The organism is Vibrio lentus, assembly GCF_030409755.1.
GTDB classification, from domain to species: Bacteria; Pseudomonadota; Gammaproteobacteria; order Enterobacterales; family Vibrionaceae; genus Vibrio; species Vibrio lentus.
Genome location: NZ_JAUFQE010000002.1, coordinates 3,402,141 through 3,517,483 on the forward strand (window position 1 = coordinate 3,402,141; position 115,343 = coordinate 3,517,483).

Annotated in this window: 94 protein-coding genes, 1 tRNA gene and 3 pseudogenes (2 of these 98 cut by a window edge); 61 read left to right on the forward strand and 37 right to left on the reverse strand. The window is 43.8% G+C overall.

What is annotated here, in order from left to right:
• The 21 genes from mshL to tldD all read left to right on the forward strand — a co-directional run.
• A protein-coding gene (mshL, locus tag QWZ07_RS24050) for a pilus (MSHA type) biogenesis protein MshL (protein WP_192854088.1) crosses the window boundary here: on the forward strand, positions 1 to 822 show its end. Its footprint begins 825 nt before the window's first position; the window shows 822 of its 1,647 coding nt (coding positions 826-1,647); its start codon lies off the left edge, out of view; its stop codon occupies positions 820 to 822.
• A gap of 53 nt (positions 823 to 875) precedes the next feature.
• Complete coding sequence (locus QWZ07_RS24055; protein WP_192854089.1) at positions 876 to 1,715, forward strand: ExeA family protein; 840 nt, start codon at positions 876 to 878, stop codon at positions 1,713 to 1,715.
• Between the two features lie 2 nt (positions 1,716 to 1,717).
• Positions 1,718 to 2,911 carry a tetratricopeptide repeat protein gene (locus tag QWZ07_RS24060; protein ID WP_192854090.1) on the forward strand — a complete coding sequence of 398 codons (1,194 nt, stop codon included), beginning with the start codon at positions 1,718 to 1,720 and terminating at the stop codon, positions 2,909 to 2,911.
• On the forward strand, positions 2,901 to 4,625 hold the full coding sequence (gene mshE / locus QWZ07_RS24065) for an MSHA fimbrial ATPase MshE (protein ID WP_102327014.1): 1,725 nt from the start codon (positions 2,901 to 2,903) through the stop codon (positions 4,623 to 4,625). The genes QWZ07_RS24060 and mshE overlap by 11 nt, the downstream gene beginning before the upstream one ends.
• Before the next feature lie 12 nt (positions 4,626 to 4,637).
• Positions 4,638 to 5,861, forward strand: a complete 1,224-nt coding sequence (locus QWZ07_RS24070; protein WP_192854091.1) for a type II secretion system F family protein — start codon at positions 4,638 to 4,640, stop codon at positions 5,859 to 5,861.
• 3 nt (positions 5,862 to 5,864) lie between these two features.
• Complete coding sequence (locus QWZ07_RS24075) at positions 5,865 to 6,320, forward strand: MSHA biogenesis protein MshF (protein WP_102327015.1); 456 nt, start codon at positions 5,865 to 5,867, stop codon at positions 6,318 to 6,320.
• Between the two features lie 79 nt (positions 6,321 to 6,399).
• Entirely contained in the window at positions 6,400 to 6,975 is a 576-nt protein-coding gene (locus tag QWZ07_RS24080) for a prepilin-type N-terminal cleavage/methylation domain-containing protein (protein ID WP_192854092.1), read from the forward strand.
• 35 nt (positions 6,976 to 7,010) lie between these two features.
• On the forward strand, positions 7,011 to 7,475 hold the full coding sequence (locus QWZ07_RS24085) for a prepilin-type N-terminal cleavage/methylation domain-containing protein (RefSeq protein ID WP_050651981.1): 465 nt from the start codon (positions 7,011 to 7,013) through the stop codon (positions 7,473 to 7,475).
• Positions 7,476 to 7,625: 150 nt separating this feature from the next.
• Entirely contained in the window at positions 7,626 to 8,132 is a 507-nt protein-coding gene (locus QWZ07_RS24090; RefSeq protein WP_192854093.1) for a prepilin-type N-terminal cleavage/methylation domain-containing protein, read from the forward strand.
• A gap of 2 nt (positions 8,133 to 8,134) precedes the next feature.
• A complete protein-coding gene (locus QWZ07_RS24095) occupies positions 8,135 to 8,521 on the forward strand; it encodes a type IV pilus modification PilV family protein (protein WP_050651979.1) in 387 nt (128 codons plus the stop codon).
• On the forward strand, positions 8,521 to 9,264 hold the full coding sequence (locus QWZ07_RS24100) for a PilW family protein (RefSeq protein WP_192854094.1): 744 nt from the start codon (positions 8,521 to 8,523) through the stop codon (positions 9,262 to 9,264). The genes QWZ07_RS24095 and QWZ07_RS24100 overlap by 1 nt, the downstream gene beginning before the upstream one ends.
• A complete protein-coding gene (locus QWZ07_RS24105) occupies positions 9,254 to 9,697 on the forward strand; it encodes an MSHA biogenesis protein MshP (protein WP_192854095.1) in 444 nt (147 codons plus the stop codon). The genes QWZ07_RS24100 and QWZ07_RS24105 overlap by 11 nt, the downstream gene beginning before the upstream one ends.
• Positions 9,698 to 9,702: 5 nt before the next feature.
• Positions 9,703 to 14,199 (forward strand): DUF6701 domain-containing protein, encoded by a 4,497-nt coding sequence (locus QWZ07_RS24110; protein ID WP_192854096.1) that lies wholly within the window; start codon positions 9,703 to 9,705, stop codon positions 14,197 to 14,199.
• Between the two features lie 150 nt (positions 14,200 to 14,349).
• Positions 14,350 to 15,393: a rod shape-determining protein gene (locus QWZ07_RS24115; RefSeq protein ID WP_017062957.1), complete on the forward strand. Its 1,044-nt coding sequence runs from the start codon at positions 14,350 to 14,352 to the stop codon at positions 15,391 to 15,393.
• Between the two features lie 94 nt (positions 15,394 to 15,487).
• Positions 15,488 to 16,375, forward strand: coding sequence for a rod shape-determining protein MreC (mreC, locus tag QWZ07_RS24120; protein WP_017109347.1), 888 nt, complete (start codon positions 15,488 to 15,490; stop codon positions 16,373 to 16,375).
• Positions 16,365 to 16,853 carry a rod shape-determining protein MreD gene (gene mreD / locus QWZ07_RS24125; protein WP_017073030.1) on the forward strand — a complete coding sequence of 163 codons (489 nt, stop codon included), beginning with the start codon at positions 16,365 to 16,367 and terminating at the stop codon, positions 16,851 to 16,853. The genes mreC and mreD overlap by 11 nt, the downstream gene beginning before the upstream one ends.
• 7 nt (positions 16,854 to 16,860) lie before the next feature.
• Entirely contained in the window at positions 16,861 to 17,484 is a 624-nt protein-coding gene (locus QWZ07_RS24130) for a Maf family protein (protein ID WP_065105657.1), read from the forward strand.
• A gap of 20 nt (positions 17,485 to 17,504) precedes the next feature.
• Positions 17,505 to 18,974, forward strand: coding sequence for a ribonuclease G (rng, locus tag QWZ07_RS24135; protein ID WP_017105386.1), 1,470 nt, complete (start codon positions 17,505 to 17,507; stop codon positions 18,972 to 18,974).
• Positions 18,975 to 18,984: 10 nt separating this feature from the next.
• On the forward strand, positions 18,985 to 22,857 hold the full coding sequence (locus QWZ07_RS24140) for a YhdP family protein (protein WP_192854097.1): 3,873 nt from the start codon (positions 18,985 to 18,987) through the stop codon (positions 22,855 to 22,857).
• A gap of 74 nt (positions 22,858 to 22,931) precedes the next feature.
• Entirely contained in the window at positions 22,932 to 23,744 is an 813-nt protein-coding gene (locus QWZ07_RS24145) for a carbon-nitrogen hydrolase family protein (RefSeq protein WP_192854098.1), read from the forward strand.
• A 19-nt stretch (positions 23,745 to 23,763) separates the two neighbouring features.
• Positions 23,764 to 25,209: a metalloprotease TldD gene (gene tldD / locus QWZ07_RS24150; protein ID WP_192854099.1), complete on the forward strand. Its 1,446-nt coding sequence runs from the start codon at positions 23,764 to 23,766 to the stop codon at positions 25,207 to 25,209.
• A gap of 120 nt (positions 25,210 to 25,329) precedes the next feature.
• On the opposite strand, the gene QWZ07_RS24155 is transcribed toward tldD, so the two are convergent.
• Positions 25,330 to 26,709: a PhoH family protein gene (locus QWZ07_RS24155; protein ID WP_029225732.1), complete on the reverse strand. Its 1,380-nt coding sequence runs from the start codon at positions 26,707 to 26,709 to the stop codon at positions 25,330 to 25,332.
• Between the two features lie 456 nt (positions 26,710 to 27,165).
• On the opposite strand from QWZ07_RS24155, the gene rapA reads away from it, so the two are divergent.
• Positions 27,166 to 30,075 (forward strand): RNA polymerase-associated protein RapA, encoded by a 2,910-nt coding sequence (gene rapA, locus QWZ07_RS24160; protein ID WP_192854100.1) that lies wholly within the window; start codon positions 27,166 to 27,168, stop codon positions 30,073 to 30,075.
• A 140-nt stretch (positions 30,076 to 30,215) separates the two neighbouring features.
• Here rapA and QWZ07_RS24165 read toward each other — a convergent pair whose 3' ends face one another.
• On the reverse strand, positions 30,216 to 31,487 hold the full coding sequence (locus QWZ07_RS24165) for an NRAMP family divalent metal transporter (protein WP_102327024.1): 1,272 nt from the start codon (positions 31,485 to 31,487) through the stop codon (positions 30,216 to 30,218).
• Positions 31,488 to 31,645: 158 nt separating this feature from the next.
• Here QWZ07_RS24165 and rluA point away from each other — a divergent pair, with 158 nt between their 5' ends.
• Both rluA and QWZ07_RS24175 read left to right on the forward strand, forming a co-directional pair.
• Positions 31,646 to 32,380 carry a bifunctional tRNA pseudouridine(32) synthase/23S rRNA pseudouridine(746) synthase RluA gene (gene rluA, locus QWZ07_RS24170; RefSeq protein ID WP_192854101.1) on the forward strand — a complete coding sequence of 245 codons (735 nt, stop codon included), beginning with the start codon at positions 31,646 to 31,648 and terminating at the stop codon, positions 32,378 to 32,380.
• 34 nt (positions 32,381 to 32,414) lie between these two features.
• The gene (locus QWZ07_RS24175) at positions 32,415 to 33,377 is read left to right on the forward strand and encodes a D-2-hydroxyacid dehydrogenase (protein WP_192854102.1); all 963 of its coding nucleotides are present in this window, start codon (positions 32,415 to 32,417) and stop codon (positions 33,375 to 33,377) included.
• A 117-nt stretch (positions 33,378 to 33,494) separates the two neighbouring features.
• Here the strand turns inward: QWZ07_RS24175 and QWZ07_RS24180 are convergent, their stop codons facing one another.
• The 4 genes from QWZ07_RS24180 to argR all read right to left on the reverse strand — a co-directional run bounded on the left by QWZ07_RS24180 (position 33,495) and on the right by argR (position 38,653).
• Positions 33,495 to 33,932: a universal stress protein gene (locus QWZ07_RS24180; protein ID WP_029223337.1), complete on the reverse strand. Its 438-nt coding sequence runs from the start codon at positions 33,930 to 33,932 to the stop codon at positions 33,495 to 33,497.
• A gap of 104 nt (positions 33,933 to 34,036) precedes the next feature.
• A complete protein-coding gene (locus QWZ07_RS24185; RefSeq protein WP_065606654.1) occupies positions 34,037 to 36,616 on the reverse strand; it encodes a TRAP transporter permease in 2,580 nt (859 codons plus the stop codon).
• Between the two features lie 255 nt (positions 36,617 to 36,871).
• Entirely contained in the window at positions 36,872 to 37,840 is a 969-nt protein-coding gene (locus QWZ07_RS24190; RefSeq protein ID WP_017078819.1) for a TAXI family TRAP transporter solute-binding subunit, read from the reverse strand.
• 342 nt (positions 37,841 to 38,182) lie between these two features.
• Positions 38,183 to 38,653 (reverse strand): transcriptional regulator ArgR, encoded by a 471-nt coding sequence (argR, locus tag QWZ07_RS24195; protein WP_004735909.1) that lies wholly within the window; start codon positions 38,651 to 38,653, stop codon positions 38,183 to 38,185.
• 332 nt (positions 38,654 to 38,985) lie between these two features.
• Here argR and mdh point away from each other — a divergent pair, with 332 nt between their 5' ends.
• The 3 genes from mdh (at position 38,986) to tnpA (ending at position 40,852) form a co-directional block, all read left to right on the forward strand.
• Entirely contained in the window at positions 38,986 to 39,921 is a 936-nt protein-coding gene (gene mdh, locus QWZ07_RS24200) for a malate dehydrogenase (RefSeq protein ID WP_192854103.1), read from the forward strand.
• A 129-nt stretch (positions 39,922 to 40,050) separates the two neighbouring features.
• A complete protein-coding gene (locus QWZ07_RS24205; protein WP_009847833.1) occupies positions 40,051 to 40,242 on the forward strand; it encodes a hypothetical protein in 192 nt (63 codons plus the stop codon).
• A 172-nt stretch (positions 40,243 to 40,414) separates the two neighbouring features.
• Entirely contained in the window at positions 40,415 to 40,852 is a 438-nt protein-coding gene (gene tnpA / locus QWZ07_RS24210; protein WP_192854767.1) for an IS200/IS605 family transposase, read from the forward strand.
• 100 nt (positions 40,853 to 40,952) lie between these two features.
• Here tnpA and ispB read toward each other — a convergent pair whose 3' ends face one another.
• Complete coding sequence (gene ispB / locus QWZ07_RS24215) at positions 40,953 to 41,924, reverse strand: octaprenyl diphosphate synthase (protein WP_102281921.1); 972 nt, start codon at positions 41,922 to 41,924, stop codon at positions 40,953 to 40,955.
• Between the two features lie 268 nt (positions 41,925 to 42,192).
• On the opposite strand from ispB, the gene rplU reads away from it, so the two are divergent.
• The 6 genes from rplU to folA all read left to right on the forward strand — a co-directional run bounded on the left by rplU (position 42,193) and on the right by folA (position 46,391).
• On the forward strand, positions 42,193 to 42,504 hold the full coding sequence (rplU, locus tag QWZ07_RS24220; protein ID WP_004740823.1) for a 50S ribosomal protein L21: 312 nt from the start codon (positions 42,193 to 42,195) through the stop codon (positions 42,502 to 42,504).
• 19 nt (positions 42,505 to 42,523) lie between these two features.
• On the forward strand, positions 42,524 to 42,781 hold the full coding sequence (gene rpmA / locus QWZ07_RS24225; RefSeq protein ID WP_004735905.1) for a 50S ribosomal protein L27: 258 nt from the start codon (positions 42,524 to 42,526) through the stop codon (positions 42,779 to 42,781).
• Between the two features lie 322 nt (positions 42,782 to 43,103).
• Positions 43,104 to 44,276 carry an Obg family GTPase CgtA gene (cgtA, locus tag QWZ07_RS24230; RefSeq protein WP_009847831.1) on the forward strand — a complete coding sequence of 391 codons (1,173 nt, stop codon included), beginning with the start codon at positions 43,104 to 43,106 and terminating at the stop codon, positions 44,274 to 44,276.
• A gap of 330 nt (positions 44,277 to 44,606) precedes the next feature.
• Positions 44,607 to 45,374, forward strand: coding sequence for a threonine/serine exporter family protein (locus QWZ07_RS24235; protein ID WP_017109334.1), 768 nt, complete (start codon positions 44,607 to 44,609; stop codon positions 45,372 to 45,374).
• A complete protein-coding gene (locus QWZ07_RS24240) occupies positions 45,374 to 45,847 on the forward strand; it encodes a threonine/serine exporter family protein (RefSeq protein ID WP_065113131.1) in 474 nt (157 codons plus the stop codon). The genes QWZ07_RS24235 and QWZ07_RS24240 overlap by 1 nt, the downstream gene beginning before the upstream one ends.
• 64 nt (positions 45,848 to 45,911) lie before the next feature.
• Complete coding sequence (gene folA / locus QWZ07_RS24245; RefSeq protein ID WP_102306640.1) at positions 45,912 to 46,391, forward strand: type 3 dihydrofolate reductase; 480 nt, start codon at positions 45,912 to 45,914, stop codon at positions 46,389 to 46,391.
• A gap of 57 nt (positions 46,392 to 46,448) precedes the next feature.
• On the opposite strand, the gene QWZ07_RS24250 is transcribed toward folA, so the two are convergent.
• The 6 genes from QWZ07_RS24250 to lptD form a co-directional block, all read right to left on the reverse strand.
• The gene (locus QWZ07_RS24250; protein WP_192854138.1) at positions 46,449 to 47,252 is read right to left on the reverse strand and encodes a symmetrical bis(5'-nucleosyl)-tetraphosphatase; all 804 of its coding nucleotides are present in this window, start codon (positions 47,250 to 47,252) and stop codon (positions 46,449 to 46,451) included.
• Positions 47,253 to 47,281: 29 nt separating this feature from the next.
• The gene (gene apaG, locus QWZ07_RS24255; RefSeq protein ID WP_009847827.1) at positions 47,282 to 47,662 is read right to left on the reverse strand and encodes a Co2+/Mg2+ efflux facilitator ApaG/CorD; all 381 of its coding nucleotides are present in this window, start codon (positions 47,660 to 47,662) and stop codon (positions 47,282 to 47,284) included.
• Positions 47,663 to 47,743: 81 nt separating this feature from the next.
• Entirely contained in the window at positions 47,744 to 48,559 is an 816-nt protein-coding gene (gene rsmA / locus QWZ07_RS24260) for a 16S rRNA (adenine(1518)-N(6)/adenine(1519)-N(6))-dimethyltransferase RsmA (RefSeq protein WP_009847826.1), read from the reverse strand.
• A complete protein-coding gene (pdxA, locus tag QWZ07_RS24265) occupies positions 48,556 to 49,545 on the reverse strand; it encodes a 4-hydroxythreonine-4-phosphate dehydrogenase PdxA (RefSeq protein ID WP_192854139.1) in 990 nt (329 codons plus the stop codon). Before pdxA ends, rsmA begins: the two co-directional genes overlap by 4 nt.
• Entirely contained in the window at positions 49,535 to 50,830 is a 1,296-nt protein-coding gene (gene surA / locus QWZ07_RS24270; RefSeq protein WP_192854140.1) for a peptidylprolyl isomerase SurA, read from the reverse strand. The genes pdxA and surA overlap by 11 nt, the downstream gene beginning before the upstream one ends.
• 43 nt (positions 50,831 to 50,873) lie before the next feature.
• Positions 50,874 to 53,207: an LPS assembly protein LptD gene (gene lptD, locus QWZ07_RS24275; protein ID WP_192854141.1), complete on the reverse strand. Its 2,334-nt coding sequence runs from the start codon at positions 53,205 to 53,207 to the stop codon at positions 50,874 to 50,876.
• Between the two features lie 149 nt (positions 53,208 to 53,356).
• On the opposite strand from lptD, the gene djlA reads away from it, so the two are divergent.
• Together djlA and QWZ07_RS24285 are read left to right on the forward strand one after the other, a co-directional pair.
• Positions 53,357 to 54,211 carry a co-chaperone DjlA gene (gene djlA / locus QWZ07_RS24280; protein ID WP_012603164.1) on the forward strand — a complete coding sequence of 285 codons (855 nt, stop codon included), beginning with the start codon at positions 53,357 to 53,359 and terminating at the stop codon, positions 54,209 to 54,211.
• Positions 54,212 to 54,268: 57 nt separating this feature from the next.
• A complete protein-coding gene (locus tag QWZ07_RS24285; RefSeq protein WP_192854142.1) occupies positions 54,269 to 54,814 on the forward strand; it encodes a DUF924 family protein in 546 nt (181 codons plus the stop codon).
• A gap of 100 nt (positions 54,815 to 54,914) precedes the next feature.
• Here QWZ07_RS24285 and QWZ07_RS24290 read toward each other — a convergent pair whose 3' ends face one another.
• The 5 genes from QWZ07_RS24290 to leuA form a co-directional block, all read right to left on the reverse strand.
• Entirely contained in the window at positions 54,915 to 55,697 is a 783-nt protein-coding gene (locus tag QWZ07_RS24290) for a DUF547 domain-containing protein (protein ID WP_192854143.1), read from the reverse strand.
• A gap of 156 nt (positions 55,698 to 55,853) precedes the next feature.
• Positions 55,854 to 56,456: a 3-isopropylmalate dehydratase small subunit gene (leuD, locus tag QWZ07_RS24295; protein ID WP_017105408.1), complete on the reverse strand. Its 603-nt coding sequence runs from the start codon at positions 56,454 to 56,456 to the stop codon at positions 55,854 to 55,856.
• Between the two features lie 14 nt (positions 56,457 to 56,470).
• On the reverse strand, positions 56,471 to 57,883 hold the full coding sequence (leuC, locus tag QWZ07_RS24300) for a 3-isopropylmalate dehydratase large subunit (protein WP_054547852.1): 1,413 nt from the start codon (positions 57,881 to 57,883) through the stop codon (positions 56,471 to 56,473).
• A 117-nt stretch (positions 57,884 to 58,000) separates the two neighbouring features.
• The gene (gene leuB, locus QWZ07_RS24305; RefSeq protein WP_012603169.1) at positions 58,001 to 59,092 is read right to left on the reverse strand and encodes a 3-isopropylmalate dehydrogenase; all 1,092 of its coding nucleotides are present in this window, start codon (positions 59,090 to 59,092) and stop codon (positions 58,001 to 58,003) included.
• Between the two features lie 97 nt (positions 59,093 to 59,189).
• The gene (gene leuA / locus QWZ07_RS24310; protein WP_009847816.1) at positions 59,190 to 60,737 is read right to left on the reverse strand and encodes a 2-isopropylmalate synthase; all 1,548 of its coding nucleotides are present in this window, start codon (positions 60,735 to 60,737) and stop codon (positions 59,190 to 59,192) included.
• Positions 60,738 to 61,305: 568 nt separating this feature from the next.
• Between leuA and QWZ07_RS24315 the strand changes: the two genes are divergently transcribed.
• The 10 genes from QWZ07_RS24315 to QWZ07_RS24360 all read left to right on the forward strand — a co-directional run bounded on the left by QWZ07_RS24315 (position 61,306) and on the right by QWZ07_RS24360 (position 76,375).
• Complete coding sequence (locus QWZ07_RS24315; protein WP_065113143.1) at positions 61,306 to 61,965, forward strand: TetR/AcrR family transcriptional regulator; 660 nt, start codon at positions 61,306 to 61,308, stop codon at positions 61,963 to 61,965.
• Positions 61,965 to 63,296 carry an efflux RND transporter periplasmic adaptor subunit gene (locus tag QWZ07_RS24320; RefSeq protein ID WP_102306633.1) on the forward strand — a complete coding sequence of 444 codons (1,332 nt, stop codon included), beginning with the start codon at positions 61,965 to 61,967 and terminating at the stop codon, positions 63,294 to 63,296. The genes QWZ07_RS24315 and QWZ07_RS24320 overlap by 1 nt, the downstream gene beginning before the upstream one ends.
• Positions 63,293 to 66,400 carry an efflux RND transporter permease subunit gene (locus tag QWZ07_RS24325; RefSeq protein WP_102485466.1) on the forward strand — a complete coding sequence of 1,036 codons (3,108 nt, stop codon included), beginning with the start codon at positions 63,293 to 63,295 and terminating at the stop codon, positions 66,398 to 66,400. Before QWZ07_RS24320 ends, QWZ07_RS24325 begins: the two co-directional genes overlap by 4 nt.
• 291 nt (positions 66,401 to 66,691) lie before the next feature.
• Positions 66,692 to 67,216 carry a phosphatase PAP2 family protein gene (locus tag QWZ07_RS24330; RefSeq protein WP_017105415.1) on the forward strand — a complete coding sequence of 175 codons (525 nt, stop codon included), beginning with the start codon at positions 66,692 to 66,694 and terminating at the stop codon, positions 67,214 to 67,216.
• 94 nt (positions 67,217 to 67,310) lie between these two features.
• Positions 67,311 to 68,366: an MJ1255/VC2487 family glycosyltransferase gene (locus QWZ07_RS24335; RefSeq protein WP_192854144.1), complete on the forward strand. Its 1,056-nt coding sequence runs from the start codon at positions 67,311 to 67,313 to the stop codon at positions 68,364 to 68,366.
• 346 nt (positions 68,367 to 68,712) lie between these two features.
• The gene (gene leuO / locus QWZ07_RS24340) at positions 68,713 to 69,672 is read left to right on the forward strand and encodes a transcriptional regulator LeuO (RefSeq protein ID WP_017109318.1); all 960 of its coding nucleotides are present in this window, start codon (positions 68,713 to 68,715) and stop codon (positions 69,670 to 69,672) included.
• A 201-nt stretch (positions 69,673 to 69,873) separates the two neighbouring features.
• The gene (locus QWZ07_RS24345; RefSeq protein ID WP_017109317.1) at positions 69,874 to 71,682 is read left to right on the forward strand and encodes an AMP-dependent synthetase/ligase; all 1,809 of its coding nucleotides are present in this window, start codon (positions 69,874 to 69,876) and stop codon (positions 71,680 to 71,682) included.
• A 460-nt stretch (positions 71,683 to 72,142) separates the two neighbouring features.
• Positions 72,143 to 73,882, forward strand: a complete 1,740-nt coding sequence (locus QWZ07_RS24350) for an acetolactate synthase 3 large subunit (protein WP_065105564.1) — start codon at positions 72,143 to 72,145, stop codon at positions 73,880 to 73,882.
• Between the two features lies 1 nt (position 73,883).
• On the forward strand, positions 73,884 to 74,378 hold the full coding sequence (ilvN, locus tag QWZ07_RS24355; RefSeq protein ID WP_008219984.1) for an acetolactate synthase small subunit: 495 nt from the start codon (positions 73,884 to 73,886) through the stop codon (positions 74,376 to 74,378).
• A gap of 113 nt (positions 74,379 to 74,491) precedes the next feature.
• The gene (locus QWZ07_RS24360; RefSeq protein WP_192854145.1) at positions 74,492 to 76,375 is read left to right on the forward strand and encodes a sensor domain-containing diguanylate cyclase; all 1,884 of its coding nucleotides are present in this window, start codon (positions 74,492 to 74,494) and stop codon (positions 76,373 to 76,375) included.
• A 624-nt stretch (positions 76,376 to 76,999) separates the two neighbouring features.
• Here the strand turns inward: QWZ07_RS24360 and QWZ07_RS24365 are convergent.
• Both QWZ07_RS24365 and pykF read right to left on the reverse strand, forming a co-directional pair.
• Complete coding sequence (locus tag QWZ07_RS24365; protein WP_017104458.1) at positions 77,000 to 77,671, reverse strand: GntR family transcriptional regulator; 672 nt, start codon at positions 77,669 to 77,671, stop codon at positions 77,000 to 77,002.
• A 180-nt stretch (positions 77,672 to 77,851) separates the two neighbouring features.
• Entirely contained in the window at positions 77,852 to 79,264 is a 1,413-nt protein-coding gene (pykF, locus tag QWZ07_RS24370; RefSeq protein WP_017104457.1) for a pyruvate kinase PykF, read from the reverse strand.
• Between the two features lie 429 nt (positions 79,265 to 79,693).
• On the opposite strand from pykF, the gene QWZ07_RS24375 reads away from it, so the two are divergent.
• Both QWZ07_RS24375 and glmS read left to right on the forward strand, forming a co-directional pair.
• On the forward strand, positions 79,694 to 80,464 hold the full coding sequence (locus QWZ07_RS24375) for a DeoR/GlpR family DNA-binding transcription regulator (protein WP_192854146.1): 771 nt from the start codon (positions 79,694 to 79,696) through the stop codon (positions 80,462 to 80,464).
• A gap of 106 nt (positions 80,465 to 80,570) precedes the next feature.
• Positions 80,571 to 82,403, forward strand: coding sequence for a glutamine--fructose-6-phosphate transaminase (isomerizing) (gene glmS / locus QWZ07_RS24380; RefSeq protein WP_102384617.1), 1,833 nt, complete (start codon positions 80,571 to 80,573; stop codon positions 82,401 to 82,403).
• Between the two features lie 104 nt (positions 82,404 to 82,507).
• Here glmS and QWZ07_RS24385 read toward each other — a convergent pair whose 3' ends face one another.
• Entirely contained in the window at positions 82,508 to 83,776 is a 1,269-nt protein-coding gene (locus QWZ07_RS24385; RefSeq protein WP_192854147.1) for an O-acetylhomoserine aminocarboxypropyltransferase/cysteine synthase family protein, read from the reverse strand.
• Between the two features lie 382 nt (positions 83,777 to 84,158).
• On the opposite strand from QWZ07_RS24385, the gene QWZ07_RS24390 reads away from it, so the two are divergent.
• Positions 84,159 to 85,559, forward strand: a complete 1,401-nt coding sequence (locus QWZ07_RS24390) for a site-specific integrase (protein WP_192854148.1) — start codon at positions 84,159 to 84,161, stop codon at positions 85,557 to 85,559.
• Positions 85,560 to 86,694: 1,135 nt separating this feature from the next.
• Positions 86,695 to 87,150 (forward strand): annotated as a pseudogene (locus QWZ07_RS26520) (VPA1269 family protein); the annotation flags it as partial.
• 340 nt (positions 87,151 to 87,490) lie between these two features.
• Here QWZ07_RS26520 and QWZ07_RS24400 read toward each other — a convergent pair.
• A protein-coding gene (locus QWZ07_RS24400) for an IS3 family transposase (RefSeq protein WP_192854759.1) occupies positions 87,491 to 88,641 on the reverse strand; the annotation gives its coding sequence in 2 pieces (ribosomal slippage) (positions 87,491 to 88,398 and positions 88,398 to 88,641; 1,152 coding nt in all).
• 118 nt (positions 88,642 to 88,759) lie between these two features.
• Here QWZ07_RS24400 and QWZ07_RS24405 point away from each other — a divergent pair.
• Both QWZ07_RS24405 and gmtX read left to right on the forward strand, forming a co-directional pair.
• Positions 88,760 to 89,743, forward strand: coding sequence for a hypothetical protein (locus QWZ07_RS24405; protein ID WP_192854383.1), 984 nt, complete (start codon positions 88,760 to 88,762; stop codon positions 89,741 to 89,743).
• A complete protein-coding gene (gene gmtX / locus QWZ07_RS24410) occupies positions 89,731 to 90,441 on the forward strand; it encodes a gamma-mobile-trio protein GmtX (RefSeq protein WP_192854384.1) in 711 nt (236 codons plus the stop codon). Before QWZ07_RS24405 ends, gmtX begins: the two co-directional genes overlap by 13 nt.
• 1,709 nt (positions 90,442 to 92,150) lie before the next feature.
• On the opposite strand, the gene QWZ07_RS24415 is transcribed toward gmtX, so the two are convergent.
• Entirely contained in the window at positions 92,151 to 92,303 is a 153-nt protein-coding gene (locus QWZ07_RS24415; protein WP_192854386.1) for a hypothetical protein, read from the reverse strand.
• A 484-nt stretch (positions 92,304 to 92,787) separates the two neighbouring features.
• Here QWZ07_RS24415 and QWZ07_RS24420 point away from each other — a divergent pair, with 484 nt between their 5' ends.
• Both QWZ07_RS24420 and QWZ07_RS26430 read left to right on the forward strand, forming a co-directional pair.
• Positions 92,788 to 93,789: a DUF4062 domain-containing protein gene (locus QWZ07_RS24420; protein ID WP_029189402.1), complete on the forward strand. Its 1,002-nt coding sequence runs from the start codon at positions 92,788 to 92,790 to the stop codon at positions 93,787 to 93,789.
• A gap of 191 nt (positions 93,790 to 93,980) precedes the next feature.
• Positions 93,981 to 94,328: pseudogene (locus tag QWZ07_RS26430) on the forward strand (site-specific integrase); the annotation flags it as partial.
• 211 nt (positions 94,329 to 94,539) lie between these two features.
• Here QWZ07_RS26430 and QWZ07_RS24425 read toward each other — a convergent pair.
• The 9 genes from QWZ07_RS24425 to rpsU all read right to left on the reverse strand — a co-directional run bounded on the left by QWZ07_RS24425 (position 94,540) and on the right by rpsU (position 102,859).
• Positions 94,540 to 94,770: a hypothetical protein gene (locus QWZ07_RS24425; protein ID WP_192854388.1), complete on the reverse strand. Its 231-nt coding sequence runs from the start codon at positions 94,768 to 94,770 to the stop codon at positions 94,540 to 94,542.
• The gene (gene gspS2 / locus QWZ07_RS24430; RefSeq protein WP_192854389.1) at positions 94,771 to 95,136 is read right to left on the reverse strand and encodes a type II secretion system pilot lipoprotein GspS-beta; all 366 of its coding nucleotides are present in this window, start codon (positions 95,134 to 95,136) and stop codon (positions 94,771 to 94,773) included.
• The gene (locus tag QWZ07_RS24435; protein WP_123539624.1) at positions 95,093 to 96,229 is read right to left on the reverse strand and encodes an alanine/ornithine racemase family PLP-dependent enzyme; all 1,137 of its coding nucleotides are present in this window, start codon (positions 96,227 to 96,229) and stop codon (positions 95,093 to 95,095) included. Before QWZ07_RS24435 ends, gspS2 begins: the two co-directional genes overlap by 44 nt.
• Complete coding sequence (locus QWZ07_RS24440; RefSeq protein WP_192854390.1) at positions 96,226 to 97,431, reverse strand: N-acetyltransferase DgcN family protein; 1,206 nt, start codon at positions 97,429 to 97,431, stop codon at positions 96,226 to 96,228. Before QWZ07_RS24440 ends, QWZ07_RS24435 begins: the two co-directional genes overlap by 4 nt.
• 512 nt (positions 97,432 to 97,943) lie before the next feature.
• A tRNA-Ile gene (locus QWZ07_RS24445) sits at positions 97,944 to 98,021 on the reverse strand.
• Between the two features lie 338 nt (positions 98,022 to 98,359).
• Positions 98,360 to 100,204 (reverse strand): RNA polymerase sigma factor RpoD, encoded by a 1,845-nt coding sequence (gene rpoD / locus QWZ07_RS24450; protein ID WP_017106853.1) that lies wholly within the window; start codon positions 100,202 to 100,204, stop codon positions 98,360 to 98,362.
• 99 nt (positions 100,205 to 100,303) lie between these two features.
• Positions 100,304 to 102,055, reverse strand: coding sequence for a DNA primase (dnaG, locus tag QWZ07_RS24455; RefSeq protein WP_017102947.1), 1,752 nt, complete (start codon positions 102,053 to 102,055; stop codon positions 100,304 to 100,306).
• 119 nt (positions 102,056 to 102,174) lie between these two features.
• A complete protein-coding gene (locus tag QWZ07_RS24460) occupies positions 102,175 to 102,618 on the reverse strand; it encodes a GatB/YqeY domain-containing protein (RefSeq protein ID WP_017106852.1) in 444 nt (147 codons plus the stop codon).
• Between the two features lie 25 nt (positions 102,619 to 102,643).
• On the reverse strand, positions 102,644 to 102,859 hold the full coding sequence (rpsU, locus tag QWZ07_RS24465; protein WP_004396009.1) for a 30S ribosomal protein S21: 216 nt from the start codon (positions 102,857 to 102,859) through the stop codon (positions 102,644 to 102,646).
• A gap of 258 nt (positions 102,860 to 103,117) precedes the next feature.
• Between rpsU and tsaD the strand changes: the two genes are divergently transcribed.
• A complete protein-coding gene (gene tsaD, locus QWZ07_RS24470) occupies positions 103,118 to 104,134 on the forward strand; it encodes a tRNA (adenosine(37)-N6)-threonylcarbamoyltransferase complex transferase subunit TsaD (RefSeq protein WP_010434613.1) in 1,017 nt (338 codons plus the stop codon).
• Positions 104,135 to 104,258: 124 nt separating this feature from the next.
• A complete protein-coding gene (locus QWZ07_RS24475) occupies positions 104,259 to 105,074 on the forward strand; it encodes an alpha/beta fold hydrolase (protein ID WP_192854391.1) in 816 nt (271 codons plus the stop codon).
• A 92-nt stretch (positions 105,075 to 105,166) separates the two neighbouring features.
• On the opposite strand, the gene plsY is transcribed toward QWZ07_RS24475, so the two are convergent.
• Positions 105,167 to 105,763: a glycerol-3-phosphate 1-O-acyltransferase PlsY gene (plsY, locus tag QWZ07_RS24480; protein WP_004735970.1), complete on the reverse strand. Its 597-nt coding sequence runs from the start codon at positions 105,761 to 105,763 to the stop codon at positions 105,167 to 105,169.
• 137 nt (positions 105,764 to 105,900) lie between these two features.
• Between plsY and folB the strand changes: the two genes are divergently transcribed.
• Genes folB through QWZ07_RS24495 form a run of 3 tightly spaced genes read left to right on the forward strand, consistent with a single transcriptional unit; the run spans position 105,901 to position 107,558 of the window.
• Positions 105,901 to 106,260: a dihydroneopterin aldolase gene (folB, locus tag QWZ07_RS24485; RefSeq protein ID WP_192854393.1), complete on the forward strand. Its 360-nt coding sequence runs from the start codon at positions 105,901 to 105,903 to the stop codon at positions 106,258 to 106,260.
• Positions 106,257 to 106,739: a 2-amino-4-hydroxy-6-hydroxymethyldihydropteridine diphosphokinase gene (gene folK / locus QWZ07_RS24490; protein ID WP_017106849.1), complete on the forward strand. Its 483-nt coding sequence runs from the start codon at positions 106,257 to 106,259 to the stop codon at positions 106,737 to 106,739. Before folB ends, folK begins: the two co-directional genes overlap by 4 nt.
• A gap of 15 nt (positions 106,740 to 106,754) precedes the next feature.
• The gene (locus tag QWZ07_RS24495) at positions 106,755 to 107,558 is read left to right on the forward strand and encodes an undecaprenyl-diphosphate phosphatase (RefSeq protein ID WP_192854395.1); all 804 of its coding nucleotides are present in this window, start codon (positions 106,755 to 106,757) and stop codon (positions 107,556 to 107,558) included.
• Positions 107,559 to 107,658: 100 nt separating this feature from the next.
• Here QWZ07_RS24495 and QWZ07_RS24500 read toward each other — a convergent pair whose 3' ends face one another.
• Positions 107,659 to 108,975, reverse strand: coding sequence for a multifunctional CCA addition/repair protein (locus QWZ07_RS24500; protein WP_192854397.1), 1,317 nt, complete (start codon positions 108,973 to 108,975; stop codon positions 107,659 to 107,661).
• 36 nt (positions 108,976 to 109,011) lie between these two features.
• On the opposite strand from QWZ07_RS24500, the gene QWZ07_RS24505 reads away from it, so the two are divergent.
• Positions 109,012 to 110,682, forward strand: coding sequence for an ExeA family protein (locus QWZ07_RS24505; RefSeq protein WP_192854399.1), 1,671 nt, complete (start codon positions 109,012 to 109,014; stop codon positions 110,680 to 110,682).
• The gene (locus QWZ07_RS24510; RefSeq protein WP_192854401.1) at positions 110,682 to 111,599 is read left to right on the forward strand and encodes a general secretion pathway protein GspB; all 918 of its coding nucleotides are present in this window, start codon (positions 110,682 to 110,684) and stop codon (positions 111,597 to 111,599) included. Before QWZ07_RS24505 ends, QWZ07_RS24510 begins: the two co-directional genes overlap by 1 nt.
• A gap of 137 nt (positions 111,600 to 111,736) precedes the next feature.
• Here the strand turns inward: QWZ07_RS24510 and QWZ07_RS24515 are convergent, their stop codons facing one another.
• The gene (locus QWZ07_RS24515) at positions 111,737 to 112,348 is read right to left on the reverse strand and encodes a TIGR04211 family SH3 domain-containing protein (RefSeq protein WP_017080238.1); all 612 of its coding nucleotides are present in this window, start codon (positions 112,346 to 112,348) and stop codon (positions 111,737 to 111,739) included.
• Positions 112,349 to 112,772: 424 nt separating this feature from the next.
• Here QWZ07_RS24515 and QWZ07_RS24520 point away from each other — a divergent pair, with 424 nt between their 5' ends.
• Complete coding sequence (locus QWZ07_RS24520; RefSeq protein WP_132982278.1) at positions 112,773 to 113,972, forward strand: IS4 family transposase; 1,200 nt, start codon at positions 112,773 to 112,775, stop codon at positions 113,970 to 113,972.
• Between the two features lie 14 nt (positions 113,973 to 113,986).
• Here the strand turns inward: QWZ07_RS24520 and QWZ07_RS24525 are convergent.
• Both QWZ07_RS24525 and QWZ07_RS24530 read right to left on the reverse strand, forming a co-directional pair.
• Positions 113,987 to 115,147: pseudogene (locus QWZ07_RS24525) on the reverse strand (inorganic phosphate transporter); the annotation flags it as partial.
• A gap of 128 nt (positions 115,148 to 115,275) precedes the next feature.
• Positions 115,276 to 115,343, reverse strand: the 3' portion of a protein-coding gene (locus tag QWZ07_RS24530; protein WP_029223333.1) for a TIGR00153 family protein. It continues 613 nt past the right edge of the window; the window shows 68 of its 681 coding nt (coding positions 614-681); its start codon lies off the right edge, out of view; its stop codon occupies positions 115,276 to 115,278.

Here is a 115,343-nt window from a genome sequence, read left to right on the forward strand (position 1 = left end):
ATCTTAGAAGCCAAGATAATGGAAGTGACCTTGAGTGATGGCTACCAACAGGGTATTAGCTGGTCTAATTTATCTAAGTCGATTGGTAGCGGTGGTGTTGTTGTTGACCGACCTGGCGGAACATTGCCTCCATTAGATGCCATCAGCTCTTTGTTAGGTGGACAAACCAACGTAACGATTTCAGATGGCAGCTTTGAAGCGGTTTTGAGCTTTATGGATACTCAAGGTGACTTGAATGTTCTGTCTAGCCCGCGAGTAACGGCTGCAAATAACCAGAAAGCAGTAATAAAAGTAGGTACAGACGAATACTACGTGACGGATTTATCAAGCGCGGTAGGCAGTGGGGACAATGCGAATGTTGCTCCCGAAGTTGAGTTAACTCCGTTCTTCTCTGGTATCTCTTTAGATGTGACCCCTCAGATAGACGATAAAGGTAGCGTATTCTTACATGTTCACCCTGCCGTTATTGAGGTCGAGGAAGAAGTGAAAGAGCTCAACCTTGGTTCTACAACGGGCGTGGTGCAGCTACCTTTAGCTAAAAGCTCTATTCGTGAGTCTGACTCAGTCATTCGCGCAAAAGATGGCGATGTGGTTGTGATTGGTGGTTTGATGAAATCTAACACCAGTGATGTGACGTCTAAAGTCCCATTCCTTGGTGATATCCCAGCTCTCGGTCATTTGTTCCGTAACACGAACCAATTAACTCAAAAAACTGAGCTTGTGATCTTATTGAAACCGACCATTGTGGGCGTCAATACTTGGCAGTCTGAGTTGGAGCGTTCCCGAGACCTTCTACAAGAATGGTTCCCCGATGAAGAGTAGCCACTCATCTTCTACATGTAGATTGGCAGCGCTGAATTAAGGTAGGTCACCTTATGTATCAAGCTCATTTTGGCTTTGAACAACTGCCGTTTACTTTAACGCCGAATACCGACTTCTTTTATGGTTTGGCGCCTCACTTTGAGGCGATTCAAACGGTTATCTCGGCGTTAGAGATGGGTGAGGGCGTGATAAAGGTTACTGGTGAGGTCGGTACGGGAAAAACCATGGTATGCCGAATGTTGGTGAACCATCTACAAGACTGTACTGCGCTAATCTACCTCCCCAATCCAATGTTATCTGGTGCCGACTTACGTCAAGCCGTCGCTAAAGAGCTTGATGTTGTGGTTGAGAACGAAGCGACCTTAGTCGATAGCATTCAGCATAAATTGATTGAGTTGCACACCTCGGGGCTAAGAGTCGTCGCGATAATCGATGAAGCTCAAGCTCTATCGGATGAGGCGCTCGAAACATTAAGGTTGTTCGGTAATTTAGAGACAGAAGATAAGAAATTATTACAGATAGTGTTACTCGGACAGCCTGAATTGGATATCCGCTTAGAGGCTTATCATCTTAGGCAGTTTCGTCAAAGAATCAGTTTTAGCTCAACTCTAAGGCCGCTTAATCTTGATGAAGCGGTAGCTTATATCGATAACCGAATCACCAAGTCGGGTGGCAATCAAAATCTATTTAGTTTGAATCATAAAAAAGCAATCTGGCGCTCTTCTCTAGGAATTCCAAGGTTGATTAATCAGTTGTGTCACAAAGCCTTATTGCTTTCGTTTAGCGAAGATAAAAAAACGCTAGAAAACCAACACCTATTTGCTGCAATGCACGAGACATACGATGTATGTAAGCCTAAATTTAAAACGCCAATACTGTGGGGTTGGAATTAATTATGAGCGTCATTAATAACGCCTTGTCTGAATTGGCAAAGAAAGAATCAACAACATCGATAGAAGCGGCTGTTGTGCCTAAAGTCAAAACGCGCTCGCCATTGGTTTGGGTTGTGGGTGGTTTTACCTTAAGTTTGGCAATGGGCGGTTGGGCGGTGTCGCAAGCCCCTAAACTTGATAACCCCATTTCAGTAAGTGCTCCACAGGTAGAGGTGTCGCTTGTTGATAGTTCGGGGCAAGTTAATCGTGTTGTTACGCCAGCGATGCCTTTGTCTCCAACTCAAAAACTGGTTGATGTCGATTCTGAACTTACGTCAGTGACATCTCATTCTATGGTTGAAAAGTCTCAACCATCTGTAACAACTCAATCTATAGCCGCTAAGTCGCGAGTAGACCAGTCAACAAAAGCTAAAACGACCAGTGTCGCGGAACAGTCAAAAGCCCCTAAAGCGTTAAAAGTAGCTCATCAAGATCCGATTTATGTGGCAAGCGTATCGAAACAAAAGTCTTCGTCAGTCAATGAGCAGGCGAGTGCAGAAACGTCTTCAGCCTCATCTGTGAATTCAGCTGACAATGGCATGTTGATCGAGCAGATTGAGCTGACTTCTCAACAGCTATCCGATAATGCAGTAGGCCGAGCTCAGAAAGCTCTCGATGCGAATGATCTTACTGGTGCTCTAAAGGGTTATACCGAAGCTCTACGTTACGCCCCTAGGAATGAGGATGTTCGCCAGAAACTTGCGATTCTCTATTTTGGTAAGGGTGATACTCGTAAAGCCTATGAGCTTTATCAATCCGGCATCAAGCTGAATATCAATAGTGAAAAGCTACGTCTCGGTTTATCAAAATTGCTCGTCAAAGCGAATCAAGCGGAAGCCGCCTTGAGTCCATTAGTACATTTGCCGCCAAATCCGACCAAAGACTATTTAGCAATGCGTGCGGCGTTGAGTCAAAAATCGCAACAAGAAGAGATTGCATTAGAGAGTTACAAAAAGTTGGTCGAAGTCGATTCAGCTAATGCTCGCTGGTGGCTAGGCCTTGCGATTCAACAAGAGCGTCAGCTTGATTTTAGTGCCGCTAAAGAATCGTACCAAGGCGCTTTAACCCGAGTTGGAATCTCATCTCAATCGCAAAATTTTGTCCGCGACAGATTAAAAATAATCGATGCTTTAGAGGAGAACGACGATGCAAATTAGATTAAGAAAGCGACTTGGTGATTTGCTCGTAGAAGAAGGCATCATTACCGAGGCTCAAGTTGCACAAGCACTGGCCGCTCAGAAAAGTACCGGGCGCAAGCTTGGCGATGCCTTGATTGAACTTGGTTTCTTGTCTGAACAGCAGATGCTGAGCTTTTTGTCTCAACAGCTAGCGATTCCTCTGATTGATTTAAGTCGAGCCAATGTAGATGTAGAAGCGGTTCAGCTTTTACCCGAGGTACATGCTCGTCGCCTTCGTGCATTGGTGATTGGCCGTCAAGGCGATACCTTGCGTGTTGCAATGAGTGATCCCGCCGATCTGTTTGCTCAGGAATCATTACTTGGCCAACTAGGTGATTACGCACTTGAATTTGTTGTCGCTCAAGAGAGACAGTTAGTCGATGGTTTTGACCGCTACTATCGTCGAACCAAAGAGATTGCTTCTTTCGCCGAGCAGCTCCATGCCGAGCACCAAGTTAATGATGCCTTTGATTTTGATATCGCGGGTGAAGACAGCGACGAAGTTACAGTTGTTAAACTCATCAACTCTTTGTTTGAGGATGCAATTCAAGTTGGTGCTTCCGATATCCATATCGAACCAGACTCTAATGTATTACGTCTTCGTCAGCGTATTGATGGTGTGTTGCATGAAACACTATTGAATGAAGTGAATATTGCCTCTGCTTTGGTGCTGCGCTTGAAATTGATGGCGAACTTGGATATTTCTGAGAAGCGCTTACCTCAAGATGGTCGTTTCAATATTCGAGCTAAAGGCCAGTCGGTTGATATTCGTATGTCGACCATGCCGGTACAACATGGCGAGTCTGTGGTGATGCGTTTGCTTAACCAATCAGCAGGATTACGTAAGCTAGAAGCATCGGGTATCCCCAATGATCTTCTTGTTCGTCTTCGCCAACAATTACGCCGTCCTCATGGCATGATCTTGGTTACTGGCCCAACAGGTTCTGGTAAAACGACGACCTTATATGGTGCGTTAAGCGAATTAAACGAACCGGGTAAAAAGATCATTACTGCGGAAGATCCGGTCGAATACCGTCTTCCTCGCGTGAATCAGGTTCAAGTAAACCCTAAGATCAACCTCGACTTCTCGACTGTCTTGAGAACCTTCCTACGTCAGGATCCCGATATCATTCTTATTGGTGAGATGCGTGACCACGAAACGGTTGAGATTGGCCTAAGGGCAGCATTAACCGGTCACTTAGTTTTAAGTACTCTCCATACCAACGATGCAGTAGATAGTGCACTCCGTATGATGGACATGGGTGCTCCCGGTTATCTCGTGGCAAGTGCCGTGAGAGCGGTTGTCGCACAGCGATTAGTTCGTAAAGTGTGTACTGATTGTAAGGTCGATGACGAACTCGATGAGCCTCGTAAGCAGTGGCTGAGTGTACGTTTCCCTAACCAAGTGGGTGTGCCGTTTATGAAAGGTCGTGGTTGCCAGAACTGCAACTTAACCGGTTACCGCGGGCGAATTGGTGTATTTGAAATGTTGGAGCTAGAGCAAAACATGATGGATGCGCTCAGAGCCAACGACGCTGTTGGTTTTGCTCAAACAGCCAGACAGTCTGACAATTACAAACCGTTATTGGCTTCTGCGATGGAACTGGCTTTGCAAGGTGTAGTGAGCCTCGATGAGATCATGCACCTGGGTGAAGGCGATGCCTCCGGTGCAACCGATCCAATTTATCTGTAAGGGTAGACTAGTATGCCAACGTATCGTTATGTAGGTCGTAGTTCTGATGGCAGTCAAGTGACTGGCCAGTTGGATGCGAATAACGAAGATCTTGCTGCTGAAAGCTTGATGAGCAAGGGGATCATTCCTACCTCTATCAAATTGGGGAAAAGTGGCGGGTCAGTGTTAGATATGGATGTGTCTAGCCTGTTTTCTCCTAATGTACCTCTAGAAGTCTTAGTTCTATTTTGCCGACAGTTATACAGCCTCACTAAAGCGGGTGTTCCATTATTGAGGTCGATGAAAGGCCTTACCCAAAACTGCGAAAATAAACAGTTGAAAGCGGCTTTAGAAGACGTGGTTGCAGAGTTAACCAATGGTCGTGGATTATCGGCATCGATGCAGATGCACCCAAAAGTGTTCAGTCCATTATTTGTCTCGATGATCGGTGTTGGTGAAAACACCGGTCGTTTAGATCAGGCTTTGCTGCAATTAGCTGGATACTACGAACAGGAAGTTGAGACTCGTAAGCGAATCAAGACCGCGATGCGTTATCCAACCTTTGTTATCAGCTTTATTTTGATTGCGATGTTCATTCTGAACATCAAGGTTATCCCACAGTTTTCTAGTATGTTCGCGCGCTTTGGTGTCGATCTACCACTACCGACTCGTATCTTGATTGGTATGTCCGAGTTCTTTGTAAATTATTGGGGCTTAATGCTCGCGGTTATTTTCAGTCTTATCTTTGCGTTTAAAGCATGGGTCAAAACAGACAAAGGGCTGGAAAAGTGGGATAGGTTACGTTTAAAAATGCCGGTTATTGGTGGAGTGGTGAATCGAGCGCTACTGTCACGTTTTTCTCGTACTTTTGCTCTAATGCTGAAAGCGGGTGTACCACTTAACCAATCATTAGCGTTATCAGCTGAGGCTTTGGACAATCGCTTTCTAGAACTGCGAGTTCAAGCCATGAAATCGGCAATAGAAGCAGGTAGTACGGTTTCATCTACTGCGATCAACAGCGAAATTTTCACACCGCTCGTGATACAAATGATTTCAGTGGGTGAAGAAACAGGTCGCATTGATGAGCTGCTTCTTGAGGTGGCTGATTTTTACGATCGAGAGGTCGATTATGATCTGAAAACTTTAACGGCCAGAATTGAACCGATTTTGCTGACGGTAGTTGCAGGCATGGTGCTGATTTTAGCGCTAGGTATTTTCTTACCTATGTGGGGAATGCTGGATGCAATCAAAGGTTAGGGAATGCTAAATAACCTACAGCGCTCACGTTTTGTTATTTGGAGTGTGGTTATTCTTTTTCTGATTGTAGGCCTACTTTCGGTATCAAAAACGGTAGAAGAAGAAGCGACTAACACGGCATTTATCGTGGCGAGTAAGCAAATGCTAGAGCGAGCCAATCGTTTCAAGCAGCAGTATTTATTAACGGGTGTTGAGCGAAATGGTATTTCAGAGCAACCAAGGTTATATAGCCGAACGGGTTGGATAATGCCGATCCAAGGCTCAGAACGGGACTGCAATTATTGGCTGGATCAATTGTATCCTCAGGGGAGCATTTTAGGGCTAAGCTCTCCAAGTGTTGAAGATAAAAGTGATAACATACAGTTTCACTGTAGTTATCATTATAGTGATAAGTATCAGGTAGATATATTACTCAAAAAAGAAAGATTTAGTATTAAAGCCAATATTTTGGCTTTGTGAAAATATTGACAGTTTTTGTATGGTTTTATACGAGCGTGAATGTATAATGCGCGTTAATAATTAGATGAGTAGGTAGAAAATGCTTAAGAATCAAAAGGGTTTCTCCCTTGTCGAATTAGTCATAGTGATTGTGGTCGTTGGTTTATTGGCGGTAGCTGCTTTACCTCGTTTTCTCGATGTGACAGATGAAGCCAAGAAATCAAGCATTGAAGGCGTCGCTGGTGGTTTTGCAACGGCAGTTTTGTCGGCAAGAGCACAGTGGGAAGCAGAAGCGCGACCATCAGAGAAGATAGGTGTTGAAACATACAATACTGTAAATTATGATGGTGTTGATTTTTGGTTAACAAGATCAAAGAACAGTAACAACGAAGATACCGACTTTCGAGACGGCTACCCTTGGACTCTGAACAACAATTCTGGCACTGCGCCACAAGATATTTCAGATAAAACATGTTCTGAACTGATGGAAAACTTGCTGCAAAATCCACCTAAAGTTGGTGAAGTCTCAGTTGTTGCTAGTGACTCAAATTACAAATATTCAGCGCAAGCGAATTCAGGTGATGCAACGTGTACTTACGTTCAATTAGAAGGTAGTACCGAGCACCAATTTGTTTACGAAATTAAAACTGGTCGTGTGACCGTAACTTTGCAGTAAGTCTGCGTAAAATTAAACATAGAGAGAGCTTAACTATGAAAAGACAAGGCGGTTTCACCCTAATCGAACTAGTGGTTGTAATTGTTATTCTAGGTATTCTTGCTGTAACTGCGGCACCACGTTTCCTAAACCTGCAAGATGATGCGAAAGAGTCAGCGCTTCAAGGTCTTGCTGGTGCAATGAATGGCGCATCGGGTATTGTATTTGGTAAGTCAGCGATTGCTGGTCTAGAAGCTAGTGCTGCTGCATCAATTACTGAAAATAACGTGACAATTAACACGGTTTTTGGCTACCCAGAAGCTACTTCAGCTGGTATCGGTAATGCAACTGATATGGATGGCTTCAACATTCTTGCTGGCGGTGGTACTGCTCAAGGTGACACTATCGAATATGGTTTTACTGGTTACACAGACTTCTGTGTTCAATACACAGCTGCAACATCATCAGCTCAAGCTACAGCTCGTGTAGTGTCAAGTGCAAGCAATACAAACTGTCAATAAGTTCGCTTATTGTTAATGTATGAAGAGGCCAGCTACTGCTGGCCTTTTTTCTATCTACTACACATTAATATCAAAACTATTCATATACATAAGATCGATATCTTCATTATCTTGTATAATCAGTATTCGCTAGGCAGTTAGAGGCTCATTATGGATAACAGCCCCACATCCAAAGGCTTTACTCTGGTAGAGCTGATCATTGTTATCATTATCATCGCCATCGTATCTGTTACTGCTGTATCACGTATGTCCGGTCGAAGTAGTTTTGAACTTTACGCTTTGCAGGATCAAGTGATATCAGTTGTGAGGCAAGTGCAAGTCAATCGTATGCAATCAAATATTGATTCGTCTTCAAGCCTAGACTCAGATAACTTTCGACTTTTCGCAAACAGCAATTGCCTAGGCTCTCCTAATGCGTGTTCCTCAGATGAAAACACGGAGCCAAGAAGTGATCGTGTGATGGATGACGAATACTCATTCGAATACCAGCCAAACCTCACCGAGAATATTCTTGAATTTGATCTCCTTGGTAACCCTTTATTTGTAGCTTCCGCCGGAGTAGGCATCGCAATCAGTGAACAAAGAAACACTAGTAACCGTGTTTGGGTATGTATCAATGAACAAGGATTCGTTTCTGCTGAAATAGGAGGGTGTTGATAATGACAACCAATGCCAAAGGATTCACTTTAATCGAATCAGTGATTGTAATCGTCTTACTGGGGTTTGCGGCGCTTACACTTTCCTCTTTTTTAGCACCGCAGTCAGCTCAATCCAGTGATGCCAATTATTACAACAGAGCTTCAGCGTTAGGAGGTAGTGTTATGTCTAGGTTGCTCGCTCAAAGCTATAACGATATTGATGCGTTTAATGGCGAGACGGATCTCAGCAATCTAATACAAGACGCCTCTACTTATACAAATTTTCAAATAGAGGTTGCTGTAGAGCCTGTATCCGGGGCTGCTAGTAATCTTAAATCTGTCATTGTCGAAGTTACCGCAAGCTCGCAGCCAACAGTGTCCTTTAATGCTTTTAAGGGGAACTATTGATGCGAATGAAAGGCTTTACATTGATCGAACTGATTTTAGCCATCGTTGTATCTAGCATTTTGTTGCTAGGTTTAGCTAATTTCACGGAAGTGGGTGTAAAAGGTTATTTTGGTACGGTAGAACGTTATCGCTTACAAACTGAAGCCAATTTTGTTATTGAAAAAATATCACGCGAGATGAGGCATGCTGTGCCTAATTTATTCCCTTCAGCAGTATCCAGCGGTTGTGTATCTTTCTATCCGATTGTAGATTCAGGCTTCTATGTTGTTTCTGGGGCAGATGTCAATTTTTTAGTAAGCGATTCTGATAGCGATGTTCAATCACTACAAAATTTATCAATGGTCATCAACCCAACGCGCTCTTACGAAGAAATTACTAATATCGATAATGTATTCCCATTAACTAATATCAGCCAAGCTACTGGCGCTGGTGTGTCGGGAGCTGCGTTCACTTTAGCTGGCCAAGCTAGCGAGTTGGTGGGAGGCTCTGTGAGCAACAGACACTATATTTTTAACGATGACAATCCTGTTGAATACTGTCTTTCTGGCGATGATTTTTTAACAAGAACCAATGGTGGAGCGCCAGTTATCATTAGTGATAAATTAAATGTTGCTCAAAGCTCCCTTTTATATTCTCCGGCTACGGTTCAGCAAAACGGAATTGTAGATCTAACCCTTACATTTACTGTTAATGGTGAAACCACTACCTTTGAACAAGAAGTGCAGGTGCTCAATGTCCCGTAATTATCAACAGCGTGGTAGTGCACTTGTCATTGTTATTTTTGTGATTGTTATTGTTGGCTTTCTTGCGACAAGTTTAACGCGTACCAGTTGGTCGACTCACGATGTTAATACCCGTTCAGTTATGGGGACTCAAGCTTGGCTGCTCAGTCACTCAGTGAATGAGTATGTGATGACTCAGTTTTATCCTGACCCAGATCCTGCGGCTTCGTCAGCTGTATCTGCTTTATGTAAAGAAAAAATGTCTCCCGATATTAGTAATTTTGCTGAGAGTTTAGTTGAAAGTGCGACAATCTCATGCAAATTGCACCGTTTGGAATGCGAAAACCGTGGTCGGTTAGGTAATATGAATTTTTATGTTATGGAGTCTTCGGTAATTTGTGGTTCAGGTGTAAGCCAAGTGCAGCGAAATCAAGAATTGTGGGTGAGGGAGTAATGAGCATGTTTCGAAAACTAGTTGGCATACTGACTCTTTCTCTGTTGAGTGTTAGTGCTCATGCTGAACTTTTTCCGGGAGGGCTTTGTCCTAGCGCCAGCGTACAAACGTGGAGTGGCAGTGGTGGAGAAGTTGAATTTAAAGATGATGGTTATATTCGCAATTCAGCAGGGGTTGGATTCAGTTCAATTAAGAAAAACCATGGTGGGTCTTGTGGGCGAAATGCTTGCTCTGCCGACAATTCAAAAATTCTGGCTCAATCACCTAATTTTACGATTCCAAATAACGCTACCGACATTGAATTACTACCAGGTGTACCGAACTTTGTTTCTGGTAACAAGATTAAGCTAGAGGATTGGCAAAGTATCGTTCTTCCAAGCGGGACTTATTTCACGTCGAAAGAAATAGAGCTAAAGGATGATTCGAGCCTAAGAGTCTCCGGTGATGTTGTTCTCTATGTTGATAAGTTCAAGATGAAAGATGATTCCTTCATTAGTTACAATAGAGGTAACAGTGGGAATGAATTCTTCTTGGTTGGTACAGATAAGTCTCACATTAAAATTGAAACGGACAATAGTGTTTACGCACATATCGTTTCTGACGATCATGTTGACTTAGAAGAAGATGTTTATTTTACCGGAACCATAACAGGTAAAAAAGTACACTTGAAGAATGATTCGATCTTAAACACCAGTCTTCCAGTTAACTGTGATAATGAGTCACCGATATATTCAACTAATGCCAAGTATGAGTTTGGTGTAAAACAGTGCACGGGGATGCCTTGTGAGATTGAGTTTCTCGAAGACTATGAGATCGCTCCTCTAGTTTTCGTTATGCCGACAGTCAAAACAACCGACCCCGATTATGATGCGCCTTCTCGATTAAAGATTACTTCGTCAATAGATGAAAATTCATCCAGTGTCTGGATAGACCAAGATAGTCAGCCTGATTTGCGCTTTTCGTATCAAGAAGTTCCGATGACGGAAATTAGCTATTTTGTTATTGAGCCTGGAACAGTAGAAATTGATGGTCACAAGCTTGTTGCAGGTTATGTCGATACCAATGCCGCTATTCGTCGAAGAGGTAGTGTTAACGAAGCTATCGTCCCTTATTCCAGATTCGGAGGGGAGGGATTCAACTCGACTCCGGTCGTGCTTCACCAATTACAAACTAATTCCAATTCTCAAGCGTGGATGACATCCGGGCGTCGGCATCAAGGTAACCAATTAGACCAGGTTAGGTTGTTTATTGAGCTTTCCGAAACAGGAAACGCTAACTTTAATAATCGAGTTGAAAGGCTAGCTTTCCTAGCATCTGAACCGTCAGGAAAACTGGCGAGTAAGAATAGTTTTATTCAATTTGAGCACTTCAATATCGAGAGGCAATCGGGCACATACAGTTCTCTACTTGATGGCTGTAGAAATTCGACAGCGACTACTGCCTTGACTGAAATAACCGGTATTATTGGTAACAAACAACAGCGCTTGGGTGGTGATGGCGGTTGGGTACGTCGATGTGAAATTAATGGTAATGAAGCCACATTTGCAATGGATGAAGATCGTAACGAACGTAGTCATATCCCTGAATTAGGTGGATACTTAGCATTTCAAAAGAAAACCACTGAGCTTCCTCCAGTTTGTAGTGTCACTCCATTTGCTGTCCAGTCTTGGGATCATGCTAGCGAGCTAACTTGGACATCAAATACAACGGCAATTCAGATCAATGGAACATATAACCGCTCAGGTGCGATCGGTATTCGCTTAGATCCAAGTAATCCCAATACTCCGACAGATCCAAACAGCTTTAAGCAGTGTGACCGTGGAAAATGTATTGAGTCTGATAATCTATATGTATCTGAACCTGATGTGGTTTCTGTTGATTGGACGACGGGTAATGATTTCACCGCTGGTAGTGGTAATCATAATTTAGCTGGAGGGACTTATAATACGGTTTCAACTGGTGGCGACGGCCGCATAACACTGACGGATGATGTTTACTATATTGAACACTTAATCGTAACTGGAAGTGGCTCTATTACACTTTCGAAAGATACAACATTAATCGTAAACACTTTCACCTTGAATGGTGGGGCAAGGTTTAATAATAATAGCTACTCGATGAGGCTTTGGGCAGAAAACAAAGGCTCTTCTTCTGCATCTGTGGTGGTAAAACATAGCTTAACTGCAGATGTGTTTAGTAGAGGGACAGTAGAGGTATCGAGCGGGCAAGGTGTCATCAATGGTCGAGTCACAGCCTTTGACATAACCCTTTCTCCAGACGGAAAGATCATTAATAATGACCTGAGCTGTCCGGTTGAAACGTCGGACTATGAAGTTGTTTTGTCTCCGGAAATCGATATTGCTTTAACTTGCGAGGCGATCACAGCGACTGCGAAGGTTTACAATAATAAGGTCATTGACACTTCGTTCAACGGAACTGTTACTTTGTCTTCAAATGGAAATACGCTTGATACAGCAATGGCTCAATCTGGCGTAGCGACATTCTCTGTTGACTCTAATGTTGTTCAAACAATCGACGCAATGGCTAGTATTACTATCACCGGGCAAGACTATGTATCTAATGCTGTGAACTATCAGTTTGTTCCGGAACGTTTTGAAATTTTGCCAACCCCTTTAAACCTCATAGCAGGTCGATCACAAGCTATTGCTATCTCCCCATTAGAATGTGATGCCGGGGGTACACCTATCTCGGATACTAGCTACTTGGGTGATTCGGAAGTGTCGTTATCGAATGTTTCTTATATTTATCCAAGCTCTCCTTTGAATTCAGCCTCGATTGAAATACTCGACAAAGATGGTGACTGGGTTAGTTCTCCGAGTGCAGGCGTCACCCCTCCGAGCGCAGGCGTCGCCCCTCTTGAGCTAACTTTTGTTTCTGAGAATGGGAAAGTGGTAGCGAATTCTGAAATTAAATACGCAGAAGCTGGACAGGTAACATTTACTCTTAGTGATAAACAATGTATTACCGATGAAGATGGTGTGGAGAAGTGTAAAGAATATACAGGCACGAAAGAGGTCAAATCTCGACCTTGGACATTTGCAGTTTGTCCTCCACCAAGTATTAATGGCACTGACGGTAATAGTACTGGTGGGGTTGGCTTTATGCCTGCCCGCGAGAGCTTTTCTCTTAATGTAAAACCCGTTGTTTGGAGTGCTGCTTTAGACGTGAATGTTGATAGTAGTGTTGATGGCCAAACAGGCCCGTTTCGGTTATTCCAAAAGCGACCTAATTCTCCGTTTTGTAGTCTAGCTACAACAGAAAATTTCTATGTAGATGACTCTGCGACCAATACTTCAGTAGAGTTGGTTCATAGCCTTGCTACACCAAGTAATGGGATTGCTGGCTTAATGAGCGGCGGTGATGCAATAGACAACCACAGCACGACAACCGAGCTTGAATTTAGCAATTTATCGGTAACAGAGGTAGGGAGTTTTCATTTCCAGGCGCAGTCAAATAATACATTCTACGATGCGATTGAAGGTGGAATTGATCCAGGAGCGAGAGAACTTGGTCGATTCTATCCACGATACTTTCAAGTTGTAGGTGAAGATTGGGACTACTTTGGAGCTCAAACGGCTTTCAATTACATGAATCAGAATTTTGACAAAGTGAGTTTTGATGTTGAAGCGCTTTCCGGTGGGACGTCACCACAGGCAGTTGAGAATTACCAACTCTTTGATTCAGTCGTGCAAGCTCGTTTCAATCTTTATGACAATGTGATGCCCAATAGGTTGCGGTTCCCTGACTTTGGTCATGCAACATGGGCGGGTACAGAACAGAGCATAGGGACTTTCTCTGCTACACCAACAGGTCATTGTAGTGATGGCAACGCCAACAGTTTGTGTTGGAGTAAAGCAGACACTGCTATGGGGTATGAAGATGGGCCATTTAATGATGGTTCTGGAAGAGAATCGACTGATATCCGTATTACGCTAGAGAGTAGCACTGACCCAATAGAATTTTGGGATGACGGAGATCAACTAGAATCTCAGCCTGTGCTTCGTTTTGGTCGTGTCGCTCTTGATAGTGTGGGTGGAACGATAAACAGTACACTTACGGTTCCGTTGCGTGTTGAGTTTTGGAATGGAGAACGATTTATTACTAGTGATCTTGACTCTGATGGTGACTCTACGACCGAAGTTCAATCAGTCAATGATTCTTCAGGAAATGTAGATATCTGGGTTGAGGAAAATCAAACCGCAGATACGTTGACGTTTAGTGGGAGTGGAACTGTAGTAGATGGTGAGTTAAATAACATTACCGTTACCCATTCAACTCAGGTGCGCCAGCAAACTCAGATGTGGCTAGAACTTGATAGCGGCGCTAACGATATGTCTTGGCTGCGCTACAACTGGGCCAGTCCACAGGCTACAAGTGATAGAAATGGAGAGCAAGATCCCTCCACCGTCGTCACATTTGGTATCTATCGCGGTAACGATCGTGTGATCTACCGAGGTGAAAGTGGTTTAACAGGTCAGTAAAAATATAATTTTTGCCCCTTAAGTTAGGAATCTGTAAGAAATTGCGGGTTTCAGTCCATGTTTATACTTCAATGCCTTGCCGTGACAGCAAGGCATTGGTACATTTAGTGCAATTTTTGTCTTCTAATTCTTGCAGGATGAGCGAAGAATATGTTTAAAAAACTTCGTGGCATGTTTTCAAACGACCTATCGATTGATTTAGGTACAGCCAATACCCTTATATATGTAAAAGGCCAAGGCATCGTTCTTGATGAGCCTTCAGTTGTAGCTATTCGCCAAGATCGCGCGGGTTCTGCAAAGAGTGTCGCTGCGGTTGGCCACGCTGCTAAGCAAATGCTTGGTCGTACGCCTGGTAACATCTCAGCGATTCGCCCGATGAAAGACGGTGTAATTGCCGACTTTTACGTAACCGAAAAAATGCTTCAGCATTTCATCAAACAAGTGCATGACAACAGTGTTCTTAAACCAAGTCCTCGTGTCTTGGTTTGTGTTCCTTGTGGTTCAACGCAAGTTGAGCGTCGTGCTATCCGTGAATCAGCGCTGGGTGCTGGTGCTCGTGAGGTTTACCTTATCGACGAGCCTATGGCTGCAGCGATTGGTGCTGGCCTACGCGTATCTGAGCCAACAGGTTCAATGGTGGTTGATATCGGTGGTGGTACTACTGAAGTTGCGGTTATCTCACTGAACGGTGTGGTTTACTCGTCTTCTGTTCGTATTGGTGGTGACCGTTTTGATGAAGCGATCATCAACTACGTTCGTCGTAACTACGGTAGCTTGATCGGTGAAGCGACAGCAGAGAAGATCAAACACGAAATCGGTTCAGCTTACCCTGGCGATGAAGTGGAAGAGATCGAAGTACGTGGTCGTAACCTTGCAGAAGGTGTTCCTCGTAGCTTTAGCCTAAACTCAAACGAAATCCTTGAAGCGCTTCAAGAGCCTCTATCTGGCATCGTATCTGCAGTCATGGTTGCACTTGAACAGTGTCCACCAGAGCTGGCTTCTGATATCTCAGAAAACGGTATGGTACTAACTGGTGGTGGTGCACTGCTTAAAGACCTTGATCGTCTGCTAACAGAAGAAACAGGTATCCCTGTTGTTGTTGCAGAAGAGCCACTAACGTGTGTTGCTCTAGGTGGCGGTAAAGCCCTAGAGATGATCGACATGCACGGCGGCGATCTGTTCAGCGAAGAATAATATCTAGTGTTAGGCTCTTTTCTTATCTAGTTTTATGTAAAGAGCCTAGGACCTTGTCTATAGGATCAAATGTAGCTCTAGGACCAAATATAGAATGAAGCCAATTTTTGGTAGAGGTCCCTCTCTACAATTGCGCCTGTTTTTTGCTGTAATTTTATCAGCCAGCCTTATGCTGGCTGATAGTCGTTTAGATGCTTTCTCAAATGTCCGCTATCTATTGAACAGCATGGTTGCGCCTATCCAATATGCAGCCAACTTGCCTCGCACTATGTTCGATGGTGTATACGACCGTTTTAGCACTCGCAAAGGGCTAATCGAATCCAACCATAATATTAAACGAGAAGTCTTGCGCCTGAAGAGCGAGCTGATTCTGCTTGAGCAATATCAAGAGGAAAACAAGCGCCTTCGTAAGCTATTAGGCTCACCGTTTATCCGTGATGAGAAGAAAGTCGTCACAGAAGTTATGGCCGTTGATACTTCACCCTATCGTCACCAAGTCGTGATCGACAAAGGTCAGATTGACGGAGTATATGAAGGCCAACCGGTGATCAACGAGAAAGGCATTGTCGGTCAGGTGACCTTTGTTGCTGCTCATAATAGCCGTGTCCTTCTACTCACTGATGCAAACAATGCGATTCCCGTGCAGGTTATTCGTAACGACATTCGTGTGATTGCTTCGGGTAATGGCAACATCGATGAGATTCAGCTAGAGCACATTCCAACCAGTACTGATATTCAAGAAGAAGATCTACTTGTGACCTCTGGTTTGGGGGGTGTATATCCAGAAGGTTATCCAGTCGCTTATGTTTCTGCGGTTGATTACGACCCGAAACGTGAGTTCGCCGTTATCAAAGCAGAACCAGTGGTTGAGTTTGATAAGCTCAGATACTTGCTGCTTGTATGGCCTGATGAAAACAAACAGATGCAAGCGGAACAATCCAGCATAGAACAAGCATTGTTAGAGGGCGAAGATGGCCAATAGCGTTTTAAGAAGCAAGGTAGTAATTGGTTGCTCATTTTTGATAGCGCTTATTCTGCAAACGATCCCTTGGCCCGGTAGTTTGGATCTATTCAGACCATCTTGGTTACTATTGGTGACTTGTTATTGGGTGTTAGCTTTACCTCACCGTGTTAACGTGGGTAGCGCTTTGATTTTAGGCTTATTGTGGGATCTTTTGATCGGTTCGACGTTAGGTATTCGTGGGATGATGATGGCAATTGTGATGTACATTATTGCGATGAACTTCCTGGTAATCCGTAACATGGCACTGTGGCAACAAGCGATGATCATAGCGGCTTTGACGGTATTGTTTGAGGTGTTGATCTTCTTTGGTGAATATTTGATCCAAGATGTCGTTTTTAATCCATTATCGCTATGGAGCGCATTGATTAACTGTATACTTTGGCCGTGGATGTTTTTATTAATGAGACGAGTCCGTCGCCATTGGCATGTGAGGTAATATGACAATGGAAAAGAAACATTTAGTTTTGGCATCCGGTTCACCACGCCGCAAAGAATTGCTATCCCAACTTGGTTATGAGTTTTCTGTTCTTGTGACTAATGTGGAAGAGTGTAAACACGCCCAAGAAACCGCCGAAGAGTACGTTAAGCGACTATCTTTAGATAAAGCCTTAGCGGCACTTTCTTTATTACAAGTTAATGCTTCTGAAGAGCAGCATGTCGTTCCTGGTTCTGATACTGTAGTTCCTAGCTTAGATGCAGTTGTACTCGGTTCTGATACCGTAGTCGTTAGCCAAGGACAAGTGCTCGAGAAGCCTGCAGACCTTGCTGATTCTAAGCGTATGCTTACTCAGTTAGCGAATGAACGTCATCAAGTAATGACGGCCGTTTCTGTCGTTTCTGCTGAAAAACAAAAAACAGAAATCATTATTACCGACGTATGGTTTAAACCCCTCAGTGAAAAAGAAATAGAACAATACTGGCAAACAGGGGAGCCATGCGACAAAGCCGGTAGCTATGGGATTCAAGGTTTGGGTGGACGCTTTGTCACCCGAATTGAAGGTAGTTATTACGCCGTTGTCGGCTTACCTTTGTTTGAAACGGACCAGCTACTGCAAGAATTCTTATAATTACTAATCTGAGGTGCACCATGAGTGCTGAATTGTTGCTGAACGTGACCCCGAGTGAAACTCGTGTGGCCATGATTGAAGGGGGAGCTCTTCAAGAGATCCATGTCGAACGAGATGCTCGACGCGGTATCGTAGGAAATATCTATAAAGGACGTGTAAGCCGTGTTCTTCCTGGAATGCAGGCTGCATTTGTGGATATAGGCCTTGAGAAAGCAGCATTTTTACATGCCTCAGACATTGTTCCGCACACTGAATGTGTTGCTGAAAATGAAAAGAAGCAGTTTCAGGTACGTGATATTTCTGAGCTTGTTCGTCAAGGTCAGGATATTGTGGTTCAGGTTGTTAAAGATCCTCTTGGAACAAAAGGCGCTCGTTTAACGACTGATATCACCTTGCCATCTCGTTACTTGGTGTTTATGCCGGGAGCAAGTCATGTCGGTGTTTCCCAGCGTATTGAAAGCGAGTCAGAACGTAATCGTCTTAAAAAAGCCGTATCTCGTTACTGTGATGAGCACGGTGGTTTTATCATCCGTACTGCCGCTGAAGGCGCTGATTTTCATGAGCTTGAGCAAGACGCTGCTTTCTTGAAGCGTTTGTGGCTCAAAGTAGTAGAGCGCCGTGGTAAGCATAAGGCTCGTACGCGCTTATATGGTGAGCTGTGCTTAAGTCAGCGTATCTTACGTGATTTTGTGGGTACTGAGCTGAGTAAGATTCAGGTCGATTCTCGACTCGAATTTGAAAATCTGAAAGAGTTTACTTCGGAGTACGTACCTGAGCTTACCGACAAGCTTGAGCTGTACGAAGGTGATAAACCCATCTTCGATATGTACGACACGGAGAATGAGATTCAACGTTCACTGGATCGTAAAGTAGAATTGAAGTCTGGTGGGTATTTAATTATCGACCAAACCGAAGCGATGACAACTGTCGACATCAATACTGGTGCCTTTGTTGGTCGTCGTAATCTAGAAGAGACGATTTTCAATACCAACGTAGAAGCGACACAAGCGATTGCTCGCCAACTTCGCCTGCGTAATTTAGGTGGCATCATCATTATCGACTTTATTGATATGTTGTCTGAAGAACACCGTAAGCGAGTACTAACTTCTTTAGAAGCGGCGCTCGATAAAGACCGTGTGAAAACCAATATTAATGGCTTCACACAGCTTGGTTTGGTTGAGATGACTCGTAAACGTACCCGTGAAAGTATTGAGCATATTCTGTGTTCTAGCTGTCCTGCCTGTGAAGGTCGTGGCAGTGTGAAGACAGTCGAAACCGTTTGTTATGAAATACTTCGAGAAATTACTCGTGTAAATCGTGCGTACGATGCGGATAAGTTCGTGGTTTATGCGGCAGCAGCGGTTGCCGAGGCATTAGAGGGTGAAGAGTCTCATGCGCTTGCTGAACTTGAAGTCTTTATTGGTAAACAAGTGAAAATTCAGGCTGAGCCTCTGTACATACAAGAGCAGTTTGATGTCGTTATGATGTAATGGATATTTTGTGAGTTCTAGTGTTACTCTGATTTTACGTACGTGTCTGTGGTTAGTGGTTACTCTCTTAGTAACGCTAGCCATTGCTGTGACTACACTGCGTGTCGCCTTGCCCAATTTAAATAAGTATCAATCTGAAATTGAGCTTTGGGTAAACCAACATTCCGGTTTTGAGTTTTCTATTCAAGATGTGGGTGGCTTTTGGCGTAACACTCATCCCTCTATTGCGCTGCAAGGCGTTCAAGCCCGTCTTCCTAATGCTGAAGATGTGACCTTCTCTGTTGAACGTGTCGAAGTTGAATTTGATTTGATTCAATCTCTGGTACAGATGCGTCCTGTTGTTGCAGACCTTGTTATGAATCGAATGTATCTGGATATACGTTCGGTCGATCTGTTTGCCGGTCAGAACGGCAAAGATAAACCTAAAAAATCGGGCTCTTCAAAGCGGGTGATGCAAGAGCTGGATAACTTACTCCTCAAAACGTTAGTGGATGTGACCGCCAAAGATTCCTCTCTTCTTTATCGAACCATCTCTGATGAAGAACGTCAGCTCGATATCGAAACCTTAAAGTGGAAAAACTCAGGTAAGCACCACCTCGCGGAAGGTGTGGTTAGCATTAAAGACGCCAATCTTAACTCGTTGTCAGTAAGCGCTAACTTTGTCGATGGTGGCTCATTGACCGATGTAACTGGTGAGTTCTATGTGAGTGCAGACAACATCTCGGTTAAACCATGGTTAACCCGTTACATGCAGGCTGAGTCCGGCATAGAAACGGGCACGGTTAGCCTGAATAGTTGGGTCACCCTACAAAACAGCAAGCCGGTAAATGCCTACGTAGAAGTGCTGCCTTCGGAGTTGAGCTGGAACGAAGATGGCCAACATGATTTGATGTTTGAATCAGGCGTCTTTAAGTTGTCTCCCATTGATGATGGTTGGCAAGTGAATGGCCACTCACTTAACCTTAGAACGGATGATAGGCCTTGGCCTGAACTCGATGTTGCCTTCAAATGGAATAAAGGCCCGTGGGAACTTAATGTTTCTGAACTTGATGTGGAAACTATTACCCCGTTAATCAAGTTGATGCCAGATTCTGCGCAATCAACCAAAATGATCAATTCGTTGAAGCCGGGTGGATCAGTTTCTGATATTCGGGTTTCAATGGATTCAGGCATCGAAAGCTTACGTTATTCAGCGAGCTTTAGTGATCTTGCCATCGAGCAATGGGAACTCGTCCCGGGCTTTAGCCAAGTATCAGGCAGCGTGTTTGGTTCTGCGTCACAAGCGAAAGCCAGTTTGCACGTTATTGATGATGTGTTCCCTTATGGCGACGTATTCCAAGCGCCTCTCAATATCAAGCAAGGTCAGGTTGATATTGTTTGGCAGCAAGATGAAAACGGCTGGAAGCTTTGGTCAGATAAGATCACCGCAGCAACGCCAGACTTACAAGTTTTAGGTGCATTTCGTTTGGACTTCCCGAATGATGCGAGCCCGTTCTTGTCTTTCTACGGTGAAGCGGACGCTTACAATGTCGGCGAAACATGGCGTTATTTACCGACGTTGGCACTTGGACAAGATCTAACCGATTACCTTTCAACTGCGATTCAAGCGGGCAAAGCCGATACGGTGAAATTGTTATGGCACGGTGAGCTGGATCAATACCCATATACTAACCATGATGGGATCTTCCAAGTTTGGGTTGGCCTAGAAAATGCGAAGTTCAGTTTTGATACGGCGTGGCCACTGATTACCGATCTTCAGCTTGATCTCCTGTTTGAAAATGATGCGATGCATCTTGATTCGCGCTCTGCTCAATTGATGGACGTAACGGCTGACCGTATTACTGGGCGTATTCCTTACTTAGGGGAAGGCGGTCATATCGAGATTGAAGCGAAGGCTACGGCTTCGGGTAATGCGGTTCGTGATTACATGACGGCCTCACCATTGGTCGACTCTGTGGGTGCTGCGTTAACGGCGCTGCAAGTGAGTGGTGATGTATCGTCTGAATTCCAACTCAATATTCCGTTTGATTCTGATAAAGAGCCAAGAGCGTGGGGCTATGCCGATCTTAAAGATAACCATGTTGAGATTGAAGCTCCGCCAATGGTGCTCGAAAACACCACCGGACGTATTGAGTTTGATAATGATGTGATTACGGCGAATGGCTTAGCCGCTGACTTACTAAAACAAGGCATCTCTGTTGATTTTAAAGGCCTTAATGACGGTCCAGGTTATGCGGTTGATATCGATGTTTTAGGTGATTGGGACGTGAAACCTCTAGAGCCTTATATTGGCGAACAGTGGTTGAGTCGCCTGTCGGGTCATGCGCAATGGCAAAGCCAGATTGATATTCAACTCAACGATATAGGCTTCAGTTACCAGTTAGACTTACAGTCAGATCTTAAATATTTAGCCAGTGATTACCCTTATCCATTGGTGAAAAAATCCTTGGAGAGTGGTTCTGCTAGGCTACAAGCCTCGGGTAACCAAGAGGCTATTACTGCGCGTCTGCAACTGCCGAATACCAAGTATCAGGCTGAAATTGATATCACGGGTGAGGTTCCCAAGCTTACTGCAACCAATTTAGTGTTGGGGCGTGGTGGTTATAAAATTAGTCCTGTTGTTGGGCATCATGCTTTAATCCGTACTGATAAATTTAATGCCGATGATTGGTTGTCGGTTGTGATGGAACCCGTGAAGCCATCAACCGCTGTACTTAGCCAAATGAATACGCCAACCATTCCTGCGCCTAGCCGTATTACTTTTGAGAGTAAAGAGCTGATCTTAGGCGGCATAGCTTGGAATGATGTCGATTTTAGTGCTCGCAAGAACAAACAAGCGTGGCAGATGGAAGTTTCTAGCCAAGAGATTGAAGGGGATATCAATTACTTACCCCCTTACGATCTAACGGTGTCTCTAGAGCGCCTGCATTTGTTTGTTCCTGAGTGGAGTGATAAAGCAAATCAAGAACAACTGCTGCAACGGAAAGAGCAAGAAGCACCATTGATCTCTGAACTCGATAAAAAGATCTATGATGCGATGCCTAATCTTAAGCTGACACTGAACGATTTTTGGTTGCAAGGCTATAAAGTCGGTAAGGTCAATGTTGAGCTAGCAAGACAAGACGATCGTCTTGAGTGGAACAAGATTCAAGTCCGAAGCGGAAACAATAAAGCCGATGTGAGCGGCTGGTGGGCTCTGAATGGTGACAAGAGTCATTCATCGTTATCTATTGATGTCGAAGGTGAAAACAACAGTGAGTTAATGGAGCGCTTCGGTATTACTTCCGGGATTCAAAAAGCACCTTTTGCATTGGAAGGTCAGCTTGAGTGGGACGGTTCTCCGTGGGGTATTCAAATGGATACCATTGACGGCAACGTTAAAACCAAGTTGGGTAAAGGCTTCATCTCGGACGTAAGTGGCGCGGCTCGATTGCTTGGCCTGTTTAGTCTAGATTCGATTATCCGTAAGATGCAGCTCGATTTCTCTGATGTGTTTGATAAAGGCATGGCATTCAACAGCATTACGGGTACTGGCGAAATCCAAAATGGTATCTTCTTAACCAATGATCTGAACATGGATGCGGTTGCTGGTGAGATGAAGATCAAAGGTATCGCGAATCTGAACACTCGTCAGGTCGATGCAGAGGTCAACTTCACTCCAGATATCACGTCAGGAATCCCTGTATTAACGGCGTTTGCGGTAACCCCACAAACTGCGTTGTATGTATTGGCGGTGACCACGGTTATTTCACCGGTTGTTGAGGTCTTTACTCAAGTAAATTATTCAGTAAAAGGGCCGTTGGATTCGCCAGTAGTCAGCGAGCTTTCGCGTAGCTCAGGTGAGTTTCAGTTACCAGAGAAACTGAGGAAATTAGCGGAATAGTCGTTAGATGCGAGTTAGTTTATTTGCGGCTAAATTCGGATTTCTGAATCATAATGAATGGAGAAGCGGTGCACATGGATTGTGTTGGATTGATTCAAATGACTTCAGGCCCAGTCCCTGAGCATAACCTTGATTACCTTGAACACGAGGTAGCAAAGTGCAAAGCGTTAGGGGCGAAGTGGGTTGTTTGTCCTGAGAATGCATTAGTGTTCGGCAACAAAGCCGATTATCACCAATATGCAGAACCTCTTAATAATGGGCCTTTGCAGCAGAAACTATCGGAGCTAGCAAAGCGACACCGTGTTTGGATCGTTGTCGGTAGCATGCCAATCCGAACGGCTGCAGGCGTCACCACGACCACATTGGTTATCGATGATTTTGGTGCTCTAGTGACTCATTACGATAAGCTGCATATGTTCGATGTTGATGTCGCCGATGCGCATAAATGTTATCGCGAGTCCGATATTTTCACGCCGGGTGACCGAGTTGTGACAACGGAAACGCCTTTTGGTCGCTTAGGTTTGAGTATTTGTTATGATGTGCGCTTCCCTCACTTGTATTCAGAGTTACGCAAGCAAGGGGCGCAGATCATCGTGGTTCCCGCAGCGTTTACCGCTGTTACTGGCCAAGCACATTGGGAAGCTTTATTAAGATGCCGTGCCATCGAGACTCAGTCTTGGATTGTCGCGGTAGGGCAAGGAGGAAAGCATCCTTGCCAAAGAGAAACATGGGGACACTCAATGGTGGTTGATCCATGGGGGCGAGTGGTCGCACAGTTAGACCAAGACCCTAAAAGTATGGTGGTTGAGATAGACACATCCAGTTGCGAATCGATCAGGCAGAATATGCCAATAGCGCAGCACTCTCGATTTACCAATCAATTTTAATTTTAAACAAGAGCCATTTATGAGCATTAATCAAATTGAAGAAGCGCTACTAACCCCGACAGGGCTGACGGAGCAAAATATCGCAGATACACTGGCGAGCATTGCTACCCGCCAAATTGATTATGCTGATATCTATTTCCAATCGAGCTGGCACGAGTCGTTGGTACTAGAAGATAGCATTATTAAAGATGGCTCTTTTAATATCGACTGCGGTGTTGGTGTTCGTGCAGTATCGGGCGAAAAAACCGGTTTTGCTTACTCAGATCAAATCCAATTGGATGGCCTTAAGCAGAGCGCCATTGCAGCTCGTGGTATTGCAAAGCAAGGTCAGAACGGTAAAGTTCATGCATTCAAGCGTAACTCGAACCAAGCTTACTATGACGCAGTTAACCCGCTAGCAAGCTGGGAAAAACAGCAGAAAACAGAATTACTAAAAGCACTTGATGCTTACATTCGCACCAAAGAACCTATGATCACTGAAGTATCAGTGAGTCTAAGCGGTGTACACGAGCAGATGCTTGTTGCTGCGACGGACGGCACTTTCGCTGGTGATGTTCGCCCGTTAGTTCGTCTATCAATCAGTGTACTTGCGCAGAAAGGCGATCGTCGTGAACGTGGCAGCGCTGGTGGCGGTGGTCGTTTTGGTTACGATTTCTTCTTAAGTGATGTTGATGGCTCTCAAGTTGCTTACCAATTTGCTGATGAAGCTATTCGCCAAGCGCTGGTTAACCTTGAAGCTGTTGCTGCTCCTGCGGGCGCAATGCCAGTTGTTCTGGGTTCTGGTTGGCCGGGCGTTCTTCTACACGAAGCGGTAGGCCACGGTTTAGAAGGTGACTTTAACCGTAAAGAATCTTCAGTCTTTTCTGGCAAAGTGGGCGAGCAAGTTACATCAAGCCTATGTACGATTGTTGATGACGGTACATTGACTGATCTTCGTGGTTCATTGAACGTGGATGATGAAGGTGTGAATGGCCAGTACAACACGCTAATCGAAAACGGCATCCTAAAAGGCTACATGCAAGACAAGTTGAATGCTCGCCTAATGGGTGTGGCACCAACAGGTAACGGACGTCGTGAGTCTTACGCGCATCTTCCAATGCCGCGTATGACCAACACATACATGCTACCGGGTGAGCACACACCGGAAGAGATCATTGCTACGGTTGATAAAGGCATCTACGCACCGAACTTCGGTGGTGGTCAGGTTGATATTACTTCTGGTAAGTTCGTGTTCTCGGCTTCTGAAGCGTACATGATTGAAAACGGTAAGATCACTCACCCAGTGAAAGGTGCAACGTTAATCGGTTCTGGCATCGAAGCGATGCAGCAAGTATCTATGGTTGGTAATGACCTAAGCATCGACCGTGGTGTTGGTGTGTGTGGTAAGGCTGGTCAAAGTGTGCCTGTGGGTGTTGGTCAACCAACATTGAAATTAGACTCACTAACGGTTGGTGGTACTGAGTAATTCAGGTCAGCAGCACGAGTTAGCTTCAAAATCTCTCGTCATAAAATAGATTGAAAGCGCCTCCAATGTGAGGCGCTTTTTTGTTTTTAGGTTGCTGATTTAGTGAACAAATATAACTGTCTACATGTTCTCTTCAGCAAACTCCGCCAGTCGGCTTCGCACGACACCATTAAGGTGGATATTGGCACTGCCTTCGAAGTTTTTAAAACGCTCGACCATGTAGGTGAGGCCTGATGTCACAGGGGTTAAGTAGGAAGAATCTATCTGAGCCAGGTTGCCTGAACAGACAATTTTGGTGCCTTCACCACAACGAGTGATGATGGTTTTTATTTGCGAAGCGGTGAGGTTTTGACACTCATCCAGCAGTACAAACGCATTCTGGATCGAGCGGCCACGCATGAAGTTGATCGATTTGAACTGGATATTGGCTTTATCGCAGATGTATTTCATCGATCCTTCGGTACAGTGATCATTCTTATGCAGCGCTTCGAGTGTATCGGTCACCGCAGCTAACCAAGGCAACATCTTCTCTTCCTCGGTTCCGGGAAGGAAACCAATGGATTCGCCGATGTCAGGTGTATTTCGGGTTACGATGATCTTATCGAAATGTTTGCGCTCAATGGTTTGTTCAAGAGCGGCTGCCATGGCAAGCAAAGTTTTCCCGCTCCCCGCAGCACCGGTTAAAATCACCAAATCAATATCGGGATCAAGTAACGCATCGATCGCCATGCCTTGGTAGATGTTCTTTGGCGTAATGTCCCACGCCCTGCGGTTCATTAATCGTTCTCGGCTTAGGTCTCGCAGGGTGATGGTTTCCGGTTCAATCTCTTCGACACGAGCTGCAAAGTCACTGTCTTGGTCAATAATATATTGATTGATGAACGTGGGTTCAAATGGTGTTCTTGCGAGGGTATGCAGTGTTTTTCCTCCAAGACTCTTGCTCTCAACATTGTCTATACCGTCCCAAAATGACCCTTCAAGCTGTTGAAAGCCCTTAGTGAGGTATTGAACGTCATCAATTAATTGGTCGGTTTGGTAGTCCTCAACAAAGCGTACACCAGCACCTTTAGCTCGCAAGCGCATGTTGATGTCTTTGGTAATGAGTACCACTTCTCGTGGCGCTCGTTTATTTTGTAAGTACAACACACCATTGAGAATGCGATTGTCACCAGCCTTATCGTCGGCAAAGGCTTTAATGCTTTCTTGGAGTTCGTAGTCTGCGAGTATTGAAATAGTGCCTGAAGCGCTTACATCGGTTGAGAAAGGAATGCCTTCGGATATTTTGTCTGGGGTTGCGTCATGGAAAAGATCTTCTAATGCTCTGATTGCGACTCTGGCATCGCGAGCAACATCGCGTTTACTGTCCTTAATTCTGTCGAGTTCTTCGAGTACCGTCATTGGGATGACGACATCGTGTTCCTGAAACGAAAATATAGCAAAGGGTTCGTGAAGTAAGATATTGGTATCTAGAACAAATAATTTCCGATTGGTATCGCCCATAGCATCTCCTTGCCACCACGTGGCTCGAATGGGTTGATTGAACGCTAGCAAACTCTTGATGTGTTTGACGGCATTACTATCAAGCACTTATCAAAAGTACACCGAGTAGATCCTACCTCTAGTAGTAATAGCTCAAATATGAAGAGTCTGCTCGAAATAACTTATCTACTCCCTCTAGAGTAACCATGAATTTTTGACAGTTTGATTGCATTAGCGAAAACAGAAAAAAAGCATGAAATAGCAGCCTTTAGACGTGACCTAAATCACAGCATCGAGTAAGATTAGCGACCTTTTTCTGCACCATTTCCTTAAGATGATTTTTATCTTAAGCGCACTTTAAAAGTGGCTGCAAATTAGGCATTTTTAGCTATATTTTTATTTTGAGAGTCAGAAAATTCTGATAACAATTTAGTTAAAAAGACCAAATTCCAACTATAAGATTGAGGTAGTCGATTCATGACATTTGCTTTGGGGCAACGCTGGATAAGCGATACGGAGAGCGATTTAGGTTTAGGTACCGTTGTAGCAATGGATGCTCGAACAGTGACAGTAATGTTTGCAGCATCAGAAGAGAATCGTGTGTATGCACGAACGGATGCTCCCGTAACCCGAGTAACGTTTAATGTAGGCGACGTCATCGAGTGCCAAGAGGGTTGGTCTTTATCGGTTGAGCAAGTGATCGAAGACAAAGGCATTCTGACTTACATGGGTACTCGTGAAGATACTCAAGAAGCGGATGTGACTCTACGAGAAATCTTCTTAAGCAACCAAATCCGTTTTAATAAACCGCAAGATAAATTGTATGCAGGTCAAATTGATCGCATGGATAACTTTGTCTTGCGCTACCGTGCTTTAAGCAACCAATATCAACAACATAAAAGCCCAATGCGCGGCTTGTGTGGTATGCGTGCAGGTCTTATCCCTCATCAGCTTTACATTGCTCATGAAGTGGGTCGTCGTCACGCTCCGCGTGTTTTACTCGCCGATGAAGTTGGCCTAGGTAAAACCATCGAAGCGGGCATGATCATCCACCAACAGGTGTTGTCTGGCCGTGCTGAACGTATCTTGATTGTGGTGCCTGAAACGCTACAACATCAATGGTTGGTAGAGATGATGCGTCGTTTCAACCTACACTTTTCTATCTTTGATGAAGAGCGCTGCATTGAGTCTTTTGCAGAATCAGATAACCCATTTGATACTCAACAATACGTTCTGTGTTCATTGGACTTCTTACGTAAGAGCCGCAAGCGTTACGAGCAAGCTCTTGAAGGTGAGTGGGATCTATTGGTTGTCGATGAAGCACACCATCTTGAGTGGAGCCAAGATAAGCCAAGCCGTGAATACCAAGTGGTTGAAGGCTTAGCTGAAAACACATCTGGCGTACTACTACTGACAGCGACCCCTGAACAGCTTGGTCGTGAGAGCCACTTTGCGCGTCTGCGTCTGCTTGATCCTGATCGCTTCTACGATTACGAAGCATTCGTTGAAGAAGAAGACCAATACGCCCCTGTTGCTGATGCTGTAACGGCATTGTTCTCTGGCGTGAAGCTTGAAAACAGCGCGAAGAACCAAATTACAGAACTTCTGTCTGAGCAAGATGTTGAGCCTCTATTCCGCGTTATCGAAGGCGACAGCAGTGAAGAAGAGCAAGCGTTAGCTCGCCAAGAATTGATTGATAACCTTATGGATCGCCACGGTACAGGCCGTGTTCTATTTAGAAACACACGTGCTGCAATCAAAGGCTTCCCTAAGCGTAATGTAAACCTACTGCCGATGGACATTCCAACGCAGTACACAACCTCGATGCGTGTATCAGGCATGATCGGTGGCAAGATGGCGCCAGAAGCTCGTGCAATGAAGATGCTGTACCCAGAAGAGATTTTCCAAGAGTTTGAAGGTGAAGACTCAAGCTGGTGGCAGTTCGATTCACGTGTTAACTGGTTGATTGAAAAGATTCAAGATAAGCGCAGCGAGAAGATCCTAGTGATCGCGTCGCGTGCGAGTACGGCTCTGCAACTGGAACAAGCTCTACGTGAGCGTGAAGGTGTGCGTGCAACGGTATTCCACGAAGTCATGTCGATTCTAGAGCGTGATAAAGCTGCGGCTTACTTTGCTCAAGAAGAGGGCGGCGCTCAGGTGCTTATCTGTAGCGAAATCGGTTCTGAAGGTCGTAACTTCCAGTTTGCTAACCAGTTGGTGATGTTCGATTTACCGTTTAACCCAGATTTACTTGAACAACGTATTGGTCGTTTGGACCGTATCGGTCAGCTTCGTGATATCGACATTCATGTCCCTTACCTAAAAGGCACATCGCAAGCGATTCTAGCGCGTTGGTTCGATGAAGGTCTGAATGCATTCGCAGAGACTTGTCCTACTGGTCGCACAGTTTACGATAAGTATTCTGATGTACTGATTGAAATGCTGGCTTCTGGTAACACCGAGCAGCTTGATGAAGTGATTGAAGAATCAGCGAAGCTTAATCAAAGCCTGAAATCGGATCTAGAAAAAGGCCGAGATCGCCTACTAGAGATGCATTCAAATGGTGGCGATAAAGCCCATGAGATTGCAGAGAAAATTGCTTCTACCGATGGTGATACTAACCTCGTTTCTTTTGCACTGAGCTTGTTCGATACCATTGGTCTGAACCAAGATGACAAGGGTGAAAATGCGTTAGTCGTGACACCTTCTGAACACATGATGGTGCCAAGCTACCCAGGCTTACCTTATGAAGGTGCAACGATTACGTTTGACCGTGAAACAGCGCTTTCTCGTGAAGACATGAACTTCATTAGCTGGGAACACCCAATGATTCAGGGCGGTATTGATCTGCTATTGAGCGAAGGTGTGGGTGCGTCTGCGGTATCTCTACTGAAGAACAAAGCGCTGCCCGTCGGTACGATTCTACTTGAGTTGGTTTACCTTGTGGATGCACAAGCGCCAAAGCGCAGCGGTATCAGCCAGTTCCTACCTAAGACTCCGATTCGCTTGATGATGGATGGCCGTGGTAACGATTTATCTGCTCAGGTTGAATTCGATAGCTTTAACCGTCAACTCAGCCCGGTAAACCGTCATTTAGCGAGCAAGCTAGTGAACTCGGTACAAGGCGAGATTCACAAGCTAATCGAAGCAGGTGAGACGCATGTACTACCGAAGGTTGAAGAAGTTCGTCAGCAAGCTCAGAAAGATATGCAAACTAACTTGAACGGTGAGTTAGAGCGTCTACAAGCGCTTAAAGCAGTTAACCCTAACATTCGTGATGAAGAGCTAGAGGTTATCGAAGCTCAAATCAATGAACTGACGGGTTACATCAGCAAAGCTCAAGTTCAGCTGGATTCGTTACGCTTGATTGTGGTTTCTCACAACTAGTTTTGAATTAGCTAAATGCTTTAACGAAATAAGGCCTTCATCATGAAGGCCTTATTTGTATCTATAACTTGGTTAAGAGTTTGGTTAAGAGTTTGGTTAAGAGCGTGGTTAACAGTTTGGCTAAGAATTTGGAGAGCAGATTACATCAACCATTTCCACCAAACGAACAGAGCTAAGAAGCCAAATAGGTAAACCAGACCCGCCACAGACAACCATTTTAGCTTAGTGCCAATCGCCAGCGCTTCAGGAAGCTTAGTTTTGCTTACTAAGATGAAGTTGAGCAATGCGAAGAATGGCGTAGTAGCAAAGGCAAGCACCATTGCAAAATCAAGCATTGGCATCAGTGCTGCACTGAAGAACATCACAATCGCCAATGCAGCGATAGAGACAATGATGATCCAGCCTTGCAGCATTCTTGGGCTCGATTCTTTTTTCAATAACAGGCGCTGTGATTCGGCAAGCACGCGTGAGTAACCATCGATAACGGTAATAGTACTGCCAAAGATACAGAAGAAGGCGATAAGAGCGATCAGTGGGCGAGACCATTCACCAATCGTAGAAGCGTAGATGCCGACCAATTGATGGGTGAAGCCAACACCAGAGCGAGACAGTTCAACGCCTGTTCCGTGAAGTACCAGTGCACCTAAAGCAACGAATACCAAAGCAAGCAGTGCCGTACCAATGTAGCCTACGTTGAAATCGAACAGTGCAGACTGAGCGGTCACCTCTTGCTTCTCTTTTTGGCTTTTTAGCCACATAGAGGTGATGCTTGAAATCTCGATAGGCGCAGGCATCCAACCCATAGTGACAACGATAAAGCCAATGGCTGCCAATGACCAAGGTGATGGCGGAACAAAAGCCGCATCAGGTTCAACTGGAGAGCCGATAGCAATGGCGACGGCAGCCAAGGTTGTGATGGTTAGGATCGCCATGATCGCTTTGGACAGCGTATCGAGCGCGCGATAATGGCCAGCGAATAGAATGATCAAGCACGTCGCTAAAACGATCATGCACAGCGTGCTGGTGGCTAAATCAAAAGGAATAAAGTAACTCAGTAAGCTTGCACTGAATAGCAGTAAGGCTGCGGTGTTTACCACGGCGGAAATCGCACTTAGTATCGAAAAGATAACAAGGTAAGGTCGGCCAAGGTTAGAATATCCTTCCACCAAGCTTTGCCCAGTACCAAGGGTATATTGGATGCCGGCTCTAAAGAATGGGTACTTAAATACGTTAACTAAGAGAATCAGTGCGGCTAGTTGCCAACCATAAATAGCGCCAGCTTTCGTTGAAGCGACTAAGTGAGATCCACCGACCGCAGCAGCGGCCATCATGATTCCTGGGCCAAGAGATTTAATCAGGCTTGAAAGTGGTGCGGAGGTTGGTGTTGTGGTGGTTTTAGCCGTACTTTCCATCGTTTTTCCTTTGAGGCTTAGCTCTTATTTTCCGTTACCTTATCAATACCATGTTTCGTAACTTCGTCAACTTTTATGTACAAAAATGTTGAAAATTGTATTTATTAATAAACGAATTGACCGTGAATTATTTATTAACCAGTAATTAAGAGGCTCTAATGGCGTTAGAACAGTACACACCACCACGTGAACCGTGGACTGATATTGTCTATCAAGATGATGATATTCTTGTGGTGAACAAGCCAGCAGGCCTACTTTCGGTACCGGGGAGACTGTCAGAGCACTACGACAGTATGTGGAGTCGGTTGGTTGTGGATTTTCCGGAGATTCAGGTTGTGCATCGGTTGGATATGTCGACATCAGGCTTGATGCTATTGGCTAAGCATAAGCAGGCTGAGCGCCATCTTAAGAAGCAATTCCAATATCGACTGACACACAAACTCTATTACGCGCGAGTATGGGGTTCAGTAGGAGAAGCTGAAGGTTTGATTGATCTGCCGCTTATTTGTGATTGGCCAAATCGCCCTAGGCAGAAAGTCTGTTTTGACGAGGGTAAACCATCACAGACTCGATATATTGTGGAGCAACAAGAGCCTCAAACGACATTATTGAAATTGCTGCCCATTACAGGCCGCTCTCATCAGTTGCGTGTTCACTGCATGGAACTAGGGAATCCAATTGTGGGCGACGAGTTCTATGCAACACCAGAGGCGTTTAATTATAGCGATAGGTTAGCTTTACACGCATGTGAACTGAGTTTTTATCATCCAGCTAACAACCAACTATTCAAAGCTTTCGTGCCATGCGAGTTTTATCCTCAAGCATTGCCACAAATCGAACAGCACTTTGAAATTGCGCCAGAGCTTCCAGACTACAGTAAGCTAAAAGCTTAGAATGACTCAATTGACATAAATTCAAGGACGTACAATGCCGAAGTTGAAAGTGGTCTTTCTCGACAGAGCCACCATCCCATCTCAAATACATTTAAAACCTCTTAGCTTTGAACATCAATGGGTTGAGTATGATTTCACTTCGCCGGAGCAAGTGTCTGAACGAATTGAAGGCGCCGATGTGGTTATCACCAATAAGGTTGTGCTCAACGCTGATAATTTAGCTCAAGCACAACAACTTAAGCTGATAGCTGTTTCAGCAACGGGTGTGAACAATGTCGATGTTGGCTACTGTAAGAGTAACAACATAGCGGTGACAAACGTGCAAGGCTACGCGACTCAATCGGTACCTGAACATGTTATCGCGATGCTGTTTACGCTTAAGCGAAACCTCGTTGGTTATCATCAAGATATCGAGGCTGGCGAGTGGCAAAAGGACAAACAATTCTGCTTCTTTACTCATCCGATTCAAGATGTTGCAGGCAGTACATTAGGTTTAATAGGTAGTGGTGGCTTAGGACAAGCGACAGCAATATTAGCAAAAGCGATTGGTATGAACGTCATCTTTGCTGAGCGCAAAGGGGTAGATTCTTGTCGAAAAGGGTATCTACCTTTTGAGACTGTGTTGCAGCAAGCAGATGCGATCAGCTTACATTGCCCGTTGACCGAAGCGACCCGAAATCTGATTTCGGAGCGAGAGCTAACTATGATGAAACCAAGTGCGGTGTTAATCAATGCTGGCCGCGGTGGGTTAGTCGATGAGCAAGCCTTAGTCGAAGCATTGATAAATCATGATATTGCTGGTGCGGGCATCGATGTGTTCACACAAGAACCCGCAGATACGTCGAATCCGTTATTGGCGAATAGTCACTTACCGAATCTATTATTAACACCACACGTAGCGTGGGGCAGTGATAGCTCAATTCAAAAGCTTTCAGATATTCTGATGGATAACATTGATAGGTTTGCTGATGGGAAGCCGCAGAATATCGTCGGTTAATTCACAGTAAGCGGTTGTAGACTAAGTTCCAGAAAGAAAAAAGGTTGGCTTTGGGCCAACCTTTTTTGATGTTTTTTCTTCAATTCGACTTAGCTAGAAGCTAGAAGCTAGAAGCCATTAGCCTTGCGGCTTAACTACCAATACATTGATTGGTGAATTCTGTACGACTTTACTCGCCACTGAACCCAGTACCACTTTGTCGATTTTCGAGCGCTTATGACTAGGCATCACAATCAGGTCTGCCCCAAGCTTTTCTGCGTAATCTAGAATCGTTGTGTAGGTTTTACCTTCAGCAACGTGAACCTTATAAACCACTTCATCGTCGATGTATTTGTCAGCAAACTCTTTTAGCTGATTTTTCACATCAAGCTTCATTTGATTCGCGGCATCTTTCGGGAAGTAAGATGCAACCATCGACATGTGAATGCCCGGCAATACGTTCAAGATGTGGATTTCAGCATTACTGTGCTTTGCGTGCCATACCGCTAATTCAACAGCTTTGTCAGAAAAGCCTTTGTCGTTAAGATCAACAGGAACAAGGATTTGTTTATACATGTGTTTTTCTCTTTTTTATCAGCGCTTAGTATTGACCAAGCGCTGTGATTATCCTTTCCATGTAATAAAGCCAAATAGAGTTGAGCACTACTTGGCTCTATCCATTACGCGCTAATCTCATCCTTACGAGCACGCCTTCTTTGGTTCATCGCTAAGCCAATTAGAATCAGTAGGGATGGTAAGAATACCCACTCTTTCATTGGTCTTTCTGCGTCTTGGATAACTGATTTAATTTCCCAATCAAAGTCAATGCCAGCCGCTTCTGCTGGGCTACCGAATTCAACCATGTCGACAATCATCTTGCCTTCAGATTTCGTCAGCATTAAGCCCATTGAAGCAATGCGGTCTTCACTTGTTGTCGCAGAATCTTCAAACGGAAGGCGAACCGTCTTCTCAGAATAGTCACCTTCTAAGTTTTCGCCACCCACTCTTAACTCAAGAGATTGTCCCACAGATAGACCTTCTGTGATTTGAGCGATCTCAACTCCAGGTGAAAGAACTTTCTCTGGATAAATCATGTCCCACCAGAAGCCTGGGCGGAAGAAAGAGAAAGTTAGAACCAATAATAGGATCGTTTCCCACCACTTGTTCTTGGTAAACCACCAACCTTGTGTTGCAGCAGCAAAGATAAGTACCGCAGTTACAGAAGAGAAAATAGTGAGGAATAGATGCCACCAAGAATCAATGCCCATCAATAGTAGTTGAGTATTGAAAATGAACATGAATGGCAATATTGCTGTTCGGATATCGTAGGTAAAGCCTTGAATACCGGTTCGAATCGGGTCTGATTTTGCAATCGCGGCGGCCGCAAAGGCTGCCAAACCAACTGGAGGCGTATCATCGGCTAAAATACCGAAGTAGAACACGAACAAGTGAACCGCAATCAGAGGGATGATTAGGCCATGCGCCGCGCCTAAGGTAACAATTACCGGAGCCATCAGCGTTGATACAACGATGTAGTTTGCCGTTGTTGGTAAGCCCATGCCTAGGATTAAGCTGATTACCGCAGTGAATAGCAACATAAGAATGATGCTACCGCCAGAGATAAATTCAACGAAGTCCGTCATTACCAAGCCGATACCCGTCAGAGTTACCACACCTACAACCGTACCTGCTGCAGCTGTTGCTACACCGATACCGATCATGTTACGTGCGCCTGAAACCAAGCTTTCTAATAGGTCAACGAAACCCGCTTTGGTTTGCTCTGCAAGATCGTCCGATTTGTTCATCAGAGTCATCAAAGGACGCTGCGTGATCAAAATGAAGATCATGAATACCGTTGCCCAGAAGGCAGAAAGACCTGGAGAGAATCGCTCTACAGTCAGACACCAAACAAGAACCACGATAGGCAATAGGAAATGTAAACCAGACTTAATGGTTGGGCCTGGATCTGGCACTTCTGTTAGCTCAGCATCAATGTCCATACCGCCTTCAGCCGCATATTTTGCTGAAACTCGAACCAAGGCTACATAAGCGATCAATAGAGCAACGGTAACAATTGGGGTTGCTGCATCGCCAAAGACATCTTTTGTCCAACCGACACCGTAGTAAACCGCAGCACTGATGACACATAGTCCAAGAATGGTACCAGTGAAAGACAGTAGACTTTGTACGATAGTTGGTGTGTGACGACGAGGTAGGCCTGTCATGCCAGCTTTACATGCTTCTAAGTGAACAATGTAAATCAGGGCGATGTAAGAAATAAGAGCAGGCAATAGCGCCGCTTTAATCACTTCTACGTACGAGATGCCCACATATTCAACCATCAAGAATGCAGCAGCACCCATGATTGGTGGGGTTAACTGACCATTGGTTGAAGCGGCTACTTCTACAGCACCGGCTTTTTCACCTGAGAATCCGACTCTTTTCATTAGAGGGATTGTGAAAGTACCCGTGGTAACCACGTTAGCAATAGATGAACCAGACACTAGACCGGATAGGCCAGATGCAACAACGGCTGCTTTTGCTGGGCCGCCTTTCATGTGGCCAAGCAAGGAGAATGCTACTTTGATGAAGTAAGCACCTGCGCCTGCACGCTCTAGCATTGCACCAAACAGTACAAACAAGAATACGAATGACGTTGATACGCCAAGAGCAACACCGAATACACCTTCTGTGGTTAGCCATAGATGTGACATTGCCTTATTAAGGCTCGCACCTTTATGGGCAATCACGTCTGGCATATGAGGGCCGCCAAAGGTGTAAAGTAGGAATACTGCTGCCACAACCATAAGAGGTGGACCTAAAGCGCGTCGTGTTGCTTCAAGCAGTAGAACCATACCAAATACAGCAGCAACAATATCGAATGTTGTTGGTGCGCCTGAACGTTCAGCTAGTTGAGTATAGAAAATATAGATATACGAAGCTGAAAAGCTACCAACCAGCGCTAATATCCAGTCGACCGCAGGAATTCTATCCCGAGGTGAATTTTTCATGGCTGGGTAAGCGGTAAAGGCTAGGAAGATGGCAAACGTAAGATGAATTGCTCGAGCTTCAGTGTCGTTTAAAATTGCGAAGTTAAAAATGAACGGCAGCGGAGAAGCATACCAAAGTTGGAACAATGACCAACATAGAGGCACAAACCATAAAATACGGCCTTGGATACCGCGAGGGCTACGCGCACCAGTGTCTGATTGTGCCACCATTTCTTGCACATCTGGAGACGGTGATGTTGTCTGCGTCATGTACTTTATCCTTATTATTGATGGTCTGCCTTTCTTACGAACAACGAGACGTTATTTATCTCCTATCTAGTGTAGTGAATCGATAGGGAAATGCGTTTTTTGTTCGTCTTTGTCTTAGGCTTGATACGAAGGTAAGTTCGCCAAATTGGAGAAACTTAAAGGTTTGTCTCTTTTCACTTGGGTTATTTTTATAAAACGTGAAAAGCCAATAAGGAGGACACGCCTCCTTATTGGTAGAGTAGGCTTAAAGTAGAGTTACTTTAGAAGGCCTACTTCTTTGTAGTATTTTACTGCGCCAGGGTGAAGAGGGATTGAGATACCCGCTTTAACCATGTCTTCTTTCTTCAGGTTCGCAAATGCTGGGTGCAGGCGTTTGAATGTAGCGAAGTTTTCAAATACTGCTTTAGCAACGTTGTATGCTACTTCATCAGAAACGTCAGACGTTGTTACCATAGTTGCAGCAACACCGAAGCTGTTTACGTCAGCGTCTGTACCACGGTACATACCAGCTGGAACTGTGCTGTATGCGTAGTATGGGTTTTCAGCTACGATTTTGTCGATCTGTGGACCTGTTGCTGAAACCAGTTTTGCATCACAAGAAGTCGTTGCTTCTTTGATTGAACCGTTCGGGTGACCAACCATGTAGATGAATGCATCAATCTTGTTATCACAAAGTGCTTGTGAACGCTCAGAACCTTTTAGTTCAGAAGCAAGCTTGAAGCTATCGTTAGTCCAGCCCATAGCGTCCATTACAACACCCATCGTTGCACGGTCACCAGAGCCTGGATTCCCAATGTTTACACGCTTACCAGCTAGGTCAGACACATTGTTGATGCCAGCATCGGTACGAGCGATGATGTTGAACGGTTCTGTATGTAGAGAGAACATAGCGCGAAGTTTCTTGTATTCGCCCTGATCTTTGAACTTACTTGTACCGTTGTAGCCGTGGTATTGCCAATCCGATTGAACAACACCGAAATCTAGTTCACCAGCACGGATGGTATTAACGTTGTAGATTGAACCACCAGTAGACTCGACAGAACAACGAATGTTGTGGTCTTTGCGGCCTTTGTTCACTAGCTTACAAATAGCACCACCAGTTGGGTAGTAAACACCCGTTACTGAACCAGTACCAATTGTGATGAACTCTTGAGCGTTAACTGCGCCAGCGCCCATTACAGCAGCTGCAATAGCCCCAACTTTAATAAGTTTGGTAAATGCCATGAATTTCCCTTCCTTTATTCATTATTAACCCTGAAACAATTGTAGTCGTTTCTGGAGTTTCCTATTTGGAAACGGCACCTTTTTCAATCCATGTGATGAAAAAGTGGCTGAATAATATCAAAAATTGGCAGAAAATTACTCAAATGTTAAAAGATATAGCTAAAAAATCTAACAAATGACGGTTAGATCTCGTGTTTAATTTGCTATTGAGTTTTTTAAAATCAATGGTTTAGTGGGTTTTAATAGAGGAGGGGATGGATATCTTAGGATGTGATTTGGATCACGAAGCGAATAGATGTTCGTGATCCATTAGTAGCTGTGATGGTTATGAAACTATGACAATTATCCAGCGTATTCAAACAGTTCGCACACTGAGTCAAACAGTTGCTTAGTGGTCACGGACAAGGTTGGAGTAATAAAGATAGTGTCATCGCCTGCGACTACGCCCAGTATGCCTTCTGACTTACCTAATGAATCCAATAAGCGGGCAATAAGCTGCGCAGCACCAGGGCCAGTGTGTATCACAACTAATGCATTGTTGTGGTCAATGTCTAGCACCAACTCTCTTAAAGAGCTTGAAACTGTCGGGACGCCAAGTTCAGCTGGAAGACAGTAAACCATCTCCATTTTTGCATTGCGCGTTCGAACAGCGCCAAACTTAGTTAACATACGCGAAACTTTAGATTGGTTGATGCTTTCAAAACCTTCATGTTTGAGTGCATCGACAATCTCGCCTTGCGAACCAAAACGTTCTTCTTTTAATAATGATTTAAAAGCACGAACTAAGTTGTCTTGTTTTTCTGTATTGCGCATATGTCATTCTTATTCATTAATAAAGATATCTGCATATTCTCGCATACATATTCAATCTTAGCCAAAATATCACGGTAATTTGTTAGTCATATCACTGTAAAAATTTAATAGAATAATGTGTTATTAGTGACGACTTATTTTGTTATTTCAGATGATTATCCCCATAATGCCAACTCGCTGTGTGGCACGGTTTTATTGACTTGCGCGAAGTCGCAAAGCTGGCGTTAATTGATTGTAATCACTTTGTGATTAATATAGTTTTTTAACTTAAATTTAGCTCAAGAATTACTCTACAAAGAATCTATAAGAGAAATCTCTCAAGGAGAATAACAATGAAAGTAGCTGTTATTGGTGCCGCTGGTGGCATCGGTCAAGCCCTAGCCCTACTACTAAAGAACCGCCTACCTGTTGGTTCAGATCTTGCACTTTACGACATCGCTCCGGTAACTCCGGGTGTTGCTGCCGATCTTAGCCATATCCCAACGCCTGTTTCGATCAAAGGTTACGCGGGTGAAGATCCAACTCCAGCACTTGAAGGTGCGGATGTTGTGCTTATTTCTGCGGGTGTTGCTCGTAAACCTGGTATGGATCGTGCGGATCTTTTCAATGTGAATGCTGGCATTGTTAAGTCTCTAGCTGAAAAAATTGCTGTTACTTGTCCTACTGCTTGTGTTGGTATCATTACAAACCCAGTAAACACAACAGTGCCAATCGCTGCTGAAGTACTTAAGAAAGCGGGCGTTTACGACAAGCGTCGTTTATTCGGTATTACGACTCTTGATGTCATTCGTTCTGAAACGTTCGTTGCTGAGCTAAAAGATAAAGATCCAGGCGATGTTCGCGTTCCTGTTATCGGCGGTCACTCTGGTGTAACGATCCTTCCTCTTCTTTCTCAAGTTGAAGGTGTTGAGTTTACTGACGAAGAAATCGCAGCGCTAACAACTCGCATCCAAAACGCGGGTACTGAAGTAGTAGAAGCTAAAGCGGGTGGCGGTAGTGCGACTCTATCTATGGGTCAAGCGGCTTGTCGTTTCGGTCTTGCTCTAGTGAAAGCACTTCAAGGCGAAGAGAACGTGATTGAGTGTGCATACGTTGAAGGTGAAGGCGAGCACGCACCATTCTTCGCACAACCAGTTAAACTTGGCAAAGAGGGCGCAGAAGCGATCCTTAGCTACGGTGAACTGAGCGACTTCGAACGCAACGCACTAGACAGCATGCTAGAAACGCTAAATGGCGATATTGAGATTGGTGTTGAATTCGCTAAATAAGCGATAGATAACTGAACTCTGCTAAAAAGACAGTTAACGAAAGCCGATCATTGTGATCGGCTTTTTTGATCCTTGTATTCAACTCGATCGTAATCTTTTTCTAACCACCAAGAATTAGGGTATTGAACGATGACTAGAGTACAAAAAGGAATGAATGTTAACTATCTAGGCCGCTTGGGTAAGATATTGGTTATCGATGAACAAGAACAGTTCGCTTTGTTTGAGTCTTACAACAGTCATAAGCAATATGCGGTTCCATTGGAAGAACTAGAAGAGATCGAGGCGCAATTACCTTTATCTTTAGAGTCGAGTCGATATTAAAATCCATAATAATATCTAGCAGGATCAAAAAAAGAGCCAACCGGCTCTTTTTTATTGGCTCCTCAAAACCACCGCCTAGGGCGGTGGTGATTGTTCCTTGAGGCTATAGCCTGAAGAAGTGCCCATGTTAGAAGTAACCTCTTATTCACCACAAGTAAGAGGAAACAACCACATGGGCGATTACAGAAGTTCATCACATGTCTATTGGCGTTGCAAATACCATATAGTTTGGACTCCAAAGTACAGATATAAGATTTTGAAAGATAAGGTAGGAAAGGAGCTTTATCGTTCAATCTATATTTTGTGCAATATGAAAGACTGCGAAGTTTTAGAATTAAATGTTCAACCAGATCATGTTCATCTTGTTGTCATTATTCCTCCCAAGTTATCAGTATCGAGTTTGTTAGGAGTTTTAAAAGGCCGAACAGCAATTCGACTTTTCAATAGATTCCCACATATACGTAAGAAATTATGGGGAAATCACTTTTGGGCTAGAGGGTATTTTGTAGATACGGTCGGTGTGAATGAAGAAGTCATTCGGCGATATGTACGACACCAAGATAAGCAGGACATAGAGTATGAACAACAATTACAGTTATTGAAGAACTGATAGCGCGGACGCCCCCTTTTAGGGGGTTATAAAGCAAAACCGCCTTCTAAGAAGGCGGATATTTTTTTATATAGCAGTCTACTTACTACTTAGCTTCTATTTACTTGCTACGTTTTACTGCAAGGTGAGCTAGTGTAGTTAAAGCTTGCTTATATTCTGAATCAGGAAGAATAGAAAGCTCAGCAATGGCTTTATCAGCTTCTTCATAGGCTTTATTGGTCGTGTACTCTAACGAGCCTGTCTCTTTCATTACAGACATAATGTCGTCGAGACGTTCCATACCATTGGCTTTTTCAATCGCTTCACGAATCATGCTCGCTTGGTCTGGCGAGCCATGATGCATTGCGTAAAGCAACGGTAACGTCGGTTTGCCTTCTGCTAGGTCATCACCAACATTTTTACCCATCTCTTTACCATCAGCGGTGTAGTCCATCACATCATCAATAAGCTGGAATGCAGTGCCTAGGTACTTACCGTAGTTTTGCATCGCCGTTTCGATTTCAGGTGAAGACTCTGTAAGAATCGCGCCAATTTGGGTTGCGGCTTCAAACAAACGAGCGGTCTTTGAATAGATCACCTGCATGTAGCTTTCTTCTGTGGTGTCTGGGTTATTACAGTTCATCAATTGTTGAACTTCACCCTCGGCAATCACGTTTACTGATTCGCTCATTAGCTCAAGGATCCTTAAAGATCCCAGCGTCGTCATCATCTGGAATGAGCGGGTGTAGATAAAATCACCAACCAAAACGCTGGCTGCATTACCAAAAGCCGCATTCGCTGTAGCTTTGCCACGTCGCATGTCTGATTCGTCGACAACATCGTCATGAAGCAGTGTTGCTGTGTGGATAAACTCAATAAACGCGGCTGAGGTTATATGAGCCTCTCCTTGGTAACCGAGTGCGCGAGCTGATAAAAGAGCAAGCAAAGGGCGTAGGCGTTTGCCACCACCGCTAACGATATAAAAACCAAGCTGGTTGATTAAACTTACGTCAGAATTAAGTTGGGCTTGAATTGTTTCATTCACTTTTGCCATATCATTGGCAGTAAGCGTTTGGATAGCTTTAAAATCCATTGTTCATCCGGCTGAAGTTAGACCCTGTAAGGCTTATACGTTGTATTTAATTGTTGAATAATACACTAAAAAACGTTGATTAATACATCACTTAAAGGCATCATTGCCGCACTTTTCTTTGGCGAACATGTTTTCGCCAATATTTTAAAAATATGGCTTGTCATAGCGGCATGATTCCCGTAGAATCTGCGCCCTATTGATTAGTTTAGCGCACACCCGAGTTGTAGAATTAACAACCATAGGCTGTGCGGAAAAAGCGGAGTAAAATATGTACGCTGTTTTCCAATCTGGTGGCAAACAACACCGAGTAAGCGAAGGTCAAACACTTCGTTTAGAGAAATTAGACGTTGAAACTGGTGCAACTGTAGAATTTGATAAAGTTCTTCTTGTTGCTAACGGCGAAGAAATCGCTGTTGGTGCACCTCTTGTTGAAGGTGGCAAGGTTACTGCAGAAGTAGTACAACACGGTCGTGGCGATAAAGTAAAAATCGTTAAGTTCCGTCGTCGTAAGCACTCGCGTAAGCAAGCTGGTCACCGTCAGTGGTTCACAGAAGTGAAAATCACTGGCATTAACGCTTAAGTATTAGGAGAGTTTAACAATGGCACATAAAAAAGCTGGCGGTTCTACTAATAACGGCCGCGATTCAGAAAGCAAACGTCTTGGTGTTAAGCGTTTTGGTGGTGAATCTGTTCTTGCAGGTAACATCATCGTTCGTCAACGTGGTACTAAGTTCCACGCTGGCACAAACGTTGGCATCGGTAAAGACCATACTCTTTTCGCTCTTACTGAAGGTAAAGTGAAATTTGCAGTAAAAGGTCCTAAAAACCGTAAGTTTGTAAGCATCGAAGCTGAGTAATTTAATCTTTTATTAGATTATTTATACTAGCTTTCAAGCTGAATTCAAAAGCCCTGCCGATTCGGCAGGGTTTTTTATTTATAGCGAGAATAAAAAAGTAGACGCTCTGGCTTTAGTTTGAGAAGCAGTTGGGTTTTTGATAAACAGTTTAGTTTTAAGAAGCCGTTTGTTTTTTAAGAAACAGAAAGCAAAGAACCTCTCCTTATTTGTTCCTTGGTTGCAGATCGATCTAGATCTTAGGTGATCGATCTAAACACGGATCTGCTAGAATTTATATCACTCCTTGATGAGTGGTAACGCAACGTAAGTGCGGAGTTAAAAAATGAAATTCGTTGATGAAGCATCAGTAAAAATAGAAGCCGGTGATGGCGGTAATGGTACAGTAAGCTTTTGGCGCGAAAAATTCGTCGCTAAAGGTGGTCCTGACGGCGGTGATGGCGGTGATGGTGGTGATGTTTACATTCAAGCGGATGAAAACTTAAACACACTGATCGATTACCGTTTCCAACGTTTTTACAATGCAGAGCGTGGCGAAAATGGCCGCGGTGGTAACTGTACTGGTAAACGTGGTAAAGATATGACCATGAAAGTACCTGTAGGTACTCGTGCTGTTGATATCCACACTAATGAAATCGTTGCTGAAGTTGCTGAACATGGCAAGAAAGTCATGGTTGGTAAAGGTGGTTGGCACGGTCTTGGTAATACGCGTTTTAAGTCGTCTGTTAACCGTGCTCCTCGTCAAAAGACAATGGGTACTAAAGGTGAAGTTCGCGAACTGCGTTTAGAGCTTCTTCTATTAGCGGATGTTGGTATGCTTGGCTTGCCAAACGCTGGTAAATCGACTTTTATTCGCTCAGTATCTGCTGCGAAACCAAAAGTTGCTGATTACCCGTTTACCACGCTAATCCCTAGCTTAGGTGTTGTGAGTGTTGTCCCTGAAAAGAGCTTCGTTGTCGCTGACATCCCAGGTCTAATTGAGGGTGCAGCTGATGGCGCTGGTCTTGGTATTCGTTTCTTGAAGCACCTTGAGCGTTGTCGTGTTCTTCTACACATGATCGATATTTTGCCGATTGATGGTTCTGATCCTATTCAGAATGCACTGACGATCATTGACGAGCTAGAGCAATACAGCGAAAAAGTGGCACAGAAACCTCGCTGGTTAGTATTCAACAAAGTTGATCTAATGCCTGAAGAAGAAGCGGACGAAAAGATTCAAGAAATCGTCGAAGCTTTAGGTTGGGAAGGCGAGTACTTCAAGATCTCTGCTGTAAACAAGATCGGCACGAAAGATCTTTGCTTTAAACTGGGTGAGTTCATGGAGAACCTACCTCGTGAAGTTGAAGCAATTGAAGAAGAAGAAAAAGTTAACTTTATGTGGGATGACTACCATAAAGATGCGATGGCCGGTAAGAATGTTGTTACTGAAGATGACGACGATTGGGATGACTGGGATGACGAAGAAGATGACGGTCATGTTATCTATGTTCGTGACTAAGTCTCAGAGTTTCTTATAAATACTTTGGTCGCTTCTTCTAAAACACACTGATAGTTTTACCAAACCGCAATGAAAATTGCGGTTTTTTTGTATCTAAATCATTATGTCTTGTCGAATTTTAATGCAGAATTTGTTTCTAGATAATTATTACCAATCGTAGTAAATAACTGGTCACCCTAGCTTGTTAAAACGCTCGATAACTGCGTTAGAGATTTTGATTGTAGAATAACTACTTATCGAAAATCTCTGCCTTGTTCTCAAGCTTTTTTCCTGCGCTATTTCTGATCACTTACTTACTGTGATTGGTATAACGCCAATGGGAAGGAAATCATGGCATCAGAACAAAGAGCGATCTCAAGGTTAGTCGCTCAGTCAGGACAAATGTTATTGGCACACGGTGCCGAGAGCACACTGGTCGGTGATATTATGCGCCGCATCGGTATTGCTTGTGGAGTGAATGAGGTTGAAGTTGCACTGTCAGCCAATGCGTTGGTCGTGACAACTGTAATGGATGATCATTGCATAACGACTACTCGAAGCTGTGCTGATCGTGGCATTAACATGCAGGTTATCACCGACATTCAACGCATTTGTATCATGATGGAGAAGGGAATTCTCGATTATGATTTGGCGTATAAAAAGATTCAAAACATCAGCCCCGAGCGCTACAACCGTTGGTTAGTGGTTGTGATGATAGGGTTGTCGTGCGCCTCTTTTAGCCACCTTGCGGGCGGAGACTGGCAAGTCTTCATGATGACTTTTATCGCATCAGCTTGCGGCATGATCGTCAGACAAGAAATTGGTCATCGCCATTTTAATCCCTTATTAAACTTTGCTATCACAGCGTTTGTTACGACAACTATTTCAGCGCAAGCGGTTCTTTATAACATCGGTGGCCAACCCACTATCGTCATGGCTTCTTCTGTGCTGATGCTTGTACCCGGTTTCCCTTTAATTAACTCTGTTGCGGATATGCTTAAAGGCCATATTAATATGGGGCTAGCCCGCTTCACCATGGCCAGTTTGTTAACGTTGGCAACAAGCTTAGGCATTGTTGCGGCTATGAGCCTTTCGGACGTGTGGGGGTGGGCAAGCTAATGACTATCTTTGAATTATTGCTCGGCCTTTTGAATGATATGTTTTTTGCGGCGATACCTGCCGTCGGTTTTGCACTGGTCTTTAACGTGCCACAACGTGCGTTGATCTATTGTGCTCTTGGAGGATCCATTGGCCACGGTAGCCGTTACTTAATGATGCATTTCGGCATTCCCATCGAATGGGCAACGTTCTTCGCTGCGACTATTGTCGGGATGATTGGGGTTCATTGGTCACACAAACTGTTGGCGCACCCAAAGGTATTTACCGTCGCCGCTTTGATTCCGATGGTACCAGGAGTTTTTGCGTTCAAAGCGATGATCGCTATGGTAGAAATTAACAGAGCAGGGTATAACCCAGAGTTGCTCGCCATGTTGATGGAGAACTTCTTAAAGTCGATGTTCATTATCGCGGGGCTAGCGATTGGCTTGGCGGTGCCGGGGCTGTTATTCTACCGTCGTAGACCTATCGTCTAACTTCAATTTCAATTTCAATTTCAATTTCAATTTCATTTTCAGGTAAGGACAGGACTTTCTATTTATGATCATCAGTATGATAGCGGCAATGGCAAACAACCGTGTAATTGGTAAAGATAATCAGATGCCATGGCATTTACCTGCAGATTTCGCATGGTTTAAACGCTCAACTATGGGCAAACCTGTCGTGATGGGACGTAAGACTTACGATTCAATTGGACGTCCTTTACCGGGGAGGTTGAACGTTGTAATCAGCCGCGATGAGAGTTTAGAAATCGAAGGCGTAACGACGGTAACTTCGATTGAAAAAGCACTAGAGCTGGTAAGTGATGTTGATGAAGTGATGATCATCGGTGGCGGTTCTATCTATGAAAGCTGCTTACCTAAAGCGAACAAGCTATACCTGACTTATATCGACCTCGAAGTTGATGGCGATACACAGTTCCCTAGTTGGGGAGAAGGTTGGAAGCAGAGCTTTAGTGAAATTTATCAAGCCGATGAGAAGAATAAACACAACATGGAATTTGTTATTCTCGAGCGTTAAGCTCTGAAGTTAAAAACGTTTGCGTTACTGTAACAGTAACGCAAACTTCTCGTATCTCTATAGCGCATCTTGAGTGAAAAACTTTTTATCTTCCCAGCGAAGTATCGTCAATTCTCCTCCCCAAACACATCCCGTATCTAAGCCAATCACATCTTTTCCGGAATAGCCTTCTAAGGCTGCCCAGTGCCCAAACAACACGGTTTTTTCGAGTGTAATGCGCTGTGAAAGGTCAAACCAGGGTATCAAAGGTTCATCCGTAATTTCATTGGGCGGCAGTTTGCACGCCATGTCGAGTCGGCCATCGGGAGAGCAAAAGCGCATTCGAGTGAAGCTATTGATTGCATAGCGATAGCGCTCTATGTCTTGCAACTCTTTACTCCAGAGGTCCGGTGTGTTGCTGTACATATTCTCGATAAGCCACTGCCAACGGTCCGATTTGAGCAACGATGTTATTTCTTGGTTCTCTGTACGTGCTTGTTCCAAGTCCCATTGAGGTGAGATGCCTGCATGTGTCATGACAAACTCTGGGTGCTCTTGCATCAAGGGTTGTTGTCTTAACCATTCCAGCAATTGGTCACGGTCTTCAGCATCAAGAATGGGTTGAGTCTTGTCTTTTGGTTTGGCTGAAAAGAGGCCTAAGGATACCGCAAGTAGATGTAAATCATGGTTACCCAATACCACCTTCGCTGAACCGCCAAGGTTACGAACAAAACGTAACGTCTCTAAGGATTTAGGGCCACGAGCAACTAAGTCTCCGGCGATCCATAACGTATCTTGTTGTTTATCAAAGTTGATGGTTTCAAGCAGTAACTGAAGTTCGTCGAAGCATCCTTGGATGTCTCCGACAATATAATTCGACACAGCATTTTCCTGTAAGTGGTAGATGTGTACTAGTTAAGAATATTGGGGATAGCCAGTCTAAATGGGTCGACTTCTGTTATGAAATCAATGCCTTTATGATCGGTCATTACATAGTGTCCCTGCATGACTCCCACTGGGGTTTCGATGACGGTGCCACTGGTGTATGTGTATTCGTCATTGGCTTCAATCACAGGTTGCTGTCCAACCACGCCATCACCTTCTATGGTGAGTTGTTTACCGTTGGAATCGGTGATCAGCCAGCGGCGAGACATAAGTTGTACCGTTGTTTTACTTAGATTTTTGATGGTAATGATGTAAGCGAAAACGTAGCGATTCTTAGATGGCTCAGATTGTTCTTCAATATATTTAGAATGAACTTGGCATTTGATACAAGGCGTAGATATATCCATATTCGCACCTTTTGTTGTTGGTATGCTTTAAGTATTACATAAAAAATAGGCTCCTCACCGAAGTGTAGGAGCCTTTTTCAATTATTTGTCAGCGTTGTGACTGTCGTGCAACCAGTTCGCCATATCGACAAACTGTTCGAGCGTCAGGTTCTCAGGGCGCATGCCAGGGTTTACACCTAGCTCTTCAAGCACTTCCTTGTCGATTAGGCTCTTGTAGCAGTTACGTACTGTTTTGCGACGCTGGTTAAAGCCTTCGCGACATACGCGATCCAGCCACTTAAGATCTTTTGCCGGGTAAGGCAGTACTTCATAAGGCTGAAGGCGAACGACTGCAGAGTCTACTTTCGGTGGCGGAACAAATGCTGTTGGTGGCACTTCTAGCACAGGAGTGACTTTACAGTAATATTGAGCCATAACCGTTAGACGACCGTAAGCTTTGGTACCAGGGCCCGCTGCCAATCGGTTAACCACTTCTTTTTGAAGCATAAAGTGCATGTCTTGCACGTCTTTATGGAACTCAAAAAGGTGGAACATCAATGGTGTCGAGATGTTGTATGGCAAATTACCGAAGATACGTAGCTTGTTGTTTGGCTTAACAAGTTGTTCGAAATCGAACTTCATTGCATCGCCTTCATAGATCGTTAACTTTTCAGCAAGATCAGGGTGATTACGCAGACGTTCAGCAAGATCTCTATCCAGTTCAATTACTGTGAACTTGTCGACAAGCTTGCCAACAGGCTCAGTAATCGCACCAAGACCAGGGCCGATTTCGACTAAGTTCTGGCCTGGTAGTGGGTTAATACTCGATACGATTCCATCAATAATGTATGGATCGTTAAGGAAGTTTTGACCAAAACGTTTACGCGCTTTGTGCCCTAAGTGGACATCATTTCTCATTGCTTTTTCTCTACTAATTCAATGGCGTGCGTGAGCGCTGTTATAAAGCTCCCTGTATCGGCTTGGCCTTTCCCTGCCAAGTCTAAGGCGGTACCGTGATCGACTGATGTGCGAATAAACGGTAAGCCAAGCGTGATGTTCACTGAGCGACCAAACCCTTTGTATTTCAATACCGGGAGTACTTGGTCGTGATACATACCTAAAACAGCATCTGCATCTTGCAAATATTTTTCATTAAAGATGGTGTCTGCTGGCAATGGGCCAACTAAATTAATACCATCTTTCTGGCGAATTTTTTCTAGCGTAGGGGTGATAGTTTCTATCTCTTCACGACCCAAACAACCATCTTCACCCGCATGTGGGTTCAATCCACAAACGTAAATAGTTGGTTTCTCTATAGCAAACTTTTCGACCAAATCTTTATGCAGAATAGTAATGATTTGCTCTAATCTATCTTCGGTCACTGCTTGAGATACATAAGCTAGTGGGATGTGCGTTGTTACGAGAGCAACACGCAGCCCTTCTGTTGCCAACATCATCACGACAAGTGGAGTATTGGACTTCTCTGCAAAGAACTCGGTATGGCCGCTAAAAGCAACGCCAGCTCGGTTAATTACACCCTTGTGAACAGGGCCGGTGACAATAGCATCAAATTCATCATTCATACAGCCAATTGCTGCGGTTTCTAATGTATTTAATACGTAGTGGCCGTTCGCTTCATTAAGTTGACCCGCGACGGCGACTTCAGCTAGTGGAATGTGTTTGACTACCAGCGTGCCAGAGCGTTGAGGTTGCTTAGGCGCTGTTGAGTCGTAATCCAACAGCTCAACCTCGATCCCTAACATTTTAGCTCGTTCTGCTAGTAGGGTTTTATCCGCACAAACGACGAGCTGATGTGGCCAGCTTTCTTGGGATAAGGCGAGAGTTAAATCTGGCCCAATTCCCGCTGGTTCACCTGCCGTAATGACAAGGCGTTTAGTTGTCATCTTGGTCATCCTCAACCATTTCAACAAAAGCACTCGCTCTTACTTCTTGTAGCCAAGCGCCAGCTTCTTCGTTGAACTTACGGTTAAATAGAATTTGGTATGCTTTATTCTTTAAAGCTGAATCGGTACGGTCTACTTCTCTGCGATCAAGTACTTCAACAATGTGCCAGCCATGAACCGTTTTGAATGGTGCACTGATTTTACCTTCAGGTAGTGTTTCTACTTGGTGTTTGAACTCTGGTACGTACAAGTCAGGTGTTTGGTAGCCTAACTCGCCGTCTTGAACAGCTGAACCTGGGTCTTGGCTGTATTGCTGTGCAAGGTCACCAAAGCTCGCTTCACCTGCGTTTACGCGACGCGTGATTTCTTCAAGCTGCTCTTTGGCACCGTCATCACTCAGGATAACCGTTGGTTTAATCAAAATATGACGTGCATTTACTTCGGTAACTGCAACGGTTTCCAAACCTTTTACGTCTTCAATTTTTAGAATATGGAAGCCAACACCACTTCGGAAAGGACCGATGATGCTGCCTTTGTTCTGCATTTTGATTTGGTCTGCAAAAATCGTAGGCATCTCTTCTTTACGCATCCAACCCCAATCACCACCTTGCAGCGCTTTAGGGCCTTTAGAGTAAGTATAAGCCATGGTGCTGAAGTCTTTGCCGTTGTTTAGCTCTTCCACTAAATCAGTCGCTTGTGCTTCTAATTCTTCTTTGGTTTGGTCATCATTGAATCGAAGTTGAATGTGGCCAATTTTGTATTGAACAGTAGCATTGGTTTCTTGCGCTAAGATGTCCGCTAGGTTGTCTACTTCTGCAGGAAGGATATTAATACGACGGCGAACCAAGGCATTGCGAGCTTCACTTGCTGCAATCTCTTTTCTTACTTGCTCACGAAATGCGTTGTAGCTAAGGCCTTCCTCAGCAACAGACGCGGTGAGTTGTTCAACCGTTTGGTTGTTGTCTTTCGCGATGCCTTCAATCGCTTGATCCAGTCGAGCATCATCAATACGAACGCCAATACGTTCCGCTTCTTGAGTTTGAATAGTATCGATGATCAGTTTTTCGAGCACTTGCTCATTGAGCACGTCTTGCGATGGCAATGTTTGACCGCTTTTCTTAGCGTTTGCACGTAGCGTCTTCATCGAAGCATCGATGTCGCTTTGCAAGATAACGCCCTCGTTAACGATAACTTTTACGCTGTCTAGCTCGACTGGCGCTGCAAAGCTTGTTGATAAAGTACAAGTCGCTGCGATAGCAATTAATGTGCGTTTCCACAATGTCATGTGTAATCCTTTAAATTTATTGATTGTTTATCAATAAAGAAAATTAGTTGTTTAAGAAGAATGGGCGACCATAGCTCAAGGAATTATCAGAGCTGCTCTCCCCAACGGCTCCTGAATCAGAGCCAATATTGGTACCAAAGCCAACAATACCGAAGTTCACACTAAAGTTGTTTTCATATTCAGGTGTGATATTTGGATCACTAATGTTGTTCGTCAAACGGTTACTATAGGTAAAGCCGATGTACCAACAATCCGATCTGTAGTTTAAACGAGCTAACCACTCTAGATCTTCTTGTGTAGTTAAGTCATAGAAATATTGAGCACTCGTGCTCCATTTCGGTGAAATTTGGTAGGCACCAAGTAGGCCTGCTTGTGAGATACCCTCTCTTGTAATTGATGATACGTCAAAATCTACAGTTTCATTTATGTATTCTTCTGTTACATAACGATAGTTAGTTTGTACGTAACCACCAGTGAAGCGGTATTCTAACGTACTGTTTGCAAGCTGCATCGCAGTGGTATCAATATCGTATTGCACTCCGCCATGGTAAAAAAGGTAATCGTCGTAGTTAAAGTCGACCTCAACAGCCCAAGAAGAGTAGTTGGAATTTTTATCTGCATCATCGCTATTTAAATTTTGTTTGGTATCTTTATCAATATAGAAGATTTGACCAAAGGATATATTAAGTCGCTCTTTATATTCATCATCAAAGAAACGAGATGATGCGCCATAGCTAACTTGGTTTGCTGCAGCAATTCGATCTACGCCGCTGTATTTACGACTTCTGAATAGGCCATAGTAGTCAGTTTGTAGCAGTGTTGTATCGTAAAGACCAATTTCGCTTTGATCTTCTTCGGGCACATAAAGATACTGAACCTGAGGCTCTAACGTCTGTGTATAGTTACCCACAATAGTGGTATCTCGTTCCAGGACGATGCCAGCGTGACTTCTAAATTCAGGAATAACACGACTGGTGGATTCTTCTAGTCCTTCATAGTCAGAGCCACTACCTGTATCAACGCCATCAAGATCTTGCTGATAATAAGTACCAAGCAATCGAGCTTCTGTTGTCCAAGTTCCCCAAGTATTACCTACAGGGATGGTAATGCCAGGTTCAACGTGAACACGCGTCGCAGATGGTTTGTTTGACGCATCAGTATCGAATACTGAAACATGGCTGATCATATCGAAGTCTAAGTTCTTCATCACTTCAGGAGCATAGTAGTTATACTCTAGCTGTGGCATTAGACGATAAGGTTGGTTGTTTGGAGTTAAAACCTGAAAATCTCGGACAAGCACTGATGCATCCCAGTTTTGAGAACGGTATGTTGCTTGGCCTTCTTGTAATAACTGGCCATCTTCACGGTTACCGATACTGCTTGAGCTAACGTCGGTGAAGTAATCGATATCACTGACTTTTGAGTAATCAATCTCAAATAACCACGACTCTTGGAAGATACCAGAGTGTTCTAGTTGAGCGCCCCAACGGTCACCTTTCTCTTGGAACTTTTTATCGTCGGGTAGGTACTCAGATTTAATGCTGCCAGAGCCGAAATCGCTCAAGTATCTGAATTTACTGTTGAGTTGTGTACCGCGTTCCTGCATGTATTTGAAGGTAGTTTCCAAGTCGTAGTTTGGCGCTAAGTTCCAGTAAATAGGTACCTCAGCTTCAAAACCATCGCTTGAGCCGTATGACACGGTTGGGTAAAGAAAACCGGTTTTACGGGTATCGCCAATAGGAACAGTTAAATAAGGTAGGTAGAAAACTGGCACGCTCTGGATTTCAAAACGTGGGTTATAAAAGGTGGCTTGTTCTTCATTTTGATCGACGTCAATGCTTGATGCTCTTAGACGCCAAGCGTTATCACCAATAGGACAAGAGGTGATCGAGCCATCTTCTATCTCATAAACCGCCTTGCCTGTTTTCGCAATATATACCGCATCTCCGCGACCTGGTTCGCAAAGAAATTCATAGTCGGTGTTCTCTAGCGTCATTTCATCGGTAGTGAGGTTATTGGTCGCCTTGTCTGAGATAGACTTAATTTGACCGTCACTAAAGTTTACGTTGCCTTCAGCTACAACGATGTTTTCTTGTTGGTGAAGCGTTACATTATCAGCAAGGATGGTTTTATTTCCTTGCGTAACTCTTACATCACCTGAATATATTGCCTTGTCACCATTGATAGCCTCTAAGCGATCTGATTCCACATGAGCGGGCAGTTGTGTCTCGTTTTCGGCAGCGGGTTCGATCAAGCATTGATCTATAGAGGGCATTTCCTGCACACTACTATCGGTGATTGTTTCAGCTTGAGTTGTCGACACGTATAATGCCGTACTTATAGACGCGGCTAACAAGGTGCGGGAAAAAGATTGCATGAAGTTGAACTATCCTGTGTCACTAGATGAAGGGTTGATCTAGTATCAATCCAATTAATAAAGCATTTTCCTTATGATAAAGGAAATATTAGCATTCAGCATCATCAGACAGCGTTACTCAGATAAAATTCATAGATAGAGAACACATAATGCAAATATTTGGCAAAATTTTGGGCGCTTTTTTTGGCTTTTTATTTGGAGGTCCGCTTGGTTTAGTTTTTGGCCTATTTTTGGGGCATCAATTTGATAAGGCTCGACGTTTAAACCAATCGGGGTTCAATAGTTCTGGTTTTGGTCGTGGACCAAGCCAAGCAGAAAGGCAAAACGAGTTCTTTAAAGCGGCTTTTGCGGTTATGGGACATGTTGCTAAAGCCAAAGGCCAGGTAACACCTGAAGAGATTCAGCTCGCTTCTACAATGATGGAGCGTATGAACCTGCATGGCGAGCAACGTAAAGCGGCGCAAGATGCGTTTCGTGATGGCAAAGAAAGTGACTTCCCGTTAAGCGATGTGCTTGAGCGTGTGAAGATCTCATCGGGTGGCCGTTTTGATCTCCTGCAGTTCTTTTTAGAGCTACAGGTATCTGCCGCGTTTGCCGATGGAAGCCTACACCCAAGTGAGCGTCAGGTTCTTCACAAGATAGCGCAAGGGCTTGGATTTTCTGCAGAACAGCTAGAGCGCCGTTTACAGATGCAAGAGGCTGCATTCCGTTTTCAACAGCAGGGTGGAAGCTTTGGTGGTCATCAAGGTCACGGGCAGTCATCAGGTTGGCAACAGGCTTCACAACAGAACCAACTTGGTGACGCATATAAGGTTCTTGGTGTGAGTGAAAGTGCTGATGGTAAAGAGGTGAAGAAAGCCTACCGTAAACTGATGAATGAACATCACCCAGATAAACTGATGGCGAAGGGTTTGCCACCAGAAATGATGAATGTCGCGAAAGAGAAATCGCAAGAAATTCAAAATGCTTATGACCTAATAAAGAAGGTCAAAGGTTTTAAGTAATCGAACATAGACCGAGTCATACTATTAAATGATTCGGTTTTTATTAAAGGGAATTATATGACGGTAACGTATCAGGATGTTCTAGAGTTTTGGTTCGATGAATTGACGCCAAAAGACTGGTTTACTGGCGGCGAAGAAATTGATGCTTTGATAGAGTCCCGATTTGCTGAGGTGCACAAGGCCGCGGCTCATGGTGAGCTATTTGAATGGCGACAAAACGCACAAGGACGTTTGGCTGAAATTATCGTGCTGGATCAGTTTTCTCGAAATATTGGCAGAAACAGTCCGGCTGCATTTTCAGCAGACCCAATGGCGTTGGCTCTAGCCCAAGAGGCGGTAGCCGGTGGTTTTGATCACCAGCTTAACGAGCAACAAAAAAGCTTCCTGTATATGCCTTATATGCACAGTGAGTCTTTGCTGATGCATGAACAAGCGGTTCTGCTTTTTTCCCAGACAGGCTTAGAGAATAACTTGGATTTTGAGTTTAAGCATAAAGTGATTATTGAGCGCTTTGGTCGCTACCCTCACCGTAATGAGGTGTTAGGTAGAGCTTCGACTCCTGAAGAGGTTGAATTCTTGCAGCAACCGGGTTCAAGCTTTTAACTGTTGAAATCCGGTTCAATAGATAAAAAAGAGGCTAGAGGTTAATAAAAACCTCTAGCCTCTTTTTGTTTCGCTTCATTCATGAGCTTTAATGTTAAAACTAATTCACTTTGTTAAGCGACCAATCATAGTCATAACTGATTTTTTTAGTGTTCGTCACCGGCTTTGTTCGATACTGGTCTAAGTGCTGAATGAGCTGTTTCTCTGTACCAAAATCCACAGCAAACCATTCGTAAATCGATGATAGTTGGAGCTTATTGCTTTTAACTAACACACCTTTATCACTGTTCATAAACTCGGTCGCCGCTTGTTCTAGTAGCATTTCTGTATTGTCAGCAGTAAAGGCCTGAGGCTGTAAGTTAGGGCAACCTAAACTCGCGCAATTCACTGCATAATGCGTGCGTGGATCTTTCCAAATCGGTCTTAAGATTCGATGTTCAATATCATTGAGTGTCAGCGACTTCCCATTTACCTTCACTGCATCATCTCCCCACGGTCCAAAACTAAACAGTCCGCCGAGCTTTGTGATGGATTTTATTGGGTAAGCATCGATAATTAGATCGACAGTCACGGCGTTATATAGGTTAACCCAATAGGCATACTGCTCCGCTTTTGAGTAGTCGAGCGGATTAACCTGCTCGAGTTGCTTGATGTATTGCTTGAGCTTTTTCTTATCTGCGGTGTTCACTGCTTTATAGCGAACTAGCGTATTTTGCCCCTGTTTAACCAAGTAGTTATCGAGGAATTTCTGCCAACTTTTATGAGAAATTTGTTCCGAGTTGACCTCATTACTTTGATTCCAGTACGGCCACAATTCAGATTTCGGCGCCGACCAAGCTAAGGTTGAGAAAAGTAAGCTGACAATAAAAAGTAGTTGTTTCATGGCATTCTCCTGATGACTGACTACTAAGACCTTAAGGCTTACCATTTTCTTTCATTGCTCTTCATTTAAATAAACATATGAAGTTAAGTTAAAAGCTTAGCCAAATAAAAAAGGTTGGCACTTGGCCAACCTTTAGATTTATTCAGAAACGTCTCATTATTTTAGGAAGCTAGGAATCTTAGCTTCAAACTCTGAAATCTTATCTGCGTGTTGAAGCGTTAGGCCGATGTTATCTAGGCCATTCAGCAAACAGTGACGACGGAACTCATCAATTTCAAACGAGTACTCTTTACCGTTTGCACGGACTTTCATTGCTTCTAAATCAACGTCGATCTCAGCACCTTCGTTTGCCTCAACGAACTGGAATAGTTCATCGACTTCCTGCTCTGTAAGACGAACCGGAACCATCTGGTTGTTGATTGAGTTGCCGTAGAAAATATCGGCAAAGCTTGGCGCGATCATCACTTGAATACCGTAATCGGCAAGCGCCCAAGGTGCGTGCTCACGAGATGAACCACAACCAAAGTTTTCACGAGCCAGTAGAATTGAAGCGCCTTTATAGCGTGGTGCATTCATTACAAACTCAGGGTTTGGTTGTTGGCCTGCATCATCAAGGAAGCGCCAGTCGTGGAACAAGTGCTTACCAAAACCGATACGGTTCACTTTCTGTAAAAACTGCTTTGGAATGATCGCATCAGTATCGATGTTGGCCGTATCTAGAGGAACGACTAATCCGGTGTGTTGTTGAAAACCTGACATGTTAAATCCTCTAATTAAAGTTCACGAATATCGACAAAGTGACCAGCGATAGCCGCTGCGGCTGCCATTGCTGGGCTAACTAGGTGCGTACGACCATCACGGCCTTGGCGACCTTCAAAGTTACGGTTTGATGTAGAAGCACAGCGCTCTTGTGGACCTAAACGGTCGTTGTTCATTGCAAGACACATAGAGCAACCAGGTAGGCGCCATTCAAAGCCTGCTTCGATAAAGATTTTATCTAGGCCTTCAGCTTCAGCTTGTGCTTTGACTTGCTCAGAACCCGGCACGATCAATGCTTGAACATGTTTCGCTACTTGGCGGCCTTTTGCTACTGCTGCAGCTGCACGCATGTCTTCGATACGCGAGTTAGTACAAGAACCTACGAAGACTTTATCAACGTTGTAATCCGATAGAGATTTACCCGCTTCAAGACCCATGTACGCTAGAGCCTTTTCTGCTGAAGCTTTTTCAACAGGGTCTGCGAAGCTTTCTGGTGCAGGGATTGGTGTGTCTACCGAAATAACCTGACCTGGGTTAGTGCCCCAAGTAACTTGCGGTTTGATGTCTGCTGCTTCTAGTGTAACAACCGCATCGAACTCTGCATCAGCATCGGTTTTTAGCGTATCCCAGTATTGGATTGCTGCTTCTAAGTCTTCACCTTGTGGAGAGAACTTGCGACCTTTGATGTATTCGTATGTCGTTGCATCTGGAGCGATTAAGCCTGCTTTCGCGCCAAGCTCGATTGCCATGTTACATACCGTCATACGACCTTCCATTGTAAGGTCAGTAATTGCCTCACCACAGAATTCAACTACGTAGCCTGTACCGCCAGCGGCTGTTGTCTTGCCGATGATCGCGAGCACGATATCTTTTGCGGTAATGCCTTCAGCGACTTTGCCTTTTACTTCGATCTTCATGGTTTTAGCGCGAGCTTGTTTTAGCGTTTGAGTTGCTAGAACGTGCTCAACTTCTGAAGTACCGATACCGAATGCAAGAGAACCAAATGCACCGTGTGTAGCCGTGTGTGAGTCACCACATACGATGGTCATGCCCGGCAGAGTAATACCTAGCTCAGGGCCCATTACGTGCACAATACCTTGGTATTTGTGGTTTAGGTCGTAAAGCGTGACACCAAACTCTTCACAGTTTTTCGATAGCGTTTCCATTTGGATACGAGCCATCTCACCAGAAGCGTTGATGTCTTTAGTTTGTGTCGATACGTTGTGATCCATGGTTGCAAAAGTTTTGCCTACTTGGCGAACTTTACGACCTTTTTCACGCAGGCCATCAAAGGCTTGTGGCGACGTTACTTCGTGGACTAAGTGACGATCGATATAAAGAATTGGCGTTTCGCCCTTCGCTGCAACCGCAACGTGAGCGTCATAAACTTTTTCGTATAAGGTTTTTGCTTGCTGGTTTGTCGACATAGCTTTTCTTCCTTGGGAGCATCAGTCCCAGTGTTTGTTTCTAGCCAAGTCATGCGGTTTACGCTGGCTTGGCTTGATATTATTCTTATGTACTTGCTTCTAATCGGAGTATTTAGCTTATGAAGCTAAGATGTACTCTGCGATCTTGTCACCCATTTCAGAGGTAGTCAGTGCTTGGTTCTTACCTGCAAGGTCTGCAGTTAGCTCACCTGCAGAAAGTGCTTTAGATACCGCTGTTTCGATGTCTTGTGCTGCGACTTCTTCGCCTAGGCTGTAACGAAGCATTAGCGCTGCAGAAAGAATTTGCGCGACTGGGTTTGCGATGTTCTTACCTGCGATATCTGGTGCGCTGCCACCTGCGGGTTCGTATAGGCCGAAGTTGCTTTCGTTCAAGCTTGCAGAAGGAAGCATGCCCATAGAGCCAGTGATCATTGCACACTCATCAGAGATGATGTCACCGAAGATGTTCGAACAAAGCATCACGTCAAACTGAGATGGATCTTTGATTAGCTGCATGGTCGCGTTATCGATGTACATGTGGCTTAGTTTCACATCTGGGTAGTCTTTCGCTACTTCTTCAACCACTTCACGCCATAGGATAGAGCTTTGTAGAACATTCGCTTTATCGATTGAGTAAACGTTTTTGTTACGTAGACGAGCAGATTCAAACGCAATCTTTGCAATGCGTTCGATTTCGTAACGGTGGTAAACCTCAGTATCAAAGGCTTTCTCTGTTGCGCCTTCGCCTTCACGACCTTTAGGTTGACCGAAGTAGATACCGCCTGTTAGTTCACGAACAACAACGATGTCGAACCCGTTTCCTGAAATATCAGCACGTAGAGGAGAGAAAGACTCTAAACCCTTGTGGATTTGCGCAGGACGTAGATTACAGAACAGTTGGAAGTGTTTACGTAGCGGAAGTAGGGCACCACGTTCAGGTTGGTCGTTTGGTGGAAGGTGTTCCCATTTAGGGCCGCCGACAGAACCAAAAAGTACCGCGTCAGATTCTTCACAGCCTGCAACTGTTGCTTCTGGAAGTGGACAGCCGTGGTTATCAATTGCGATACCACCAACATCATACTCTTCGCGAGAAAAGCTAATTGCGTGTTTCTTTTCAATCGCGTCTAGCACTTTGTGTGCTTGTTGCATTACTTCTGGGCCAATGCCATCACCAGGTAGTACGGCAATTTTGTATGATTTATCTGTCATGTTAATCCTTTAATTCTTGTTACTGAGCTGTTTGGCTCGTTTTAAATTTTGTCCCTAAAGCCAACAACATCGGCTCTAGGGCTCTGTTATTGGGGTCTTAAACTGTCGCGAATTTTTGCTGCTTCATTTCAGCAATGGTGTCTGCACGTTGAATGCTATTGATAACGTGTAGCAACGCTTGACCAGAAGCTTCAACGATATCGGTTGAAACGCCCGTACCGTGGTACTTACGGCCTTTATAGTTAGCAATGATGTCAGCTTGACCTAAGCCATCTTCGCCTTCACCTTTTGCAGTTAGGTCGAACTTATCCAACGCGATTTCGTAGCCTGTTAAGCGGTAGATACATTGGTATAAAGCATCAACCGGGCCATTACCGACAGCAGCTTCACATTTCTCTTCATCACCACATTGCAGTTTGATGCTGGTGGTAGACATAACACTACCAGATTGTACGCTTAGGTAGTTAAGTTTATAGAAGTCATCTTCGTCACGTAGATTCGCGAAGTGCATTAGTGCTTCTAGGTCGTAATCGAACACTTGCCCTTTACGGTCAGCAAGCTTCAAGAAGTCTTCGTACAATGAATCTAGGTTGTACTCATTATCTTTATAACCCATCGCGTCCATATGGCTCTTAACAGCTGCTCGGCCACTACGGCTTGTTAGGTTTAAGGCTTTGTTTTTCAAGCCAATAGACTCAGGCGTCATGATCTCGTAAGTGTTCTTGTTCTTTAGCATGCCATCTTGGTGAATACCTGAAGAGTGGCTGAATGCGTTAGCACCGACGATTGCTTTGTTGTCTTGAATTGGCATGTGGCAAAGCTGACTTACCAACTTACTGGTACGGTGAATCTCTTTGTGATCCAAGCCAGTATGAACACCCAAAAGCTCTTGACGAGTTTTGATGATCATTGCGATTTCTTCTAAAGAACAGTTACCTGCACGTTCGCCAATACCATTGATTGTGCCTTCAATTTGGCGAGCGCCCGCTTGCACAGCAGCTATTGAGTTTGCAACCGACATACCTAAGTCATCGTGACAGTGAACAGAGATGATCGCTTGGTCGATGTTGGGAACGCGGTCAAATAGCGTTTTAATAATGCCACCAAACTCATTCGGTACTGTATAGCCCACCGTGTCCGGAATGTTGATGGTTTTAGCGCCTGCGTTAATCGCGGCTTCAACCATACGACATAGGTTGTCGATAGGGGTACGACCGGCATCTTCACAAGAGAACTCAACATCATCGGTGTAATTACGAGCGTGTTTGACGGCTTTTACTGCCATCTCTACTACGTCATCGTAGCTGCGGCGTAATTTGTCTTGCACGTGAACCGTTGATGTTGAGATGAAGGTATGAATACGAAACTGATCAGCCACTTTAAGCGCTTCTGCAGCGGCATCGATATCTTTCGCTACGGCACGAGAAAGTGCACAAATACGGCTGTCTTTGATGTGTTTAGCGATGGTTTGTACTGACTCAAAATCACCTGGAGAAGAAATAGGGAAGCCAGCTTCGATAACATCTACACCCAGTCTCTCAAGAGCATAAGCGATCTGTAACTTCTCTTTTACCGTAAGGCTTGCAGCCAATGCTTGCTCGCCGTCACGTAAGGTAGTATCAAAAATTATTACTTGATCGTTCATGGGTGCTTCCTTATATCGATAATGAATCGATTGCTATCCAAATTATTATTAAGAATGATGTTCTTTTAAAAGTGCCAGTTACAAAAAAACCCGCTCAGTGCGGGTTTTAATATTTGTGTAGTTCTTGACCCACAACTTACCCGCGCGATTGGTTCACGATAAGGAGAAGTTTCAGCAGTAGAGAAGAAGAAAAAATCATTACACAAATATCCGTAAATAAACTGTTAACACCATATTTACCGTAATTTATTCTGAGCGTCAAACAAGAAAATCCAATATCAGCGTACATTGGCAGTGTTTTGGTTTGGTTTATGCTGTTTTTTGTTTGAGTGTTAGCTATATCAACTGAATGGTGGTTTTGTATTGGCGGGTTAGTTTATCGTTTGGTTGATGTGTAGGTTAAAACTTTGTAGTAAATCTTTTTAATGGAACGATTCACCAAAAAAATCACAAGCGTGACCAAAGTAATTAATCAATTGATTAAATAGTGAGTAATTAATCTTCTACTGTTATGTCTGTTTATCTCTATAATTAATCAAATGATTAATTATAGAGATAGGTTAATGCCATGACGGCACGAAAAGCGGGGCGACCTCAACAGAACTTAGATGTTCGACAACTATTGATTGAGCATGCTCGTGATCTGTTTGTCGTTCAGTCATACGACAAGGTCTCGACACGCCTGATTGCTGATCGTGCGGGTGTGAACATTGCGATGATCCGTTATTACTTTGGCAGTAAGGCCGGATTATTTGAGGCGATGCTGCGTGAAACGCTACGACCGATGCAATTGCAAATGCAGAGATTGGTTGAAGAAAGCAGCCATGAGAACTTTCTTGATTTAATGCGGACTTACTACAAAGAGATGGTCAAGGTTCCCAAGTTTCCTCGCTTGATTGCTCAAGTGATGAATATGCCTCCCTCTGAAGTGCAAAGAGAGTTGCTCGAAAAGGTTTTTCTCGATGTGGCGAAGCCAGCCCAAGATGTCATTTTTGAAAAGTTGGTGGCACAAGGTGTCTTAAGAAAAGAGATGGATCCCAAACTCTGCCGCGTGTCGTATATAAGCTTGATGGTGTTCCCGTTCATTGCGCCTCCACCTTTACTTGCTATTCATGGTATTGAGATTAATGAAGAATTTCTTAACCGTTTAATCGAACACAACATTCAACTGATGACTGAAGGCTTTATCAACGCACCGAGCCCTTCTGCAGTGCAGGACAAAAGATAATGAAAATAAATAAAAAACTACTCTTCTTCCCAGCACTTGCGGTTGGTGTCATCGGCCTTGTGACTGCGATTAGCTTAAAGCCGGATCTGCCGACTAAGCCCGCGGGAGATAGGGCTCGTCTAGTCGAAACCGTCAGTTTAGAACAACAAATGATCGCACCGTTGGCGGTGGGCTTTGGCAAAGTAGTCCCTAAAGTTGAATGGAAAGCCATCGCCGAGGTGACTGGGCAGATTGTTTATCGACATCCTGACCTAGAAAAAGGGCAGATCATTCCAGCGGGTACTGAGGTACTTAAGATCGATCCCTTGGATTACGAGTTGAAGTTGGTACAAGCTGAAGCGGATCTTAAATCAAGCCAGACCTCATTAGCTAAGTTAAATCAAGAAGAAGATAACCTTAAGCAGACTTTAAAGATCGAAAAGAACCGCTTAGTGATTAGCAATAAAGAGCTGCAACGTAAACAAGATCTACGCAAGAAAGGGCTCACCTCTCAATCCGATGTGGACTTGCAGCAGCAAAGTGCGTTGTCTCAACAGAAGCTTGTATTGGATATTGATAACCAAATAGCATTGATGCCAGATGAAAAGCGTGTTGCGGAAGCAGTGATTAAGGTGAATGTCTCAAAAGTAAAAGAGGCGCAACGCTCTTTGGATAAAACGACCATTACTTTGCCTAGAGCGATGCGAATAGCTCAGGTCGATATTGAACAAAACCAAGTGGTTAATCTTCAGCAAGAGATGTTTGTTGCTCACGGGATTAAAGTTATGGAAGTTGAGGCGCAACTCTCTATTCACGATATGCAAACTTTAGCCTCAAGCTTTACTCAATTCCCTCGTGATGCCGCAGGCATACCAAACCCTTATGAAGCGCCGATCAAAGCAAGTATTCAGCTAAACAGTGGCAGCCTTAACCTCAATTGGCCTGCAAAGGTGGCGAGAATCAGCGAAACCGTTGATGAGAACCAAGCCACTGCAGGGATCATTCTTGAGATTGGCCAAGATTATGCAGCTTTGCAGCCAAGCAGTGCAACGCCTTTGGTCAATGGCATGTTCGTCAAAGCAGAGATTGAAGGCTTGGCTAACCTTAGTTGGGTTGTCCCAGAGCGCGCACTGCACGGTGATAAGGTTTACCTGATGGATGACAGTCAGCGCTTGCAAGTGGTGAATGTTGAAGTGCTTTATCGCAGAGATAACCAAGTGGTGGTGGATGGTGAACTGCACGCGGGTGATAAGTTAATTCTTAATGACGTTTTACCTGCGATTGAAGGCATGCTGCTCAAAGAGTCAAACTCTACTGAATTAGCAGCGGATGTGCAGGAGAATGCGTCATGATTCGGTTCTTCTCCCGACACCCGACGGCAGCAAACTTATTGATGCTTGGTTTGTTGATCATGGGTTTGACCTCATTATCAACCATCAAGCGCGAAACCTTTCCTGCCTATGATCCACCTTACATTATGGCGGCGATCGTTTATCCCGGTGCATCTCCACAAGAAGTGGAAGAGAGCTTGTGTGTGCGAATGGAAGATGCCGTCGATGGTCTGGCCAACATTGAAGAAACTCAATGTGAGGCGATAGAAGGCAGTGCTCGTCTTATTCTGAAACTCAATGAGAAAGCGGATATTGGCCGAATGCTGGTGGACGTGCAAACTCAGATCAACTCGATCAATGATTTCCCGAGCGAGATTGAATCGCCGGTTGTTCAAGAGCTGGATTGGAATGAACCGGTAGTTGATATAGCGATTACAGCCGAAACCTCATGGCCTGAACTCAAAGCTTACGCCGAAGACCTCAAACGTACCATGAAGCTCGATTACGATGTCTCTTTAGTCGAAGTCAGTGGTTTTTCCGATCACCAATATCGAGTCGAACTGGATACCCAAGCCATTCGCCAGTTGGGTTTGAGTGTTGGTGATATCGCAGACCAAATTGGTCGTCAGAATGTAAAGCTGCCGAGTGGTAACGTTGAGACGCCAGACAAAAACTTCCTGATTCGTTTTGATGAAAGACGCATCACGCCGGTTGAATTAGAGAGTATCGTGGTTGGATCTGCGCCGAATGGGTCGGTGATCCGTTTGAGGGATATTGCTAAGATCACCGACCGCTTTGAACTGGATGAACAGAAGGTTCTGTTTGATGGTAAGCCATCTGCGCTATTGAAGATCAGTAAAAACAAAGAAGATGATGCGTTACGAATCAAAGAGAATGTCACCCGATTCGTTGAAGATCAAAGCGCGATTGCTCCCGATGGTGTGACACTGCAAATGACCAACGATCTCTCGTCGGTACTTTGGGATCGTCTAACCATGATGGCGCGCAACGGCTGGCAAGGTATTGTGTTGGTGTTTGCCACCATGTGGTTGTTCTTCAGTTTGCGATATTCATTCTGGGTTGCGGCAGGTTTGCCGGTAGCCTTCCTTGGTGGCTTGTTCTTAATGGCTAACTTGGGCTTATCGATTAACATCATGTCACTGGTCGGTTTATTAATGGCGATTGGTATCATGATGGATGACGCCATAGTGATAGCCGAATCGATAGCCTCCCATTTAGATAGGGGACAAAGCGTCGATGATGCGGTGTACAACGGCGTAAAGAAAGTGCTTCCTGGAGTACTATCTTCTTTCCTAACCACAGTGTGTATTTTCGGTAGCTTACTGTTTCTTGATGGGGAAATGGGCGCGGTGCTTAAAGCGGTGCCTCAGGTACTTATCTTGGTGTTGTCGCTAAGTTTAATCGAAGCGTTTCTTATTCTACCAAATCATTTATCTCATTCATTACACAAAGAAAAAAACGACAAGCCAGCACTGCGCTTTAAAGTCGTTCTGCTTGAGAAGTTCGAGAATTTCCGCAATACGACCTTGATGAATATGGTCGAGAAGGTCGTGACGTTCCGCTACGCCTTTATGGGCGGAGTGCTGACTCTGCTGTTGCTTTCGGTAGCCTTGATTGCTGGTGGCGTTGTTAAGTTCCAACCTTTCCCTGAACTGGATGGTGATATTGCCGAGGCTCGCATCATTCTTCCACCGGGCGCATCACTGTCTCAAACTGAGAAAGTCGTCGACAAAATAGTCGCGTCTGCTGAACGTTTGAATGAGCAGTGGAGTGAAGAGGTTGAGGACGGTAATAAATTGGTTGAGCATATCACCAGCCAATTCAATGCAAACGCAGATGCCAATGAATCAGGCCCACACTTAGCCACTGTGCGCTTAGACTTGCGTGGTGCAGAGAGTCGCAACACGGTGATCGATGATTTTATTGATGCATGGCGGGAAGACATCGGCGATTTGGCGGATCCTATCTCGCTAGTTTTCAAACAGCCTACGATGGGGCCGGGCGGTCGTGCTATCGAGATCCGCGCCAAACATGATGATCTTGCTGCATTGAAATCGGCTTCTTTAGATATTCAGGAGTACCTCAATCAGTTTGATGGTGTACATGGTGTGCTTGATGACATGCGCATGGGTAAAGAAGAGATTTTAGTTAAACTTCGCCCAGGTGCGGAAACCTACAATGTGAATGGACAGATGATTGCTTCCCAATTGCGTGCGGCCTTCTTTGGTCAGACTGCGGATGAAATCCAAATTGGGGTCGAGAACATTTCGATTGAGGTACGCCTTGATAAAGAACAGGCAGGCGATTTACAGCAACTGGCTAATTTCCCAATCATTACCGCAGATGGCAGTCAGATCCCGCTAGCGACATTGGCAACGCTAGATTTCCAACGTAACTACGTACGAATTCAACGTATTGATGGGCTGAGAACCATCAGTATCTTTGGTGATATTGATAATAAGAAAGCGAGTTCATCCGCGATTCTGGCTCAGTTCCAAAAAGATGAAGCCGCCAAACTTATTCAGAAGTACCCGGGTTTACGCTTTGATTTCGAAGGGGAAGCTAAAGACGCCGCGAAGACCGGAGCCTCAATGGGTAAAGGCTTCCTACTGGGTTTATTCGGTGTGTTTGCGATTCTGAGTTATCAGTTCCGAAGTTACTTGGAACCGGTAGTCGTAATGTTAGCGATCCCACTGGCCTTCATAGGGGTCGTTGTTGGTCACTGGCTGTTAGGGCACGCGTTAAGTATGCCGAGCATGATGGGTTTTGTGTCGCTTGCCGGAATCGTGGTCAATGATTCCATCTTGCTAGTGCAATACATTCGTCACCATGTTGATGAGGGAGATAGCGTTCATGACTCGGTGGTGAAGGCCAGTCGCGAGCGTTTCCGTGCGGTATTTTTGACATCAATGACGACCGCAGCTGGTTTGCTACCGTTGTTGACGGAAACCAGCTTGCAGGCTCAGGTTATCCAACCATTGGTTATTTCAATTGTGTTTGGCATATTTGCGTCAACCTTACTGGTGTTGTTTATGATCCCTGCCGCTTACGCGATATTGGCGGACTTCGGGTTGGTGAAAAAGCATGAGCCATTAGCGCTATAACCTTTAGCGCTATTATCATTAGTGAGCACTATTATCATTGGCGAACGCTATAACCATTAACACGATAGAAGTAGCGTTTGTTTGCTTATATAAAGAAGCAAAACATAGAAGAATAAAGCGGCCTTGGGTCGCTTTATTTTTATCGGCAGCTTCTTGGCTCCCATCAGCTTACTTAGTGAAAGCGGTTAATTCGCTTCAAAATTCATTTTAGTTCATTCAAAACGTCACCTAACTGTCATTTCAGGGGCATACCTTGAGCCTTAACTGAATAAGGATTGTTAAGGAGATCGTATGCGTACTATCGAACCTATTGTCCGCTGGGATGTGGCATTTTCTGTTTTCTGTTTGAAGAACCGTTATAGCGGGCAACATGCAACATTGAGTAAAGCAGTGTCTCATACCGGGGATGGTCACTTATATGTGTTGATCGCTCTGATTGCGCTGTTAGCTGATGGCTACACAGGTCGTGAATTTTTAATGGTTGGTCTAGCCGCTTTTGCGATAGAGCTACCGATTTATTGGTTAGCCAAAAACACCCTAAAGCGCCGCAGACCCGCCGAATTCTCTTCATTGCTTCACTCTCACATTGTGCCATCAGATAAATACAGCCTGCCTTCTGGGCATTCCGCTGCTGCATTTGTTATGGCGACTCTAATCGGACATTTTTATCCAAGTCTCTATCTCTTTAGCTTGATTTGGGCGACAGCGATTGCTGGTTCTCGAATCTTACTCGGTGTGCACTTTTTAACGGATGTCTTAATTGGTGCAGTGCTAGGTATAGCGTGCACAAGCCTAGCCATTTACTTCATTTTATAGCGCTTAGTCGTATGGCTGTTTGTTCTGTTGTTCATATTAAAAAGACACAGGCAAAGACAGCAGAGATCGAACTGTTAATCTTCAAGGAACCTGAATGAAAATTTTATATGGCGTACAAGGTACAGGGAATGGTCACATCGCTCGTGCGAGAGCAATGGCTGTCGCGTTTCGCCAACATAATATTGATGTCGACTTTCTATTTTCTGGAAGGGATGAAAATAAGTACTTTTCTATGGAAGAGTTTGGCAATTATCAAACCCGCCATGGACTCACTTTTTACAGTGAGCAGGGTAAGGTTAAATACTCCAAGACCTTCATCAAAAATAGTATGTGGCGATTCCTTAAGGAAATGAAGCAGATCGATCTTACACCTTACGATTTGGTATTGAATGACTTCGAACCGGTAACCGCTTGGGCTGCGAAAAGACAAGGTGTCCCGTGTATTGGAATAAGCCACCAAAATGCATTCCGTTACGATGTGCCTAAAGAAGGGGGCAACTGGATTGAACATTCTGTTATTCAGCATTTTGCGCCAACAGAGCATGCTATTGGGTTGCATTGGTATCACTTTGAACAGCCAATATTGCCACCTATCGTTCATACGCTCACTGGTGATCAGAAAACCAAAGCACCGCAAGATTTCACTTTAGTCTACTTGCCGTTTGAAGATTTAGAAGCGATTTCAGAGCTTCTGATGAAGTTCATTTCTCACAACTTTGTCTGCTATCACCCGAATGTTATTGAGCAAAGCCGAGTTGAAAATATTGAGTTCAAACCACTCAGTCATGCTGGCTTTCAATTCGACCTCAATCAATGCTCAGGAGTGGTGGCTAATGGTGGTTTTGAATTGCCATCTGAAGCCTTAACTTTGGGTAAAAAACTGCTTCTTAAACCGCTTGAAGGACAGTTTGAACAGCAAAGTAATGTCGCTACGCTGGGGGCATTAGGGCTGGCACAAACAATGAGCTTTTTGGATGCAGCGACGTTGCGTGAGTGGCTCAATGAAAAACAGGCTGAGGTCGTCACTTATCCAGACGTTGCCAGTGCGATTGCAGAGTGGATATTAGCGGGGAATTGGTCGAATCAGGAAGACCTAAGAAAGCAGCTTTGGGACAAGGTTGATTTCCCAAGTTATGCATCGCTCACCTAACTCATAAGTGTTATTTCTGAATCGACCAGTCAAACAATTCATGGGTTCAATAAATTGTAACAAATGTAACCAAACGATAGAACAGCTAAATAAGTCGAAATGAAACTCATAAGTGCAGCATTTTATGTTTTTTTATAACTCTATAAATAATTGATTTTTAGATGTTATTTAATCATTAAGGTAAAATAAAATTATTCTTTATCAATCTTGTTGGTAGCGTGCGAATTATTGGTTAATAGTAGTGGTAATCCGAAAAACATCGGTCTGATAAATATAAGAATTAGTGGTTATCTATTCCCATACCATTACCAATTTAACGCTGTCGAACCGACAAGAGGCAACTTGAATGTTAGAGAAAAAAGACGCAATGAGTGCAATTGCAAGCTACAGAATGGAAAGCACACTTCGTGGAGTAGACTTAAACCTTTTGACTGTATTTGATGCAGTAATGCAAGAGCAAAACATTACGCGTGCAGCTCACAATCTGGGCATGTCTCAGCCAGCGGTAAGTAACGCAGTTGCTCGTCTAAAAGTGATGTTTAACGACGAACTATTCATGCGTCAAGGTCGTGGTATTCAGCCGACTCAACGTGCTCGTCAATTGTTTGGTCCAATCCGCCAAGCTCTACAATTAGTACGCAACGAACTACCAAGTTCTGTGTTCTCTCCTGAGTCTTCTTCTCGCCTGTTTAAACTTGCGATTTGCAGCCCATGTGACATGCGTTTTGCTCCTAAGATCATGTCGACAATCAACGACCAAGCACCTAGCGTTAAACTGCATATGGATGCTGAATTTGATCGTCAACTTTCTGAGCGTATGCGCTACCAAGAAATCGACTTCGTGATTGATTACGCTCGCTTTGATGAGCAAGGCTTCTCAAGCACTGAGATCTTCCAAGACGAATTAGTTGTTGTCGCTTCTGCTTCTCACCCACGTATCAACGGTGAAGTGTCAGCGGCAGAGCTGCTTAACGAAAAACACGCAAAACTGTCTCGTATTCATGGTCAACGTAGCTTCTCTGAGCAAGCGTACCGTGACCTAGATTGCACACCTTTCTACGAAGGTACGAGCTTAAGCAACGTACTTTACGTTGTTGGTCAATCTGAGCTTGTGACGATTGCTCCTCGTTGGATGGTTGAGCATGCAGCGAACAAAGATCAGCTTCAGATTCTAGATTTCCCATTCGATAATGCGGCAATTTCTGGCTTCCTAAGCTGGCACGAATCAAGTGAAAAGGATAAAGGACACATTTGGTTACGAGATCAATTAATGATGATCTGTGGCGAAGTTGTAGCGCTTAAATAAGCACTAATCCCTATGATTTGTAAGCCCTAAGCTGGGACTCTGGCTTGGGGCTTTTTTGTACCTGCTATTTTTGTTGATAGAAAACTTAGCGTGAGACGTACTATTACTTATAACTTTGAGCTTCATCAGTTGCCTTTTCCATGATCAGAGGTACACTTGTGCGCTCAAAAAAGCTTACAGGTGTAAGCCAAAGGTAAAGAGATGGCCAATTTAGATTTTCATATCGTAAAAAGACTTCGTGACCAGATTGCCCAAGGTGGCAACCGTACAGCTTTGAAGCACAAAGTAGACAATGTATGGCAAGGTATTAGCTGGGAACAATTTGGACAGCAAATCGATACGCTTTCATTAGCATTGTTAGCTCAAGGATTGAGAGTTCAAGATAAGATCGGTATCTATTCCAATAATATGCCTCAGTGGACTGTGGCAGATTTTGCATCCTTACAAGCTCGTCTTGTGACAGTGCCGATTTACCCAACGAACACCGCTGCACAGTCTTCTTACATTATCCAGAATGCGGATGTGAAGATCTTATTTGTTGGTGAGCAAGCTCAGTTTGATGCTGCTGTTAACATCTTCGAAGAGTGTGAACAGCTTGAAATCATCGTCGCTATGTCTGCTGATATCGATACTCAAGAGCACAGTTTTGCTGTGTCTTGGCAAGATTTTATGGCGCGTGGGGCTGAAGCTCAACAAGTTGAACTTGACGCTCGTCTCGCAGCTGCAAGCATGGATGATCTACTCACTCTCATCTATACCTCTGGTACTACAGGCCAGCCGAAAGGCGTAATGCTTGATTACACTAATATTGGCTATCAACTAGAAGGCCACGATGAGCGTCTTAGCCTGACTAAAGACGATGTTTCACTGTGTTTCTTACCTTTATCACATGTATTTGAGCGCGCTTGGACTTTCTATGTCCTTTATAAAGGCGCAACCAACTGCTATCTGCAAGACACTATGCAAGTTCGTGATGCGTTGAGCGACGTTAAACCAACGGTTATGTCTGCAGTTCCTCGCTTCTACGAGAAGATCTTCTCAGCGATTCACGAGAAGGTATCGAAAGCACCGTTTATCCGTAAAGTGCTCTTTACTTGGGCAGTGAACATGGGGGCTAAGCTCTCTGTTTGTCACCAAGAAGGTCGTACACCATCGTTAATGTTGAAGAAGAGCCATGCGCTAGCCGATAAGCTTGTGCTCTCTAAACTTCGAGCATTGCTAGGTGGCAACATTAACTTCATGCCATGTGGTGGCGCGAAGCTAGATGAAACCATTGGCCGCTTCTTCCATGCTATTGGTATCAACGTAAAACTTGGCTACGGCATGACAGAAACAACGGCGACAGTATCATGCTGGGATGATCGTTGTTTTAACCCTGATTCTATTGGTATGTCGATGCCAGGCGCAGAAGTGAAAATTGGTGCGAAGAACGAGATTCTTGTTCGTGGCCCAATGGTGATGCGCGGTTACTACAAGATGCCAGAAGAGACAGCGAAGACTTTTGATGAGCACGGCTTCCTGAAAACCGGCGATGCGGGTCATTTTGATGAAAATGGAAACCTGTTCATTACCGACCGTATCAAAGAGTTAATGAAAACCTCTGGCGGCAAGTACATTGCACCGCAAGTGGTGGAAGGCGCGATTGGTAAAGATCACTTTATCGAACAGATTGCTGTTATCGCTGATACACGCAAATTCGTTTCTGCGCTGATTGTTCCTTGTTATGACTCGCTAGAAGAGTATGCCAAAGAACTGAATATCAAGTATCACGACCGCGTTGAGCTTGTTAAGCATCACCAGATTGTCGAGATGCTAGAGAAGCGCGTGAATGACCTCCAGCAAGAGTTGGCTAAGTTTGAACAAGTGAAGAAATTCAAGTTGTTGCCAAAAGCATTTTCTATGGATGATGGCGAACTGACACCTACTCAAAAATTGCGTCGTAAAGTTATCAACGATAAGTATCAAGACGAAATCGAAGAAATGTACAATGAAAAGCCTAAAGATAAGTAGTTTTCTGCTTAGATAAATTTTCAGTTGTTTAAAAATCCCCCTACGAATGTGATTGCATTTTTAGGGGGATTTTTTATGCCTACTGACACAGCACAATGTGCGAAAGCGCACATCAATAAGGGCGTAATTAATCGATAAACTGCGATTCATTTGAATATTTAGCTCTTTTTTTTAGGTGTTAACTAGTTTTTAAATCTAACTATTAGCTTTGTCTTGGGTTTTTTTTGATGCTTTCAGCTAATAGTTGGTTTTTTGACATGATTGTTGGATCTCTGGTGTTAGACCAGATGATAATAAAGCGTTAAAGTTGTTTCGTATTACTGTTTGTTGTTATCACGACAGACAGCCATAGCCGAAAAAGTGGAAGTATTTCGAATTAGGCTACGAATAAGCCCTAGACTATGTAAAACCAGCCCAACATGTTCACCAAATGTGATTGGAAACTGGTGAGGAGAGCAATATGACAACAAAACCTGAAACAGCAATGTTATCCGGCGCTGAGATGGTGGTGCAGTCTCTAATTGAAGAGGGTGTAGAACAAATCTTTGGTTATCCAGGTGGTTCTGTACTTGATATCTATGATGCCCTGCATGCTAAAACTGCTGAAATTAAACACGTATTAGTACGACACGAACAAGCCGCTACCCATATGGCAGATGGCTATACTCGTTCGACCGGTAAACCGGGTGTGGTACTTGTATGTTCTGGTCCGGGCGCGACCAATACCGTAACGGGTATTGCTACGGCGTACATGGACTCAATTCCAATGATTGTTATTTCTGGTAACGTACCAAATAGCTTGATTGGTAACGACGCCTTCCAAGAGTGTGATATCGTGGGTGTATCCCGTCCGATCGTTAAACACAGCTTCCTCGTTAAGAAAGCGGAAGATATCCCAGACGTTGTTAAAAAAGCATTCTATATTTCAACGACAGGACGTCCCGGTCCTGTGGTTATCGATCTGCCTAAAGATATTCTAAACCCACAAATCAAACTTCCTTATGAATACCCAGAAACAATAAAAATGCGTTCGTATAATCCAACGCTCACTGGGCATAAAGGACAGATCAAGAAGGCATTGAAGGCACTTCTTGAAGCGAAAAAGCCGGTGCTTTACGTCGGTGGTGGTGCGGTTATTTCTGAGGCAGATAAGCCACTGTTAAAATTGGCAGAAGCACTGAATTTACCAGTCGTAAGCACCCTAATGGGGCTTGGGGCTTTCCCGGGTACTCATAAAAACTCTTTGGGTATGTTGGGTATGCATGGTTTGTATGAAGCCAATATGGCGATGCACAATGCGGACTTGATCTTTGGTATTGGCGTACGTTTCGATGACCGTACCACCAATAACTTAGACAAGTACTGCCCTGATGCGAAGATCATGCATATTGATATCGACCCATCTTCTATCTCTAAAAACGTAAAAGTGGATCTACCGATTGTAGGTTCAGCAGAGAAAGTACTAGAGAGCATGGTTAACCTGCTTGTTGAGCAAGGCGGAACCAATGACGCGCAAGCGATGGAAAGCTGGTGGAGCGAAATCAAGCAATGGCAAGAACGTGATTGCTTAGCGTATGACAAATCTTCTGAGCGCATTAAGCCACAACAAGTTATTGAAACACTTCATAAAGTAACCAATGGCGATGCCTATGTTGCTTCGGATGTTGGTCAGCACCAAATGTTTGCTGCACTGTACTATCCGTTCGATAAACCACGCCGTTGGATTAACTCTGGTGGTTTAGGCACGATGGGCTTTGGTCTACCTGCAGGTATGGGCGTTAAGTTTGCTAAGCCAGATGAAGAAGTCGTTGTTGTAACGGGTGATGGCAGTATTCAGATGAATATCCAAGAGCTATCGACGGCGCTTCAATACAATATTCCGGTTAAGATCATTAACCTGAACAACCGTTTCTTAGGAATGGTAAAACAGTGGCAAGACATTGTTTATCAAGGTCGTCACTCTAACTCATATATGGACTCTGTTCCTGATTTCGCTGCGATTGCAGAGGCTTATGGCCACGTTGGCATGCGTATTTCATCTCCGGATGAATTGGAATCAGGCTTGGAAAAAGCATTAGCAATGAAAGACCGTCTGGTATTTGTCGACATCAGTGTTGATGACACCGAGCACGTATACCCAATGCAGATCAAAGGCGAGGGTATGGATAACATGTGGCTAAGCAAAACGGAGAGAACATAATATGAGACACATCATTTCACTATTAATGGAAAACCAACCAGGCGCACTTTCTCGAGTGGTTGGCTTGTTTTCTCAGCGTGGCTACAACATCGAGTCTTTGAATGTATCTCCTACGGATGATCCAACGCTTTCTCGTCTTAATGTCACTACTAATTCAAGCGAAATGCAGCTTGAGCAGATTCAGAAGCAGTTACACAAACTGATCGACGTACTTAAGGTACAAGAAGTGTCTGAGCTTGAGCATATCGAGCGTGAACTTCTGATGGTAAAAGTACGCGCTAGCGGCTTTGCTCGTGCCGAAGTGAAACGCACCGCGGATATTTTCCGTGGTCAGATCGTTGATGTAACGGCTTCGCAATACACGGTGCAAATGGCCGGTACTAGCGAGAAGCTTGATGCTTTCATTCAGGCATTGTCTGAGGTAACGGAAGTGCTTGAAGTGGCTCGAAGTGGTGTTGTTGGCATTGCTCGCGGTGAGCGTGCACTAAAAGCGTAAGCGATCGTTATTGGAAAAATAGTTTTAAAGCCGCTTTTTTAAGCGGCTTTTATTTTGTTCATTATTTAGAGTGCTATAATCCCGCGCTTCACTTCCATTCACCTGAGTTAGCAATGAGAAATAAAAAATCAATAATTACATTGCTGATTATCTCTATCACACTGTCTTCTGCTGTAGGTCTTTATTACCTACAACGCTATCAAGAAGTGAAACAGCAGAGCTTCGACTACTCAGCGAAACAAGCCGTTCATCAGTTAGTGTATGCCAAACGAGATTATGATCTTCTTAAGACCCAATTAGTCTCCGTGATGGGGCTGTTAAGTCACAGTCAAAGCTTGGTTGATTTTGCTTCTTCTCCATCTAACCAAACCAAAGATCTACTTGAAGAGGTTTGGCAGTCTGTCCTAGTGAACCAGAAATGGTATACGCAGATCCACCTGTTAGATATCGCGGGTAAAGAGCTGGTTCGCGTAAATTATTCCGCTGAAACAGGCTATATAACGATACCTCAAGAGCTTCAAGATAAGTCTGACTCTAGCTACTTCGAATATGCTCAAGAACTAGAAGCCGAGCAGATTGGCGGCTGGGGCATTGAACTTGAAACTGAGCATGGTGAGGTAATCTTGCCTTATATTCCGGTAATTCGTGTCTTTACTCCCGTAGAAACACCTGAAAAAAGAGTCGGCTATCTTGTTATAAATCTCGACGTATGGGGTTTATCGTCGCGTCTTAGTTATTCACCTGATAATGACCTTAAAGCAGAAGTGCTCAATGAAGCCGGTTATTATATCGCGAGTAACAACAGCGGTAAGCTATTCGGCGACTCTATTCCTGAACGAAAAGGCTTCAACCTAAAAAACATCGCACCGAAGACTTGGGATGCAATCTCCAATGAGCAGGCGGGACACGTTTTTGAGGATGGTAATTTGTTTGCGTTTAACACGGTTATGCTAGCGAACAATCAAAAGGTCCATTTGCTCATTCAACTTAATGAAAAACAGCTTCTTGCTCGTGCAGAGCGCGATCTCAATGATCTTGCTCATGAAGAGATCATCGTCCTCTTTACTGTTTTGATCTTTGCCTTTCCGTTCGCTTATCTGGTAACTCACTATCGACGACGCAGCTTAGAAAGTAAATTAGCGCGAGCTGCATTGAATGGTATGTCAGCGGTGATGATCTCTGATAAGCAACATCGTGCCATGATGATCAATAACGAGTTTGAAAACATAACGGGTTACAGTAAAAAGCAAGTCATTGGACAGAACGCCTTACAACTGCTTCTGGAAAATACCGAGCAGACACTCTCTAGTGATTCAATCTGGCAGCACCTAGAGCAAGAAGAAGTTTGGGAAGGGGAAGTGTTGTGTAAGAACAAACTTCGTATTCCTTTTACTGCGATCATGCGAGTTCACGCGGTCAAAAACAACTCGGGCAAAATCAGTTACTACATTACGTCACTGGTCGACATCTCGGTGAGAAAAGAGCTTGAAGTCCGTTTACGAGTTCTAAGCGAGCGAGACTCTTTGAGCAACCTCTGGAACCGTCGCAAGTTCGAAGAGCAGCTCGCCTACTATTCTCGTTTAGTTGAGCGTTACCCTAACGAAGCGACGACTTGCTTGGCTTTGGTCGATATTGATAACTTCAAGCGAATTAATGACGAGCTTGGACATGATGAAGGCGACCGTGTGATTGCTGGTGTTGCCAAGCTTTTGCAGGACAGCCTTCGCAGTACTGACTTTGTCGCTCGTGTTGGGGGAGAGGAGTTTGCGCTGCTGATGCCACACACCACTCTGCCTGAAGCAAAACGCGTTTTGGATCGTTTACGCATCGAGATAGAGCTCGCCGCGGGGACTAAAGTGACAGTAAGCGTCGGCTTTACGGATTTAACCAGTAACAGTACTCGGTCGTACAAATGTGCCGATGTTGGGCTCTACGAATCCAAATCGTCAGGTCGCAATACAGTGTCTTTGTGCCCAAGTCATGCTGATGTCGCTTAATTCTCTGTATTCAATCGTGTTTTGAATACGCATGAAACCTTCACTATTACTCTCCACTTATGCCTCTTCACTTATCTCAATTGAACCATCAATCTTCCTAATCTCCGCATTGAATAATTCTGCAAATCTCACTTTGAAAAGATCTGTATCACAAACATTAGCTAGTTAGACTAAAGTCTAATGCTGGCGATAATTTGAGCTAAACTGAACAATAAGCAAATGGCTGTACTTCAGATTTCATCGTATCAAACGGTGCAATAAATAGAGTGTTTACCAGTAGTAGAAGGATGACACCGTTAACTTAATTCAGTGGATTAGATCGTTTTATCAATGAGTTGAAGCGTAGCAATCGAATTGATTTAGCTGGAGCAAGCATTTGGGGATCATACTGTCGAGTGAAAAGAGGCGTAGTATGTTTGTCGATTTTTTAGTGAGGTTAACCATAGGCACATTAGTCATTCTTGGTTTTCAACTGAGTGCGTTGTATTTTTTACCTATGGTTGTGCTGCTCAATACTCATCACAAAGAGTTTTTTGGGTGGTAGTTCAGTCGTAATACTGGAAATAAAAAACGGAGCCATTAGGCTCCGTTTTTATGTGGTTAGAATCTATCTTGGCTTGATGTTTATGCCGCTTCGATAACTTCTTCAATTCGTTTCATTGAGCTTAGTAGGTGTTGATCCAGCAGCTCTGTCGCTTGATCGACATTTTTAGCGAGTACTAGCTTCATGATCATTTCGTGTTCATCGATATTGAACAGATCGTCTGTCACTGTTTCAGCCGATAGAACTAGGAAACGATAACGCTTAACTTGGTTGATCAAGTCATCAAAGAATTTAAACATGTTCTCTGAATCCGCGCCTTCAAGTAGTGATACATGGAACTGTTGGTGACGTTCTTCCCACTCAGCGCAGTCAAACTCTTCTGCCACATATTGGATTTTAGACAGTTTATGGTAAGACGTCAGTACTTCTAATTCCCAGCTCTCATCGCCTGATGAAATGGCTTTTTTAAGCAAAACTGAAGAGACAACACGAAGGCTTTCGTATAAATCGTTAAGCTCTTTCTTTGATACCGGAGATACCCAGCAGCCTTTTTGTGGCTCTAGTTTTACGTACTTGCTCCAAGACAATTGTACCAAGGCTTCACGAATTGGCGATGCACCCACGTTGTATCTACTTTTTAGATCAGCAACAACGAGTTTTTGGCCAGGGAGCAATTCACCATTCAGGATATCTTGGCGAATCATTTTCGATACTTTATCAGTGAGAGTAGGACTAGACATTACAAACCTCATGTATATATTTGATTTCTAGTCTGCTAATCCGTCTCTTGGAAAGAGTCAATTGGAAGTTAACAGTACGTAGTTCTATTATGTATTGATAATACAGCGTACTGAAAAGTTAGGCAAGATATTGTTTCATAAAAAAAGAGGGCCGAAGCCCTCTTTTATATTTTATTGCGTTGCTGTTCTCGATTATAGAACGTGAACAGACGCTGTGTTTGTAGTACCAGAAGCAACTAGAGCACCAGAAACCATAACTACGATGTCGCCTTTGTTACCTAGGCCAGATTGTAGAGCGATTTCTTTACCGTTGATGTAGAAAGCGTCTGTGTTCTCGATAGAGTCAACAAGAACTGGCTTAACACCTTTAGTAAGAACTAGCTGTGCAGCTGTCTTTTCGTTAGTTGTTAGAGCAAGGATGTTTGCAGTTGGGAAGTACTTACGTACTGAACGTGCAGACTTACCGCCTTCAGTTGCAACAACGATTAGAGGAGCAGCTAGCTTCTCTGCTGTGTCCACAGCGCCTTTACATACTGCTTCAGTGATGCGTAGACGTGGGCTGTCTAGACGAGAACCTAGTTCAGCTTTAAGAGCTGAATCAGTACGGTTCGCGATTTGAGCCATGATAGTAACAGCTTCAACTGGGTACTTACCTTTAGCAGTTTCACCAGAAAGCATTACTGCATCAGTACCATCCATGATTGCGTTCGCAACGTCACCCGCTTCTGCGCGAGTTGGACGTGGGTTGCTGATCATAGAGTCAAGCATTTGAGTTGCAGTGATAACCATCTTACGTGCACGGTTGCACTTCTCGATCATCATTTTCTGAGCGAAGATTACTTCTTCAGCTGGGATTTCAACACCTAGGTCACCACGAGCAACCATGATGCCGTCAGAAGCTTCAAGGATTGAATCGAAGTTATCTACACCTTCTTGGTTTTCAATCTTAGAAATGATGTGGATGTTTTCGCCACCGTTAGCGTTTAGAAGCTCACGGATTTCTTTAACATCGTCTTCTTTACGGATGAAAGAAGCAGCTACGAAATCAACGCCTTGCTCACAACCAAACTTAAGGTCAGCTTTGTCTTTCTCAGAAAGAGCTGGAAGTTGAACAGAAACGCCAGGAAGGTTAACACCTTTGTTTTCGCCTAGAGCACCGTTGTTAAGAACTTTACACTTAACTTCAGTTTCTGTTGTTGCGATAACTTCCATTTCGATTAGGCCGTCATCAACAAGGATAGTGTTACCTGCAGTTAGGTCTTTAGCGAAACCTAGGTAAGTTACTGCTACTACGTCTTTGTTACCAACAACTGTTGCGTCAGTTGTGAAAGTGAACTCTTGACCAGCTACTAGATCTACGTCGTTACCATCTTCAAGTTTGATAGTACGGATTTCAGGACCTTTAGTATCTAGAAGGATAGCAAGTTGCTCACCTTTGTTTTCCATTACTTTACGGAAGTTCGCGATACGAGTGCCGTGTTCTGCGAAATCACCGTGAGAGAAGTTAAGACGCATAACGTTCATGCCAGCATCTACTAGTTCAGTTAGCTTCTCTACAGATTCAGTTTTAGGGCCAATCGTACATACGATTTTGGTCTTTTTCATGGAAGGTACTCTCCGGTAAGTATTGTTACAATTTGAAATTTATTTAAGTTCTGAAGATTGGTCCGCTACATCAACATTTTGTGCCTGTTGTGTAAAAGCGCGGGACTTCCAATATGTCCTTCAGAGTTGTAAGTCTTTCATCAATTTTAGTCATTTTATGACTAAAAGATTTTGATTCAACGTCGGGTTTCTGTGACTTATACCAATATATCAGGTGAAAGTTGCAGAAAAATAACGGTCAGTTTTGTAATTTTTTTTCTTTTCGGGTGCGGATTCTACCACCTAATGAGTTCAATATCACTGCTTAACAATTGTCTTAGGACAAGGTTTTATCGCTATTTATTAATTTTTTGGATCAAAATAAATGGACTAAATAGTTTCGTTGTAACTATAATATGTTTCATATCGAAACTTTATGGCCTTTTCTAAATGTCGAAACGAAACACCCAGCTCAGAAGACATGCAATTTCTAATCTAGTGAATGAAAAGGGGGAGGTTAGTGTTGATGAATTATCCGCTAAGTTCGAAACCTCAGAGGTCACGATTAGAAAGGACTTGGCGTCTTTAGAGAAAAACGGTCAGCTTTTACGCCGTTATGGTGGTGCGATTTCATTACCGAAAGAGGTTGTGAACGAGGAACTGGGTCAACAAGTTTCGACTCGAAAGATTTCATTAGCAAAAGCCGCTGCAGATTTGATTCGCGACCATAATCGCATTGTCATCGATAGTGGCAGCACGACTGGCGCCTTGATTCAGCAGCTTAATACTAAGCGTGGTTTGGTTGTTATGACCAACTCATTACACGTGGCTAATGCGCTTAATGAGCTTGAAAGTGAACCAACGTTATTAATGACGGGTGGCACTTGGGATACCCATTCGGATTCTTTCCAAGGCAAGGTCGCAGAGTCGGTACTTCGTGCTTACGATTTTGACCAATTGTTCATCGGTGCTGATGGTATCGACCTTGATAGAGGCACTACTACGTTTAATGAATTGATTGGCCTGAGCAAAGTTATGGCTGAAGTGTCACGAGAAGTGATCGTGATGGTTGAGTCTGAAAAAGTGGGACGAAAGATCCCGAACTTAGAGCTGGCGTGGGAACATATTGACATCTTGATTACCAATACAGACTTAGGCGAAGAATCCAAAGCAAGTATCGAATCACATGATGTTCGAGTGATCCTGACTGATCCAGCGTAAAAACAAATTTAAGTATTATGCATTACCTTCCTATAATTGATCTTAATAAAGATCTGGCCTTTGCTTGCTGCCAATAGGAATAAAACGAAATTGATGGAGTGAAACTATGTGTGGAATTGTTGGTGCAGTAGCACAGCGTGATGTAGCCGAAATTTTAGTAGAAGGCCTTCGCCGCCTAGAATATCGTGGCTACGACTCAGCGGGTGTCGCTGTAGTTGATACTGAATCTAACCTAACTCGTGTGCGCCGCCTTGGTAAAGTACAAGAGCTAGCAGACGCAGTCGATCAGCAGCATGTTATTGGCGGCACTGGTATCGCTCATACACGCTGGGCGACGCACGGTGAGCCATCTGAAGCGAATGCACACCCACACATGTCTGGTGATATTGCTGTTGTACACAATGGTATTATCGAAAACCACGAAGCACTGCGTGCTCTTCTTCAAGAGCGTGGTTATGTGTTTACTTCACAAACGGATACTGAAGTTATCGCTCATTTAGTTGAATGGGAACTTCGTACTTCAGCTTCTTTGGTTGAAGCGCTTCAAAAGACAGCGAAACAATTAGACGGTGCATACGGCACGGTGGCGGTTGATCGTAAAGATCCTAGCCGTATTGTAGTCGCTCGTTCAGGTAGCCCGATCGTTATCGGTTTTGGTGTTGGTGAAAACTTCCTAGCCTCTGACCAGCTTGCACTATTAAGCGTAACTCGTCGCTTCATGTACCTAGAAGAAGGTGATGTTGCTGAGGTTACTCGTCGTGATGTAACGGTATTTGATGTAGCGGGCGAGCGTGTTGAGCGTGACATCGTTGAATCAAACGCAGAGCATGATGCAGGTGACAAAGGTCAATACCGTCACTTCATGCAGAAAGAAATTTTTGAGCAGCCAACAGCGCTGATCAACACGATGGAAGGTCGTATCTCTGACACTTCTGTAATCACTAATGCAATCGGTGTTAAAGCTGAAGAGATCTTAAGCAAGGTAGAACACGTGCAGATCATCGCATGTGGTACGTCTTACAACTCAGGCATGGCAGCTCGTTACTGGTTTGAGTCTCTAGCTGGCGTAAGCTGTGATGTAGAGATTGCTTCTGAATTCCGTTACCGTGATTTCGTTGTTCGTCCGAACAGCCTATTGGTGACTCTGTCTCAATCTGGTGAAACGGCGGATACGCTTGCTGCACTTCGTCTTGCGAAAGAGAAGGGTTATATGTCAGCAATGACGATCTGTAACGTTGCCGGTTCTTCGCTAGTTCGTGAATCTGATTTTGCCTTCATGACTCGCGCAGGTACTGAGATCGGTGTTGCTTCAACTAAAGCCTTCACAACACAGCTAGCGGCTATGCTGATGATGGTAACTTCAATTGGTCGTCTACAAGGTCGTATCAATGAAGAGAAAGAAGCGGAAATCGTTCAAGCACTTCACCAACTGCCTGCTGATATCGAGAAAGCATTGGCATTTGATAAAGAGATTGAAGCGCTAGCCCCTGATTTTGCAGATAAGCACCACACACTGTTTCTAGGTCGTGGTGAGTTCTACCCAATCGCAATGGAAGCGTCTCTTAAGTTGAAAGAGATCTCTTACATTCACGCAGAAGCATACGCGGCTGGTGAGCTTAAGCACGGTCCTTTGGCTCTTATCGATGCAGACATGCCTGTAGTCGTTATTGCACCAAGCAACGACTTACTAGAGAAGCTGAAATCAAACGTTGAAGAAGTACGTGCTCGTGGCGGTCTACTTTACGTATTCGCAGATGAAGACGCTGGCTTTGAAAGCGATGAGAACATGAAGATCATCAAGATGCCTCACGTAAGTGAAGTAACAGCACCTATCTACTACACAGTACCGATGCAGCTGTTGTCTTACCATGTCGCGCTAATCAAAGGTACCGATGTTGACCAACCTCGTAATCTAGCGAAAGCGGTAACGGTTGAGTAATCGCCAGCCTATTTAAGAAAATTAGATAATAAAAAGCCCATCCTGTGATGGGCTTTTTTGTGTCTGTTAGTTAACGAGCAGTGTTAGAGCTAGCTGTAGCGTCATTAAGCGCTAAGTGCTTGTTCTAGGTCAGCCAAGATATCGTCAATGTGCTCAATGCCTACTGAGAGGCGGATCATCTCTGGTGATACACCCGCTTGTTTTTGTTCCGCTTCGCTCAATTGGCGGTGTGTTGTAGAGGCAGGGTGACAAGCGAGAGATTTCGCATCGCCGATGTTCACCAAGCGCTTGAAGATTTGTAGCGCATCATAGAAACGAACACCCGCTTCATAACCATCTTTCAAGCCAAAAGATAAAATGGCCGATGGCTTACCTTGCATGTATTTCTCAGCCAACGGATAGAACTCAGACGTTGGTAAACCAGCGTAGCTCACCCAACTCACTTTCTCATGTTGCTGAAGGTACTCTGCTACTTTTAGTGCGTTCTCTGTGTGTCGCTCCATGCGTAACGACAATGTCTCTAAGCCTTGCATTAGCATAAAAGCATTCATGGGTGACAATGCTGCGCCTGTATTACGCAGTGGAACCGTTCGAGCACGACCAATAAACGCGGCTTCGCCAAAAGCCTCGGTATAAACCACACCGTGGTAAGAAGGTTCTGGCTGATTAAATACTGGGAAGCGATCTTTGTGCTCTGCCCATGGGAATTTGCCTGAGTCGACAATCACACCACCCAATGTTGTTCCGTGACCGCCAACGTATTTGGTGAGCGAGTGCACCACAATATCAGCACCAAAATCGATAGGTTTACACAACACAGGTGTCGCCACCGTGTTATCGACAATCACAGGCACACCTTGTGCGTGAGCAAGCTCAGCAACACGTTCTAAGTCGATAATATTGCCTGCTGGGTTACCGATACTTTCACAATAAACCGCTTTGGTTTTTTCATCGATCAGTGCAGCCAAGCTTTCAGGCTTGTCGTCTTTGGCAAAGCGAACCTCTATGCCTTGGTTTGGTAGCATGTGAGCAAATAGGGTGTAAGTACCACCGTAAAGCTGAGGTGTGGAGACAATGTTGTCACCGATCTGTGCCACCGTCTGAATAGCGTAGTTGATCGCGGCACTGCCCGCACTTACCACTAAACCTGCAATACCACCTTCTAAGGCTGCCATGCGTTTTTCCAACACATCGTTGGTTGGGTTCATTATGCGAGTGTAGATATTGCCCGGTACCGCAAGGTTAAACAGGTCGGCGCCGTGTTGTGCATCATCGAATTCATAAGCAACAGTTTGGTAAATAGGAGTCGCAACTGATTTGGTGGTTGGATCGGTTTCGTAGCCGAAGTGAATCGAGAGTGTTTCGTCTTTCATGTGTCTTCCCTGAACTATTGAACGATTTATGTACGTTCATATTGCCGCCTTTTTTATAAAAGAAAAGTAAGCTTAGTCACAGAGAAGCAATTGGAACTGTGTGCGGGGCGATTCGTTATTTGTAGGGAATACAGCGTGAGTTGTGCAGATCTAGAAAAGCAAAAAGCCAGAGCAGTGTGAACTGTTCTGGCTTTTCTAATTTGGTGGCCCCTCCCAGATTTGAACTGGGGACCGAACGATTATGAGTCGTGCGCTCGTATATGCCCTATATAAAGGTTACAACAAATAACAACACAATGCTTGATTTCATCCAATATATCTCTTATTGTTCCAATATAAAGAGGTTATAACCCCCTATAAATAATTACAACAAAGACACAGCATGAAATTCAGAGCGCGAAATTATCCCAACCCATTGCATCATGTCACTGTTAAGCAGCATGTCGTTTTAAAAAGCGGTAAGCGTGACCAGTTCATGATTCTCTATATAAAGCCGCTTGGCGCGGATGCTCCTATAGTCTTCCATGAGCTATTTAAGTATTTTGCGAGAAATGCATCAAATAGTCTCTCATGGCAGAGGCATGTAGCACGAGCTATTGGTCTGTTTTATGACTTTTGTTTAGTAAAGGCATCGGCATACAAGAATGATAATAGTATCGCTGATGCATTGAGAGGGTTCATTGAGTGCTCATTAACTGGTGATGAAGAGCTTGGTTGGACACCCTCCAGCCAAAAGACAGTCATGAGGAATTTTGCATACATCATAGATTTTTCTAAAGATCTCTCTGACCACGTCTCTGAGTCGCTTATCCCTGCAAAGGACTCAACAAATCTTAGGTACTTTTATCATGCCTATGCGATAAAAGATAATGTATCTCTCAGTCATGTAACAAACGTGAAGAATGTTGCAGCAAGAGTTCAAGCTACTTCAAACGACCATATCTATAAGTTCAACGGCAACCCTAAGAGTAGAAATATTCATGTGTTTCCAGAGGATCTGATTGAGCCTTTGTTTAAGTACGGTTTCAAAAAACGTGATGGAACTGAAGATGTTGGTGCCAAGATGATTACCGCCATGTTGTTATTTGGTGGTATGCGTGAAAGTGAACCGTTCCATGTTTGGTACAATGACTTCAAACTCGACACTTCGACAGGAAGAGTAAGGATAAACCTACACCACCCCTCAGAAGGTGCTACTGACGTTCAGCCTTATCCTAAGATGTTAAGAAAAGAGTATTTGATGCACCGTAAACTCCAACCAAGAAATGAGCGAGCGGTCTCTAAAAGCTACCACGCAGGGTGGAAAGACCTAGCTGTAAATAGTGACTATAAGACAGAAATCGTATTAATTCATACGGAAATAGAACAACATTTTTGTGACTGGTTTGCTGAGTATTTATATCTTAGAGAGGTCTGCATGGAAAACTATAAACAGAAGCATGGTCACGATCATCCATTCTTTTTTGTCAAAATGGGTGACAAAAGTGACCTTGGTGCCCCTCTATCTATACGTGCATACGTTAGAGCATTACAAAGAGCTGTAGGAAGGCTCGAAAAAATGGGCTATATGGCAGAGTATGGGTATGAGGATGGTATTTCCCCACACCCTATGAGGCATTGGTTTGTAACAACGCTTGCAAACAATGGAGCTGGTAACAAAATCATTCAAATATTAGCCAATCATCGAAATATCTTGTCTCAAGAAGTGTATAAAGGCGCAACTGCCAAAGATATAAATGCCGCTTTAAGTGAAATTTCAACAAACTACACAATAATTTTATAGAGTCTTTATGTTAGGTTTAAAAAGCACTGATGTTGAAAAGTTTTTAGAACGAGAAGGTGAAGTTGAGTACCTATCAAACTCTGCGATTATAGAGGTTTGTCTCGTTTGTTTGACTAATAAAAATGAATATGAACGTGGACTAAAACTTCTTAGCACTCTTCGTGATAGAGGCATATGTTTCTCCGAGTTTTACTACTTCGCTAAGCACCAATGGTCTACTGCCTATCTAACCAGTTTGAGTATACAGGCGAAAAAGCAAGAAAGAATCTCTTCGCTATATGAAGAGTTTGATAAAGCTGCTGAGGCAAACGGTTATGGAGTTAATTCATCACCAAGACAGAAAGGTAGGGTGTTTGCACTACTTTATGGATACTTCTACGAAAAGCATTCTTTGATGGAAGTGACCCTTGAAGACGTTAATAAGTTGAGATGTTTGGTTATAGATAGGCACGCTCTTTTTACTGGTGACATCAATACAATAGATCATAAGTACATCAAAAAAGAACTGTTTGGCATATTGGAATTTTTGATTGTTGGTTATAGAAACAACAACCAGAAGTTAGATTCAAAACTAGAAACAGATATAATACCTAATGGTTTATCACGTCCAAGAGGGCTATCTCTTTCCCGTTCCAAACGAAAGTCTGAGGTAAGACTAGAGAACTATTCTTTTCTTATTAGCGAATACGAGAGATATAAGGATACGCTAAAGCTAAAAAACCCCAAAGAGGTAGATGCTGCTCTAAGGGTGTTACTGGAATATATCTGTAACCGCATAGATATTATGGAGGTTAAATCAGTTGAAGACTTTCAGGATTTAATGAAAGTTGGAAGAGATGGAGAGTATCGATGGTTCAATTTTCTAAATGAAGGCGAAAAAAAAATAAGAAGTAAGGCTCTAGCTATCTTTGATTTTGCCAACTGGTTGATGATTGAACATGCTATCGACCAAGATGATGGATACGAAGCATTATTGTCTAGAGTAGAGTACGACAAGGTTATTAGATTAGTAAAAAACGATGGCAATGGAGCCAAAGATGAAACACCGAAAGCACTTATTCCTTATCGAGTTCATCAGATAGCAACTGATATACTTTACGATCCTTCATATGAATGGGCTAGGAGCCTAGACTATATGTATTTTCGGGATGAAGAAGGCGTCAATACTTTTAACCCAACAATTGTCAATTTACTAGCTTTATTGTTTACGATTCCAATTCGAGGGATTCAAGCTCAATGTCTAGATAGCGGTGAAGGTGATCCTTACAAATATAATTTTGACGATGTTGTATGGGAAGAAAATGACAGCAAATTAGCCTGTTACTGGAAGGCTAAGGGACACGTAAATGATGCTAGAGGTTTCTTGAACAGAGCGAAGAGCTTAGTTCGTGAAGCCAAAAAAAGTAAAGAGTTTGATGATAGTGGGTATCCTATCATTAGACGTGCTTACATGTATGTGAATACCAATAAGACAGCAGATAGAAATGTTGCCTTTAGTGACAGTAGTGGGTATGTGATTCCGTGGCATCATGAGGATGTAATAAAAATTGTTGAGAGACAATTGAAATTTATTGAAGAACACCACCCAGTGGACAGCCCTAGTTGTTTGCGAGATCTTGAAAAAAAAGATTTGCGGCAAATCCTTGGCGCCCCTCCGACTAAGCTGGTTTTGAAGTTAATACCAGATAGATTTTACCTATTTAGGTGTAACTTGAATCCGGTTAAAAACACGCATAACTTTCCCCCTACGAAGAAATTACTAGTACGCACGTGGAATAATCTAATGATTGAGATTCAGCGAAGACTAGAGGATGAAGGGGCTGACTTCTCAGTTATATCAGCAGATAAGATAGAGAAGTTTAAGAAGAATATAGGGGGAGGAAACTCTTATATAAGTGATCTGATCTGCTCCAGTCAGACTGGACACTTAGCTAAGCGACATTTTGCTTTTCAAAGTTCATTGGGCTTAGATACCCAAGTGCACTGTGCCTTCTCGTTCGATTATAATCAACTTCTATGTACTCGAAGATCGTTTGGCGCATCTGCTCTCTCGTCATGATCGGCTCATATTGGATTGCTTCAACTTTCATTGAGTGGAAGAAGCTCTCAACACATGCGTTGTCCCAACAGTTCCCTTTTCTACTCATACTTTGTTTTAAATTATAAGTACTTATGAGGTCTCGATAGTCTTTCGAACAGTACTGACTACCTCGATCGCTATGAGTTATAACCTGCTCAGGAAACCCTCGACGGAATAAAGCCATTGATAAGGCATCACAGACCAGTGAGGCCGTCATTCTCGTATCCATAGACCAACCAATAACTTGCCTTGAATAAAGGTCAATAATGACAGCTAAGTACAGCCAGCCTTCGCTTGTGGCAACATAGGTGATGTCTCCTGCCCATTTTTGATTCGGAGCCGTTGCGTTAAAATCTTGAGCGAGCAAGTTCGGAGCAACGGGCATTTTATGCTTACTGTCTGTTGTACACTTAAACTTGCGTGCTGCTTTCGCTACTAAATCCTGACGTTTCATACTGGCGGCAATGGTCTTAACATTATGGTTATCACCGCTCTCTGCCAGCTCTTTCTGAATACGTCTTGAGCCATCTCGCTCTTTGCTAACGTCAAAAGCTTCTTTTACTTTGGTATCAAGCTTTTGGCGCTCTGTCTCACGTTGAATCGCCTTGTGGCGATTCTCAACCCAATAATAAAACCCACTTCGAGAAACTCTGAACACCTTAGCCATACGGGAAATACTGAAACTCAGCAGGTGTTCGAGCATAAATTCATAGCAATTTACTTTAGATTTTTCGCGAAGTAGGTGGCGGCCTTTTTTACGATTTCTAGCTCTTCTGCTTGCTCTGCCAACTGCCTCTTTAGCTTAGCGACTTCAACGGCCAATTCTTGTTCTCGTTGGCTAATACTCGAATTCTTCTTTGTGGCTTTTCGCCAACCGTAGATCTGAGATTCATGTAACGAGAGCTGTCTTGCGGCTGCAGCGACTCCCACTTTCTCTGCCAGCTTCAGGGTTTCTGCTTTAAATTCAGGAGAATGGATAATACGTTTCTTCTTAATTGTCATGGTTCACCTCATTAGTTATTGTACTCACTTAACTCAGTGTCCAAAACTGCTGGTGCGGATCAATCTTACTATCCATTGCACTAGGGTTACGGGTATAACTCGACTAGAAGAAGCGGGCGTGCCGATAAATATTATTTCAAAGTTTATTGCGGGTCATGCAAATATACGAACAACATATCACTATGTAAAACATGATGCGCATTATGTTGAAACTGAAATTTCTGAAGCGCAAGCGAAGGTTTCTATGAAAATGCAGTTGTCACTATCGTCTGATTTAAAGAAAAAGCCAATAAGTAAGGCACGAGCGATGGCGTATATTTCTGATGCCTATGACTCATCTTGGGAGATAATTAGAGACCGAGCATGGAATTCAAACACACTTGGCATCTGTCCTAACGCCGCCACTCTTTGTGATGAGGCCCATCAAGATAGTGATTTTAGATTTAAAGGTGTAGGGAAGTGTGCCAACTGTAAATATTTAGTAAGTGGGAAACCATACCTTATTACAATTTGGTCACACATAAATACATTGCTTTATAAAGCTAAGAAAATTGGTGATACCTACAATCAGTTACAAGAAGAGCAAAAAGAGTTAGTTAAGCTTAGAAGGCAGGAGTATAAGACTAACGGTAAGACAGAGCTATTCTATTCGTATGATAATCAGGTAAAAAAGGTTGAAAATCATATGGAGTCCAATGAAGGTGATGAGAACCTTATCTTAGCCGAAGTTTACTACACCAATCTTTTGTTTGAGAAAGTTCGTGAAGTAACTAATACAGAGGATGATTTTGTTGGAGGCTTAGGGTTTGAAGAGTGTTCGGACTTTGAACATTTGAATTCTATCGTTGAGTCAGAAAGGTTTTTGCCGCACTTCACTAAAGATAAAGATTTGAAGTTTAAGCGAGATACCTTTGTTGACATGGCTTTAGTTGCATTGGGTGAGCAGCCCCTCTTTTTAAAACCGCTTTCTGATGACGAAAGACAAGCTGCAATATCCTCTACTGCAAAGGCAATCGAGCATGACTTGCAAAAACTAGAGGGTAAGTATTTAGGTGCTGTTATGAAAATTCAAAACTTGGGAGATATTACATGTCTACCATAATAGAAGCTGTATTAGAGAGATTATGCTCAGAGTCGAGTAGTAGTGTTGAAACAAAGCTAAGAGCAATCCACAAGATAATTCAAGGCTTCAAACGAAACAACGTAGAGCTTACGGCCCCAAACCTTACGGATGCATTAATGGCTTTGGGAATCAAAATGAGCAAAAGCTCAATTTACAACAAGAAATCGAGAGGAAAAGATAACCCTTATCGAGTTCTTGTTGATGCGTGGCAGGATGATATTAATGATGCCAAGGTCTCTAGGGCTTCAAAATCTTCCAAGATAGATATTACCGTCATGAGCAACTCAGACTATGAATCTATAACTAGTGATTTGGTCAAATTCAAGATACAGAACATGTATAACGAACTTAAGTCTGCAAGACACCAAGTTAACCTTCTGAAAGAGATTCAAGGTCTGCCTATCATTCAAGAGGGCGGCGATGACAAATTACTGTTTCACAATAGTGAACAGTCGATATCTTCCACAAAGCCTCCTGAAGTTATTGATGTTCCAAAGGATTCTGACATACACATTGAGGTGATTGAAGACTTCTTGGAAAACAGCACCAAGGTGATGTTTGATGAAGACGGATGCTTGGTAGCATCTAAAGCTATTAGAAAGAGTGATCTCCTCAGTGATATAGGTCTACAACAAGCGTTATCCATCGCAATCCAAATTATGAAAAATCAATCTTAGTGTAAGAAAAGGCATACTTAATTTACACAATTGCAGCACCTCTAGAGTCTCCGTCCCGTGGGTTCATGGGGCGGATACGCTTAAAGCAACAGTATCTCCCTAGAAGCGTGTGACGTTTGTAGCTTAAGGCAACAGTATCTCCCTAGAAGCGTGTGACGTTTGTAGCTTAAAGCAACAGTATCTCCCTAGAAGCGTGTGACGTTTGTAGCTTAAAGCAACAATATCTCCCTAGAAGCGTGTGACATATCAACTCAAAATCCTTGTAGAAGTTGAGGTGATGAAGGCACCACTGTATTTGTCTTGTGGACTAATGGAACACGTATGGTAAAGCCCTACAGGCGCTGGTACATAGAGTCGAATATAGTAACTGGCTTGTAGTAACCAATATTTAGGTTGCCATATCATATATTCATCAATGCTGAATGGCTGGGTATATAGATGATGTTTATTTGTAATAAACAATCTCTTTGGACTACATACAGGCTGTTGCTAGGTGTTGTTGTAAGGATACCATTTGACGTGATCTTTACACTAAGAAGGTCTAAGATAAGTGGGGCCTAGCTATGTTGAATGGATGGTATGCGTTTTGTTTAATGGTTGTTCAAGGGAATGTCTTCAGTTTTAAGACATGTAGAGTGATGTGATTAAGATGAAGAGATTAAATATGGGACAAGAGTTTACATATGAACAGATGCAGACGCTGCTGCATTTAGTAAAAACGGAAATGAATAGTATTTGCGGTGACCTCGGCTATGCAGAGTTATCAAAAATACGAACTATCTTAGAGCAGAAGCTAGATGACTTTCCACCTCCTGATTAGATTACGGTAAACAGTAAAGACTGGGACTATTGAACGTATCCGCCTATGTATGAGTCAGTATACTTCACCTCTGATAGTTCATGTTCAGAAAATGCCTTATTTTTGATATACCGACAAAACCCTCGCCCACCATAACTTCCATCGGAGTACGTCCATCGAGCTTTGTATTGCGCATATTTACCCAGCCATATTTGATCTCTGGATTATACGGGTAGAGCATACTGAGATGTTTGTGGATCGCCAATAGGTTGATAACTCGCTCGTGTGAATCCAGTCCCCTAGGGATACCAGTAGCTCCCACCTCCATTGCTCGTAACCTGTTGCTGTTCGTTAAACCTATACCGAGCAGCGAACACTGAGTAGTACGTGAGATATTCCAATAGTCAAACAGCCTCATCACGGCTCTTGCTAACGTTACAGACGTATTTTTGCTCAGCCTCTTAGACATACTGATACCTCTTGAGTTGCAAATGATATAGTTTGTTCACCAGTTAAGCGGGTCGAACTCATAGTGTGCATTAGTTTATTGCTCATAAGCGCTTACGCCACATTGGGGTAGCATTGGCAATTGATGTAGTGTTGGTTCACAAACGCCTGAACCGCTCTAGCTAGTGCTTTATCGGCAGTAACCATTATTACATCAGAAATATCCCTGTGCTGAATTTCCTGAGTTAATCTAGCTATCAATCGGAAATCAGAGGCATTTTCGTAGGTATCAACAGTTTCCACCAACTGGCCTACCATTTACTCTCGGTAACCTGCATGGATTGTTGGCTACGGCGAGTACAATAACATCCGCCCTAGAAAACAACGTGGCATCTCTAGGCATATTTTGTTGTTATCACAGTCAATTACAACCGCCAAAGTTCGGTCAATCACCTTTGACGTCCTACCTATTCAGAGTTAGCAGAACACTGAGCTGGTCGTCATCAGGGTCGATGTCACCGTTAACAACACTCCTAGCTATAACCCACATAATCTGGTCACTAGAAACTCCCAAAGCGTCGGCTTTGGCAGCCAACATCATGTCAAAATCCACCATGCAAATTCCTATAAATAACTGTGTTTTTATACAGATTGATAGTGGCATTTTGGTGCGTGTTCAATGATCTCAATTCGTTACAGGCACAACTATCGACTAATAACCCTGACTCCATCAGGCATTGGTGAACTACCGTCATCTTCCTCTCAGATCATGCAGATATTCAGGTTGCATTGAGGAAAGAGCTAAATAAGAAATGTCCAGAACCTTGCTGAAGGAGACTTAACACGAAATGCCCCAAACCTTCTCAGAACCTGCGAAAGGAACACCTGACCAGTACACCAATAGACAAAGTTAATCTAATCCGTACTTTGATCTCTTATACAGAACTTTTCCGTAATTCACCCCTACAACTACATGCCGATTCACATAACAGGTTGATACCAGTTGAGTTTCACAATTAATGGCAGCAACATAGACGGAATACAAAGACGGAAAAAGTACGTCAATAAAACGTTATGCGCTAAGGCAATTCGAGGTAATAATGGATAAGAGATATCAAGTATTTGTAAGCTCTACATATATAGACTTAAAAGATGAGCGACAAAGTGTACTTCAAACATTAATGGAAATGGATTGTATTCCTGCCGGAATGGAGTTATTTCCCGCTGCTGACGAAGAGCAATGGGAGTTTATCAAAAAAGTCATCGATGACTGCGACTATTATCTGTTAATAATTGGTGGGCGGTACGGTTCAACGGCCGATGATGGTTTAAGTTACACGGAGAAAGAGTTTGATTATGCTGTAAGCAAAGGAATCAAAGTAATTGCTCTGTTACATGAGTCACCAGACTCATTACCTCGTTCAAAAAGCGAAATGTCCGAAGAATCAGCGGAAAAACTAGAACTCTTTCGAGAGAAAGTAAGTGAAGGAAGGTTAGTTCGCTATTGGAAGGAGTCAGCTCAGCTTCCCGGTGAAGTTGCTCTAAGTCTAAATAAGACAATTAAAATGTTTCCCGCTGTAGGTTGGGTAAGAGCTGATTCTTCTGCGTCACCAGAATTGCTTGCTGAGATTAACGTATTGCGTAAACGCAATGAAGACTTAGCACTTCAACTTGAAGAACAAAAGCCACAACAATCCTTGCTGCCTGATGACGAACTTGCTGATTGGGAAAGTGAAATAGAATTAGCTGGCTCTTATCAAATTTACGCTCGTTCTATGCATGATCGAACACAGAACCATACGTGGTCTAAATCAGTGACATGGAGGCAACTATTCTCAACTCTATCTCCACTTTTAGCTGACAATGCATTTGATAGCAGTGTAAATAGTTTTGTTGCTGAGCAATTTAGTGGTGCTGATAGGAACAATGTTCACATATCATCTTTGGAGATTGACAGCCAAATCCTTTATACAATTCGAATTCAGTTCCTAGCTCTAGGTCTGATTTCCATTAATAACGATAACCCTCAAGCACAGTGGAGTCTCACTGATTATGGTTTACAAACCATGATTAAGGAAAGGGTTGTCGGCAAAAGCGCATAACAAGCGTATAAGGTTTCAAGATACTTATTCTAATCTGTATTGAGCGCGTTAGACCTTAAGCTGTGCGTTAGACCTTAAGCTCTAACGCGTTTCTGCCCCAAGACGTGTTTAGAACGCATGAAACCATCATGAGATTTATTTAGGCAACAGCCTGTTGGACAAACTCTCAGATTCAATTGTGCAAGGGGTTCTTGCCCTATTGCGAAACAACTTGTTTCGTCAAAAAACCTTTTCGGATTGAGGAAATTTTGCGGAGCAGAACCAGATTAGAAATTGAAAATAATTTGACGCAACTTGCCTTGTTCAACTTAGCCATTGATAGCAAACTTAGAGCGAGTGATTTGCTTTCCCTAAGGGCTTGCGAGGTCTCTTCGCAAAATAGGATATTTAGCCATGTTAAGAATATTCAGCAAAAAATAGACATTGAAGTCCAATTTGAGAAAAAGACAAGAACTCGACAGAGTCTAATGAAATGGGTTTTGATGGCTTCCTACATGCCAGCAATTTTCTTTTCAAAGCCAAAGATTAGCTATTCGTACTAAATGAGGGTATGGGCTTCTTGGATTGGACCCTAACTTGTATGGCACTCACTCATGAGGTGAACAAAGGTAGATAACACAATCCGCTACTTTGAAAGTTGTTACCCACTCACCGCTACACTTGATTATTTTCAATACGTTAAGTGCAAATACTACTAATCTGTCCAAGGTTTAGATGACCTTGAACAAATTAGATATACACGAGCTTAAATTAAACGTTGGAACGCACGTTTTTCTTCTTTGATTTATAGGCTTTCATTGAAATTTTTAAAGCAAGCTGTTTTTGTTTAATTGAAATGAGTTGTCTAGTTACGACCTTATCGTGTAACTCTGTGATAAAGTTTTTTTCCCAAGGCGTAAGGCGGTCAAACCTCAATAAAATAGTGTCATTGAGTACATTGAACAACTCGTATTGGCTTTTATCCATTCGACTGCTAAGCATTCAATTAGAGCACTTAGCTAGAGAAATGACGTTAAGGCTTTCTACTTTCTCATTTTTTCCTAAGGTAATGATTCGATAAGAGATCCCACTCTCTAATAGTGGTCTTATTTCGATGTTGTCACAAAAACTAACGGCGACTTTTTCTACTAAGCGGTCCATATTCAAAGTTTTATTTTTTACGAAAACAAGAGTGACACTATCGCCCTCTGACTGTGCATTTACGAGTGTGATTGAGCCTAACTCTTGTGGAAGTTGGCTTGAAATAACTGTCGCTCTATAATCGGCAAGTCCATTAGATTTTATTGGGCTTATCTGACAACCGTTAAGCATGACACTGACGAAGAGAATTACAGTTGTTCGTAGCATTATGCGCTCCTTCTTCCTTTCTTCTCCCTTTAGGTGCCTTAAAATATTTATGGATATAACGTGAAGATATAGAAGATAAGAGCGCACTGTAATCTAAACTGAATGTGACTTTTTCCCCTACAAATAGTGGTTTCTGTGAGGATTCAAGGACAAGATGATCACTGGTTGAAGACATGATCTTAATCCCATTCGGAGCCTTAAGCCCGCTGACACAAACATCTTGGCGGCCTAATGCTAGAATAGCTTGTGAGACCTCCCCTCTATCTTGAAGGTTTTCTTTTTCACCAAAAGCATTTAACCCCCGACTCCCCCAAGGCAAAGTCGGTTTAGTCTTGGATTCAATCACTTCAGCGGTCAAAGAAACCGCATCCGTATGTAAGCCTTTGATATTTTCGTGCTCTAAAGGCTCACAGCCTAAAAAAATTGCTTCTCCTATACGAAGGTTATTGACTCGAGTTAAGCCTGTTCTCTGAAGAGCCCAGTTAACTGAAGCAGAATTACCCCCTGAAATAATTTCTAGACTGACCCCAAATGTAGCTTCAATTCCATCGGCAAGCTCAGAAAGAATACTCATATTTTGATCATCTGGAGCGACACCATACCGACAGGCTAAATTCGTACCAATTCCTTTTATCGTGATGTTTGGTAAAGAAATAATCTCTCGGATAAAATCAATCACGCGATTTGGCATCACACCTTCTCTGAGATCGCCAAGCTCAACCATAATAATGATACCGTGACAGCAATTTTGTTGTTCCGCTGCATGTGAAAGCCTCTGAATCACTTCAACTTCAGAGTTTAAACTCATATCACTGTATTTTATTACGCTCGCCACTTGACTGAGCATGGGTGTACGTATCAGCATTTTAGGGATAGCAATGCCAGATTCAGTCATCTTTTGAAGATTTTCGATTCTTGAATCGGCTAACATTGTTGCGCCAGCATCAATAAGAACTTGTGCGATGATAGGGTGGCCGAGGAAGGCTTTTGTTACAGGCGTAACGGATATATTTTTCAGTGAGAGCTGAGAAATCAGGAACTGAGCGTTATGATGAACTTTCCCACAATCGATGTCTAACCTAGGGTAGTTCACCCTTTTTCGGCCAGTTTACTTGCTATTATAGGAAAGGCTGACGTTACGATGTGCAGTAGATGTTCAACAGGCTGTGACAAGACATCAGTAACCGGTAAACCAAATTCGGTAGTGTAAGTGTCTATCGCACAACGTGTTTCATCCAACGACATATCTTCATGATTCAGTGTTAGTCCAATAACATTGGTATTAGAAAACGTTTCGATAAGATTGATTTCTGAGGCAATCGAAGGCATTGGGCAATCAGGAAAATCACTACGATATAAACGTTTAGGGGCATGTTGCAGTATCACACCCGTTGGACAACTGCCACGTAAGATAAAAGCGCTGGTTGAAAACGCAGGGTGACTCAAGGCTCCTTGCCCTTCAATAATAATCAGATCCGGATTTTCTTTTTCATAGGCCTGTACAATGACAGATTCCAACTCACCGGCACAAAATTGTGAAGGAACAGCATCGAGTGCAACGCAGTATTGTGCGCCCTGCATAATGCCTGTTTGACCAGTGGCAATCAGAACGACGTTAAGGCCTTTTTTAGTCAGTTCATTCGCCAATATTGTTGCTGTTGTTCGTTTTCCTAGCGCGCAATCCGTCCCCATTACAGCAATTCTCGGGCATTTAACGTTGTGTATTTTCCCGCTAAACGTTTTCAGTTCGCCTTTATTTTTGGGTTTGCGAGTATCGAATATTCGAACGTTATTCTTTAAGCTGGCTTCTAAAAATAGAGGATCATCGGTTAGGAATTCATGTAAGCCATTTACGATGTTCATTCCTAGTGACATGGCATTTAAAATGATGCTTTTATCTAAGTCAGATAAAAAGCCACTTGATGGCGCAATGCCAAAAATGAAGTAATCAGGAATGCTTTCTGCGTGAATGATAGCTTCTTCAGCATTAGCAAGGATCGGTATTCCATTGGCTTTGTTATCAAGAACTTCACCAGCATCTAAGCCAGCAGACTCACTATCAATAACCGATAGAATACGATAGCTTAACGAATGTCTCACTAACCCATTAGCGGTTTTACCATCAATTTTACCGAAATTACCTTCGCAATATATAATCGCAGAAGGGATGACAGATTTTACTTTTTGAGCAAGTGGTAACCAAGGTGCGAAATGGGGTACGTCGTTGTTGATTTCTACATTTTCAATTCTAGTGAGTTTGAAGATGTTTCTTAACTTTTGAGTTGAAATGGACATAATTAAAGCCTGCGGTGAGGCTTAGGAGGGCAACTAAGGAGTGCCGAGATGCGAGTTCGGAAAAGAAAAGAAGTCCCCACTAAGCGGTAGGGATAACAACCAAGGTAACACACTCACCAGACTTTTGTTGGTTATTATTAATACGCTTTCTAAGTCTATCACTTTCAGGCTTCACCCATACTAACGTGACTGATTAGAGATCTAAGACTCATTGTTCAACGTCGCCGTATCAACCTCTCAGCTTTAAGGTTTCAAGATACTTTTTCTAATATCAGTTAAGTGAATTAGAGTTTTGAGTTTAACGCGTTTTTGTCCAGAAGCGTTTTTGGTGGCATATAAGACAGTCTGTACGACTAGGTCACGCTTCCTCACCATAAGTGTCAGATTGTGTATGAGTCAGTACACTTAATGATACTCAGCCAGCAGGTGAAGGGGCGTTCGAGTGCCTTTAGCTAGAATGTTGCCATGTAGAAACCAAAAAAAAACCGCTCATTGAGCGATTTTTTAGAAATTGGTGCGCCCACACGGACTTGAACCGTGGACCTGCCGATTATGAGTCGGATGCTCTAACCAAACTGAGCTATGGGCACTTTGTAGAAATGCATTCTGCACTTAATAGCCGTTGTTGTCAATAACTCAAGTTGTAAGTCCAACTTGCATTGTTGTTAACTAACAACACGGCAACCCCTTGTATTAACTCACTCACTCTCTGCGTTGTAACGAAAGTGGGGGTTATACCTGCTCTAACCACTGAGCTAAGGGGCCGTAGGGCATAGATTATAGGGGAACCATTCAGTGGTGTCTAGACACTATAAGGGGCAATTCCGCTTACATCTTAGCCACTTAAATCACGCAGGCACAAAAAAGGTGAGCCAACGCTCACCTTTTCTATTTTATGCTTAAAAGCTAACCACACTAAAGCGTGTAATTACTCGTCTAGAAAGCTGCGCAGAGTTTCTGAGCGGCTTGGGTGACGAAGTTTACGCAGTGCTTTTGCTTCGATCTGACGGATACGCTCACGAGTAACGTCGAACTGTTTACCAACCTCTTCAAGAGTGTGGTCAGTGTTCATGTCGATACCGAAACGCATACGCAGTACTTTCGCTTCACGCGGTGTTAGGCCTGCAAGAACGTCTTTAGTTGCGCCGCGTAGGCTTGTTGCCGTTGCAGAGTCTAAAGGCAGTTCTAGAGTTGTATCCTCGATGAAATCACCTAGGTGCGAATCTTCGTCGTCACCGATTGGTGTCTCCATTGAGATTGGCTCTTTAGCAATTTTCAGTACTTTACGGATCTTGTCTTCAGGCATTTGCATGCGCTCAGCCAGTTCTTCCGGAAGTGGTTCACGACCCATCTCTTGTAGCATTTGACGAGAGATGCGGTTTAGTTTGTTGATCGTTTCGATCATGTGAACCGGAATACGGATAGTACGAGCTTGGTCGGCAATCGAACGAGTGATTGCTTGACGGATCCACCAAGTAGCGTAAGTAGAGAATTTGTAACCACGACGGTATTCAAATTTATCTACAGCTTTCATCAGACCAATGTTACCTTCTTGGATTAGATCCAGGAATTGTAGACCACGGTTTGTGTACTTCTTAGCAATCGAGATTACTAGACGTAAGTTCGCTTCAACCATCTCTTTCTTCGCACGACGAGCTTTCGCTTCACCGATAGACATACGACGGCTGATATCTTTAATGCTTTGAACAGTAAGAGACGTCTCTTTCTCGATCATATCCAGTTTTTGGATTGAGCGACGAATATCGTTCTCGTTACGTTTGATCTTTTCTGCGTATGGCTTGTCTGAAGCTAATACTTCGTCCAACCATGCTTCGCTAGATTCATTACCCGTAAATAGAGCAATGAAAGATTTCTTCGGCATTTTGCCGTACTCAACCGTTTGACGCATGATTAGGCGTTCTTGAGTGCGTACGCGATCCATTGACGTACGCAGTTCGTTTACTAGATAATCAAACTGTTTAGGCGTTAGACGGAACTCTTTGAATACGTCTTGCATCATTGTCGTTGCAAGTGTTGCTTTCGGGCTTTCGTGGCCGTATTCATTGATCGCTAGTTGACGGTTTTGGTAGCTAGTACGAAGTGCTGTGAACTTCTCAAGAGCAAGCTCAGGATCAATACCTGTATCTTCCTCTTCTTCTTCCTCGTCGTCTTCTGCTTCTTCTTTGTCTTCGTCTTCTAGATCTGTTTTAGCAAGTTCTGAACCGATGTGAGTCGCCGTTGGCGCAGCTGTGCCATCGTCGTCTGGGTCAACAAAGCCATTGATTAGGTCTGTTAAGCGAATCTCTTCAGCTAGTACGCGGTCAAACTGTTCCAAGATGTATGGAATTGTTCCTGGGTATTCAGCAACAGATAGTTGAACGGTATTGATACCATCTTCAATGCGCTTCGCAATGTCGATCTCGCCTTCACGAGTCAGTAGCTCAACCGTACCCATTTCACGCATGTACATGCGAACTGGGTCAGTCGTACGGCCAATCTCGCTTTCTACGCTTGAAAGCGCAGCAGCAGCAGCTTCAGCTGCATCTTCATCTATATTGGCATCGTCATCATTAAGAGCTAGATCATCAGCGTCAGGTGCAGTTTCTACTACCTTGATACCCATGTCGTTGATCATTTGAATGATGTCTTCTACCTGTTCAGAATCCACGATTTCTGCAGGTAGGTGGTCGTTTACTTCGGCGTAGGTCAGATAGCCTTGTTCCTTGCCTTTAATAACAAGTAATTTAAGCTGTGACTGCGGATTTTGATCCATAGATGATATCCAACTTCAGGTCTGGTGAAGGACGTTGCATTCTCAAATGCAAACCAATTATGTTAACAAATTTATTAAATGCTGACTAATCAAACAGGGTTACGCTTTTAGATCTAGCATTAAAGCTAGTAGCTCCCTTTTTTCTTCGGCTGATAAACCGACGCTTCTTGCTTTGGCCTGCAGGTTTTCAATTTGTTTTTCAACGCACTGGGCAAGTATGTTGTCCAGTGAGTCTAAAAATATGTCTTCTTGATTGTCTTCGTCGAGGGGGATTTCCCAGCTCGCGAGACGAGACAGAAGAGCCTCATGTTTATTGTGTCGCCAATGCTCTAATAATTGGCCTGTGTTGATATGGGGATGCGCGTGGCATTTATCAAGTACTTCGACGAATAAACTTAGTCCAGGCAACTGTAAGCCTTTGACACTTGATAAATCCGGTACCATATCAGCATAGCTCGGATTTTGGATAAGCAAAGCGATAACTTCTCGCATTGGCGTGCGTTTCAGTTCTTTATGCGGTTGAGGCGTCGGGTTCTTAGTATGAACACGAGCTCGTCTCAGTTGGTTATCAAAACCAGTACGCTCATCCAATAATTTTTCGAGCAGTTCTTGGAAATAACTGTCAGGGATTTTGTTAATCAAGGCGCTTGCGTGTGCTCGCAGTGCCGACTTCCCTTCCGTTGTTCCCAAGTTCAACTTGTGTATCTCAATAAGATTATCGAACAAGTAAGTAGAAAGCGGTGTCGCATTCTGTACCAGTTGTTCGAAGGCCTCTTGGCCATTCTCTCTTATATAGCTATCTGGGTCTTCGCCGTCGGGTAAAAATAGAAACTTGAGCGTGTTACCTGTTTTCAGGTATTCAAGCGCATTTTCTAGTGCGCGCCACGCTGCTTCTTTACCTGCTCGGTCACCGTCGTAACAACAAACCACTGTACTGGTTTGGCGGAACAACATTTGAACGTGGTCACCGGTTGTCGAGGTGCCCAATGATGCCACTGAGTAATCAACACCATATTGCGCTAATGCCACGACATCCATGTAACCTTCAACCACAAGTATTTGAGGCGGTTCACGGTAGGCTTGCAGCACTTCATAAAGGCCGTAAAGCTCTTTGCCTTTATGGAAGATAGGCGTTTCTGGTGAGTTCAGGTATTTCGGTGTGCCGTCTTCTAAGACACGACCACCAAAACCAATCACTCGACCACGACGGTCGCGAATCGGGAACATGACACGTCCACGGAATCGGTCGTATCGGTTGCCTTTATCGTTTTCTATCAACATGCCGCCAGTAACGAGCATGTCTTGGGCTTCTTTTTGTTGCCCAAAATTCTTACGAACCAAGTCCCATTCATCAGCGACGTAGCCAATGCCAAACTTCTGTACGATTTCACCAGACAGTCCACGATTCTTTAGGTAATCAATCGCAGGCTTGTTAGCTGATATTTTCAGTTGAGAGCGGTAAAAATTACTGATGCCGCCCATCAAATCGTAGAGGTTACGTTTTTGTTCGCTGTTGGCTCTTGGCGCCGTGGATATTTCACCACTGCGCTGTTCTCTAGGAACATCAAGGCCTAAAAATGAGGCAAGTTCTTCAATCGCTTCAACAAAGTCGAGACGTTCGAACTCCATAATGAAGTCGATGGCATTGCCATGTACGCCACAACCAAAGCAGTGATAAAACTGTTTTTCTTGGCTTACGCTAAAAGAAGGGGTCTTCTCGTTGTGAAATGGACAACAAGCACCATAGTTTTTGCCTTTTTTCTTAAGTTTCACGCGTGCGTCCACAATATCGACAATGTCGAGACGCGCTAGGAGATCATCGATGAAACTACGCGGGATGTGTCCTGCCATAAAACCTTAGAAAAATGCACTAACTGAGAGTGTGGATAATAATAGTTTGAATAGGTTACAGATACAAACAAGCCGTGCGTTCCGAAGGATTGCACGGCTTGTTGCAATTTGATTTGGGATTAAGCGAGTTTAGAACGAACTAAACCACTAACTTTTCCCATATCTGCACGCCCTTGAATTTGTGGTTTCAAGATAGCCATTACTTTACCCATGTCTTGCATGCCCGCTGGTTGAGCTTCCGCGATTGCGCTATCAAGTAGTGCAACAACTTCTTCTTCAGTTAACGGTTGAGGCATAAAGCCTTCAAGTACAGTAATTTCTGCTTTTTCCACGTCAGCAAGATCTTGACGATTTGCTGATTCATATTGAGCAACAGAATCGCGACGTTGCTTAACCATTTTAACTAATATAGCAATTATGTCGTCGTCGTTCAGAGTGATCCGTTCGTCAACTTCACGTTGCTTAATTGCTGAAAGAGCTAAGCGGATAGTGCCAAGGCGCGGTTTGTCCTTGGCTTTCATCGCTAATTTTTGCTCTTCTTTGAGTTGTTCAATAAGAGCCATAACTCAGTCCTTATGGATTAAGTTATTAGTACAGGCGAACGCGACGTGCGTTTTCGCGAGCTAGCTTCTTAGCGTGACGCTTTTGAGCTGCTGCTTTAGCGCGTTTGCGAACTGTAGTTGGCTTTTCGTAATGCTCACGACGACGCACTTCAGAAAGGATACCTGCTTTTTCACAAGAGCGCTTGAAACGACGTAGTGCAACGTCGAACGGTTCGTTTTCACGTACTTTAACTATTGGCATATGCCTTTCACCTCAGGGGTTATTCATTATCGCTGGTCACTCAGTACCAAATCAGAGAAGTTACCCATCGAGCTAACTCTCTATTCGCGTTTGGCCATTAACCAGCTTGATCAAAAATGGTGCGGAATTTTAATCCGATCACAGTGGCTTTGTAAAGCACTTTGTCGATTATAGTCTGTACAATATTTGTTTGAAGAGCTTAGGCAGGGTAATATTGCGCTAATTTCCCATTTTAGACGAAAGCGTGCCGAGAAAATTATGCGCATTATTGGTATTGAAACCTCTTGTGATGAGACAGGAATTGCGATTTATGATGATGAGCAAGGCCTGCTTTCTCATCAATTATACAGCCAAGTTAAGTTGCACGCCGATTATGGTGGTGTGGTTCCTGAGTTGGCATCGCGTGATCACGTAAAAAAGACCATCCCACTGATTAAAGCGGCATTGGCTGAAGCTAATCTGACGTCAAAAGACATTGATGGTGTGGCTTACACTGCAGGACCCGGCTTAGTCGGTGCTCTGCTGGTTGGTGCAACCATTGGTCGCAGTATCGCTTATGCTTGGGGTGTACCAGCTGTACCTGTTCACCACATGGAAGGTCACCTTCTTGCTCCTATGCTAGAAGATAACCCGCCACCATTCCCATTTGTTGCTCTGCTGGTTTCTGGCGGACATACCATGATGGTCGAAGTGAAAGGCATCGGTGAGTATCGAATCCTTGGTGAGTCGATTGATGATGCTGCCGGCGAAGCGTTTGATAAAACCGCGAAGTTGATGGGTTTAGATTATCCAGGAGGTCCATTGCTGTCTCGTTTGGCAGAAAAAGGCACACCAGGCCGTTTTAAGTTTCCGCGTCCAATGACCGATCGTCCAGGACTCGATATGAGCTTTTCTGGTCTAAAAACATTTGCTGCGAACACCATTCGTGCGAATGACAACGACGATCAGACACGTGCTGATATCGCTTACGCTTTCCAAGAAGCCGTTTGTGCGACCTTGGTAATTAAATGTAAGCGTGCCTTGGCGGAAACAGGCATGAAACGTATAGTGATTGCTGGTGGCGTAAGTGCCAACAAACAGCTACGTATTGAGCTTGAAGCGCTAGCGAAGAAAATCGGTGGCGAGGTTTACTACCCACGAACTGAGTTCTGTACTGATAACGGTGCGATGATTGCTTACGCTGGTATGCAACGCCTTAAAAATGGTGAAACGGCTGATTTGTCTGTTCATGCCACGCCGCGTTGGCCAATTGACCAACTAGAGCCAATTGCTTAATCATAACCAATCGCCAAATAAACCATAGTATTTCGATAAACGGTCGCTGAGTGCGGCCGTTTTTATATCCTAGCTTACCGACTATATGTCGATAAATAATTGCTGATAGAGATTAGGGAAGAAAATGAATAAGTTCACCGTAGACAATCAATCGATGACGTACCTAGATGAAGGTCAAGGCCCGGTTGTTGTACTAGGCCACAGTTACCTTTGGGATAGTGCAATGTGGCAACCACAGGTCGAGGCTCTAAAAGCTCACTATCGCTGCATTGTTCCAGAGCTTTGGTCTCATGGTGAGTCACAAGCTGCGCCGAACTCGATGCGTAACCTGAAAGATTACGCTCAACACATTTTGGATCTCCTTGATCATTTAGAAATCGAAGAGTTTTCCGTTGTCGGCCTATCGGTTGGCGGTATGTGGGGAACAGAACTGGCGGAGTTAGCACCAGCACGAATCAAGTCTTTGGTACTTATGGACACCTTTGTTGGTTTAGAGCCAGAAGTTGCTCATGCTAAATACTTCAGCATGTTAGACACCATTACTCAAACCAAAATGGTTCCTCAACCGATTGTTGAAGCCGTGGTTCCACTGTTCTTTGCCAATGATGCTCAAACAAACTCACCAGCTTTGGTTGATAGCTTTACTCAGCATTTGTCTGAACTTCAAGGTGATAAAGCGGAAGAAGTCGCGCGAATCGGTCGAATGGTCTTTGGGCGTCGTGACATGATTGAAGCGGTAGAGAGCTTTGCACTGCCAGTTTTGATTGCGGTTGGACAAGAAGATAAGCCACGTCCGGCACTGGAGTCATACCTAATGCACGATTGCATTACGGGCAGTGAGTTAGTGGTCATTCCTGGTGCTGGTCATATTAGTTCGCTTGAGCAACCAGAGTTTGTTAACTCTATGCTGAAGACGTTTTTAGATAAACATCTGCTGTAAGATCTTAAATACTGAATAGTATTGATCGACTTAGGCTTGCGTTGGTTTAAACGTATCTCGGTTTAAAAATGATTCGGCTTAGACATGACAGTTTAAGCCGATTTTTTTTGTCCGAGCTTTGGCTCGCTGCCATCGAGAAGGCGGCGGATATTCTGATGGTGACGCAACACAATCAAGCAACACAGCATCGCTACTGGCAGCGTATATTGTGGTTTGACTAACCAAGCGTAGAAAGGTGCGAGCAACACAGTAACCAGTGCCGCTAAAGAAGAGTAACGAAACAAAAATGCCACAACCAACCAAGTCGCCATGATCATTCCCGTTAGATCGAATCCAATTGGGGCGATGGCTCCGAGTGCCGTTGCAACGCCTTTACCACCTTTAAAGTGGAAGAATATTGGGTACATATGACCAAGACACGCCGCTATCGCCACGACGCCTAAAATGATCGAGTCGATATTGAGGTAGTAGCCAAGCCATACTGGAATGGTACCTTTAAGCATGTCACACAAAAGGACGGCAGCAGCTGCGCCTTTACCGCCAACACGCAGAACATTGGTTGCTCCAGGGTTGTTAGAACCTACCGTTCGGGGATCAGGGAGTCTTAAAACTCGGCATATCAAGACCGCACTCGAGATTGAACCTAGCAAATAGGCAGCAATGATCATGATGAGAGCCAAAGGGGTCATGTCTGTCCTTAACGGTTATAAGCCTAACGATGGGAAAATAATGCTCAATCCCAGAGTTATTGATATCATATCCGGAATTACGCAAATAATACGTTTTTTTCCCCAATATGGGTATCCGACCTCTAAAAGGACAAGTCATGGCACTGGATAAAGTTATCATTGAACAGCTAGAAGTAATTACAACGATCGGTGTTTACGATTGGGAACAAGAGATCAAACAAAAACTTGTGCTTGATATTGAAATGGCTCATGACAACCGCCCAGCCGGTAAGAGTGATGATGTTGTCGATGCTTTGGATTACTCGACAGTCAGCACTGCCGTACTTGACCACATTGCGAATGGCCGATTCCTATTGGTTGAGCGTGTGGCAGAAGAAGTCGCTGAACTAATCATGACTCAGTTCTCCGTGCCTTGGATTAAAATCCGTTTAGCGAAGCCTGGCGCAGTGCCACAAGCAAAAGCAGTCGGCGTGATCATCGAACGAGGTCAAGCATGACAATAGCCTATGTTGGTGTTGGCACGAACATAGACCGCGACAAGCATGCAAGGGTGGCATGGACAGAGCTTCAATCGTTAGGGACTGACCTTAAATGCTCTAAGATCTATCATTGTGAGCCTGTAGGGTTTGAAAGCCATTCGTTTTATAACTTTGTGATAGAGCTCGACACATCACTCTCATTGACTGAATTTTCACAGCAACTTCGTAAAATTGAGTTTAAATGGGGTCGCTCTCAAGATGCTCATAAACTTCAAGATCGAAAGCTCGATCTTGATATTGTGCTGTTTGGAGACGTGGTTTCTGAAAGCGAACCAGAATTGCCACGCAGTGATATCTATAAATATCCTTTTGTAACACAACCGCTTTATGATCTCTGTCCTGCGAGAGTGATCCCGCAAGATGGAAGAACCGTCAGTGAAATATGGCAGAAGATGCAGCAATTAGACTCGCTCTCTGTCGTAGATATAAAACTATAATTTTTAAGGTAAGTAATGAGTTATTTTGAAGCGTTTATGTTGGCGTTGGTGCAAGGCTTTACTGAGTTTTTACCTATTTCCAGTTCTGCACATTTAATCCTTCCTTCTGCTGTATTAGGTTGGGAAGATCAAGGCTTGGCCTTTGATGTGGCTGTCCACGTTGGTACTCTGGCCGCAGTAGTTATCTATTTCCGCAAAGAAGTGGTCTCTCTTTTGAGCGCATTCTTTGGTTCCGTGTTTAAAGGTGATCGCAGTAAAGAAGCGAAGCTCGCGTGGATGATCATTCTCGCGACGATTCCAGCGTGTATCTTTGGTTTGTTGATGAAAGATATTGTTGAGCTTTATTTGCGCAGTGCGTGGGTAATTGCTACGACAACGATTATTTTTGGTCTGTTGTTATGGTGGGTGGATAAGAACTCAAGCCTACGTGATGACGAATACCAAGCGGGTTGGAAAAAGGCGCTGTTTATTGGTCTTGCTCAAGCAATGGCGATCATCCCGGGCACGTCTCGTTCTGGCGCAACCATTACCGCAGCGCTTTACCTAGGTTTCACGCGTGAAGCGGCGGCTCGATTCTCTTTCTTGATGTCTATTCCTATCATCACTTTGGCTGGTGGATACTTAGGCCTGAAGTTAGTGACCAGTGGTGATCCTGTTCATGTTGGCACTTTGCTAACGGGTATCGTGGTTTCTTTCATCAGTGCTTATATCTGTATTCACTTCTTCTTGAAGCTTATCTCACGTATGGGCATGACACCGTTTGTTATCTACCGCCTGATTCTAGGTTTTGGTCTATTTGCTTTCTTGATGATGCAGTAGCACTAGACTTACGTAGACAAATGTTTCGTCCTACAGATTGAAACGGAAAAACCCGCCTAGTAGCGGGTTTTTTAATACCGGAGAATCAGCGCTTTGGCGATTAATTATCTGCGAGTTCTAATAGGGCGCTCTCAATTGCGGCAGCTCTGCGCTTCTCTTGCTCTTCTCGAATATCTTTACCTTGAAAACCATCAGCAATAATCGATTTCACTTCGACTTGAAGCGCTGCTTGGTAAGCCACTTCAAAACGCGCTTTCTGAGGGTAAGGCTGATCTTCTAACCCTTTACGGCCAGCATGATCGGCTTGGCAGCAAAGCAGTATATCGTCGAGTCTATCTGGCTTACGCCATACATCGAACTTGTTGAGAACCTTGAGAAAGGTGGTTGGCTTTAGCTCGCCTGCACGATGGATATTAGAATGCTGCTCACACACTAACAACGCAAGGTCTTTGAATTCATTGGGCACTCTGACTCTTTCACACAGCTTCTTAATGATTTTTAAGCCTGTATGGCAATGCATCTTGTGGCTTGGCCACTCACTTTCTGGCGTGACGCCTTTACCTAAATCATGTACTTGAGCTGCAAAACGCACTGGTAATGATGAGCTTAATCGCGCAGCTTGCTGAGCAACCATCAGAGTGTGAATACCCGTGTCGATCTCAGGGTGCCATTTTTCAGGTTGAGGGACGCCAAACAGCGCGTTAATTTCAGGTAACACAACAGCCAATGCACCGCACTCTTTCAGTACAGAAAGGAACACTTCAGGGTGCGGAGTACTAAGAGATTTATGCCACTCCTGCCAAACTCGTTCAGCAGTGAGGTGTGCCAGTTCACCGGATTGCACTATCTCACTCATCATCACCATGGTTTCAGATGCAACCGTGAAGTTAAGGTGGTGAAGCTTGGCGGCGAAGCGAGCCACACGCAGCACACGCAGTGGATCTTCAACAAAAGCGGCCGAGACGTGTCTTAGAATGCGGTCATCAAGATCTTGCTGGCCATGGTAAGGATCGTAAAGCTGGCCTTTGTCATCTTGAGCGATGGCGTTGATCGTTAGATCTCGACGCATCAGATCTTCTTCCAAACTCACATCTGGTGCAAAGTAACATTCGAAACCTGTGTAACCTGAACCTGATTTTCTCTCAGTACGAGCCAGTGCGTGCTCTTCTTTGGTTTTTGGGTGTAAGAATACAGGGAAATCTTTCCCGACAGCAGTAAAGCCAAGGCTTTCCATTTCTTGAGGGGTACTTCCTACCACGACCCAATCTCTATCATAACTATCAATATTGAGTAGCTTATCGCGTACCGCTCCACCGACTAGATAGCGCTGTAGCCCATTGTCTTTTGGTAGGCTATCGTATATTTGCAACTTATCACCTCGAAATGTTTTATCACTGCTGGACTTTACTGCGAGCAATGGTACTTTCCATTAATCGTAATTATAGGGCAGCACATGTATAAGGAATATTTTGGCTTCGTTGAGATGCCATTTTCGATTGTACCAAATTCTCGCTATTTGTTTTTGAGTCAGCGTCATCAAGAAGCGATGCAGAACCTACAAGCCGGTTTAGGCGAGGGTGGGGGCTTTGCGATGCTTACTGGTGAAGTAGGTACAGGAAAAACAACGGTCGCCAAAGCGATGTTGTCATCACTCGATAATCAGACTCAAGCTGGCCTTATACTCAACCCTACGTTTTCCAATACGGATTTACTAGAAGCTATTTGTGATGAGTTTGAGGTGGAATACCCTGAACAAGCATCGCTCAAACAGCTCAGCCAAGCGATTCATTATTTTTTGTTGGATAGCCATGCAGAAGGTATTCAAACCTTATTGGTGATCGATGAGGCACAACACCTTGCAGCTGACGTATTGGAGCAGCTACGCCTTCTAACCAATCTAGAAACAGACAGTCGTAAGTTGTTAAAAGTGCTGTTGGTTGGTCAGCCGGAATTACAACAGCATCTACAAACAACACAATTGCGCCAGCTAGCGCAGCGCATTACAGGTCGTTATCACTTACTGCCTCTTAATACTGAAGAGACTGGCAAGTACATCGCGTTTCGCTTGGAAACGGCGGGTGGCGAGCAGATGTTGTTTTCGAATCGTTCTATCAAGCTGATTGCCCAATATACTCATGGCATTCCGAGACTTATCAATTTGGTGTGTGATAAGGCTCTACAGCTCGCTTTTCATGATGGTGAGCAAGCGCCCTCCAATGAAACGGTCAACCGAGCGTGCCAGCAGATCATGGCCTTTCAGGCCGATGTATATCATGTTGAAAAACAGCACGCAGTTACCGTGGCACCAAAGCTACTCAAATATGCTGGTTTAGCGACGTTAAGCATTGGCTTAGCCTTTACTACTTTTAATTTCGCCCCGTCATACATAGATTCATGGATATCAGCTAACACTTCAAGCGAAGCTAAAACTGAAGTGCTGGCACATGCACAGCGCTCATTGGTGGCAGATACGGCTAAGTTAGCGGCAGAGCCGAAGCCTTCAAAGTTTGCACTACCACAAGATATTCAACAGCATTTAATGCAAGGGACTAACCGTTCTCTTGCGATTAAAGATCTTTATACCTTATGGGGGTATCAGTCTTCTTTGCGTGATGGTTTGTGTTTAAGTGAACCTCAAAGCGTGTTCGTGTGTGAGCAACAACAGACCAACCTAGCTGATCTGTTGGAGCTTGGGGTACCTGTGGTTCTCAACCTTGAACTCGATCAAGAGCCTGTATTCGCTGTGCTTTATGGAGAGTCTGCTGACTCGGTTGAATTACTCATTAACGATAAGTTGTTGGTGTTGCCTAAACGCTCGTTAGAACAAGTGTGGCAAGGCGATTATGTCGCTATTTGGAAACAACCACTGAGAGAAACCCTAAAAGAGGGTTATCAAGGCGAAGCCGTAACATTATTGGATTTACTGTTGTCTGAAGTGTTAGGTGAAGTCGTTTCAGGAAATGATGTGTTTGATAATGAATTAAAAATGAAAGTCGAAGCCTTTCAAACTTGGCAGGGGATGTCTGTGGACGGTATTGCGGGCAAACGTACATTGGCAAGATTGCAAAGGTTGGCTCAACTGGATTCACCTAAGTTGATGTCACTCGATGGAGGAGCCAGCTAATGTCGCGCATTATGCAAGAGCTCAAACAATCCGAGCTTAGAGGCTACCAAAGCCATCATGTCCCAAATTCTGCTGTGGCGATCAGTAAAAAGAAAGGTTCATCGCTCGCTATGGGGCTTCTTTTACTATTAGTCCCTTCTTTGTTGGTCGGTGGGACGCTGGCTTATCAGTCTTATACTTCTTCTGCTCAAGCGCTCAGCCAGTCGACGGAGACAATGCCTCTTAAGTCTGAAGATAAAGCGACCGCTTCAAAGGCGTCAGTAACGAATGAAACAGTGGCAGTTACGCAAGATGAGTCGCCATTTTTGATTCGTACAGCACCCACACATAACGAATTAAAAGTATTGCCGCGCAAAGAGGTGTATGCCCAAGTGAATATCAGCAATGCCGCTGATATGAATGACTCGAACGTCATGTTTGCACGAACTGATGTTTCTGAGCCAAATCCAGAGTTAAATTCTGAGCCAAGTACAGAGAGCTTCGAACCTTCATCGCCACAGTCAAACTCACCTGAGCGCAGTAATGAGTTGCAATCGGACAGTGATTTACTGCAAGGGCTAGACCTCAGTGAGTTACCACCTGATTTAGCATTGAAGCTTGAATCTATTATGGGTGACCAACAAAGCGCACCTGAGCCAATGGATTCTCGCCCCGCTGAAAGCATGGAATCTCCGGTCATCGAATTAGAGTCTCATGGCAGTAGTTTGTCTGGAGTTCTGCCAAAGCTAGATTTACAAACTCATATGTACTCGAGTAGTGAAACAAAACGTTGGGTCAAAGTGAACGGTCATGAGGTGGCGCAGGGAGATTGGATTGGACAAGACATTCAGTTGTTAGAGATTAAACCACAATCGGTGATCATTGAGTTTAATCATCAGAAGATAGAAATCCCGGCTCTATACGAGTGGAAAGGCTAATTAATAGGGATTAGCGCCGTGACTTGAATATAAAACCAAGACAAATAAAAAGGAGCACCTCGATGCTCCTTTTTGATATTCGATACTGAATTTATTCTGTTTAACGCAAGGTAGGCTAAGCAGATAAAACGATCAGCTTACGACCAGCCGTTTGGTGACTTTCTGCGACGAGGCATAATGTGTGGCAGGATAAGTCCAAGAAGTAGACCAATACCAGCAACACCGCCACCGTACATGAAGTACTTCAGCAATAGATCATCTTTTTGTGTGTCTAGCTTAGCGCGTAGCTCACGATTCTCTGTTTGAGAGCTCGTTAGCTGCTGGCTAATCTCGCTGTAGTTTTGCTCAAGTTCAGCAATTTGCTTGTTACGAGAGTCTAGAGAGCTCGCTAGGCCAGCTTTCTCGCTGTCTGCACTTTGGCGAGCATTTGCAAGCTTGCCTTTTACGTCAGTCAGTTCTTTCTCTAGCTTAGGCATACGCAGAGCCATGCTTTCTTGAGTGCTTACAAACTTACTTTCTACCCAGCCTTTACGGCCGCGGTTGTCTTGAACCTGGGTGTAACCCGTGCTCTTGTTAGTTTGTAGGTAAGTAATCTTTTCACCAGCATCAACACTACCGATAATACGGAATGTGTTGTTTGGGCCAGAATGCATATAAGTAAATAGTTTGTCAGCAATATAACGGTCTTGTGCAAAGGCAGCTGGAGCCGCAAGCATTGCGAGCAAAACTAAGCTAATCAGTTTTTTCACAGTAAATCCCTTAACGATTCAAATTGGGTAGGCGTATGAGTCAGCCTCAATGAGCAAATAATATTTAGTTTCTTTATGCGGTGCAACAAAGAAGGGAGGCAAAGCCTCCCTTTCTGTGCGTTTGAGTCAATAATGACATGGTATTTACATATCGTTACCGAAGCTCACCGTTTTCTGACGCTAATATTTACTAACGTCAAGGCTATTACATTGTAAACATAGCCTGAATTGCGTAGAAGAACACAACTGCAAGTAGTGCACCAGCAGGTAGCGTTACAATCCAAGAAGCAACGATGTTACGCACAACGCCTAGGTCTTGCGAATCCCCTCATAATCAGGCTTAAAAACAATGAGGTAGACGTGCATCGCCGTCTTTGATCTAATGAATATCGCTGAACACACATTTCGAACAAGTGGGTTAATAATGCGCGACATTCAGATTCTACAACAAACCATACAAAACCAATGCCCCTCCATTCACAAAAAACGCGTTAGTTCTCTGATACTTGCTACAAAAAGTGTACTTGACGGCTCAGACTTAACGCTGACTAAACTAGGTCGCAAACTAGAAACTAATACCACGGTAAAACATGCGATCAAACGCGTTGATAGACTGCTTGGAAATCGCCAACTACATCGTGAAAAAGACCTTATTTATAAATGGCATGCCTACTTAATAACGGGCGCTAACCCATGCCCTGTGATCCTTGTGGATTGGTCTGATGTTCGTGAACAACTTCGTTATATGACGTTAAGAGCATCCGTTGCACTTGATGGTCGAGCCGTCACAATCTTTGAACAAGTTTTTGAGTATGGCCAATACAATTCACCGAAAAGTCACCAAACATTCCTCGATAAATTGCAGAGTATTTTGCCGAATAAAATCAGTCCGATCATCGTTTCTGATGCGGGTTTTAGAAATACTTGGTTCCGCCAAGTTCAGGAGAAAGGTTGGTTTTGGTTAGGTCGTGTCCGAGGTGAAGTATCAATCAAACAACCTCAAAAACCTTGGGTCTCAAATAAAACCTTTTATCCAAACGCTGTCCATAAACCCAAATATCTTGGCAACTGCTTATTAGCAAAGAGATCACCGATATCTTGTGAAGCCTATGTTTATAAGGGATTAGAAAAAGGCCGAAAAGCCCAGCGCCATAGTAGAACCAGCCAAAAACACTCCGCTACACATCTCTATCAACGCAGTGCAAAGGAGCCGTGGCTACTCGCGACTAATGTCCCTCGACATATCTTAAATGAAGTACAAATTACCAATCTGTACGCCAAGCGTATGCAGATAGAAGAAGCCTTCCGCGATCTAAAGAGTACCGCCTATGGGATCGCACTTCGTCACAACAGAACTCGCTGTACTAAGCGATTAGATATCCTGCTTCTTATTGCGTTGCTCGCTGAAATCTTGATGTGGTGGAATGGCCTAATTGCAGTACAAGCCAAATGGCATTTTGACTTCCAAGCCAACAGCATTAAACACCGCCGAGTTCTATCCATACCTCGTCTAGGGAGAGAGGTACGAAATCATCGGCGATATCAAATTAATGAATCCCAATATCAATGGGGAATGTTCGAATATCAAAGGCTCACACACAACGCAGGACTAGGGAAATTATGAGGGGATCCGTCAGCGCCTAGGTTCAGAGCTGCGATACCACGAGCAAAGCCTACACCCAATACCGCACCAACCAATGTTTGTGTGGTTGAGATTGGAAGGCCAGTACCAGAAGCAAGAACAACAGTACACGCAGTTGCAAGCTGAGCTGCGAAACCACGGCTAGGTGTTAGTTCTGTAATACCAGTACCCACAGTCGCCATTACTTTATGACCCATGGTAGCAAGACCAACAACGATACCAATACCACCTAGTGGAAGAATCCACCATGCGATAGTGCTCTTACCTGAGATTTCACCCATGTGCTCAACCGTTGAAACAACAGCAGACAGTGGACCAATCGCGTTAGCTACGTCGTTTGAACCGTGTGCGAATGCCATTGCACAAGCTGTGATAACCATAAGTACGCTGAAGATACCTTCAACGCCTGCAAAGCCATGGTCTTCTTCGCGATTAGCAAATTTCTTTTGAATGTATAAGTAACCGCCAATCATGACTAGCGCAGAAACACCTGCTGCCCATAACCATGCTTCAGTACCGCTTAGGTGAAGACCAACGTGCTTAAGACCTTTCTTGATCGTTACCAGTGCAATGACCATTGTCGTAATGAACATGTACACAGGCACAAAACGCTTAGCGTTAAACAACGGATTTTCTGTATCGAATATCAGTCGTTGGGCACTTACAAAAATGAGATAGGCGAAGATGCCGGAAATCAACGGTGTGACAATCCAACTACCCACAATACCTTGAACGCTGTTCCAGTCTACGGCTTCTGTACCTACAGACACACAAGCGAAACCGATGATTGCACCGATGATTGAGTGAGTCGTTGATACTGGCCAGCCCATGTATGATGCTAGAAGCAACCATGTACCAGCAGCTAGTAGTGCAGACATCATGCCGTACACAAGTACGTCAGGTTGATGAGCGAATAGAGACGTTTCGATAACACCTTTACGGATCGTGTCTGTTACTTCGCCGCCCGCAAGATAAGCACCTGCGAATTCAAAGATCATTGCGATAATGATCGCTTGTTTAACGGTTAGAGCTTTAGAGCCTACTGAAGTGCCCATTGCATTCGCAACGTCATTTGCACCAATACCAATAGCCATCAAGAAACCGAAAGCTGCTGCAACAATAATCAGGACAGTGCCGTAGTTAGCAAGGATATCCATCGTAATACCTAGTTGTTTGATAACAAGCGGAACAAATTTAGACGCAAAAAACCGCTCAGCGAGAGGAATACTCAGCGCATAAGTGGTTTGGTTAAAAAATGCTCTTCGTTATATAGTTAGCGTATGATTTAAGATCGAGAAAGCATTACTTCAAGACGAGCGCCAACACGCTGTGCTTGATCTGCAATACCACCAA

What these genes read in the sequence shown, in the direction of transcription:
- QWZ07_RS24055 (WP_192854089.1), top strand. Translation starts at nt 876, where the DNA reads ATGTATCAAGCTCATTTTGGCTTTGAACAACTGCCGTTTACTTTAACG.
- QWZ07_RS24060 (WP_192854090.1), top strand. Translation starts at nt 1,718, where the DNA reads ATGAGCGTCATTAATAACGCCTTGTCTGAATTGGCAAAGAAAGAATCA.
- mshE (WP_102327014.1), top strand. Translation starts at nt 2,901, where the DNA reads ATGCAAATTAGATTAAGAAAGCGACTTGGTGATTTGCTCGTAGAAGAA.
- QWZ07_RS24070 (WP_192854091.1), top strand. Translation starts at nt 4,638, where the DNA reads ATGCCAACGTATCGTTATGTAGGTCGTAGTTCTGATGGCAGTCAAGTG.
- QWZ07_RS24075 (WP_102327015.1), top strand. Translation starts at nt 5,865, where the DNA reads ATGCTAAATAACCTACAGCGCTCACGTTTTGTTATTTGGAGTGTGGTT.
- QWZ07_RS24080 (WP_192854092.1), top strand. Translation starts at nt 6,400, where the DNA reads ATGCTTAAGAATCAAAAGGGTTTCTCCCTTGTCGAATTAGTCATAGTG.
- QWZ07_RS24085 (WP_050651981.1), top strand. Translation starts at nt 7,011, where the DNA reads ATGAAAAGACAAGGCGGTTTCACCCTAATCGAACTAGTGGTTGTAATT.
- QWZ07_RS24090 (WP_192854093.1), top strand. Translation starts at nt 7,626, where the DNA reads ATGGATAACAGCCCCACATCCAAAGGCTTTACTCTGGTAGAGCTGATC.
- QWZ07_RS24095 (WP_050651979.1), top strand. Translation starts at nt 8,135, where the DNA reads ATGACAACCAATGCCAAAGGATTCACTTTAATCGAATCAGTGATTGTA.
- QWZ07_RS24100 (WP_192854094.1), top strand. Translation starts at nt 8,521, where the DNA reads ATGCGAATGAAAGGCTTTACATTGATCGAACTGATTTTAGCCATCGTT.
- QWZ07_RS24105 (WP_192854095.1), top strand. Translation starts at nt 9,254, where the DNA reads ATGTCCCGTAATTATCAACAGCGTGGTAGTGCACTTGTCATTGTTATT.
- QWZ07_RS24110 (WP_192854096.1), top strand. Translation starts at nt 9,703, where the DNA reads ATGTTTCGAAAACTAGTTGGCATACTGACTCTTTCTCTGTTGAGTGTT.
- QWZ07_RS24115 (WP_017062957.1), top strand. Translation starts at nt 14,350, where the DNA reads ATGTTTAAAAAACTTCGTGGCATGTTTTCAAACGACCTATCGATTGAT.
- mreC (WP_017109347.1), top strand. Translation starts at nt 15,488, where the DNA reads ATGAAGCCAATTTTTGGTAGAGGTCCCTCTCTACAATTGCGCCTGTTT.
- mreD (WP_017073030.1), top strand. Translation starts at nt 16,365, where the DNA reads ATGGCCAATAGCGTTTTAAGAAGCAAGGTAGTAATTGGTTGCTCATTT.
- QWZ07_RS24130 (WP_065105657.1), top strand. Translation starts at nt 16,861, where the DNA reads ATGGAAAAGAAACATTTAGTTTTGGCATCCGGTTCACCACGCCGCAAA.
- rng (WP_017105386.1), top strand. Translation starts at nt 17,505, where the DNA reads ATGAGTGCTGAATTGTTGCTGAACGTGACCCCGAGTGAAACTCGTGTG.
- QWZ07_RS24145 (WP_192854098.1), top strand. Translation starts at nt 22,932, where the DNA reads ATGGATTGTGTTGGATTGATTCAAATGACTTCAGGCCCAGTCCCTGAG.
- tldD (WP_192854099.1), top strand. Translation starts at nt 23,764, where the DNA reads ATGAGCATTAATCAAATTGAAGAAGCGCTACTAACCCCGACAGGGCTG.
- QWZ07_RS24155 (WP_029225732.1), bottom strand. Translation starts at nt 26,709, where the DNA reads ATGGGCGATACCAATCGGAAATTATTTGTTCTAGATACCAATATCTTA.
- rapA (WP_192854100.1), top strand. Translation starts at nt 27,166, where the DNA reads ATGACATTTGCTTTGGGGCAACGCTGGATAAGCGATACGGAGAGCGAT.
- QWZ07_RS24165 (WP_102327024.1), bottom strand. Translation starts at nt 31,487, where the DNA reads ATGGAAAGTACGGCTAAAACCACCACAACACCAACCTCCGCACCACTT.
- rluA (WP_192854101.1), top strand. Translation starts at nt 31,646, where the DNA reads ATGGCGTTAGAACAGTACACACCACCACGTGAACCGTGGACTGATATT.
- QWZ07_RS24175 (WP_192854102.1), top strand. Translation starts at nt 32,415, where the DNA reads ATGCCGAAGTTGAAAGTGGTCTTTCTCGACAGAGCCACCATCCCATCT.
- QWZ07_RS24180 (WP_029223337.1), bottom strand. Translation starts at nt 33,932, where the DNA reads ATGTATAAACAAATCCTTGTTCCTGTTGATCTTAACGACAAAGGCTTT.
- QWZ07_RS24185 (WP_065606654.1), bottom strand. Translation starts at nt 36,616, where the DNA reads ATGACGCAGACAACATCACCGTCTCCAGATGTGCAAGAAATGGTGGCA.
- QWZ07_RS24190 (WP_017078819.1), bottom strand. Translation starts at nt 37,840, where the DNA reads ATGGCATTTACCAAACTTATTAAAGTTGGGGCTATTGCAGCTGCTGTA.
- argR (WP_004735909.1), bottom strand. Translation starts at nt 38,653, where the DNA reads ATGCGCAATACAGAAAAACAAGACAACTTAGTTCGTGCTTTTAAATCA.
- mdh (WP_192854103.1), top strand. Translation starts at nt 38,986, where the DNA reads ATGAAAGTAGCTGTTATTGGTGCCGCTGGTGGCATCGGTCAAGCCCTA.
- QWZ07_RS24205 (WP_009847833.1), top strand. Translation starts at nt 40,051, where the DNA reads ATGACTAGAGTACAAAAAGGAATGAATGTTAACTATCTAGGCCGCTTG.
- tnpA (WP_192854767.1), top strand. Translation starts at nt 40,415, where the DNA reads ATGGGCGATTACAGAAGTTCATCACATGTCTATTGGCGTTGCAAATAC.
- ispB (WP_102281921.1), bottom strand. Translation starts at nt 41,924, where the DNA reads ATGGATTTTAAAGCTATCCAAACGCTTACTGCCAATGATATGGCAAAA.
- rplU (WP_004740823.1), top strand. Translation starts at nt 42,193, where the DNA reads ATGTACGCTGTTTTCCAATCTGGTGGCAAACAACACCGAGTAAGCGAA.
- rpmA (WP_004735905.1), top strand. Translation starts at nt 42,524, where the DNA reads ATGGCACATAAAAAAGCTGGCGGTTCTACTAATAACGGCCGCGATTCA.
- cgtA (WP_009847831.1), top strand. Translation starts at nt 43,104, where the DNA reads ATGAAATTCGTTGATGAAGCATCAGTAAAAATAGAAGCCGGTGATGGC.
- QWZ07_RS24235 (WP_017109334.1), top strand. Translation starts at nt 44,607, where the DNA reads ATGGCATCAGAACAAAGAGCGATCTCAAGGTTAGTCGCTCAGTCAGGA.
- QWZ07_RS24240 (WP_065113131.1), top strand. Translation starts at nt 45,374, where the DNA reads ATGACTATCTTTGAATTATTGCTCGGCCTTTTGAATGATATGTTTTTT.
- folA (WP_102306640.1), top strand. Translation starts at nt 45,912, where the DNA reads ATGATCATCAGTATGATAGCGGCAATGGCAAACAACCGTGTAATTGGT.
- apaG (WP_009847827.1), bottom strand. Translation starts at nt 47,662, where the DNA reads ATGGATATATCTACGCCTTGTATCAAATGCCAAGTTCATTCTAAATAT.
- rsmA (WP_009847826.1), bottom strand. Translation starts at nt 48,559, where the DNA reads ATGAGAAATGATGTCCACTTAGGGCACAAAGCGCGTAAACGTTTTGGT.
- pdxA (WP_192854139.1), bottom strand. Translation starts at nt 49,545, where the DNA reads ATGACAACTAAACGCCTTGTCATTACGGCAGGTGAACCAGCGGGAATT.
- surA (WP_192854140.1), bottom strand. Translation starts at nt 50,830, where the DNA reads ATGACATTGTGGAAACGCACATTAATTGCTATCGCAGCGACTTGTACT.
- lptD (WP_192854141.1), bottom strand. Translation starts at nt 53,207, where the DNA reads ATGCAATCTTTTTCCCGCACCTTGTTAGCCGCGTCTATAAGTACGGCA.
- djlA (WP_012603164.1), top strand. Translation starts at nt 53,357, where the DNA reads ATGCAAATATTTGGCAAAATTTTGGGCGCTTTTTTTGGCTTTTTATTT.
- QWZ07_RS24285 (WP_192854142.1), top strand. Translation starts at nt 54,269, where the DNA reads ATGACGGTAACGTATCAGGATGTTCTAGAGTTTTGGTTCGATGAATTG.
- QWZ07_RS24290 (WP_192854143.1), bottom strand. Translation starts at nt 55,697, where the DNA reads ATGAAACAACTACTTTTTATTGTCAGCTTACTTTTCTCAACCTTAGCT.
- leuD (WP_017105408.1), bottom strand. Translation starts at nt 56,456, where the DNA reads ATGTCAGGTTTTCAACAACACACCGGATTAGTCGTTCCTCTAGATACG.
- leuC (WP_054547852.1), bottom strand. Translation starts at nt 57,883, where the DNA reads ATGTCGACAAACCAGCAAGCAAAAACCTTATACGAAAAAGTTTATGAC.
- leuB (WP_012603169.1), bottom strand. Translation starts at nt 59,092, where the DNA reads ATGACAGATAAATCATACAAAATTGCCGTACTACCTGGTGATGGCATT.
- leuA (WP_009847816.1), bottom strand. Translation starts at nt 60,737, where the DNA reads ATGAACGATCAAGTAATAATTTTTGATACTACCTTACGTGACGGCGAG.
- QWZ07_RS24315 (WP_065113143.1), top strand. Translation starts at nt 61,306, where the DNA reads ATGACGGCACGAAAAGCGGGGCGACCTCAACAGAACTTAGATGTTCGA.
- QWZ07_RS24320 (WP_102306633.1), top strand. Translation starts at nt 61,965, where the DNA reads ATGAAAATAAATAAAAAACTACTCTTCTTCCCAGCACTTGCGGTTGGT.
- QWZ07_RS24325 (WP_102485466.1), top strand. Translation starts at nt 63,293, where the DNA reads ATGATTCGGTTCTTCTCCCGACACCCGACGGCAGCAAACTTATTGATG.
- QWZ07_RS24330 (WP_017105415.1), top strand. Translation starts at nt 66,692, where the DNA reads ATGCGTACTATCGAACCTATTGTCCGCTGGGATGTGGCATTTTCTGTT.
- QWZ07_RS24335 (WP_192854144.1), top strand. Translation starts at nt 67,311, where the DNA reads ATGAAAATTTTATATGGCGTACAAGGTACAGGGAATGGTCACATCGCT.
- leuO (WP_017109318.1), top strand. Translation starts at nt 68,713, where the DNA reads ATGTTAGAGAAAAAAGACGCAATGAGTGCAATTGCAAGCTACAGAATG.
- QWZ07_RS24345 (WP_017109317.1), top strand. Translation starts at nt 69,874, where the DNA reads ATGGCCAATTTAGATTTTCATATCGTAAAAAGACTTCGTGACCAGATT.
- QWZ07_RS24350 (WP_065105564.1), top strand. Translation starts at nt 72,143, where the DNA reads ATGACAACAAAACCTGAAACAGCAATGTTATCCGGCGCTGAGATGGTG.
- ilvN (WP_008219984.1), top strand. Translation starts at nt 73,884, where the DNA reads ATGAGACACATCATTTCACTATTAATGGAAAACCAACCAGGCGCACTT.
- QWZ07_RS24360 (WP_192854145.1), top strand. Translation starts at nt 74,492, where the DNA reads ATGAGAAATAAAAAATCAATAATTACATTGCTGATTATCTCTATCACA.
- QWZ07_RS24365 (WP_017104458.1), bottom strand. Translation starts at nt 77,671, where the DNA reads ATGAGGTTTGTAATGTCTAGTCCTACTCTCACTGATAAAGTATCGAAA.
- pykF (WP_017104457.1), bottom strand. Translation starts at nt 79,264, where the DNA reads ATGAAAAAGACCAAAATCGTATGTACGATTGGCCCTAAAACTGAATCT.
- QWZ07_RS24375 (WP_192854146.1), top strand. Translation starts at nt 79,694, where the DNA reads ATGTCGAAACGAAACACCCAGCTCAGAAGACATGCAATTTCTAATCTA.
- glmS (WP_102384617.1), top strand. Translation starts at nt 80,571, where the DNA reads ATGTGTGGAATTGTTGGTGCAGTAGCACAGCGTGATGTAGCCGAAATT.
- QWZ07_RS24385 (WP_192854147.1), bottom strand. Translation starts at nt 83,776, where the DNA reads ATGAAAGACGAAACACTCTCGATTCACTTCGGCTACGAAACCGATCCA.
- QWZ07_RS24390 (WP_192854148.1), top strand. Translation starts at nt 84,159, where the DNA reads ATGAAATTCAGAGCGCGAAATTATCCCAACCCATTGCATCATGTCACT.
- gmtX (WP_192854384.1), top strand. Translation starts at nt 89,731, where the DNA reads ATGTCTACCATAATAGAAGCTGTATTAGAGAGATTATGCTCAGAGTCG.
- QWZ07_RS24415 (WP_192854386.1), bottom strand. Translation starts at nt 92,303, where the DNA reads ATGGTGGATTTTGACATGATGTTGGCTGCCAAAGCCGACGCTTTGGGA.
- QWZ07_RS24420 (WP_029189402.1), top strand. Translation starts at nt 92,788, where the DNA reads ATGGATAAGAGATATCAAGTATTTGTAAGCTCTACATATATAGACTTA.
- QWZ07_RS24425 (WP_192854388.1), bottom strand. Translation starts at nt 94,770, where the DNA reads ATGCTTAGCAGTCGAATGGATAAAAGCCAATACGAGTTGTTCAATGTA.
- gspS2 (WP_192854389.1), bottom strand. Translation starts at nt 95,136, where the DNA reads ATGCTACGAACAACTGTAATTCTCTTCGTCAGTGTCATGCTTAACGGT.
- QWZ07_RS24440 (WP_192854390.1), bottom strand. Translation starts at nt 97,431, where the DNA reads ATGTCCATTTCAACTCAAAAGTTAAGAAACATCTTCAAACTCACTAGA.
- rpoD (WP_017106853.1), bottom strand. Translation starts at nt 100,204, where the DNA reads ATGGATCAAAATCCGCAGTCACAGCTTAAATTACTTGTTATTAAAGGC.
- dnaG (WP_017102947.1), bottom strand. Translation starts at nt 102,055, where the DNA reads ATGGCAGGACACATCCCGCGTAGTTTCATCGATGATCTCCTAGCGCGT.
- QWZ07_RS24460 (WP_017106852.1), bottom strand. Translation starts at nt 102,618, where the DNA reads ATGGCTCTTATTGAACAACTCAAAGAAGAGCAAAAATTAGCGATGAAA.
- rpsU (WP_004396009.1), bottom strand. Translation starts at nt 102,859, where the DNA reads ATGCCAATAGTTAAAGTACGTGAAAACGAACCGTTCGACGTTGCACTA.
- tsaD (WP_010434613.1), top strand. Translation starts at nt 103,118, where the DNA reads ATGCGCATTATTGGTATTGAAACCTCTTGTGATGAGACAGGAATTGCG.
- QWZ07_RS24475 (WP_192854391.1), top strand. Translation starts at nt 104,259, where the DNA reads ATGAATAAGTTCACCGTAGACAATCAATCGATGACGTACCTAGATGAA.
- plsY (WP_004735970.1), bottom strand. Translation starts at nt 105,763, where the DNA reads ATGACCCCTTTGGCTCTCATCATGATCATTGCTGCCTATTTGCTAGGT.
- folB (WP_192854393.1), top strand. Translation starts at nt 105,901, where the DNA reads ATGGCACTGGATAAAGTTATCATTGAACAGCTAGAAGTAATTACAACG.
- folK (WP_017106849.1), top strand. Translation starts at nt 106,257, where the DNA reads ATGACAATAGCCTATGTTGGTGTTGGCACGAACATAGACCGCGACAAG.
- QWZ07_RS24495 (WP_192854395.1), top strand. Translation starts at nt 106,755, where the DNA reads ATGAGTTATTTTGAAGCGTTTATGTTGGCGTTGGTGCAAGGCTTTACT.
- QWZ07_RS24505 (WP_192854399.1), top strand. Translation starts at nt 109,012, where the DNA reads ATGTATAAGGAATATTTTGGCTTCGTTGAGATGCCATTTTCGATTGTA.
- QWZ07_RS24510 (WP_192854401.1), top strand. Translation starts at nt 110,682, where the DNA reads ATGTCGCGCATTATGCAAGAGCTCAAACAATCCGAGCTTAGAGGCTAC.
- QWZ07_RS24520 (WP_132982278.1), top strand. Translation starts at nt 112,773, where the DNA reads ATGCGCGACATTCAGATTCTACAACAAACCATACAAAACCAATGCCCC.